This is a genomic window from Methylobacterium sp. SyP6R (assembly GCF_019216885.1).
Lineage (GTDB): Bacteria > Pseudomonadota > Alphaproteobacteria > Rhizobiales > Beijerinckiaceae > Methylobacterium.
The window spans coordinates 6,250,172-6,365,514 of record NZ_JAAQRC020000001.1; the positions used below are offsets into that span (position 1 = coordinate 6,250,172).

Consider the following 115,343-nt stretch of genomic DNA (forward strand, 5'->3'; position numbering starts at 1 on the left):
CCAGGCCTATGGACGGCGCCCGCTCCTCATCCTGGGCTTCGCCGCCCTGCCGATCCGCGGCCTGCTCTTCGCCTATACGGACGCCCCCGAATTGCTGGTGGCGGTGCAGGTCTTCGACGGCATCTCGGCCGCGGTGCTCGGCGTGATGGTGCCGCTCGTCGTGGCCGACTGCACCCGCGGCACCGGCCGGTTCAACATGGCGCTCGGGGCGGTGGGCACCGCGATGGGCCTGGGCGCTGCGGCCAGCACCACCCTGTCGGGCTACATGGCCGACCATTTCGGCTCCCACGCCGCCTTCGTGGGCCTCTCGGCGGTGGCCTTCCTGGCGCTGATCCTGGTGGTGGCGATCATGCCGGAGACGAGGCGGGCCCAGGCGCGCTGAGAAGGCATGTCGAGACCGGGCGGAACGGCTGTGTGCAGCGCAACGCCGCTCAACTCCCGTTCAGAAACGACGGATTAGACAGCGGGCAGCACCTTTCGCCTGCAACACATGGCGACGCTTGCGCGTTGCGAGAAGCGGGTGGGGCTTGCGGGTTCGTGCGGAGAGGCTGCGGCGGGATTCTTGCATCCCGTCCCTCTCCCGACCGCGGGTCGCACGCGTGCGAAGAACCGGGATCGATCGCCACGATGGATGACCTCAGCGCGTACGCCAACCGGCCCTGGCACTTCCTGGCCCGTTACCTGCGCCGCCGGATCGTGCCCCACGCGGCCATCCTGGTCGCGGTGCTCGGTGCCGTGGCCTGCTCGGTCAGCACCCAATACGGACTGAAGGGCGTGGTCGACGCCCTCGGCAAGGGCCCCGAGAACAACCACCTGATCTGGCCGGCCCTGACCGTGCTGATCTGCTTCATCGCCGCCGACAACATGCTGTGGCGGGTGGCGAGCCTGATCGCCAGCTTCACCTTCGTGAAGGTCACCGGCGACATCCGCCGCGACCTGTTCCAGCACCTCACCGGCCACTCGCCGTCCTATTTCGCGGACCGGCAGCCCGGCACGCTGGCCAGCCGCATCACCGCGACCTCGAACGCGATCTTCACCGCCGAGAACATGTTCGTCTGGAACGTGATGCCGCCCTGCGCGGCGGCCTTCGGCGCGATCCTCTTCGTCAGCAGCGTCAGCGTGACGATGGCACTCGGCCTGCTCGTCATCTGCGGCGGCGTGGTCGTGCTGATGTTCCGCATCGCCGCCGCCGGCAAGCCGCTGCATCACGACTTCGCCGAGAAGGCCGCCGCCGTCGACGGCGAGATGGTCGATCTCGTGAGCAACATGCCGCTCGTGCGGGCCTTCTCGGCCTACAAGCGCGAATTCGCCCGCTTCGACCAGACCATCGGCACCGAGATGACGGCGCGCCGCCGCTCGCTCCTCTACCTCGAGCGCCTGCGGATCATGCATGCCCTCATCACGGTCGCGGCGGTGCTCGGCCTGCTCTACTGGGCGATCCAGATGTGGCAGCAGGGCGCCGCCACCGCCGGCCAGGTGGTGCTGGTCTGCACGCTCGGCATCACCATCCTGGCGGCGACCCGCGACCTCGCCGTGGCCCTCGTCGACGTCACCCAGCACACCGCCCGCCTGTCGGAGGCCCTGCGCACGCTGCTCCAGCCGCACGACCTGCGCGACCACCCGGAAGCCAAGCCCCTCGTCGGCGAGGGCGCCCGCATCACCTTCGAGAGCGTGGCGTTCAACTATCCGGACGGCCGCGAGGTGTTCGGCGAGTTCAACCTCGACATCCAGCCCGGCCAGCGCGTCGGCCTCGTCGGCCGCTCAGGCGGCGGCAAGTCGACCCTGTTCACCCTGCTCCAGCGCTTCTACGATCCGCAGAAGGGCCGCATCCTGATCGACGGCCAGGATATTGGCCGGGTCACGCAGGAATCGCTTCGCGAGGCGATCACCGTGGTGCCGCAGGACATCTCGCTGTTCCACCGCTCCTTGCGCGAGAACATCCGCTACGGGCGGCCGGATGCCAGCGACGAGGACGTGTGGGCCGCGGCTGCGGCCGCCCGCTGCACCGACTTCATCAACGACCTGCCGGGCGGCTTCGACACGATCGTGGGCGACCGCGGCGTGAAGCTCTCGGGCGGCCAGCGCCAGCGCATCGCGGTGGCCCGCGCGATCCTGAAGGACTCGCCGATCCTGCTCCTCGACGAAGCCACCTCGGCGCTCGACACCGAGTCGGAAGAGGCGATCCGCGAGGCGCTCGGCAACCTGATGAAGGGCCGCACGGTGATAGCCATCGCGCACCGGCTCTCGACCCTGAAGGACTTCGACCGGATCGTCGTGCTCGACGGCGGCCAGGTGATCCAGGACGGCGCGCCCGACCGCCTGGTCCATCTCGACGGGTTCTACCGCGACCTGATCCAGCGCGAGACGATCAAGCTGTCGCGCGAGGCGGCGTAAGCCGAGTCCCGCGTCACGCACCGGTCTTCTCTGAAGGCCGCGCCCGTTAAACCCTCCCCCCCTCTGCGGGGGAGGGTGGGCTGCGGAGCAGGCCGGGAGAGGGGCAGCGCGACGCTGATCCAGGTGGCGCCCTGCATGAAGGGCGCGACCTTTCCGGAAGCGTGGTTCCCCTCTCCCGGCCCCTGCTGACGCTGGGTCCACCCTCCCCCGCAGAGCTAGCGTGTTCACACATCTCGGTTTGAACGCTTCTCCCTTTGAAAGTAGAGCGCCTCTCCTCTCCCTTGTGGGGAGGAGTTGGAGGTGGGGGTGGTGCCGGAGGAGACTCGGCGGTGCCTCCTGCACCACCCCCACCCCTAGCCCCTCCCCACAAGGGGGAGAGGAAAGCGCGCTTACCTTCAATGGGTTAGCATTCAGGGGAGAAGTGTGAATCCGCTAGTGTCCTGGCACTGAAGTTCGGCAATGAACGAGGTTATGTGTCCGCGAGCTGCGCGGTTCGGAGGCAGAAGCGCTCGACCGAGGCGATGATCTGTTCGGCGGACTTGGTCCAACGAAACGGCTTGGGATCGGCGTTGTGCGCTTTCAGGAAGGCGTTGATCGCCTGCTCCAGGTCCTCGACGCTGCGATAGACGCCGCGCCGGATTTCACGCTCGGTCAGCAGGGCGAAGAAGCGTTCGATCTGATTGAGCCAGGAGGCGCTGGTGGGCGTGTGATGCACCTGCCAGCGCGGCCGGCGTGCCAGCCACTCCCGCACCTCGGGCGTGGTGTGGGTGGCGTAGTTGTCCATCACCAGATGCACGTCGAGATCGGTGGGCACGTTGACCTCGATCGTGTCGAGGAAGGTGAGGAACTCGCTGGCGCGATGGCGCGGCTGGCACTGCCCGATCACCCGCCCGGTGGCGATGTCGAGCGCGGCGAACAGGGACGTCGTGCCATGGCGCTTGTAGTCGTGGGTGCGCCGCTCGATGTCGCCCGGCTGGAGCGGTACCACGGGCTGCGACCGATCGAGCGCCTGGATCTGGCTCTTCTCGTCGACACACAGCACGACGGCACGGGTCGGCGGATCGAGGTAGAGCCCGACGATATCACGGACCTTGCCGACGAAGTCGGGGTCGGTGGAGAGCTTGAAGGTCTTGGTGCGGTGCGGCTTGAGCCCGAAGGCGTGCCAGATGCGCTGGACGCTGGTGTGGGAGAGGCCGTGGCGTTTGGCGATCAGGCGCGAACTCCAGTGCGTGGCGCCCTCGGGCCTGCGTTCCAGGGTGTCGAGCACGAGGGCCTCGACCGCGTCATCGTCGATGCGACGGGGAGCGCCGCTGCGGGGTTGATCGTAGAGCCCCTCGACGCGGTCGCGCAGGAAGCGGTTGCGCCACTTGCTGACAGTCGCCGGATCGAGGGCGAGATCGGCCGCGATGGCTTTGTTGGAGGCGCCCTCGTCGGCCAGCAGCAGGATGCGGGCACGCGTGGCCAGGCCTTGCGCGGTCTTGCGACGCTCCGCCCATTTCTCCAGGGCGCCGCGCTCGGCCGGGCTCAGGTTGACCGCAGGCAGGGGACGAGGCATCGGTGCCCTCCGTGGCAGGATCCTCCCCTACAACGTTCGTCGCCGAACTTTAGTGCCAGGACACTAGCAGCCTGTCGGATTGGGACGCAAAACGTAATAAAAATTCACAAAACCGGATAGAATGGCAATAATAATTCTATGTCATGTTCGCTTGCATTCATTTATTGCGCTAACAGGTGATTTTTAGCGCCAATCCGACAGGCTGCTAGCCCCGCAGAGGGGGGAGGGTCTGTGCGCGCGGGCGTCGAGACTCCACCCACGACGTGCGTCACCGCACAAATCCGACGCCCCCGTCTCAATCGGGCATGCGGGATTTGTGCGATGCGGTGAACCTTCCGCTGGGTTCGTGGTTCTATCCCGGAGCCGCCCGCCGCCGAGGACGCGCTGGCGCGTCCTTTGCAATGCAGCGGGCTCCACTCATCCCGGGACTACGAGGACCTTCGATGCTGAAGACCATCACCTACGCGATGATCGGTGTCCTGGCCTGCGGGCTGGTGGTGGCCGTGGTCGGCGCCTCCGGCGCCATCGGGGGCTGACGAGACATCAAGCGAGGCCCGTCCCGGGGGGACGGGCCTCGCCCTCATTTTTCCCGGAAGGCGCGCGCGACCTGGTCGGCGAGCGGCTTGGTGAAGAAGCTCAGCACCGTGCGGCTTTCTGTCTGGATGAAGGCCTCGACCGGCATGCCGGGGGTGAGGCGCACCGCGCCGAGGCGCTTCATCTCGGCGTCGGACACCGCGACGCGGGTGGTGTAGGCGCTCTGGCCGGTGCGCGGATCGGTGGTCAGGTCCGGAGAGATCCGCGAGACCGTCCCCATGACGACCGGCGTGGTGCGCTGGTTGAAGGCCGAGAATCGCAGCGACGCCGCCTGCCCGACATGGACCTGGTCGATGTCCTGCGGTGCGAGCTTCGCCTCGACGGTCAGGTGATCGGCCGTCGGCACGATCTGCATGATCTCGGCGCCGGGCGCCACCACGCCGCCGACCGTATGGACCGCGAGCTGGTGGACGAGGCCGTCCTGCGGCGCGCGGATCTCGACCCGCCGCAGCTGGTCCTCGGCGGTGATGCGCCGCTCGGCATATTCCGACACCTTGCTGCGGATCTCGGCGAGCTCCTTGCCGACCTCGGTGCGCAGATCCTGGTCGATCTGCAGGATCTGCAGCCGCGTCTCGGTGATCCGGCCGCGCACCTGGGCGATGGTGGAGACCAGCGTCCCCTTCTCGCCCTCGAGCCGGGCGAGGTCGCGTTCGAGCGCGCTCACCCGCTGGATCGGCACCAGCTTCTTCTCCCACAGGTCGCGCACCCCGCCGAGCTCCCGCTCGATCAGGGTGATCTCCCGGACCTTGGCGGCGATCTGCTCGTCGAGGCCGCGGATCTGCTCGTCGAGCTGGCCGACGCGCTCGGCAAGCTGCGACTTCTGGCCCTCGCGGGCGCTCGCCCGGGTCTGGAACAGGCGGCGCTCGCCGTGCATCAGGCTGGCCACCACCGGATCGGCGGACCGGCCCATCAGCTCGGCCGGGAAGGCGACGTCGGCGGCGCCGTCGCGCTCGGCGTCGAGGCGGGCCCGGCGGGCGGTCGCTTCGTCGATCGAGCGGGTGACGATGGCGAGGTTGGCTTGCAGCACCGTCTCGTCGAGGCGCAGCAGCACGTCCCCGGCGGAGACCCGGTCGCCGTTCTTCACCTTCAGCTCGCCGACGACGCCGCCGGTCGGGTGCTGCACCTTCTTGACGTCGGATTCGACCACCAGCGAGCCGGCGGTGACGACGGCGCCGGAGAACTCGGCCGTTGCGGCCCAGCCGCCGGCACCGACGAACAGGAGGGCACCGCCGATCGCGCTGGCCAGCAGGTGGCGGCGGATCGAGGCTTGGGTCTCGGGGGTGATCGGGCTCATCACGCGCGCCCTCCCTGGGCGACCTTGAGGGTGAAGCCGGGCGCGAAGCTCGCCGAGCCGGCGTGCATCGGCTGCATCGGGCGCGGCCGGTTGAGGGCGGGCAGGACTTCGTCGCGGGGGCCGAGCGCCTGGACGCGGCCATGGGCCATCACCATCACCTGGTCGAGCGCGGCCAGCGCGCTCGGCCGGTGGGCGACCACCACCACGATGCCGCCACGGGCCCGCACCCCGGCGATCGCCTCGGTGAGCGCCGCCTCGCCCTCCTGGTCGAGATTCGAGTTCGGCTCGTCGAGCACCACCAGGAAGGGATCGCCGTAGAGGGCGCGGGCGAGAGCCAGGCGCTGGCGCTGGCCGGCCGACAGCAGCGCGCCGCGCTCGCCGATCTGGGTCTGGTAGCCCTCGGGCAGGGCGAGGATCAGGTCGTGGACCCGGGCGGCCTTGGCCGCCGCGATGATCCCGTCGGCCTCGGCCCCCGGCCGGAAGCGCGCGATGTTGGCCGCCACGGTGCCGGGAAACAGCTCGACCTCCTGCGGCAGGTAGCCGACATGGCGGCCGAGATCCTGCGGCCGCCACTGGTCGAGGCGGGCGCCGTCGAGGCGCACCGCGCCGCGAGCCGCCGGCCAGATCCCGACGATAAGCCGGGCAAGCGACGACTTGCCCGAGGCGCTGTGGCCGACGATGCCGAGCCCCTGCCCGGCGGTGAGCGACAGGCTGACGTCGAGGGCGGTGAGGCGCTGCCCGCCGGGCGGGCCGACGCTCGCCTGCTCGACGGTGAGCGCCTCGCGCGGCGCCGGCAGGGTCAGGCCCTCCGGCTCCGCGCCGGCCGCGTTCAAGGCCGCGCCGAGGTGGCGCCAGCATTCGCGGGCGGCGGAGAAGGTCTTCCAGTAGCCGATCGCCTGGTCGATCGGCGCCAGCGCCCGGGCGCTCAGGATCGAGCCGGCGATGATGACGCCGGCGGTGGCCTCCTGGCGGATCACCAGGAAGGCGCCGACGCCGAGCACCGCCGATTGCAGGATCACCCGCAGCACCTTCGAGGTGTTGTGGATCGCCCCCGTGATCTCGGCGGTGCGCTCCTGGGTGGCGTGCGAGGCGGCGTTGACCCGGGTCCAGAGGCCGGCGAGGTCGGGCTCCATGCCCATCGCCCGCACGGTCTCGGCGTTGCGCCGGCTCGCCTCGGCGACGAAGCCGCGGGCGGCCGCGGCCTCGCGGGCGTCGCGGGCGTGGTGGCGGGTCAGGATCTCGGCGAGCGCCGTCAGACCGACGAGCGCGAGCGCCCCGAGGAGCGCGGTGAAGCCGATCCAGACGTGGAAGGCGAAGAGCAGGCCGAGATAGACCGGGACCCAGGGCAGGTCGAACAAAGCCCCCGGGCCGCCGCCGGCCAGCGCGGAGCGGATCTGGTCGAGGTCGCGCATCGGCCTGAGGCCGTCGGCCTCCGCCCGGCCGCGCAACGGCAGGGTGACGACGGCGCGGAAGACGTTCCGGCTCAAGGATTCGTCGAACGCCTTGCCGGCGCGGAGCAGCAGGCGCGACCGGATCAGGTCGAAGTAGCCCTGGCCCAGATAGAGCACCAGCACGATCAGGCTCAGGCCCACCAGCGTCGGCACGCTGCGGCTCGGGATCACCCGGTCGTAGACTTCGAGCATGTAGAACGAGCCGGCGAGCGCCAGCAGGTTCACGGCGCCGCTGAGCGCCGCGACGCCGATGATGACGTGGCGCAGCCGCGCCAGGGCCGCGACCATCGGCGGGGCCGAGGCGGCCCGGGACCGCCCGAGGCCGAAGGCCGTCAGGGCGTCCTGGCGGAAGCCGTCCTCGCCGGGCACCGCTGGTCCGGGCTCGGCTTGCCCGGCGGGGGCGAAGCGGCCGCGCAGCCGGTCCAGGGCCGGCGCGGTCAGGTTGCGGGCGCGCCGGACGGCGAGGGAGAAAGGCGAGTCGAGGGATGTCACGGGGTGGCTGGGCTCCGTTCGGCGGCGCGCGGCAACGGGCCCGGATCGGGGCAGGCGGCGCAGCGGATGCGAGAGGGACGCACGAAGGCCCCGCCCGCCGGTTGAGCGGGCGGGGCCGTCACGCCCCTCAGACGAGGTAGTCGTGGAAGGTGAAGTGCTTGGCGCCGTTGCTCGCCAGCGTCAGGTGCGCGCTCGACACGTCGTGGCCGTCATAGGTGGCGCTGTCGACGTAGAGGTTACGGTCCTTCGCGTCCGTCCCGCCCCAGGCGTCGTTCAGGAACTTGACCGCCACGTCGTGGTCGCCCTGGCCCCAGTCGCCGCGCACCGAGATCAGGTCGGACTTGCCGGCGCTGTGCAGGGACTGCGCGGTCTGGACCCCGCCGATCTGCTTGCCGTCCACCGAGACGGTGTACTGCGCGTTGCCGTTATAGGCGTCCTGGCTGATCTTGAGCAGCAGCTGGTCGGAGCCGCTGCCGAGGCTGACGCTCGGCTGCGCGGTGGTGCCGGTCGTGCTGCCGGTCGTCGTGGTGGGGTGCGACGTGTCCGTCGTCGTGGTGGGGGCCGGCGCCGTGGTGGTGGTCGTGGGCGCGGGGGTCGTCGTGGTGGGGGCCGGGGCGGTCGTGGTCGTCGAACCGGTCACCGTGTGGTCGCCGCCGCCCGCCGGGGTCGCGGCGGTGTTGTTCGTCACCAGCTCGATATGCGAGCGGATGGCATCCATGTCCTTGAACAGGTTGTCGGCCTGTTGCTGGCTCACGCCGGTCTGGAGGTAGGCGAGCTGCATCGTGTTCGGGCCGGCGGTGTCGGTGACGTAGCCGCCGTAATCCTGGTAGGCCTTGGCCAGGGCCATGCCCTCGGCCGTGGTGATGCCGATCTTGGTCAGGTCGACGTCCTTGGGGATCGCGAACAGCGAGCCGAGCGGGATCGAGCCCGAGTAGCTGCTGCTGAAGCCGTCGGCGGAGGTCGCCGGCCAGACATAGGGGGTCTTGGCGGAGCCGGCCTGGGTCGTCGAGATCGCCATCGCCACGGCGTGGTCGATGTGGCCCGCATCGAGGTCCGACTTCTGGACGATGCCGCCCATCAGCGACATGCCGGCGGCGCGGATGCCCTCGTGCGCGCCCGGCACGTTGGCGATGCCGTCACCCGTCAGGGTGTTCTCGACGACGTAATTGGCGTGATAGCTGTTGGTGCCGGTCTTCGAGCCGAGCCAGGTCTCGATGTAGTGCTGGCCGTCCTCCGAGACGACGATCGCCCAGCCGTCGCCGGTCGCGAATTGCAGGGCGGCCGGCGTCTTCATCTGGAAGCTGCCGTTCATCGACGAGGTGTTGCCGTAGGTCCAGTCGGCGTTGGTGCCGCGGCTGTCGTAGTTCCAGGTCGCGATCGGATCGCTCGCGGTCGCCTGGTAGATCGGAATCGCGTCCTGGCCGATCCAGGTGTTCACGCCGGCCTGGTGCTGGATGGAGGCGGTCTGCGCTCCGGATGCAGCCTGGAACTGGGCGTTCGACCCAATCGGGGTGTTCCAAATGCTGCTCGGCGCAAAAGGCTGCGCGACCGTTTCATAAGCCATGTATCACTTCCAGATCTGTGGAACGGGTGCCGGACCGCAGGACGCGGCGGCATCGGTGCGTCATCGTGAGAAGATCAGCGCCCGACCGGGAGCCGATCCGATGTGCGAGGCGGACAATAAGTAGCAATGTTCGGGTGTCAAGCCTAGGTTAATGAATGTAGTCTTGGCGATACTTTATCAAATGATTCGGCGGAGAGCCGGGCAGGCCCGGTGATTCGCCGATGCTGGCCGATAAAATCTGCGCAGTGAATGGCGGCCGGTGCGGCTGTCGGCTGTCACCGCGCCAAGAGATACGGCGCGACAACTCTCAAGCTCGTGATGCAGTGCAGCAACTCGGCCGTATTGAGAGCGGGCGAATTGGTCGGCCCAGCTGTCTGGCCGTCTCCATCTGACGCCGTACATAAGATGAATGATCGTCCCGATAGGGGACATGGCTTGGCGGCCGGCGATCAGAGCCGGTGTTGAAGACAGCGAAGCTGCACGTCGATTGGACGGCGCATCGAATCCCGGCAGTCCAGTCCGACGGCGCCGGCAATCGGCTCGGACCCGATGACTGCGGGCACGAAGATAAACCAGAAATCCATACCTGCGACGACTTGCGAAAATCGCCCTATCCTTCGCGCCGCGCAGACCTGTCGCGGCGCGGACGGCCGACGACACAAACACCCCACGGACCAATCGTGAAGCACCGCCAAAAGGCGTAGGCGACAGTTGTCGTCGGCACCGAAAGGCTGTGTGCGCAGCGGGCTTAAGGCTCCTTCCACAATCCAGGCACAGGTGTGACATTGCCGTTCACCGCGAATCTTTCTTGTCGAAAGCAGACGCCATGCTCTATTCCGACGAGACGACCGTCGATCCGGCGCTCAACGCCGTTCAGACCGGCGGCAATGCATCGCCCTCGACACCCGGAGCGGTCGAGCCGGCCGCCAAGACGAGTGCGACCGGGACGGGCGCAGCGGAGGATCCGGCCTCCGCCGGCAAGGTCGCGGCGCTCCTCGGCGCGGCGCCGGTCGGTTCGAGCGGCACGCCGGACGCAGGCGCCCCCGCCCCGGCCCTCAAGGACCTTACAGTAAAGCCGGGTCCGGCCGCGGCCTCGAACGCGATCTTCTGCTGCGGCACCTGCGGCTACGTGAATTGCCCGAGCCGGATCCTCGACCTGCCGTCGAGCACCATCCTGTCGGCGAGCGGGCAGTTGCCCGGCTACGGCAGCAGCGCCCCGATGGGCGCCGTCACCACCCTGCCCGGCGGGGCGGAGACCGCCGCGACCGGCCCGACCAAGTCCCAGATCGCGACGTTGAGCGGCCCGATCACCAGCGCGGTGGCCCCGACGAAGACCGCCACCACCAATACCCTGGCCCCCAACTCGCTGAGCGCCACCACGACGGCGACGGCCTCGACCACCAACAAGATCGTCCTGGAGAACCAGAAGGTCGGCAACCCGGTCAGCGAGTGGGGCATCAACGGCTCGGGCGACGACAACATCGAGGGATTCGCCACCGACATCAGCACCAACGTCGGCAAGACGGTCAACTTCAAGATCAACACCAACTCGAACAACTACCGGATCGACATCTATCGCCTCGGCTATTACGGGGGCTTGGGCGCGCGCAAGATCGACACGATCCAGCATACCGGGGTGCAGACCCAGCCGAACCCCTTGCGCGACGCGGCGACCGGGATGGTCGATGCCGGCAACTGGTCGGTCTCGGCGTCGTGGACTGTCCCGACCGATGCGGTCTCGGGCGTGTACATCGCCAAGCTGACGCGCCAGGACGGCACGGCGGGACAGAACGAGATCCCGTTCATCGTCCGGGACGATTCGAGCCACAGCGACATCATCTTCCAGACCTCGGACGAGACCTGGCAGGCCTACAATCCCTGGGGCGGAGCCAACTTCTACGGCGGCAACGGCCCGGCCACCGGCCAGGGCGCCGGCCGCGCCTATGCGGTGAGCTACAACCGGCCGATCACCACCCGCGGCGGCGGCCTCGCGGCCGGTCCTCAGGACTACATCTACGGCGCCGAGTTCCCGGCGATCATGTGGCTGGAGCAGAACGGCTACGACGTCTCGTACATGTCGGGCGTCGATGCCGATCGATACGGCAGCCTGCTCCTGAACCACAAGATGTACCTCGATGTCGGCCACGACGAGTATTGGTCGGGCCCGCAGCGCGCCAACGTCGAGGCGGCACGGGATGCCGGCGTCAACCTGTCGTTCTGGAGCGGCAACGAGGTCTATTGGCGTACGCGGTTCTCCAACAGCATCAGCAGCGACGCCACGCCGTACCGCAGCCTCGTCTCCTACAAGGAGACCTGGAGCGACAACCAGAACCTCGACCCGACCAACCAGTGGACCGGCACTTGGCGCGATCCCCGCGGGCCGGCCGGCACGATCGGCAACAACAAACCCGAGAATGCCCTGACGGGCACGATGTTCCAGGTCGACGCCTACGTGCTCGACACCATTCAGGTCCCGTACGACGACGCCAACCTGCGCTTCTGGCGCAATACCAGCGTCGCCAACCTGCAGCCGGGCCAGACCGCCTCGCTCAACAAGAACTATCTCGGCTACGAATGGGACGAGGCGCCCGACAACGCCACGGCGCCGGCCGGGCTGGTGCGCCTGTCCTCGACGACGATCGACGAGACGACCTATCTCCAGGATTTCGGCAACACCACCGGCAAGGGCACGGCGACCCACAGCCTGACGCTCTACCGCGCGCCGAGCGGCGCCCTCGTCTTCGGGGCCGGCACCGTCTACTGGTCCTGGGGCCTGTCGGCCAACCACGACAACGAGGCGACGCCGACCGATCCGCGGATCCAGCAGGCGATGGTCAACCTGCTCGCCGATATGGGCATCCAGCCCGCCACCCTCGACCCGAACCTCAAGCCCGCCACCGCCTCGACCGACCACACCGCGCCGACCTCGGCCATCACCACGCCGACGACGGGATCGAGCGTGACGGCCTTCACCCCGGTCACCATCACCGGCACCGCCAGTGATGCCGGCGGCGGGGTCGTCGCGGGCGTAGAGGTCTCGACCGACAACGGCGTCACCTGGCGCGCCGCCACCGGCGACGAGAACTGGAGCTACACCTTCGCGCCGCAGGTCGCCGGCACCTACCAGATCCGCACCCGGGCGACCGACGACAGCGTCAACCTGGAGACCCCGTCCGCCGGGCGCAGCCTCACGGTGACGGCGTCCCCCTCCCTCACCCTGTTCCCGGGCTCCGCCAAGCCCACGGTCACCAACACCGTCGACAGCTCGGCGGTCGAACTGGGCGTGAAGTTCCAGAGCTCCACCGCCGGCACGATCAGCGGCATCCGCTTCTACAAGAGCACCCTCGACCGCGGGGTCCATGTCGGGACGCTGTGGTCGAGCACCGGGCAGAAGCTCGCCACGACGACCTTCACCAACGAGACCGCTGACGGCTGGCAGACCGCCACCTTCTCGAACCCGGTCACCATCACCCCGGGCACGACCTACACCGCCTCCTACTACTCGACGCTCGGACATTACTCGAGCGACGTGAACTACTTCGACAACACGGTCACCAACGGCCCGCTCTCGGCAGCCGGCGGCAGCAACGGCGTCTACGCCTATGGCAGCACGAGCCAGTTCCCGACCAAGACCTTCAGCAACACCAATTTCTGGGTCGACGTGCTGTTCAACCCGTCCTCCGGCACGGCCAACCAGCCGCCGACCGCCGTCAACGATACCGGCCCGGCGGTGCCGCAGAACACTGCCGTCACCTTCGCGACCTCGACGCTGCTTTCCAACGACACCGACCCGAACGGCGACACCCTGACGGTGACGGGCGTCAGCGGGGCGACCAACGGCACCGTCTCGCTCAACACCACCAACGCCACCATCACCTTCACGCCGACGACCGGCTACACGGGTGCGGCCGGGTTCACCTACGCGATCTCGGACGGGCGCGGCGGCACATCCTCGGCGAACGTGGCGCTCACGGTCTCGGCTCCCGGCACCAGCCCCCCGGTCAGCCTGTTCTCGTCCTCGGCGACGCCGACGGCGACCAATACCAACGACACCAACCCGGTCGAGCTCGGCGTGAAGTTCCAGGCCTCCAGTGCCGGCACGGTCAGCGCGATCAAGTTCTACAAGGGCACCCAGGATACCGGCACCCATACCGGCACGCTGTGGTCGAGCACCGGCCAGGTGCTCGCCACCGCGACCTTCACGGGCGAGAGCGCGAGCGGCTGGCAGACGGCCACCTTCTCGAGCCCGGTGACGCTGACGCCCGGCGCGACCTACACGGCCTCCTACCACACCAATGCCGGCCGCTACTCGACCACCGCCAACGGCTTCTCGAGCGCGGTGACGAACGGCCCGCTCACCGCGCCGGCCGCCGGCAACGGGGTCTATGCCTATGGCGGCTCCAGCCTTTTTCCGACCAACACCTACCAAAGCACCAATTACTGGGTCGACGTCGTCTTCAACCCGAACGGCAACGCCGCCAACCAGGCGCCGACCGCGGTCAACGACACCGGCCCGGCGGTGACGAAGAACACCCCCGTCACCTTCTCGACTTCGACCTTGCTCGCCAACGACACCGACCCCAACGGCGATCCCCTGACGGTGACCGGCGTGAGCGGGGCGACCAACGGCACCGTCTCGCTCAACACCACGAACTCCACCATCACCTTCACGCCGGCCACCAACTACACGGGCTCGGCCGGCTTCAGCTACGCGATCTCGGACGGGCGCGGCGGCACCTCGTCGGCGAGCGTCGCGCTCACGGTGCTGGCGCCCAGCACCGGTGCAGTCAGCCTGTTTTCCTCGTCCGCGACGCCGGCAGCGACCAATACCAACGACCTCAACCCGGTCGAGCTCGGGGTGCAGTTCCAGTCGTCCAGCGCCGGCACGGTCAGCGCGATCAAGTTCTACAAGGGCACCCAGGATACCGGCACCCATACCGGCACGCTGTGGTCGAGCACCGGCCAGAAGCTCGCCACCGCCACCTTCACCAACGAGACCGCGAGTGGCTGGCAGACCGCCACCTTCTCGAACCCGGTCGCGCTCACCGCGGGCGCCACCTACACGGCGTCCTACCACACCAATGTCGGCCGCTACTCCCAGACCGCGAACGGCTTCGCCAACGCGGTGACGAGCGGCCCGCTCACCGCGCCGGCCACGACCAACGGCGTCTACGCCTATGGCAGTTCCAGCCTGTTCCCGACCAACACCTACAACAAGACGAATTACTGGGTGGATGTGGTCTTCAACCCGTCGGCGGCGGCGTAACGATCCAGAGAACCCAGTCTCAACCTCATCCTGAGGTGCGAACGAAGTGAGCCTCGAAGGAGGGCCCCAGATGGCCTGCGATCACTGGAGCCCTCCTTCGAGGTTAGTCGATCTTCGATCGACTAACACCTCAGGATGAGGTCACGGGTGGGACGACCTGAAAAAACATCACCGCGATCTGACGATCGCACGGGGAGCACAACAATGATCAACGAAACCTACACCGACGGCATCAGCGAGATCACCGTGACCGGGTCAATCGTCCGGGTCGACCTGATGAGCCTGTCGCCGTCCGAGCGCGACATCCACGGCAACCCGGTGCCGGTCCTGCGCCAGCGCCTGATCCTGCCGGCCGACGCCTTCGCCAATGCCGCCGACCTGATGCAGCAGGTCAAGAACAGCCTGATCGAATCCGGCGTGATCCAGCCGGGCAAGCCGCCGCAAGAGGCCGTGCCCTTCGCAGGCGCCCGCCCGGGCCGCAACACCTCGCCGAACTTCTCCTGATCCCTCCCAAAAACACTCGGGCGCCGCCGTGGATACCGGACTGCACTGCCTCGTCGCCGTCGCGCGCCACCACGGCGTCGACCTCGATGTCGAACGCCTCGCCCACGCCTATGCGGTGGGGGACGAGGCGGTCTCGAGCCCGCGTCTGACGCGGATGGCGCGGGAGGTGGGCTTGCGGGCCGGCCGGACCCGCCTGTCGTTTACGAGCCTCACCGATCTCGGCGGCGCCTTCCCGGCGCTGGCGCATCTCAGGAACGGCAACTGGGTCGTCGTCACCGGCACCGACCGGAACGCCGAGGCGCCGCGCCTCGTCGTGTTCGACCCGAAGGCCGCCCGGCACGAACCGTTCCTCCTCGACGAGGCGGCCTTCTGCGCCGCCTGGGACGGCGAGGTGCTGCTGATGCGCCCGAAGGCGCGGCGGCGCACGCCGGACGGGCGCCGGCCGTTCGGTCTCCTGTGGTTCGTCCCCGAGATCCTGCGCCAGCGCCGGCTCTTCTCCGACGTGATCGTGGCGGCTTTGGCGCTCTACGCCGTCGGGCTGGCGGTACCGCTGTTCTCGCAGCTCGTCATCGACCGGGTGCTGACCCACGAATCCTACGCCACCCTCACAGTGCTCGCCGGCGGCGTGGTGCTGGCGCTGGTCTTCGAGGCCTGCTTCACTTTTTTGAGGCGCTACCTGCTGCTCTACGCCTCGAACCGCATCGACATCCGGGTCGCGGTGAAGACCTTCGCGCATCTCCTCGGCCTGCCGCTCGCACATTTCGAGCAGGTGCCGGCGGGCATCCTGGTCAAGCACATGCAGCAGGCGTCCCGGGTGCGGGAATTCCTGACCGGGCGGCTGCTGACGACAGCGCTCGACGCCTGCTCGCTCCTGGTCTTCGTGCCGGTGCTGCTGCTCTACAGCCCGAAGCTGACGCTCGTGGTGCTCACCTTCACGGGTCTCGTCGCGCTCACCATCGCGGCCCTGATCGGGCCGTTCCGGCGCCGGCTCCAGGCCCTCTACGACGCGGAGGGCGAGCGCCAGGCGCTGCTGGTCGAATCGGTCCAGGGCATGCGCACCATCAAGTCCCTGGCGATGGAGCCGCTGCAGGGCCGGCAATGGGAGGATGCCTCCGCCCAGGCCGTGCAGATGCGCTACGGCGTCGAGCGGATCTCGGCCATCGCGCAGGCCGTGACCGGGCTCCTCGAAAAGCTCACGAGCGTCGCGATCATCGGGCTCGGCGCGCTCGACGTGTTCGACCGCTCGATGACGGTGGGCGCGCTCGTCGCCTTCAACATGCTGGCCGGCCGCGTCTCGGGCCCGCTCGTGCAGATGCTCACCATGGCGCACGAGTACCAGGAAGTGGCGCTGTCGGTCCGGATGCTCGGCGAGGTGATGAACCGGGCGCCGGAAGCCGAGGGGCCGAGCCGCGGCCTGTGCCCGCCGGTCCGGGGCGAGATCACCTTCGAGGATGTCCGCTTCGCCTACGGGCCGGACCGGCCGCCGGCCCTCGATGCGGTGTCGTTCACGCTGGAGGCCGGCAGCATCGTCGGGGTGGTGGGGCGCAGCGGCTCGGGCAAGACCACGATCACCCGGCTGATCCAGCGGCTCTATCCCGTGCAGCAGGGGCTGGTGCGCCTCGACGGGCACGACATCCGGGAGATCGACCTCGCACACTTACGCCGCCAGGTCGGCGTGGTGCTTCAGGACAGCTTCCTGTTCCGCGGGACGGTGCGGGAGAACATCGCGGCCGCCAAGCCCTCGGCGAGCTTCGAGGAGATCGCCGAGGCCGCCCGCGCCGCCGGGGCCGACGAGTTCATCGAGCGCCTGCCGCGCGGCTTCGAGACGATGCTGGAGGAGAACGCCTCCAACCTCTCGGGCGGGCAGCGCCAGCGGCTCGCCATCGCCCGGGCCCTCGTGACCGATCCGCGGCTCCTGATCCTCGACGAGGCGACGAGCGCCCTCGATCCCGACAGCGAGGCGATCATCCGGCGCAACCTGCGCCGCATCGCCCGGGGCCGCACGGTGCTGATCGTCTCGCATCGGCTGGCCACCCTGGTCGACGCGAATGCGATCCTGGTGATCGATGGTGGCCGCCTCGTCGCGACCGGGCGCCACGACCAGCTGCTCACCTCCTGCACGACCTACCGCCACCTGTGGAACCAGCAGACGAGGCAGGCCGCATGAGCGCTCCCAAGTCCCAGGACACCGCTGACGATACGGCCCGGCCGCCGCTCGCCTCCGTCCCGGATTCAGGGCCGGCCCCCGAGAAGGTGCCTCCCCGCGGCGAGGTGGTGATGCTGCCGGCCCGGCGCCGGCCGGCGGTCGTCTCGGATTTCCAACCCGACGCGCTGGCGGTCGAGGAGCGGGCGCCGCCGCGCGTCGCGCGCGCCACGCTCTATGCGGTCGCCGCTTTGCTGGCGACCGGCGTCGCCTGGTCGTGCCTGTCGGAGATCGACGAGATCGCCAGTGCGCGGGGCCGGCTCGTCACCACGGTGCCGAACATCGTCGTCCAGCCGCTCGAGACGGCGGCGATCCGCTCGATCGCCGTCGCGGTCGGCCAGTCGGTCAGGGCCGGCGAGACGCTGGCGGTGCTCGATCCGACCTTCAGCGAGGCCGACGTGCAGCAGCTCACCGCCCGGCTCGCCGCGGCGGAGGCCCTGGTGCGGCGGCTCGAAGCCGAGGACGCGGACAAGGATGCCGCCTTCGACCTGACGCGCCCCGAGCAGGCGCTGGAGGCCCGCCTCGCCAGGCAGCGCCGGGCCCTGCGCGACAGCCGCCTGCGCGGCCTCGACGAGGAGCTGGCCCGGGCCGAATCGAGCCTCGCCCGCAACCGCCGCGAGGAGACGGTCCTGCTCGCCCGCCTCGACGGTTTGCGCGAGATCGAGGGGATGCGCACCACGCTCCTGGAGCAGCAGATCGGCTCGAAGCTCAACCTGCTCCAGACCCGCGACGCCCGCCTCGACGTCGAGGCCTCCCTGGTGCGCACCCGCGGCGCACAGACGGAGGCACGCCACGACCTCGCCAAGGCCACCGCCCAGCGCCAGGCCTTTCTCGACGAGACCGGCCGCACCATCCTCGAAGCTCTGGCGGAGGCCCGCGAGAAGCGCACGGTCGCGGCCGAGGAATTGCGCAAGGCGACCCTGCGCCGCGAACTCGTGACGCTGACGGCGCCGGCCGACGGCATCGTCCTCGACATCGCGCAACGCGGCGCCGGCTCGGTGGCCAAGCAGGCCGAGCCGTTGTTCACCCTAGTGCCGGCGGGAAGCCCGCTGGAGGCCGAGGTGATGATCCATCCCCGCGACATCGGCCACGTCGCGGCGGGTCAGACCGCCCGGGTGAAGCTCGACGCCTTCCCGTTCCAGAAGCACGGCACGGTCTCAGGGCACGTCCGCACCGTGAGCCGGGACGCCTTCCCGTCGGATGCGGAAGGCCGCGGCAATCCCGGCCCGGGCCAGCCGCCGGCCCTGTTCTACCGCGCCCGCATCAGTCTCGACGATACGGCTTTGCGCGCCCTGCCCCCGGGCGCCGGCCTGATCCCCGGCATGGCTTTGCAGGGCGAGGTCCGGGTCGGCCAGAAACGGGTGATCGCGTATTTCCTGTACCCGCTGATGCAGGTGGCGGATGAGGGCATCCGGGAGCCGTGAATGGCCCGGGCCGGGCTGGCGCGTGGATAATACAGGCAGCCGATCCCGCACTCGACCTCATCCTGAGGTGTCAGTCCATCAAAGATGGACTGACCTCGAAGGAGGGCTCCGGGGATCTCGGCGAATTCTGGATCCCTCCTTCGAGGCCAGCCGATCTGCGATCGCGTGCGATCTTCGATCGCCAACACCTCAGGATGAGGTGGGAGGGTAGGATATCTCGTCCTCAGTTTCAGCTTTCGACAGCTCCATCTGCTCAACTCGGCTTCAAGACGAACCGCTCAGAAAAACCATCCCGGCACCTGCTTTACCGATGCGAGACCCCGGACAGAGAGTCGAGGGGCTTGGCTTGCTGATCGCCCCCTCACCGCACCACCCGCGCCCGCAACCCCACCACCACCGGCCGGATCGTCTCCCGCACATGCCCGGCGACGGGATGGTCGAGCACCAGCATCGCGACGAGCCAGGCCCCCGCACCGCCGAAGCCCGCGACCACCCCCTCCGGGATGGTCAGCGCGAAGCCCCGGCCGGAGATGGCGATGACGGCGAGCGGCGGCAGGGCGGTGGCGACCGTGACGAGGGCGCTGATCCTCAAGGCACCGGCGAGATCGGCGAGGCTGAACGGCACCCGGCGGCGGATGAAGTGGAGCGCGATCCCGACCTGGAGCGGGACGGTGACGAATTGCGTCGCCGCCACCGCGAGCGGCCCGTGGGAGGCCGACGCGGCGATGATCGCAGCGCTCGGGGGCAGGCCAATCAGGCTCGCCGTGAGGGTGTCGCGAAGGCCTCCGCTCGCCAGGAGTACCGGATAGGTCAGCATCGCCGGGAAGGTCAGCATCGAGGCGAGCGCCAGCACCTGGACGATCGGCACGCTGGCGAGCCACTGCGCGCCGAGCAGCACCAGCACCACCGGCTGCGCGATGAGCGCGAGCAGCAGGGCCACCGGCCACAGCACCACCGAGATGTTGCCGATCGAGGCGAGGTAGGTCGGCGCGAGCGCCCGCCCGTCGCGCCGGTCTGCGGCGAACATCGGCAGGATCACCGCGCCGAGGCTGCCGAGGATCATCTTGTCGGGCAACTGGCTCACCACCTGGGCCCGGCCGAAGAGGCCGACGAGGTCGGGCCCGCCGAAGCGGCCCAGCAGGAAGATCGGCAGGAGGTCGTAGGCGCGGTTGAGGAGCGTCGTCACGCTGGAGAACCCGCCGATCGCCAGCGCCGTGCGCCAGCCCTGGAGGCAGGGGCGGTAGACCCCCGGCTCGGGCCGGCCGGCGAGGCTCAAGGCCACCGTGGCGGCGGCGCTCGCGACGGTCGCCCAGGCAAAGCTCATCGCCCCGAAGCCGAGGAGCGCCAAGCCGGTCAGCACGACCGCATAGGTCAGGCAGGTGCCGACATTGACCCACATCAGGGCGGCGAACTGGAAGTCGCGGCGCATCAAGGCCATCAGCGGCCCGGAGAACGGCACCAGCAGGAAGCTCGCGGCGAGCACCCGCAGGTAGGATTCGAGCAGGGGCTGGCCGTAGAGCCTCGCCCACAGCCCGGCCGAGGCGAACAGGGCCACGGCGAAGACCAGCGACAGGGCGAGGAGCACCGTGAAGGCGGTGCGGGCGCTCCGCCGCGAGGTCGCCGGCTCGTGGATGATGTAGTTGGTGGTGCCGAAATCGCGCAGGCCGTCGATGACCTGCACCAGCGCCACCCCGAGCATCGACAGGCCGACCTCCTGCGGGGTGAGCAGGCGCGAGACCAGGGCGGTCTGGCACAGGGTGATCGAGAGGACGAGGTAGCGCTCGCCCGAGACGAGCAGGACGGCGCGCTTGACGAGGCTCATCGACACAACCTTGGCATAGGAGAGGTGGGGCGGGCGGATCAGGGCGAGCCGGCGAGTGCCCGGGGCGCCGGCCATCCCCATCCGGCGCGCCAGGCGCGGGCGAGCACCGCGAGGTAGCGGGCCGGATCGAGGCCCGGGATGCAGTCCCGCGCCAGGATCGATCGCGCCTCGGCCGCGCGGCCGAGAGCGGCGAGCGTTCGGGCATGGTCGAGCACTAGCCGGTTGCGGCAGCGCCGGACGGACGGAGCCAGCTCGGCTGGCACCGCGCCCTCGTCGAGGAGCGTCTTCAGGGTGGCGGCCAGCAGCGGCGGCGGCGGCACGCGCCGCGACGGCACGGCGCGCGCGACCACCAATGTCGGCCGGGCGACGAAGCGAAACGGTCCCTGCAGCGCGAGGCGGCCCCACAGGTCGAGGTCCGATCCGCCGCCGCAGCGGGCCGGAAACAGCCCGGCATCGATCGCCGCGGCCCGTTCGACCAGCGCGGCGCTCGCCCGGAACGGTGCGGCCCCGATCCGGAGGGCGAAATCGAACGGGTCCGAGATCCGGCCCGGGGGCACGCTCATCGGCAGGAGCGGCCGGCCGCCCTCCCCCAGGACCGGGTTGCCGAACACCGCCACGGCATCGCCGAAGCGGGTCGCGGCGACGAGCTCGGCCAGGTGGTCCTCGCGCCACGTATCGCCGGCATCGAGGAAGGCCACCCACTCGGCCCGCGCGGCGGTCACGCCGCGGTTGCGGGCGGCAAGGCTGCCGGATTCAGGCTCGCGCAGCAGGGCCCGCACCCGCGGATCGGCGGCGAGAGCCGCGACCTCGCCCGCTCCCTCTCCGACCACCAGAACCTCGTAGTCGCCGAAGGTCTGGGCTTCGAGGGAAGCCAGCGTCGGCCCGGCGGGGAAACCCGCCCGGAGCCGGAGCACGACCGAGACACGGGGGCCGCGCAGAACGCTCGTCATGGCATTCACGCCCCCCGCCGCAAGATACGGGCGGGATTGCCCACGACGGTGGCGCCCGCCGGCACGTCGCGCAGGACGACCGCGCCGAGGCCGACCAGCGCCCGGTCGCCGATCGCGACGCGCTGGCGCAGTGCGCTGCCCGCCCCGACGTAACAGGACCGCCCGAGGCGGACGAAGCCGCTGACGATGCAGCCCGGCGCGAGCACCGCCCCGTCCTCGATCACCGTGTCGTGCCCGACGATCGCGCCCGGCCCGATCGTCACATGGGCCCCGACCACGACCTGGCCGGCGACGCTGGCGCCGTGATGGATGCAGGTGCCGGGACCCAGGACGGCCCGCGGCGAGACCGCCGCCCCGGCATGGACCAGGGTGGCGAAGCGCGCCTGGTCGAGGCCGGTCCCGGCGACGATCGCCAGCCGCTCGCGGTGGCTCGCCTCGCTGCCGATGGCGTTGACGAAGGCCGCATCCGGATTCTCGGCGAGGCGCCGCGCCGCGCCGAGGCGCCCGAGCACCGGCAGCCCGGCGACGCGCTCGCCCTCCGGCCTCGCATCGTCGAGGAAGCCGATCACCCGCCAGGGCCTGGGCAGGGACTCGACGAGGTCCAGGATGTCGAGGGCGTTGCCGCCGGTGCCGAGGATGATCAGGGGACGCTGCATGGCGGTGCCGACGCTTCGCCGGGGCTTGGTGGGGCAGGACTGGCCGCGGCTCGCAGCAGGCTAGCCGGCCCTGTCCGCCGGGTAAGCGTCGCAATCGTCGGCGCCGGGACCTCCGAAAGGCGTAAGTCGGCCCGCCCTTCTGGGCAGGAGCGCCGCCGAATTCCGCCGCTCCCGCGGGAGGATGCACCCCCTAGGCTGCTCGCCAACGATCGCGCGGCGCGAGGATGCCCGCCTCGCGCGCGACGAGACCTCGGGAGCGTCGTCGCCCATGAAGATCGCCTATCTGGTCAACACCGCCCCGGTGACGAGTTCGACATTCATCCGGCGCGAGATGGCGGCTCTCGAGGCGCAGGGCGTCACGGTGCGGCGCTTCGCGCTGCGGCGCTGGCACCAGCCCCTCGTCGATCCCGCCGACATCGCCGACCAGGCGCGCACCCACTACATCCTGAGCGGCAACCTGCGCGGGCTCGCGCTCGCCGCCCTGCGCCAGGCGGTCACCGGCCCGGCGGCGTTCCTGCGGGGCGCCTGGCTCGCAGCCCGGCTCGGTCAAAGGGCCGGCGGGGCGGTGCGGCATGCGGCCTATTTCCTCGAGTCGGTGTATTTCCTGCGCTGCTTGCGCCGCGAGGGCATCGCCCACACCCACGTGCATTTCTCGTCGAACGCCGCCGCGGTGGCGCTCATCGCCCGCACCATGGGCGGCCCCTCCTACAGCTTCACCGCCCACGGGCCGGACGAGTTCCTGACCGCCGCCGAGGACGGGTTGGCGCTGAAGCTCTCCGGTGCCGCCTTCGCGGTGGCGATCTCGGATTTCTGCCGCGGGCAGCTTCTGCGCTTCGGTGGCTCCCAGTATCGCGACCGGATCGCGGTGGCGCGCTGCGGCCTCGACTTGGATGACTTCGTGCCCTCGGAGCGGCCGGCGGGGGAGAGCCGGATTCTGGTCTGCGTCGGCCGGCTCTGCCCGCAGAAGGGGCAGGTCTACCTGCCGGCGGCCGTGGCGGCGTTGCGCGGGACCGAGGCGCCGTTCCGCCTGGTGCTGATCGGCGACGGCGAGAGCCGCCCGGCGATCGAGGCGGAGATCGCCCGCCACGGCGTCGGCGACCTGATCGACTTGCGCGGCTGGCAGAGCAGCGCCGAGGTCCTCAGGACAATCGCCGAATCCCGCGCCCTGGTGCTGCCGAGCTTCGCCGAGGGCCTGCCGATCGTGCTCCTCGAAGCCCTGGCGCTGGAGCGGCCGGTGGTGACCACCACCGTGGCGGGCATCCCGGAACTGGTCGACGATGAGTGCGGGCGCATCGTGCCCCCGGGCGACGCCGCCGCCCTGACGGGTGCCTTGCGCGACATCCTGCGGGCCGACGACGCGACGCTCGCCCGGATGGGCCGGGTCGGCCGTGCCCGCGTCGCCCGCCACCACGACCTCACGAGGCTCGCCACCACCCTGCGGGGGCTGTTCGCGGCGGCCATCGCCCGGGAGAGCGGCGCGACGGTGCGGGTGGAGCGGGTGGGTGTCGGGCGGGCGGCGGCGAAGGTGGAGCCGTGAGGGGCGCTTGCCCTGACGAGCGATCGTTTCTCCCGACTTCCCTGACACCCTCCGCGTCATTCCGGGACCGCGCAGCGGAGCCCGGAATCCAGAACCGCTGGCGATTCAAAAGAAAAACGGATCGCTGTCCGCTTTACTCTCTTCGACCTGAGTATCTGGATTCCGGGCTCCGCTTTCGCGGCCCCGGAATGACGCGGAGGGTATCAGGGACGTCGCAGAAGTAACCGCCCTCACCGCACCCCCGGCACCTCCCCCGACAGCACCGGCACCGGCCGGACCGCGAAGGTCCAGACCCGGTGGCCCAGAAAATTCCAGAACACCACCACCCCGGTCGCCAGCCCTTGCGCGGCGAGGTAGGGCAGGCCGAAGCCGCGGGTCAGCCCCGCCATGATGAGCCAGGTCAGCCCGAAGCCGATCGCCGCCACGACGCCGAAGCGCCAGGTCGCCTCCGCATGGGGCCGCGCGCTGGCATAGGTCAGGCGGCGGTTGAGCCCGTAGGAGACCACGGCGCCGGCGAGGTAGCCGGCGAGCGCCGCCGGCACCGGGTCGGCCCGGCCGGTCTCGACCAGGGTCGCCAGCAGGGCGTAATGCACCGCGAGCGCCGCGAGGCTCACCCCGACGTAAGACAGGAATTGCCGTGCCAGGGCCGCCGGGGCGACGCCAGTCCGGGGATTCGCTCTCGGTTCGCTCGCCACGACGCCACTCGACAAGACCGACGGCCGGGGCCGCCCCGCTTCCTCTCCTAGCGCCCGGCACTGAACCGAAGATGACCCGAAAGCGGCGGAATTCGTTCATCCTTACCGGTCACCCTTGCAGGCGCGCCGCCACCTTCCGGCTGAGCCAGCGCGGCATCAGCCGGGCGCCGATCACCGCCGCGCGGTTGGCCGCGCCCGGGATCACCACCGCGCGGCCCGCGAGGTAGCCGGCGACCGCCGCCGTCGCCACCGCCTCGGCGCTCATCACGTTGCCGGTGAAGCGCTTCGCCCCGCCGACATCGGCTCTTGCCGAAAACTCCGTCGCGGTGGCGCCGGGGCAGATGGCGGTGACGGTGACGCCGTGGGGCCGCGCTTCCTCGTAGAGCGCTTCCGAGAGCGAGAGCAGGAAGGCCTTGCTGGCGTAATAGGCAGCCATGTTGGGCCCGGGCAGGTAGCCCACCACCGAGGCGACGTTGAGGATGCCGCCGGACCTTCTCGCAATCAGGCCCGGCAGCACCCGACGGCTGAGGATCGTCGGCGCGGCGACGTTCAGCGCCACCATCTCGGCCTGATCCCGGGCCGGCAGGTCGGCGAAGCGACCGCGCAGGCCGAAGCCCGCATTGTTGACGAGGGTGTGGAGAACGATCCCCCGCGCCGCGACCGCCGCGAGCAGTCCCTCGGGGCCATCCGGCGCCGCGAGGTCCGCCGGCACCACCAGCGTCGGCACGGGCAGTTCCGCGGCCAAGGCCTCCAGCCTGTCCGCCCGACGGGCGCTCAGGACCAGCGGGCAGCCCCGGCCTGCGAATTCCTTTGCGATCTCCACGCCGATTCCGCTCGACGCGCCGGTGACCAGCGTCCAGCGCGCATCTCCCTCCTGATCCATGAACTCGGCCACACCCTTCCCCTGATCTGTTCGCCTATGCTAAGGGCGCCCAACGCAATCCCCGCCGCTTCCGCCCGTTCCGCTTCCGCCACGACACGCCCCGCCGGGCCCGAGGCCGGAAACGAGGAACGCGGCAGCGCGCCGCACGAGTCTGAAGCGTCCGATGCCCAAGCGCACCGATCTCTCCTCCATCCTCATCATCGGCGCGGGTCCGATCGTCATCGGGCAGGCATGCGAGTTCGACTATTCCGGGACGCAGGCCTGCAAGGCCCTGCGCGAGGAAGGGTACCGGATCATCCTGGTCAACTCGAATCCGGCGACGATCATGACCGATCCGGATCTCGCCGACGCGACCTATGTCGAGCCGATCACCCCGGAGATCGTCGCCCGCATCATCGAGAAGGAGCGGCCCGACGCGCTCCTGCCGACCATGGGCGGCCAGACCGCGCTGAACTGCGCCCTCTCGCTCAAGCGCATGGGCGTGCTGGAGAAGTTCGGCGTGCAGATGATCGGCGCCACCGCCGAGGCGATCGACAAGGCGGAGGATCGTAGCCTCTTTCGCGATGCGATGACCAAGATCGGGCTCGAGACGCCGAAATCGGCGCTCGCCAACGCCTCCGCCGCCAAGAAGGCCGATCGTGAGAAGTACCTCGCCGAGGTCGCTCGCATCGAGGCCGCCGAGAGCGACGAGGCCTCCCGCAAGACGGCGCTGGCCGCCTTCGAGAAGAAGTGGGCGAGCGGAGAGAACGACCGGCGCAAGCGCTACGGCGAGCACGCGCTCGGCCAGGCGCTGGTGGCGCTCGCCGAGGTCGGCCTGCCGGCGATCATCCGGCCGTCCTTCACGATGGGCGGCACCGGCGGCGGCATCGCCTATAACCGGGAAGAATTTCTCGACATCGTCGAGCGCGGCATCGACGCCTCGCCGACCAACGAGGTCCTGATCGAGGAATCGGTCCTCGGCTGGAAGGAGTACGAGATGGAGGTCGTCCGCGATCGCGCGGATAACTGCATCATCGTCTGCTCGATCGAGAACGTCGACCCGATGGGCGTCCATACCGGCGACTCGATCACCGTGGCGCCGGCGCTGACGCTGACCGACAAGGAATACCAGCGCATGCGCGACGCCTCGCTCGCGGTGCTCCGCGAGATCGGCGTCGAGACCGGCGGCTCGAACGTGCAGTTCGCCGTCGATCCGGCCACCGGCCGGATGATCGTGATCGAGATGAACCCGCGCGTCTCGCGCTCCTCGGCGCTCGCCTCGAAGGCGACCGGCTTCCCGATCGCCAAGGTCGCGGCGAAGCTCGCGGTCGGCTACACCCTCGACGAGATCGCCAACGACATCACGGGTGGGGCGACCCCGGCCTCGTTCGAGCCGACGATCGACTACGTCGTCACCAAGATCCCGCGCTTCGCGTTCGAAAAGTTCCCGGGCGCCGAGCCGACGCTCACCACCGCCATGAAGTCGGTCGGCGAGGCGATGGCGATCGGCCGGACCTTCGCGGAATCGCTCCAGAAGGCCCTGCGCTCGCTCGAGACGGGGCTGACCGGACTCGACGACATCGAGATCGAGGGCCTCGGCAAGGGCGACGACCGCAACGCCATCAAGGCGGCGATCGGCACGCCGACCCCGGATCGCCTCCTCAAGGTGGCGCAGGCGCTGCGGCTCGGCGTCAGCCACGAGGAGGTCCACGCCTCGTGCAAGATCGATCCATGGTTCCTGGAGCAGCTCCAGGGTATCATCGACCTCGAGACCAAGGTGAAGCGCTTCGGCCTGCCGAAGACCGAGGGCGCCTTCCGCCAGCTCAAGGCGGCGGGCTTCTCGGACTCGCGCCTCGCCGTGCTCGCCGGCATGGACGAGGGGGCGGTGCGCGCCGCCCGCCGGGCGCTGTCGGTGCGGCCGGTCTTCAAGCGGATCGACACCTGTGCGGCCGAGTTCAAGTCGCCGACCGCCTACATGTACTCGACCTACGTCGCCCCCTTCGCCGGGGCCGTGGCCGACGAGGCCCAGCCCACGGACGCCAAGAAGGTCATCATCCTCGGCGGCGGCCCGAACCGGATCGGCCAGGGCATCGAGTTCGACTATTGCTGCTGCCACGCCTGCTTCGCGCTGACGGATGCGGGCTACGAGACCATCATGGTCAACTGCAACCCGGAGACGGTGTCGACCGACTACGACACCTCGGACCGGCTCTATTTCGAGCCGCTGACCGCCGAGGACGTGCTGGAGATCATCGAGACCGAGCGCCAGGCCGGCACGCTGCACGGCGTGATCGTGCAGTTCGGCGGCCAGACCCCGCTGAAGCTCGCCCGCGCCCTCGAAGAGGCCGGCGTGCCGATCCTCGGCACCTCGCCGGACGCGATCGACCTCGCCGAGGACCGCGACCGCTTCAAGCGCCTGCTCGACAAGCTGCACATGAAGCAGCCCAAGAACGGCATCGCCTATTCGGTGGAGCAGAGCCGGCTGATCGCCGCCGATCTCGGCCTGCCCTTCGTGGTGCGGCCGTCCTACGTGCTCGGCGGGCGCGCGATGGCGATCATCCGCGACGAGACCCAGTTCGCCGACTACCTGCTCGACACCCTGCCGAGCCTGATCCCGTCGGACGTCAAGGCGCGCTACCCCAACGACAAGACCGGCCAGATCAACACGGTGCTGGGCAAGAACCCGCTCCTGTTCGACCGCTACCTGTCGGATGCGATCGAGGTCGACGTCGACGCGGTCTCCGACGGCAAGGACGTGTTCATCGCCGGCATCATGGAGCACATCGAGGAGGCGGGCATCCATTCGGGCGATTCCGCCTGCTCGCTGCCGCCGCGCTCGCTGTCGCCCGAGACCATCGCCGAATTGGAGCGCCAGACCCGCGGCCTGGCGCTGGCGCTGGAGGTCGGCGGCCTGATGAACGTGCAATACGCGATCAAGGACGGGGTGATCTACGTCCTGGAGGTCAACCCGCGGGCCTCGCGCACCGTGCCGTTCGTCGCCAAGGTGATCGGCGAGCCGATCGCCAAGATCGCCGCCCGGGTGATGGCCGGCGAGCCCCTGGCCTCCTTCGGCCTCAAGCCCAAGACGCTGCCGCACATTGCCGTGAAGGAAGCGGTGTTCCCCTTCGCCCGCTTCCCCGGGGTCGACGTGCTGCTCGGCCCGGAGATGCGCTCGACCGGCGAGGTGATCGGCCTCGATCGCGGCTTCGGCGTCGCCTTCGCCAAGAGCCAGCTCGGCTCAGGCACCCAGGTGCCGAAGGCCGGCACGGTCTTCGTCTCGGTGCGCGACGACGACAAGGCGCGCATCCTGCCGTCGATCAAGCTGCTCGCGGAACTCGGCTTCACGGTCCTCGCCACCGCCGGCACGCAGCGCTACCTCGTCGACAACGGCGTTCCTTGCACCCGCATCAACAAGGTGCTGGAAGGACGGCCGCACGTGGTCGACGCGATCAAGAACGGCGACATCCACCTGGTGTTCAACACCACGGAGGGGGCGGGCGCGCTGTCCGACTCCCGATCCTTACGCCGGGCCGCCCTCTTGCATAAAGTGCCGTACTACACCACTCTCGCAGGAGCGATGGCGGCTGCCGAGGGGATCAAGGCCTATCTCGAGGGTGATCTCGAGGTCCGGGCTCTGCAGGAATATTTCGCGGCTTAAGTCGAAAGACCGCGGACGAGCCCTATCTCATCCCCTCGCGCCCGCGCGAGACAATCGGAAACAGGCCCGGTCGGGAGGCTCACCCTCTCGCCGGGCCGATTATTTGTGACGCGAGACGACGACGATGGACAAGGTTCCGATCACGGTACGGGGATTCGCGGCGCTCGAGGCGGAGCTGAAGCGCCGTCAGCAGGAGGAGCGTCCGCGGATCATCCAGGCGATCGCGGAGGCCCGCGCGCTCGGCGACCTGTCGGAGAATGCCGAGTACCACGCCGCCAAGGAGGCGCAGTCCCACAACGAGGGCCGGGTGCTGGAGCTGGAGAGCCTGATCTCCCGCGCCGAGGTCATCGACGTGTCGAAGCTCTCGGGCTCGAAGATCAAGTTCGGCGCCACCGTCAAGCTGATCGACGAGGACACCGAGGAAGAGAAGACCTACCAGATCGTCGGCGAGCCCGAGGCGGACGTGCATGCAGGCCGGGTCTCGATCACCTCGCCGATCGCCCGCGCGCTGATCGGCAAGGGCGTCGGCGACACCGTCGAGGTCGTCACCCCGGGCGGCGGCAAGTCCTACGAGATCACCGGCATCCAGTACGGCGGGTAACGGCACAGGCCGTCCGGCACGCGCGGGACGCGTTGCCGGAACGCCCTCCCGGGGCTATCTCCGCCGTGACGAGGTGGCCCCGTCGGGCGCCGTGGAGACGATCCGGATGCTGCGCTGGTTCAAGACCCTGATCAGCCGATCCCTGATCGCGGCCGCCCTGCTGGCGGCCGCCGGGCCGGCGAGCGCGCAGGATGCGACCCTGCCGCCGGGGATGCGTTTCTCCGCCATCCGGGTCGATGTCGGCCCTCTCCTCGCCCGCGGCCTCGGCCCCTATGCGGAGAACGTGCGGGGCGAACTGCAGACCGCCCTCGCCAAGACCTTCGCCGACAGGGTCGGCGGTCCGGGCCCGACGCTCGTGGTGCGGGTCACCGGCGTCTCGCTCAACCCCTATGCCGGCAGCGAGACCCGCTTCAGCGGCGGCAACGCGACCAACACCGACTATCTCGAAGGCGAGGCCCTGGTGGTCGACCGCGCCGGCACCGTGCTGCTGCGCCATCCCCAGCTTTCGGCCACCAATGCCAGTTCCGGTGGGGCATGGTACGATCCGGCTTCCGAGGGGCGGCGGGTGACGTATATCAGCGAGCATTATGCGGCCTGGCTGAAGCGGGGGTTGGGGTTGAATTGAGGTCTGTGGCGAGCCCCTGAGGATGCCGACCGCCCACCTCCTGTTCGGCCTCGTCGGTTCCGGCAAGACGACCCTGGCACGGGATCTTGAGCAGCGACACCGGGCGGTGCGGTTCACGCCGGACGAGTGGATGGCGCGCCTGTTCGGTGAAAACCCGCCCGCCGATACCTTCCCGCAGCACGCAGCGGTAATCCTCGACCTGATGGAGCCGGTCTGGACCCGCTGTCTGACCCTCGGCATCGACGTTGTGCTGGATTACGGGTTCTGGCGCCGGACCGAGCGCGATCAGGCCCGTCGCGTGGTGGAATCCTGCGGCGCCCGCGCGCTCCTCTACAAGGTCGAATGCCCGGAGGACGAGGCGCGGCGCCGGGTGGCGGCGCGGAATGGGCATGCGGATCGCAGCCTGTTCATCGCACCGGAGACGTTCGATGTGCTGAGGGAGCGGCTTGAGCCGCTGCACGCCGATGAAGTGTTCATCGCGGCCGTACCGAAGCCGACTTGATCGAGCCGATATCAGGATCGGCCCTTCCCTCTCCACTACACGGGATCATCCCGGGGCCGCGCAGCGGAGCCCGGGATCCTGAACCGCGGATGGGACCGGACAGAGCGGAAGCCGTTCCACTCTCCTCGCCCCCCGGCCTGATAGCCTGTTGATTGATTGAGGTACCCGTTCCCACCCACGACCTCATCCTGAAGTGTTGGTCGATTGAAAATCGACCGACCTCGAAGGAAGGCTCCAGGGATCGCACAGACTTCTGGAGCCTTCCTTCGAGTTTATTCCATCTTCGATTGACTAACGCCTCAGGATGAGGTCGCGCAAGGGATAGAATAACTCGTTACGATGCTGCTCCGGCACATCAAACAAACTCTGATTTTTTAGATTCTAGGCTCTTTCTCGCACCACAAGAATGACACGGTGGAGGTCAGGGCGCGTGTGGCTGCCTTGCCCGGCCGCTTCCCATAGAGTGACGCGGCGCGAGGGTCACGCCAGCCCCGCCCACCCGGACGCCCGCGATGGAACTCAAGTGGATCGAGGACTTCCTGAGCCTCGCCGAGACCCGCAGCTTCTCGCGCTCGGCGGAGGCCCGCGCGGTCACCCAGTCGGCCTTCAGCCGGCGCATCCGCTCGCTCGAAGTCTGGCTCGGCACCGCGCTCCTCGACCGCAGCACCTACCCGATCACGCTGACCGCCGACGGGCGCCAGTTCCTGGAAACCGCCGAGGAGGTGGTGCGGCTGCTCACCTTGAGCCGGGCGGATTTCCGCGCCCGCAGCGACGGGGCCGGGCTGCCGGTGGTGACGATCACGGCGCTGCACTCGCTCTGCCTGTCGTTCCTGCCGCGCTGGCTCGGCCGCATCCGCGATGCGCTCGGGCCGGTGGCGAGCCGGGTGCTGCCGGACAACTTCAACATCTGCGTCCAGGCGCTGGTCGAGGGCGGCTACGATCTGCTCCTGACCTATCATCATCCGGGCATCCCGATCCCGCTCGATCCCGAGCGCTATCCCTGCCGGATCGTCGGCCGCGACAGCCTCGCGGCGGTCGCCTCCCCGCGCGGGCTGGTGCCGGACGCCAAGGGCCGCCTGCCGCTGCTGCAATATTCCCGCGGCTCGTTCCTCGGCCGGCTGGCGGGGATCGCGCAATCGAGTGACGACGCGCCGGCGACCTACCCGGTCCATACCAACGAGAACTCGATGGCCGAGGCCCTGCGCTCGATGGCGCTCGGCGGCCACGGCATCGCCTGGCTGCCGCGCAGCCTGGTCGAGCCCGAGATCCGCGCAGGCGCCCTCACGGTGCTCGGACGCGAGATGCCGATGGACATCCGGCTCTACCGCAGCGCCGAGCGCCACCGCTCATTCCTCGACGAGGTCTGGGCCGTCGCCGCGGAGGATCCGCCAAACTATTCGGAACCGGAATAGTTCTTGGCAAACATAGCATTGGCGCCGTGTCGCGGCCGGGATTATCCCGCCGCCATCCGGTGACGGCGCCGCGGGTTCTCGACGGACCGGCAGGCGCCGGTCCCGGCCCCCTCGTCCCTTCGACGTGGCCTCGAGCCCCCTGCCCGCCCCCCGGCGGGCCGGATCGCGGCCGCACGTCAGGAGAGTTTTGATGTCCGACGTTTCGACCCGCATCGAGCACGATCTTCTCGGCGACCGCGAAGTCCCTCGATCCGCCTATTACGGCATCCACACCCTGCGCGCCGTCGAGAACTTCGCGATCACCGGCACGACGCTCGCGACCTGTCCCGACCTGATCCGGGCGCTCGCCGCGATCAAGCAGGCGGCGGCGCTCGCCAACCGCGAGCTCGGCCTGCTCGATCCTGAGCGCTGCGACGCCATCGTAGCGGCCTGCATCGAGATCCGGGGCGGCGCCCTGCACGACCAGTTCGTCGTCGACCAGATCCAGGGCGGGGCCGGCACCTCGACCAACATGAATGCCAACGAGGTGATCGCCAATAGAGCGCTCGAACTGCTCGGCGCCGAGCGGGGCGATTACGGCCGGCTCCACCCCAACGAGCACGTCAACATGGGGCAGAGCACCAACGACGTGTATCCGACGGCGCTCAAGATCGCCGGGATCGGGGCGATCCGCCGCCTCGTCGACGCCATGGCGGCCCTGCGCACCAGCTTCGAGGCGAAATCCGAGGAATTCCACGACGTCCTCAAGATGGGCCGCACCCAGCTGCAGGATGCGGTGCCGATGACGCTCGGCCAGGAATTCGGCACCTATGCCCGGATGCTGGCCGAGGACGAGGCGCGCCTCGGCGAGGCCGAACTCCTGATCCGCGAGATCAATCTCGGCGCGACCGCGATCGGCACCGGCATCACCGCCCACCCGCTCTATGCCGGGCTGGTGCGCGAACGGCTCTCCACCATCACGGAGATCCCCCTGATCACCGCGGAAGATCTGGTGGAAGCCACCCAGGATTGCGGCGCCTTCGTGCAGGTGTCGGGGGTGCTCAAGCGCGTCGCCGTCAAGCTGTCGAAGACCTGCAACGACCTGCGCCTGCTCTCGAGCGGGCCCCGGGCCGGCTTCAACGAGATCAACCTGCCGGCGCGCCAGGCCGGCTCCTCGATCATGCCCGGCAAGGTCAACCCGGTGATCCCGGAGGTCGTCAACCAGGTCGCCTTCGAGGTGATCGGCAACGACGTGACGATCTCGTTCGCGGCGGAGGCCGGCCAGCTCCAGCTCAACGCCTTCGAGCCGGTAATCGCCTACAGCCTGTTTCGCAGCCTCGCCCATCTGGAGGCGGCCTGCCGCACCCTCGACGTGCATTGCGTGCGCGGCATCACGGCGAACCGCGAGCGGCTGCGGGCCAGCGTCGAGAACTCGATCGGGATCGTCACGGCGCTCAACCCCTATATCGGCTATCGCAATGCCACGGCGGTCGCTATGGAGGCCCACGCCACGGGCCGGGGCGTCTACGACCTCGTGCTCGAGAAGCAATTGATGGCCAAAGACCAGCTCGACCGGGTGCTGCAACCCGAGCGGCTGACGCGCCCGCAGGCCCTCACGGCGCTCTGACGGGCCGCCGGACAGTCACGGACGGAAACGCCAGACATCCGCGGGAAACCTCGGGCGCGTGAGATCGCGCCCGGGTTCTTGCCGCACATCCGTTCATCCTTGGGAGGAAAACACGAAATGGCACAGGTTGAATCGACCAAGAGCTCGGGCCGGCTGACGCTCTATACCGGCATCGGCCTCGCGCTTGGCGTCGCGGTCGGCGCGGTCCTGCACGGCATGGCGGGAAGCCCCGCGGAAGCGAAGGAGATCGCCGGCTACTTCACCATCGGCACCGACATCTTCCTGCGGCTGATCAAGATGATCATCGCGCCGCTCGTCTTCGCCACCATCGTGTCGGGTATCGCGAGCTTCGGCGACACCAAGGCGGTCGGCCGCGTCGCGGGCTTCGCCATGGGCTGGTTCATCACCGCCTCGATCGTCTCGCTGTCGCTCGGCTTCCTCGTCGCCAACATCTTCCAGCCCGGCGCCAGCCTCGGCCTGCCGCTGCCGGACGCCGCGGCGCAGACGGGCCTGAAGGCCGCCTCGATCAACCTGCGCGAGTTCATCACCCACGTCTTCCCGACCAGCATCGTCTCGGCGATGGCGACGAACGAGGTGCTGCAGATCCTGGTCTTCTCGGTGTTCTTCGGCTTCGGCCTCAGCGCGATCGACCGTCGTTACGCCGACCCGATGGTCCACATGCTGAACGGGCTCGCCGCCGTGATGTTCAAGGTCACCGACGCGGTGATGAAGGTGGCGCCGCTCGCGGTCTTCGCCGCCATGGCCTCGGTCGTCACCATCCAGGGCCTCGGCGTGCTGATCGATTACGGCAAGTTCATCGCCGTGTTCTACCTTGGCCTCGCCGTGTTGTGGGCGCTCTTGATCGGCGCCGGCTGGCTGGTGCTCGGCACCAGCGTCGTGCGGCTGCTGCGCCTCCTGCGCACCCCGATGATCGTCGCCTTCTCGACCGCCAGCAGCGAGGCCGCCTTCCCGCGCACCGTCGAGGTGCTGGAAAAGTTCGGCGTGCGCCCCCGCGTCACCGGTTTCGTCCTGCCGCTCGGCTACTCGTTCAACCTCGACGGCTCGATGATGTACCAGGCGCTCGCCTCGCTGTTCATCGCCCAGGCCTTCGGCATCCATCTCGGCATCACCGAGCAGCTCACCATGCTGCTCGTCATGATGGTGACCAGCAAGGGCATCGCCGGCGTGCCGCGCGCCTCGCTGGTGGTGGTCGCCGCCACCGTGCCGATGTTCGGCCTGCCCGCCGCCGGCATCCTGCTGATCATGGGCGTCGACCAGATCCTCGACATGGGCCGCACCGTCACCAACGTGCTGGGCAACGGGCTCGCCACGGCGGCGGTCGCCCGCTGGCAGGGCGAGATGCAGGAGGGGACGGAGGACCTCGTCGAGGAGCCGGCGGCGGTGGCCCTGCCGACCGGCAAGGCAGCGTAATCGCGAGATGGCTGGCAGGCGTCGGCCCTAGCCGATGCCCGCCAACAGCTCGACGACCTTTTCGGGATGCGGCACCTGCACGTCGTGCGGCACCGCCAGTTCCCGGTACTGCCAGCCGGCCTTGGCCTTCGCCCGCTGCCGGCTCGGCTCGATCGCGGCGAGCGCCGGATTGGTGTAGGCGACGTAGGTCACGGGCAAGCCGGCGCCGGCGGGCTTCCCGAGCCGCACCGGACTCTCGTAGGTGCCGATCGGGTGCGGCCGCAGGCGCTGGTGGAACCAGTCCTTGGCCGGCCCCGCCGGGATCGGGAAGGCCTCCGGGCCCGGCACCGGCAGGGCGACGCCCGCCCCCTGCTCCAGGACCGCCTTGCGCCGGGCATCGGCCATGCCGGCGGGCAGGATGGTGAAGGCGGTGTCGCCGTTCTCGGGGATCAGCGCATCGAGATAGACGATGTGGCGGATCCGGTCGGTCAGGCGGTCGGCGACCCCCGTCACCGCCATGCCGCCGTAGGAATGCCCGACCAGCACGATGTCGCGCAGGTCCTCGAACGCGATCAGGTTCGCCACGTCCTCGATATGGGTGTCGACGGTGATCTGGCGCGACAGCAGGTGGCTGCGCTCGCCGAGCCCGGTCTGGGTCGGCGTGAAGACCCGGTGCCCCTGGCCGCGCAAGGCCGCGGCGACGTCGTGCCAGATCCAGCCGCCGCCATAGGCGCCGTGCACCAGCACGTAGGTCTTCGGCGCCGCACCTTGCGCCTGCACGGCGCCCGACGCGAGGGCGGCGGCGCCGAGGGCGGAGACGCCCGCCAGGGCGGTTCTGCGATTGACCGTCACGCTGTGTTTCCTCCGGTTGTTCGTTCTTGAAAGTGTTGTAGCGGCGCGCCGGCCAAGGTCCAGCGACATGAATGCGCGGGGGGCGGCTCGCGCGCGGCCCGGCCGGTGCTATGGAAGACCGACACGCCTGCCACCACACGAGGGCACGAGCCACCGATGACCCACGCGGAGACCACCCCCCCGGACCTCGCCGCCGGCCTCTCGCCGCGGATGCGCGGCATCGGCACGAGCCAGATCGGTCTCGTCGCCGATCGCGGCCGGGACGACCCCGAGGTGGTCAAGCTGTGGATCGGCGAGGGCGACCTGCCGACGCCGCCCTTCATCGTCGAGGCGGCGCACCGGGCGATGCTGGCGGGGCACACCCGCTACGCCACCTCGCTCGGTATCCCGCGCCTGCGCGAGGCCCTGAGCGCCTATCACGCCCGGCACTGGGGCGTGGAAGTCCCGCCGGAGCGCTTCGCCGTCACCGCGGGCGGCATGAACGCCATCATGCAGGCGGCCCAGGCGCTGCTGGAGCCCGGCGACGAGATCATCATCCCCTCCCCGGCCTGGCCGAACCTGGCGGAAGCCGTGCGGATCACCGGCGGCGTCCCGGTGACGGTGCCCTACCGGGTGCAGGGCGACGGGCGCTTCGCCCTGCCGCTCGCCGACATCGAGGCCGCCATCACCTCGCGCACCCGCGTAATCGTGGTGAACTCGCCCTCGAACCCGACCGGCTGGACCATGCCGCTCGACGAGATGAAGGCGTTGCGCGATCTCGCCCGGGCGCGGGACCTGTGGATCCTCTCCGACGAGGTCTACGCCCACTTCACCTACGGCAACGCCATCGCGCCGTCCTTCCTGCAGATCTGTACCGAGGACGACCGGCTGATCGTCACCAACACCTTCTCGAAGAACTGGGCGATGACCGGCTGGCGCGCCGGCTGGCTGATCGCTCCAAGAGGGCTGGCGCCGACCTTCGCCAAGCTCGGCCAGTACAACACCACCTCGATCCCGACCTTCATCCAGCACGCCGCCGTGACGGCGCTCGAGGAAGGCGACGGCTTCATCCGCCAGATGGTCGCCCGCTGCGCCGAGAGCCGGGAGATCCTGGTCGCGGGGCTCTCCCGCCTGCCCGGCGTCACCGTGTCGGTGCCGGAGGGCGCCTTCTACCTGATGGCCCGGGTCGCCGGCCCCGGCACCCCGCGCCCCGACGAGACCAGCCTCGGCATCGCCTTCCGCCTCCTCGAGGAGGCGAAGGTCGGCGTCGCGCCCGGGACCGCCTTCGGGCCGGAGGGCGAGGGTTTCATCCGCCTGTGCTTCGCCATCAGCCCGGGCCTCGCCCGGGAGGCGGTGGCGCGCCTTACCCCCGTCCTGAGCCGCTGAAGGGAGGATTCGATGTCCGAGACCATCGCCTTCCTGGGCAACCTCGACGCGGAGGAGGAAGCCGACTTCCTGGCGGCACTCGCCGCTTCCCTCCCCGAGGAGACCATCCGGCCGTTCCGGCTCTTGAGCGCGCAGGAGCGCGAGGCCGCCCGGATCGCCATCGTGGCCAATCCCGATCCCGCCGAGGTGGCGCAGCTGCCGAACCTCGCCTGGATCCACAGCCTGTGGGCGGGGGTCGAGCGGCTGGTGCGCGATCTCGGGGCAAGCGGCGTGCCGATCGTCCGCCTGATCGATCCCGAACTCGCCCGCACGATGGCCGAGGCGGTGCTGGCCTGGACCTATTACCTCCAGCGCGACATGCCGGCCTATCGGCGCCAGCAGGAAGCCGGGACCTGGCGCCAGCTCGCCTATCGCCCGCCGGGCGAGACGACGATCGGGATCCTCGGCCTCGGGACGCTCGGGAGCGCGGCGGCGGAGCGGCTGGTCGGTGCGGGGTTCAGGGTCGCGGCCTGGAGCCGCTCGCCCAAGGCGGCGCCGCCGGGAGTGACGGGCTTCTCCGGGCCGGAGGGGCTGGCCGGCCTGCTGGCGTCGAGCGACGTCGCCGTCTGCCTGCTGCCGCTGACCGAGGAGACGCGCGGTCTCCTCGATGCCGGGCGGCTGTCCACGATGAAGCCGGGGGCGGCGCTGATCAATTTCGGCCGCGGGCCGATCGTCGCGACCGACGCCCTGCTGGCCGCCCTCGACGGGGGCCGGCTCTCGCACGCGGTGCTGGACGTGTTCGAGGTCGAGCCGCTGCCGGCGGAGTCTCCCCTGTGGCGCCACCCCGAGGTGACCGTGCTGCCGCACATCTCCGGGCCGACCACCCCGGCAAGCAGCGCCGCCATCGTCGCCGGCAACCTCCGCGCCTATCGCGCCACGGGTCGGATCCCGCAGGCGGTGGACGTGGCACGGGGCTACTGAGAGATCCGGCGCGCCCTTCAGGCAACGCGCCGGAGCCGGAGCTCGGGCGGCGGGGCCTGTCCCGCACCGGCTTCCGTCAGCCCCGCCTGACGGAGGCGCTGCAGCCAGTCCAGGGCGCTGCGGGCGGCCTCCTCGGCCCGGCGCGCCCGGCTCTCGGCGGCCTCGATCGTCGCGGCCGCCCGCGCCTCGGCGGCACGCGCCCGGTCCTCGGCCGCCCTCACCCGTGCTTCCGCCCGGGCCTCGCGCTCGGCCGCTTCGTCGAGCCGCTTGTGGGCGCTGCGCAGCAACGCCTGGGCCTGCGCCTCGCGGTGGCGGGCCTGCAATTCGGAACCGCCGGGCCCGCTCGGCACGGCCGGATCGCACGCGGCCTTGCGCACATGCGCGATCAGCGCGTCCCAGTCGCGCGGCGACGAAGCGCCATCGACCGGCGTCAATCCCTCGCGTGCGTTCATGGCCCCGACCGACTGGATCACGTCGCCGAGATTCGCGACGAAGCTCTGCTCCAGCCAATCGCACTCGCTGCTCGGCCGTGTCGCGCGGATGCTCTCGAAAACGTCGAGTCCCATGACGTAAGTCCCGTCGGCCTCGTCGGGCCATCGATGAGTGCCGAACCCGACATTCGCCAACCATGGTTAATTCGTCGTTAAGTCAGGGAAATAAAGCCGAGATGCCGGTGAGTCGCGCCGGCCGGGCACCTGCGTCAGCGACCGCCTCGTCATCGCGAATACACACCTGGGGCATGAGACCGAAACGGCCGGGCGATACTGTATTGGATCATCATTCGGCGTCACGGCCATCGCTGCGACGGCCGCCCATCCCGGAACGTTCGCTTCGCAGGCATTCGGCGCCTGTCGTTCCGCGGTCTGGACAGCATCACGGAAGCAGACCTGCGCAGTCTCGCGTGCGGTGCACAACCCGGCGCACCGGACATCCGACTGATCGGCGGCGCATAGGACCTTGATGAAGGCCGAGCCATCCTGTATTCTGACGAAAAACATAATATACATTATTTGAAATCGTAAACACAAATATTAAATATAGCACTACACATGTCCGTATGAAGATTTCTTTGAATTTACGGCGAATTGCAATCCAGTCACCCAACACATCCACCACTCGAATATCGCTTCTTATCAACAAAGGCCGCCGACAAGACGGCTCGCCCACCCCGACATCGATCGCTTCGTGCGTCGCGAGACCGGAGGAAGACAGCATGGCGGACGACACTTTCGCCCAGGACGAGGTCAGGCGGCGCATCGAGCGGGACATCGCCCGGCGCATCGCCGTCCACAAGGCGAACATCGCCCGGCTCGCGGCCGCCCAGGCCAGCGCGAGCCTGCTGGGAGCCCCGGTCCTCAACCGCCCCCTGGTCCTCCTCGCGCAGGGCGACAGCTGGTTCGACTATCCCCTGACGGGAAACGGGCTGCCGTTGGTCGATACCGACGTCGTCGCCCAGTTGCGCCGGATCGGCCCGATGCCGCCGACCATCCTCAACCTCGCCCATCACGGCGATGCCGCGGTCGGGATGATGTCCCTCGAGAAGCAGTCGCGGATGATCGCGGCCCTGCGCGATCCGTCGAACTGGATCGACGGCAAGCCGGACGCGATCCTGTTCTCGGCCGGCGGCAACGACATCGCCGGGGAGCAGTTCTGCATCTTCCTCGATTTCAACGACGGCAAGGCCAAGGGCCTCGACACGGAGCGCTTCGCCGGCGCGCTCGGCATGGTCGAGGCCTGCTACCTCGCCCTCTTCGCGATGCGGGACCGGGTGGCGCCCGGCGTGCCGATCCTCGCCCATTGCTACGACTTCCCGATTCCGAACGGCGCGCATCCGCCCTGCGCCGGCCCCTGGCTCAAGCCGTCGCTCGACTTCTGCAACTGGTCCACCGCGGCGGGAACGACCATCGTCCGGGAGGCGCTCGTCGCCTTCAAGGCCATGCTGGCGCGGCTCGCGGCGAACCCGGCCAACCGCTTCCACCTGATCGACACGCAGGGCACCCTCTCGGCCGCCGAGTGGGCGAACGAGCTCCATCCCGGCCCGGCGGGCTTCGCCAGGATCGCCCAGATCGTCGCGGCGGCCCTGGACGGGCTCGTCCGGCCGCCGGCGAGGATCCAGGCGCTCGCCGCCCTCGCGGCATCGTCGGCCGGTCAGGACACGCCGCCCGCAGAGCCGGGAGGCCGCGGAAAGCCGGTCCGCGGGACACATCGGCCGAAGTCTTGAGTGCGACGCCGGCACCACCCGCCGAAAATCCGCCCGCGGCCCGACCTTCGTCGTTGACGCCGTCGGGCCCGCCGGCCTAACCGGGGATCATGCGCGTGAACCTGCCGACACGGTCGATCGGTCGCGCGACCATCGCGGTGGTCGCGCTCTACGCGCTATGCCTGCAGATGCTGCTCGGTGCGCTGGCGCCCGTGCCGGCCGGGGCGGCCCCGGGGGCGGTGATCTGCCACTCCGACGGGGCGGATGGATCGCCGCAGGCCGTCCCGCATTGCGCCCTCGCCTGCTGCGTCGCGGCCCACCACGTCGCCCTCGCAGCGCCTTTGCTGTTCGCCTTCGGGCTCGCCTGGGACGATCCCGTCCCGGCCGGCCGCTTCCCGCCCGCCGCCGACGAGAGCCCGGCCCGGGCCCCGCCCGACACCCATGCCAGCCCGCGAGGACCGCCGCAGGCCTGATCGTGCCCTCGATGCCCGATCAGTCGCCTGTCCCGGATCCTCGACCCCATGCCCAGCCTCTCCTCCGCCCCCGCCCCGGGGCGTGCGCGCCTGCGTGATGCCCTCCATCGCGCGGTGTGGCGCTGGCATTTCTATGCCGGCCTCCTCTGCCTGCCGTTCCTGATCCTCCTGTCGGTCACCGGCTCGGTCTACCTGTTCAAGGACGAGATCAACCGCACGCTGTTCTCCCACCGTACCCTCGTTGCGGTGCGGGCGACGCCGCCCCTGTCGCCGGAGCGGCTGGTCTTCATCGCCGCCGAGGCGGTGCCGGACGCTCAGCCGACGACCTACGCGAGCCCGGAGGCGCCCGACCGTACGGCGATCGTCACCATGGCGGGGCCGAGGGGAAAGACCCTCGTCTATCTCGATCCCTATGACGGTGCCGTCCTCGACCGGATCGGGCGCACCGACGAGGCGATGATGGTGGTGCGCCGGCTGCACAGCCTGGCGTATTTCGGGCCGGTGGCGAACGGGCTGATCGAGATCGTCGCCGGCTTCACGCTGATCCTGGTGCTCAGCGGGATCTACCTGTGGTGGCCGCGCCGGCAGGGCGGCGGAGTCGTGTCCGTCCGCGGGACGCCGGGCAAGCGGGTGTGGTGGCGCGACCTGCACGCCGTCACCGGCTTCGTCGCCGGGGCCGGCCTGTTCTTCCTCGCCGCCACCGGCCTGCCCTGGTCGATCCTGTGGGGCGACCAGTTCCGGGCGGTGTCGAACCGGGCCGGGCTCGGCCAGCCGAACGAGCTCTGGGCCGGAATGCCGGTCTCGACGGTGCCGATGGGCGCGGTGCTCGACCAGACCGGCTGGGCGCTCGAGGACGCGCCGCTGCCGCGCTCGGAAACCCGGGACGGGGTGCCGATCGGCATCGACCGGGCGGTTGCGATCCTCACCGATCTCGGCATGCCGGCCGGCTACGAGCTGGCGTTGCCGGAGGGGCCGGCGGGCGTCTACGCGGCGGCCGCCTATCCGCGCGACGTCACCCGCCAGCGGATGATCTCCCTCGACCAGTATACGGGCAAGCCGCTGGTCAACGTGAGTTTCGGCGATATCGGGATCGTCGGGCGCGGGATCCAGTACGGGATCGGGCTGCACAAGGGCGAGGTCGCCGGGCGGCTCAACCAATTGCTGATGCTGGCCTTCTGCCTCGCCACGATCCTGCTCGCGGTGACCGCCGCGGTGATGTGGTGGAAGCGCCGTCCCAAGGGCCGCCTCGGCGTGCCGGCCTGGCCCGACGACCGCCGGGCGGTCGGCGCCGTCACCGGCCTCGTCGTCGCGTTCGGGATCGTCTTCCCCCTCACCGGGCTGGCGATCCTGGCGATGATCGCCCTCGACGCGGCGGCCTTGAGCCTGCGGCGCGGATTCCGTCGCCCGGCGACGGCCTGACGCCACGCGTTTCTTGCCGGCGCCCCGCGCCGCCCCTCTCCTTCCACGAGATCTTTGCGATGCCGCCCCTCCCCGGCCTGCGTCCCCGCGCGCTCGCCCTCCTCCTCGCCTTCGCCCCCTCTGCGGTCCTGGCGCAGGGCGCCCCCGACACCATCGCCCTTGACGAGATCTCCGTGGCGGGATCCGGCGCCGCCCCAAGACCGGCCTTCGGCGTCGCCGCGCCGCCGGGCGCGGCCCCGAGCGTGATCGAGCACCCGGTCGGCGAGATCGTGACGGGAATCGGCCGCCAGGACGTGATCGCCAACCGGCCGGCCACCAGCATCGGCCAGGTGCTCGTCAACAGTCCCGGGGTCACGGTGCGCCAGGGCAACGGGCCGCGCGACGTGGTGGTGTCGATCCGCGGCAACAACGCCCGCTCGACCGGCGTCATCAAGAACATGGTGGTGCTGGAGGACGGCTTCGTCATGACCCAGCCCGACGGCGCCTCGCGCTTCGACCTCACCGATCCGCGGGCCTATTCCCGCATCGACGTCTTCCGCGGGCCGCAATCGGCGCTCTTCGGCAACTACGCCACCGGCGGTGCGCTGGCCTTCCGCACCCGTACCGGTCGCGAGATCGACGGCTACGAGATCGGCATCGATGCCGGCAGCTTCGGGTATCTCAACCACTACTTCACCGTCGGCGGCGTGAGCGGCCCCTACGAGGTCAGCCTGTTCGCCAGCGATTACCGTCTCAACGGCTACCAGGACCATTCCAGCGCCAACACCCAGACCGTCAACCTCCTGGCGAGCTACACCCCGACACCGGACAACCGCTTCACCCTGAAGGTCGTCAACAACACCCTCGACGCCGACCTTCCCGCCCGCTCGTCGCTGGCGCAGTACCGGATCAATCCCTACCAGCGCGGCTGCGCGGCGGCCGCCACGGCCGCGCCCGGCTGCACCACCGTCAACCTCTTCCGCAACGGCGCCTTCGGCGCGACGGTGCCGGTGACGGCGGACGAGGGCGCCTTCGGCCGCAACGACCGGCGCACGATCATCGCCGGCCGCTGGGAGCACGACATCGACGCCAACACCACCTGGCGCACGCAAGTCGGCTTCGACGAGCGCAATTTCGACCAGCCGTTCTACACCACCTCCTCGCGCGGCAGCTATCCGTCCTACAACGTGCTGTCCGACATCACCCACCGCACCGAGGTATTCGGGCTGCCGACGGTCGGCTACGCGGCGCTCTCCTACAGCGCCATCGACAACCACATCGCCCTCTACAACCGCGCGCCCTATGGCGGCCCGCGCCTCGGCGCGCTCGCCAGCAACCAGGAGGCGGCGCAGTCGAATCTCGGCGGCCGGGCCCGGGCGGAAATCGCGCTGTCCGAGCAATGGACCGGCATCGCCGGCCTCTCGATCGAGAATACCTGGCTCAAGGGCCGCACCCTCACCTACGGCTACTCGGCCGCCGGCACGACCACGGCCGTGGCGAACATCGACCGCAGCTTCCTCAACGTGGCGCCGGAACTGGCGCTGGTCTATCAGCCGGCTCAGGATCTCGCCTTCCGCGGCCGCGTCGCCACCGGCTACGCGACGCCGGCCGCGAGCGCGCTGTTCATCACCCCGGCCGGCGTGCCGGGCAACAACACCGATCTGCGCACCCAGACCAATCTCGGCTTCGATCTCGGCGCCGACTGGTCGCCCCTGCCGGACCTGCGCCTGAGCCTCACCGGCTTCTACGAATTCTTCCGCAACGAGCTCGTCACCCAGTCGCCGGGGGCGGGGCTGCTCAGCTACACCTTCAACGCCCCGGCCTCCGAGCATCGCGGCATCGAGGCGGGAGCCGAATGGGCGTTTTCGCCTGGCTGGCGTGCCTTTGCGGCCTACGGCCTCAACGACCAGTACTACACCCGCTACGTCGAGCAGCTGAGCGCCGGCAACCTGACCGCGCGGTTCGACCGGGCCGGACGCCTGATCCCCGGCGTGCCGGCCCACCAGCTCCTCGCCCGCATCGGCTACGACCAACCGTCGGGACCGCTCAAAGGTCTCGGCGCCTTCGTCGAAGCGGTCTACCAGGACGGCTTCTTCCTCGACAACGCCAACCTGCTCAAGGCGCCGGGCTACACAATCATCAACGCCAACATCCACTACGATACCGATCTGATCGGCTCTTACGCCAAGCGCCTGAGCCTCTATGTCGAGGTGCGCAACATCCTCGACACGACTTATATTTCCTCGGCCCAGCCCCTGGCGAACTCGATCAGCGCCGTGACCGGCCTGCAGAACGGCGCGGGCGTGCTCGCCACCACCACCGGCTCGATCTTCGCCGGTGCACCACGGAGTGTCGTCGGGGGGATGAAGCTGACGTTCTGAAGACCGGGTCGATCGGCGCGACGACGCTGAAAGCCTACCGAGATCGCCCCACGGACCCGGCACCCTCCTCGTCATTCCGGGGCCGCGCAGCGGAGCCCGGAATGACGCGGCGGGTAGCGATCTCACGGCATCGAGCCAAGGTTCGCGGGCGGTCGCCTCGACTCCGACGTGGCACGGTTGCAGGCAACACCTTACCCCCCTCAAATCGCGCATATTGCGCAATTTCCCGATTGACCCGCACCGCATTTTGCGTTCCTCAGGCGCTAACAATCGGACGTCGCGCAGCATCATGCGCGGTCCGCGCAAAGGAGGAATGCATGGCGGGGCTACGCATGGGCGAGATACGCATCAAGCGCGCGATCGAGCGTGTGCCGGGCGGGATGATGGTGGTGCCGCTGCTCGTCGGCGCGGTGATCGCCACCCTGTTCCCAGGCACCCCGAAGGTGTTCGGCTCGTTCACAGGCGCGCTGTTCACCGGCGCGCTGCCGATCCTGGCGGTGTTCTACGTCTGCATGGGCGCGAGCATCGACTTTCGCGCCACGCCCTACATCGTGAAGAAGGGCGGCACGCTGCTCGCCGTGAAGGTCGGCATCGCGATGGTCCTCGGCGTGGTCTTCGGCCGCCTGATCGGCGAAGCGCCGATCGGCGCCGGGCTGTTCGCCGGCCTCTCGACGCTGGCGATCGTCGCGGCCATGAACGACACCAACGGGGGCCTCTACATGGCGCTGATGGGCCAGTACGGCCGGCCGCGGGATGTCGGTGCCTACACGATCATGTGCCTCGAATCCGGTCCCTTCCTCACCATGGTGACGCTCGGCGTCGCCGGCCTGTCGGCCTTCCCGTGGCAGACGATGGTCGGCAGCATCCTGCCGCTCCTCGTCGGCATGATCCTCGGCAACCTCGACCGGGAGATGCGCGACTTCCTCGGCCGCGCCGTGCCGGTGATGATCCCGTTCTTCGCCTTCGCGCTGGGAACCGGGCTCGACCTGACGAAGATCTGGCAGGCGGGGCTGCTCGGCCTCGGGCTCGGCGTCGCGGTGACGGTCGTCACCGGCATCCCGCTCTTCTTCGCCGATCGCCTCACCGGCGGCACGGGGGTGGCCGGCGTCGCCGCCTCCTCCACCGCCGGCAACGCCGCCGCGGTCCCGGCGATCATCGGCGCCGCGAACCCGGCCTATGCCGAGGCGGCCGCCCCGGCGACGGTGCTGGTCGCCGCGACCGTGGTGGTGACCGCGATCCTCACGCCCCTCGTCACCGCCTGGACCGCCCGGCATTTCGGCGAGCGCCCGGAGGAGGACGCCGCCCCGGCCGCCGACCCCGTGGCCTCGCCTCTTGCGAAGCGGGCGTGACCGTGGCGCGACGCTGGCTCATCCTCGCCGACGACCTCACCGGCGCGGCCGATTGCGCCATCGCCTTCGCCCGGCGCGGCCGCCGGACTTGCGTGCAATGCGGCGAGGCGGGATCGGGAGCGGAGGACGACGTCGTCTCGCACGATGCCGACAGCCGCCAGCTCGGCCCGGAGGCGGCGGCCTCGCGCCACGCCGCCCTCCTCGACCGGCTGCATCATCCGGGCCGCTCGATCCTCAAGAAGATCGACTCGACCCTGCGCGGGCAGCCGGCGGCGGAACTTGCCGCCACGCTCGAGGGCTTGCGGCGGCGCCACGGCGCAGCCTTCGCGATCCTGGCGCCGGCCTTCCCGGCGACCGGCCGCACCACGCGGGACGGGCGGATCATGGTCGAGGGCCGACCCCTGGAGGAGACCGAGCTCTGGCGCCGGGACCGTACCTACGCGACCGGATCGCTGCCCGCGATGCTGGAGGGAGCGGGCCTGCCGAGCGCGACGATCGCGCTCGCCACCGTGCGGGCTGGGCCTGAATCCTTGCGCGAGGCCCTGGCGCAGGCCGCACGGGCGGGAGCGGTCGCGGTGCTCGACGCGGAGTCCGACGACGACCTCGCGCGGATCGCCGAGGCCGGCCTCGCGCCCGGTGCGCGGGCGAGCCTGGTCTGGGTCGGCAGCGCCGGCCTCGCCCATGCGCTGGCGGCACGGGAGACGGCGCCGGCCGCTCCGTCCGAAAACATCTCTACCGGTTCGGGCGGCACCCTCGTGGTGGTGGGCAGCCTCGCCGCCGCCTCCCGCGCCGCCGCGCGCCGGCTCGCGGGCGAGGCGGGTGTGCGCCACGTCCCGGTCGCGCCGGACCTGCTGCTCGCGGCCGACGAAACCGAGCGGGCCCGCTGCCGGAACGCCGTGACCGCGGGAGTGAGCGCCGGAGACGACGTGCTGGTCGAGGTCGCGATGGGCGAGGCGCCGGACCTCGCCCTGGGGCCGCGCCTCGCCGACGCCCTCGGCGCCTGGCTCGCCCCGGCCGCTCCCCATCTCGGCGGGCTGGTGGCGACGGGGGGCGAGACCGCCGCGGCGCTCCTCGCCCATTTCCGGGTCGACGGCCTGCGGCTGATCGACGAGATCGAGGCGGGCGTCTCCCTCGGCCTCACACGGGGCGCGCTCCGGGTTCCGATCGTCACCAAGGCCGGCGCCTTCGGCACGCCTGAGACGCTGGTGCGCGCCGTCCATCACCTCCGGGCCATCCGAAACCAGGGTTCCTCGACATGAGCCGACCGACCGTCGCGATCACCATGGGCGATGCCTCCGGCATCGGGCCCGAGATCATCATGAAGGCACTCGCCCTGCCCGAGGTCCTGGCGCTGTGCCGGCCGCTGGTCGTCGGCGATGCCGGGCGCCTGCGCGAGGCCGGCCGCATCGTCGGCTCGGCGCTCGCGGTCCAGGCGATCACGTCGCCCGAGGAGGCGGTCGATGCCCCCGGCACCGTCGCCTGCATCGACCTCGCGCTGATCCCGCCGGGCCACCCGTTCGGCCGCGTCTCGCCGGTCTCCGGCGAGGCGGCGTTCCGCTACATCGCGCGGGCGGTCGAGATCGTCCAGGCGGGCGAGGCCGCGGCGATCTGCACAGCGCCCCTGAGCAAGGAGGCCCTGCACGCCGCCGGCCACAGGTATCCGGGCCACACGGAACTCCTGGCCGAGCTCACCGGTACGCCGGAAGTCTCGATGATGCTGGTCTCGCCCAAGCTCCGGGTGATCCACGTCACGACGCATATCGGGCTGATCGACGCCATCGCGCGGATCGAGCCGGGCCTCGTCGGGCGGGTGATCGGGCGCGCCCACGACACCCTGGTCAAGGCCGGCATCGCCGATCCGCGGATCGGCGTCTGCGCGATCAACCCTCATGCCGGCGAGAACGGGTTGTTCGGCCGCGGCGAGGAGGCGGAGAAGATCGCACCCGCCGTCGAGGCCTGCCGGGCCAAGGGCTGGCGGGTCGAGGGGCCGCTGCCGGCCGACACGCTGTTCTTCCTGGCAGGACGGGGCGATTACGACATCGTGGTGGCGATGTACCACGACCAGGGCCACGGCCCGATCAAGGTGCTGGGGCTCGAGGCGGGGGTGAACGTCACCGTCGGGCTGCCGGTGATCCGCACCTCGGTCGATCACGGCACCGCCTTCGACATCGCCGGCACGGGCGTCGCCGATGCGGGCTCGCTGGTCGAGGCCCTGCGCCAGGCCGTCGACTTGGCACCCCGGGCAGGGGCATTGGCCCCGCGCCGGGCGGTCTGACCCCCATGACCCGCGGCCGGCACCGTCACCCGCTGCTGCTGGAGGCGCTCCAGGCCGGCGAGGTCGTGGTCGAGGAACTGGCGGAGCGCTTCGGCGTCTCCGCCTCGACGATCCGGCGCGACCTGCAACGGCTGGCGAGCGAGAAGACGATCACCCGCACCTATGGCGGCGCGGTGATCGCCCATCCGCTCCCCGAGACGAGCCTGCCGGAGCGCGAGGCGCAGGCGAGGCCGGAGAAGGCCGCCATCGCGCGGGCCGCCCTCTCGTTGCTCGCCGACGACGACATCCTGATCCTCGACGGCGGCTCGACGGTGGCGGCCTTCGGGGCCGGCCTCGCCGGGCGGCACCACACGGTCATCACCAACAACCTGCCGCTGGTCGGCATACTCGCCGCCGCGCCCGGGCTCAGCCTGACGGTGCTCGGCGGCGCGGTGCGGCCCGGCAGCATGAGCACGATGGGCCCGCTCGCCGAGGCCTCCTTGCGCCGCCTCACCGCCGACAAGGCCGTGGTGAGCGGCGACGGCTTCGTCGCCGGCCGCGGCCTGTGCGAGGCGGCGATCGAGCAGGTCGCCCTCAAGTCGCTGATGATGGAGCAGGCGGCCGAGGTCGTCGTGCTGATGGATTCCTCGAAGCTCGGCCGCGCGGCACAGGGCGCCTGGGCACCCCTGCCGGCCTGCTGGACCCTGGTGACCGATGCGGGCGCCACGGACGCGCAATGCGCGGACGCGGAAGGCGCCGGGGCGCGGGTGGTGCGGGTGGTGCGGGTAGCGGAGTGAGCGGCGCTTACGCCGCCCGCACCGTCGCGAGGAACCGCGCCACCTCCGCCGAGAGGTGCTCCGACTGGCGCGACATCTCGGAGGCCGCGCCGAGCACCTGGGCCGCCGCCGCCCCGGTCTCGCCGGCGGTTTCGGCGAGCGTCGCGATGGTGCCGGTGACCGCACCGGTGCCGGCTGCCGCCTCGGCGACGTTGCGGACGATCTCCTGGGTCGCCGCGCCCTGCTCCTCTACCGCCGCGGCGATCGAACTGGCGACGCCGTCGATCTCGCGGATGCGCCGGCCGATGCCGTCGATGGCCGACGCGGCCTGGCCTGTCGAGGCCTGGATGCGGCCGATCTGGCCGGTGATCTCCTCGGTCGCTCGTGCCGTCTGGCCGGCGAGCTGCTTGACCTCCGCGGCGACCACCGCGAAGCCCCGTCCCGCCTCGCCGGCCCGGGCCGCCTCGATCGTGGCGTTGAGCGCCAGGAGGTTGGTCTGGCTGGCGATCGACGAGATGAGGGCCACCACGTCGCCGACCTTGGCGGCGGCCTGCGACAGGTCCTGAACCAGCGCCATCGTCTCGCTCGCCTCGCCGACGGCGACCCGCGCCAGCTCGGCCGAGCCCGAGACCTGCCGGCCGATCTCCTGGACCGACGAGCCCAGTTCCTCGGCCGCCGCCGCCACCACGGTGACGTTGGCCGCTGCGTCACCCGCCGCGCTCGCGACGGCGCCCGACTGGCCGGCGGCTTGCGCGGCGCTGCCGCTGAGCGAGCGGGCCGTGGCCTCGAGCTCGGTGGCCGCCGCCGAGACGCCGCCGACGATGCTGCCGACCGCCTGTTCGAAGCCGTCGGCCATCTGGCGCATGCCGAGCTTGCGCTGCTCCTCGGCCGAGGCGCGGGCGAGCGCGGTCTCCTCCTCCAGCGCGCGGGCGCGGATCAGGTTGTCGCGGAACACCACCACCGAGCCGGCCAGCGCGCCGATCTCGTCCCGGCGCCCCTGCCCCGGGATCGTCACCGCGGCGTCGCCGCCGGCGAGGCGCTGGGTCACGGCGGTGATCGCCCGCAGCGGTACGGCGACGCCGTACCGTACCAGCACCATCGCACCGCCCGCGACGAGGAGCCCCAGGCCGATCAACGCCAGCATCTTCCGGTTGGCGCTGACATAGGTCTCCTCGATCAGGTCGCCGCTCGCCTTGGAGCCGGTGCCGTTCAGCGCGACCAGCTTCTCCCAGGTGCCCATGATGGCGATGACGCCATTCGACATGTCGGTGTTGTAGATCCGCTGGGCGGCGGCCACGTCGCCCCCGGTCGCCTTCCCGATGGCCTGGCGCTGATACTCGGCATAGGCGGTAATATGCCGGCGGAACTCGGCGTAGAGATCGCGCTCGGCCTGCGACAGCGGCAGCGCCTCGAAGCGGGCGAACTGCGCGGCGAGGATCTCGTCGCGCTTGGCGATCTGCCCGGCGACCTGGGTCCGGAATTCGGGCGTGTCGGCGGTGAGCAGGCGCGAGATGTTGACCCGCTGGCGCATGAAGTTGATGCCGATCGATCCGAGCGTATCGGTGGCCGGCACCCGGACGTCGCGCAGGTCCGAGGCCGCCGTGTTCACGCGACGCAGCTCAAGCAGCGCGAGACCGCCTGTCGCTCCGATCAGCAGGGCCAGGGCGACGAGGCACAGCCCCAGCTTCGTCGCGATCGACAACCCGTTGCGCATGAGACTTAATTCCCGACATCATTCAGCCGCCGTGGGGAAATCGTATCAGCCAACAGTTAATCTTGTTTTAGCGAATACGAGACGGAATGCGCGCCGCTTCACTTCGATACGGAGCCAACGACAAAGCTCTCGATCCGAGCCGACGTCCTATACCACGTGGGCGATCCAGCTTACCTGCAAGAGCAAGACCACCGCTCCTCCGCGGGAATCGACGAGGGTGTGAGCGGGGCTCGTCGCCGCCTCGACGGCAGAGGAAGCGCAGGATCTCTCCTCTCAGGATCTCTCCTCTCATGGGGGCGGGGTGAGGATGGAGATTGTCCGGAATGGAACTCCGCCCCGTCTCATCGAACCAGGCCGCTCTCGCGCGGGATCTTACCTCCCCGAGCCGCTCGCCCAGGCTGGAGACGGGAGGAACCCGCGAACCTTCCTCTCTCCGGAGAGCCCCGCGCCGCGAGCGGGCATCATCACCCCAACTAAAAATACGTAAGCATGTTAAGGACTAACATATCAAGTCGTTGCACAATAAAACATTCTCATGTTTCTCGTTTTTTCTGATTGTAACAGTATTCATTGGTCAATGGACAGTTATCGCAACATCGCGCATCTTCACATTGCGAGCGGGACGTCCGAACCCGCCGATACCGGAGTGGCATCATGAAGAAGCTCGACGCCAAGTCCCTCGGCTCCGTCGCTGGCGGCTGCTGCCTGCCCGCTTGCCCGCCCCCGTGCCCCCCGCCGGCCCCCTGCCCGCCGCCGGCCCCGACCTGCTGCAGCGCCAAGTCCCGCGTCTGCTAAGTCCCGCGTCTGCTAAGTCCTGCGTCTGTCAAGTCGCAGATCCGTCGATCCCGCCGGATCGACCATCGCGGCAGGGTCGCGCGGCCTCGGCCAGCGACCCTGCGCGACGGGACGATGCCGGCCCGATTCAGGCCCGGCATCGATCGGATCCCGGATCCCCTGCCCCGGGTGGGACAGGGGGTCTTCGGGCCTTCGACCTCCCGCTTTCCGCGCCGCGTCAGGCCGCCAGTTCGTCCTTCACGAAGCGTCCGTCGATCATGATCGCCCGCAGGTGCCGGCCCTGGCCGGTGAGGAGCGAGAGATCGGCGAGCGGGTCGCCGTCGACCACGATCAGGTCGGCGAAGGCGCCGGGCGCCACCACTCCGGCCTTGCCCTCCAGGCGCACGACCTTGGCGGCGTTGATCGTGGCCGAGCGAATCACCTCGATCGCCGGCAGGCAGCGGCCGCGGATCACGAATTCCTCCGACTGGTGGCGGTGCATCTCGCCGAGGAGATCGGTGCCGTAGGCCATCATCACGCCGGCCTCCCGCAGGGTCTCGAGGGCCTTCAGCCCCGCCTCGCGCACATCCTCGATCTTGGCGACCGAGGCCGGCGGAAGCCCCAGGCTGGCGCCCTCCTTGGCAAGGGCATCGAAGGTGACGTTGGTGGGAACGACGTAAGCGCCCTTGTCGCGGATCAGCCGCGCCGTCTCCGGGGTCACCAGGTTGCCGTGCTCGACCGAGATCACTCCGCACTCGACCGCCCGGCGGATCGCCGCGTCGGTGTAGAGATGGGCGGCGACGTAGGTCTGAGCGTTGTTCGCCTCCTCGACGATCGCCCGCAACTCGTCCACCGAGTAGCCCAGGAAGGCGATCGGGTCGGTCGGCGAGGAAACCCCGCCATTCGCCATGATCTTGATGAAGTCGGCCCCGGCCTTGATCTCCTCGCGCGCCACCCGGCGCACCGCGTCGACCCCGTCGCAGACCCGGCCGAGCGCGCCGAGCTTGGTGCCGTAATGGCTCACGTCCCGGGCGTGGTAGCGGCCGCGATAGTCGGTGTGGCCGCCGGTCTGCGACAGGGCCTTGCCGCAGATCACCAGGCGCGGGCCGTCGATCAGCCCTTCCTTCACCGCCATGACCAGGCCGTGGTCGGCGCCGCCGAGGTCGCGCACGGTGGTGAAGCCGCGCATCAGCATGCCGCGCATGATCTTCGCGGTGCGCAACGCCACCAGCGAATCCGGCAGCTCGGCATTGGCACCGAGATCGGGGATCGTCGCGATGACGTGGACGTGGCAATCGATCAGGCCCGGCATCAGCGTGCGGCCGGCGAGATCGATCACGCGGGCCGAGGAGGCGGTGAGCGGCTTGTCCGAGACCTCCCGGATCGAGCCGCCCTCGACCAGCACGTCGTGGCCGTCGAGCGCATTGTCGTGGGTGCCGTCGAGGACCCGGGCGTTGCGGAACAGGACGAGGTCGGCGCTCATGCGGAGGTCCTTCTCTTCATGCGGGCGGCCCGGGGACGAGCGCGCGAGCCTGAGCGGCACACTGGACAGCGAGAAAAAAACAGGCAAGCTTGTTTTTTTATCAGGCACCCGCGCCCCGGAGGATCGGTGACGCAGACCGGACGGCAGCCCCAGGCCCGCAGCCTCGCGACCCGCGAGCGCGTGGTGCGCGCCACGATCGACGAGATCCACGCCGTCGGCTACCACGCCGCGACGACGCAGGCGATCGCCGAGCGGGCGCAGGTCTCGCGCGGGGCGCTGCTGCACCACTTCCCGACACGGGCCGATCTTGTGCGGGCGGCCCTCGAGACCCTGCTCGACGACGGCACCGCCGAGATCCGGTCGGTGTCGCGGGACGTACGCTCCGGGGCACTGCCGCTCGCGGATTTCGTCGAGTTCCTGTGGCCGCTCTTCTCCGGCCGGTTCTTCCAGCTGTCGCTGGAGCTGATCAACGAGGCGCGCACCGATCCGGACCTGCGCCACTGCCTGATCCCGGTGGTGCAGCGCTTCCACGCCGCCCTCGACGCGATCTGGGTCGAGTTCTGCGATGCCGATGCCCGGCCGCCGCGGGAGGCGCGGATCATCCTCAACCTCACCGTCAACCTGATGCGCGGCATGGGCGTGCAGACGGTGCTGCGGCCCGATCCCGACTATTTTCGCGACCTGATCGAGGCCTGGAAGGCGGTGCTGCCGCTTCTCATCGCCGGTCCGGCGGGCGATGCGGCCTTCGCGGGTCCGCGCTTCCGCGCGGCCTCGGCGTGAGCGAGCCTCGCGCTTGGCACCCCTCTTGCCAACACCCGTCTTGCCAAAGGGGCGGGCACCTGTCCTACAAATAGGTCAGCTGTCGTCACCTCCGAAACCGTGAACGCATGAGCGCCGCCATCCTCTCCCCCGCCGGGCCCGGCCTCTCGGCCCGGCTCGGCCGCCTCGCCGTCCTGGCGGCCGTCATCCTCGCCTACGCGATCGTGTTCGCGCCGATCGTGATGGTGGTCGTCACCTCGTTCTTCGATCAGGAGATCGTCACTTTCCCGCCGGACGGCCTGACCTGGCGCTGGTACCTCAATGCCTGGGCGCAACGCGACTTCGCCCGCGGCTTCGTCACCTCGCTCCAGATCGCGCTTGCGGCCACCGCCATCGGCGTGCCGCTGGGCACCGCCGCCGCCCTGGCGCTGGTGCGGGCGAACATCCCCGGGCGCGGGCTCATCAACACCTTCCTGCTGGCCCCGCTCGCGGTGCCGGCGATCGTCGCGGGCTCCGCCCTCTACATGTTCTATCTGCGGGCCGAGGACTGGCTCGACATGGACATCAAGGCGACGCTCGGCGGCCTCGTCGCCGCCAACGTCCTCATCACGATCCCCTGGACGGTGCGCCTCGTCACCGCGAGCCTCGCCGGGCTCGACCGCTCGGCGGAGGAAGCCGCAGCCAATCTCGGGGCCAAGCCCCTCACGGTGTTTGCCCGCATCACCCTGCCGATGCTGCGGCCCGGCATCGTGGCGGCGGCCCTGTTCTCCTTCGTGGCGAGCTTCGAGAACCTCGAACTCAACCTCCTCCTCGTCGGCCCGGGGCGTACCACGCTGCCCGTCGCCATGCTGAGCTACCTGGAATTCCGAATGGACCCGACCCTGGCCGCCGTCGCGACCGCGCAGATCCTGATGGTGACGATCCTGATGCTGGTCACCGACCGGTTCGTGAAGCTGTCGCGGATCGTCTGATGGGCACGCTTCTCCTCGACGGCGTCACCAAGCGCTACGGCGACGCCACCGCCGTCGCCGGCGTCGATCTCGACATCCGCCAGGGCGAGTTGGTGGCCCTCCTCGGCCCTTCCGGCTGCGGCAAGACCACGACGCTGCGGATGGTCGCGGGCTTCATCGAGCCCAGTGCCGGCCGCGTCGTCATCGGCGGGCGCGACGTGACGCGGCTGCCGCCGCATGCCCGCGACACCGGCATGGTGTTCCAGTCCTACGCGCTGTTCCCGCACATGAGCGTCGCCGACAATGTCGGCTTCGGCCTGGAGATGCGGAAGGTAGGAAGAGCGGAGCGCGACCGGCGCATCGCCGAGGCCCTGCGGCTGGTGCGGCTCGACGCTTTGGCGGATCGCCTGCCGCGCCAGCTCTCCGGCGGGCAGCAGCAGCGCGTGGCCTTGGCGAGGGCGCTGGTGGTGAGCCCGGCGGTGTTCCTCCTCGACGAGCCCCTGTCGAACCTCGACGCGAAGCTGCGCTCCGAGGTGGGCCTCGAGATCCGCGAGTTGCAGAAGCGGCTCGGGCTGACCACCCTGATGGTCACCCACGACCAGGACGAGGCGCTCGCCATGGCCGACCGGCTGGTGGTGATGGAGCACGGCCGCGTGCTCCAGGTCGGCAGCGCCGAAGACCTCTACGAGCGCCCGGCCAACACCTTCGTCGCCGGCTTCGTCGGACGCTGCAACCTGCTCGACGGGGCGCGGGAGGGGACCGACGTGTTTCGCCTGGCCAGCGGCGCCGCCGTGCCGTGCGCACCCGATGCGACCGCCAAGAACGGCCTGCTGGCGATCCGGCCCGAGCGGATCGAGGTCGCCCCCGACGCGAGCGGTCCCGGCCGGCTCAGGGCCGTGACCTATCTCGGCGCCCGCACCGAGTATCATCTCGATCTCGCCGGCGAGGCGATCGTCGCGGTGACGCCGACGCCGCTTCCCGACGATCCCCGCCGCCGCCTCGCCGCCGGCGACCCCGTCCGCATCTCATGGGCTGCGGATGCAGCCCGCGTCATCCCCAGTGCCGACGCGTCCCGCGTCATCCCCAGTGCCGACGCGTCCCGCGTCATCCCCAGTGCCGACGCGTCCCGCGTCATCCCCAGTGCCGACGCGTCCCGCGTCATGCCCGCAGCAGAGAGCCCCGCCCGATGATCACCCGTCGCTCCCTCCTCGCCAGCAGCGCCGCCCTCGGCCTTGCCGGCACGCTCCCCGCCCGGGCCGAGGCCGCCCCGATCGTCGTCGGCACCTGGGGCGGCGATTACGGCGCGCTGCTCCAGCAGAACATCGACGTCCCGCTGATGAAGCCGCTCGGCATCGAGGTGTCGCAGGACATCGCCAACCAGGACCCGCGCCGCACCAAGCTGATCGCCGAGCGCACCAGCCGCCGCGCCAGCATGGACGTCGCGTGCATCAACGACATCGACAGCTACATGCTGAGCCAGCTCGGCGTGCTGGAGACCGTACCGGCCGCCGAGGTGCCGCGGCTGTCGCAGGTGATCGACGTCTTCAAGAAGCCGCACTCGATCCCGCACATCTACTCGGCGCTGGTCGTGCTCTACAACCCAAGCAAGGTCACGACCCCGCCGACCCGCTACGCCGACATCTTCGACCCGAAATACAAGGGCCGGGTCGGCTTCTCGGACATCCTCTGGAACTTCAACATGGCCGGCGCCAATATCGGGGCCGGCGGCTCAGCCACCGACTTCACCAAGGGCAAGGCCGCCCTGATGGACCTGAAGAAGCTCGAGCCCAAGGTCTATCCCTCGAACGAGACGCTCGCCGCGGCGCTCAAGTCCGAGGAGGTGTGGATCTCGCTGATGTGGCTCGCCCGCGGCTTCATGTGGAAGCAGGCCGGCATCCCGGTGGCGATGGCGATCCCCGAGGAAGGGGCCCTGCCGATCCTGTTCGAGGCCGGCGTGCCGAAGAACTCGCGGGCCAAGGACAGCGCCTTCAAGTACCTGAACGCCATGCTCGACCCGACGGCGCAAACCGCCTTCGCGCAGAAGATGGGCTACGTGCCGACCGTCAAGGACGCCAAGCTCCCGGAGGATCTGGCCAGGCAGATCAGCCTCACGGAAGCCCAGCAGGCCAAGCTCCGACCGCTCGACTACGCGACGATGCAGGCGCAGCAGGCGGCGTTCTCGGATTTCTGGAACAAGGAATTCAAGGGGTAGGCCGTCGGGTCGGCCGCAGGGCCTCGCCGACACTCCGCTTCATCCTATCCAATCCCCTCATCCTGAGGTGTTATACGCAATCCGGAAGATCGCTTCCGGATTGCGTATCACCAGCCCGCGCGGCGCGTGAGCGAAGCCGATTTCCGCATCGCGAAGCGATCAATCGGAAATCGTATTAGTCGATCAAGGATCGACTGATCTCGAAGGAGGGCTCCAGAAGTCTCAGGGCTTTCTGGAGCCCTCCTTCGAGGCTCGTTTCACTCGCGATCTCTGATCGCCGGTACCTCAGGATGAGGTCGCGAGTGGGATGAGTGTCCCCCAGCCGACTGGTTCAGATCGAGACTTCCGCCCGTGTTCGCCCTCATCCTGCCGGCCTTCCTCGTCGTCGCCGCGCTGCTCGTCGGCCCGATGGTGCTGCTCGCACGCATCTCGCTCAACCAGTACAGCCCGACGCAGCTGATGATCGAGGCGACGACGGCGCAGAACTACCTCAATGCCGTCGCCGACCCGTATTACCGCGGCGTGATGGGCACGACGCTCGTCATGGCCTTCACCTGCACGGCGCTGACCCTGGCGCTCGGCTTTCCCGCCGCCTACCGGCTCGCCCGGATGGAGAGCCGCTGGAAGAGCCTCGTCACCGTGCTGACCCTGATCCCGCTTCTGGTCGGCAACGTCGTGCGGGCGGCGGGCTGGCTCGGGCTCTTGGGCAATGACGGGCTCATCAACGCGACCCTGCGCGGCCTGCACATCACCGCGAGCCCGCTTCAGCTGATCTACACGCCCGGCGCGGTCGCGGTCGGCACGATCGCCGTCGTGCTGCCCTACATGATCCTGACGCTGTCGTCGGTGATCGAGAGCATCCCGCGGGCGGTGGAGGAGGCGGCGGCCAATCTCGGGGCCAGCGCCTTCACGGTGTTCCGCCGGGTGGTGTGGCCGCTGGCGCTGCCCGGAACGGTGGCAGGCTGCGTCCTCGTCTTCATCCTGTGCATGAACACCTACGCGACCGCGGTGCTGCTCGGCGGCTCGCAGTTCAAGATGATGGCGCCCGCCGTCTACGACCAGTTCTCGAAGGGCATGAACTGGCCGTTCGGCGCGGCCCTCGCCTTCATCCTGCTCGCCGCGACCCTGGTGCTCACGGCGCTCGGCACCGCGCTGCTCGGCCGCCGCTACGCGCGCTAAGCGGAATTGCACGAGGCAATTCCGCTTGGCTCTTTGGTTTTGCATCATTTTCGCCGCCGAACCGGCGGCCGCTTCGGCGAATGATGCGTAGAGCTAACAAAAAGTCGGGAGGACACCTTGAGCGACACCCCCATCCTCGCCGGGAACGAACTCGCCGCCGAGCGGGCCAAGGCCGGCCAGCCGCCCCTGGTGCCCTCGACCTCCCGCGACCGTGGGATCGGGCCGCACAAGCGGCTGGTGCTGCGGGCCGCCACCGTCATCGACGGCACCGGCGCGCCGCCGATCGGCCCGATCGACATCGTGGTCGAGAACGGCCGCATCGTCCAGCTGAAGAAGGTCACCGGCAACCTCGCGAACACCGCCAACCGGCCGGCGCCGGGCGACCACGAGATCGATTGCCGCGGCAAGTGGGTGACCCCCGGCTTCGTCGATTGCCATGCGCATGCCGGCGTCGCGTATCATGCCGCCAACGGCTGGGTGCCGCCGGTCGAGTACGTCTACAAGCTCTGGCTCGCCCACGGCGTGACCACGGTGCGCGAGATGGGCTCGTTCAACGGGCTCGACTGGATGCTCGACCAGAAGAAGCGCGCGGAGGCCAACACCATCGCGGCGCCGCGGCTCTTGGCCTACAGCTACTTCCCGGCCGTCAACGACATGCTGAAGCTGATCCACACCCCCGAGGAGGGGCGGGTGTGGCTGAGGAAGCTGAAAGAGCGCGGCGCCGACGGGGTGAAGTTCTTCGGAGCCCCGCCCGCCATCATGGAGGCGGCGCTCGACGAATGCGCGAAGCTCGGGCTGAAATCCGGATGCCACCACGCCCAGATGGCGGTGACGCGGATGAACGCGCTCACCACCGCCGGCTGGGGCCTGACCAGCGCCGAGCATTATTACGGCCTGCCCGAGGCGCTGTTCGAGGACCGGGTGGTGCAGAACTTCCCGCTCGATTACGATTACAACGACGAGTATTTCCGTTTCTCGGTCTCGGGCCAGATGTTCCGGCAAGGAGCGGAGCCGGGCTCGAAGAAATGGAACGAGACCCTGGAGCGGTTCCTGGAGCTCGGCTTCACCTTCGTGCCGACCTTCACGATCTACGACGCCAACCGCGACCTGATGCGGGCGCGCCAGGCCGACTGGCACAAGGAGTACACCTGGAAGTCGATGTGGGATTACTTCACGCCGCAGCGCGGCGGCCACGGCTCGTACTGGTATCGCTGGTCGACCCAGAACGAGATCGAGTGGAAGGAGAACTACCGGCTCTGGATGGCCTTCATCAACGAGTACAAGAACCGCGGCGGCCGGGTCTGCGCCGGATCGGATTCGGGCTTCATCTACCAGATCTTCGGCTTCGGCTATATCCGCGAACTCGAGCTGTTGCAGGAGGCGGGCTTCCATCCGCTGGAAGTGGTGCGCGCCGCGACGTCGCAGGGTGCGGCGCTATGCGGGCTCGAGGACGAGATCGGCACCGTCGAGGTCGGCAAGCGCGCCGACCTGCTGGTCCACGACCACAACCCGCTCACCGACTTCAAGCTGCTCTACGGCACCGGGGCTTTGCGCCTCGACGAGGCGACGAACGGCGCCACTTGGCATCGGGGCTTGAAATACACGATCAAGGACGGGGTGATCTACGACACCGCCGAACTGCTCGCCGACGTGCGCGATCTCGTGAAGGCGACCTGGGACGAGGCGGTGCCGGCGAAGTATGCGCGCCAGGATCAGGCGGCACCGTGAGCGACATCCTCGACTTCGTGGTGCTCACCGGCTTCCTCGGCTCCGGCAAGACGACGCTGCTGCGCGACTATCTCGGCCGCCCCGAGGCCGCCGACACCGCCGTCATCGTCAACGAGGCCGGCGAGATCGGCCTCGACGGGCTGATCCTGCGCGAGAGCGGGGGTGATGTCCCGATGACCATGCTGGCGAATGGCTGCGTCTGCTGCCAGATGACCAGCGACCTCGCCCGGACCGTCGAGGCCTTGCTCGCCGCCGAGCGGCCGGAGGCCTCGGGGCCGCTGCGCCGCATCGTGCTGGAGACGAGCGGCCTGTCGAAGCCCGGCCCGGTCCTGCGCCAGCTGGCGAGCCTCGCCGGGTTCCCGATGCGGGTCTCGGTCGTCGCCACCTACGATGCGCTGCGCGGACCCGAAACCTCGGCCTTCGAGGAGGCGGCGGCGCAATGGGCCGCCGCCCATCGCATCGTGCTCACCAAGCTCGACGCCGCGCCGCCGGACCGCCTCGAACGGGCCCGGGCGGAGATCGCCGCGATCAACCCGCTCGCCGAGATCATCGCCGATCCGGACCGCGCGAGGGCGGTCGCGGCCGCCTTCGCGCCGCTCCCCGGTGCCGGCCTCGATCCGGCCCTGCTGGCGCCTGAATCCGGCAGCGCCCATCCCCGCGTCGCGGTCTGGCTCGCCCGGCCCCTGCGCCCCCTCCCCTACGACGACCTGGCGGCCTGGCTCGACAACCTCGCCGGCCATCTCGGCGAGCGGCTGCTGCGCCTCAAGGGCCTGGTGGGGATCGTCGAATCGGACCGTCCGCTGCTGGTCGAGAGCGTCGGCACGCTGTTCTCGCGCCCGCGCCCCTTCGGCCGGCCGGCCGAGGAGGCGGCGGCGTTCGTGGTGGTGATCGCCCGCGACCTGGCGGCGGGGGAGCTCGACAGCGTGGCGCCCGAGGGCCTGTTCCGCTTCGCGCCGCGGGTGGCGGAGAGCCCGTTCGCGCGGGTGGGGGCCGGTGTTCCGCGGGCGGAGGCGGTGCGGGGGTGAAGCGTCTCGGATGACCCTGTTCCGCACCCGCGGAACGGCCGTCATACGGTTTCCGGCTAATCGCTTCGCGATGCGGAAACCGGCTCCGCTCAGGCGCCGCGCGGGCTGGTGATACTGTTTCCGGAAGGGATCTTCCGGAAACAGTATCACACGGGCCGGTTATGGCAGGATGCCCCGACCTGAGCCGTAACGCCGCCCTCCCGCGAGAGCCCGATCGAGCATGACAGCACCGGCCGCCGCCTCTCCCGACAGCCCGCCCCGCGGCGCGGAGCCGTTCTGGTCGGCCCTGTTCACCGACCGGCGGATCGCGCCGGCCCTCGGGCTCGGCTTCACCTCCGGCCTCCCTTTCCTGCTCGTCTACGGGACGCAGGCCGCGTGGCTGTCGGATAGCGGCATCTCGATCGCCACGATCGGGCTGCTCAGCGAGATGACGCTGGCCTACAAGTTCAAGTTCCTGTGGGCCCCGTTCCTCGACCGCACCGACCCGCCGCTGCTCGGGGCCCTGCTCGGCCGGCGGCGCGGCTGGATCGTCGCGGCGCAGCTCGGCGTCATGCTGATGCTCGCCGGGATCGCCTTCGGGGATCCCGCGCACTGGCTCGCCTGGACGATCGCGTTCTCGGTGGCCTTGGGCTTTGCCGGCGCGACCCTCGACCTCGTCATCGACGGCTGGCGCATCACCAGCGTGCGGCCGCCCGAGAAGCAGGCCGTGCTATCGTCCTGGACCGAGATCGGCTGGCGGATCGGCAATCTCGCGGCAGGCGCCGGCGCGCTGCTGCTGGCCGACCGGATCGGCTGGCGCGGGGCCTATCTCGCCATGGGAGCCCTGATGCTGGTCGGCATGGCGGCGGCCGTCCTCGCGCCCGAGCCGCCCTCCGACCAGGTGCCCCACGCGCCCCGCGCCGGCCTCCTCGACACGATCTGGGAGCCGATCGCCGACCTCCTGCGCCGCCTCGGCCCGATGGCGCCGGCGATCCTGCTGCTCGTGGCGGGCTTTCGCATGCCGGGCTACATCGCGACCGCGATGGCGGTGCCGCTGTTCAAGCACCAGGGCTTCACCAACACCGACATCGCCACCGTCACCAAGCTGTTCGGCTTCTGGATCGGGCTCGGCGGCACCTTCCTGGCCGGGGCCCTGATCCCGCGGATCGGCATGCTGACGAGCCTCCTCGTCGGCACGGTCGCCGCCTCGGCCTCGCACCTGAGCCTCGCCTACCTGGCGGCGCATGGCGGCGATGGCGGCCGCGCCTTCTGGACCTTCGCGGTCACCGTCGGCATCGACGGCTTCGCCTATGCCTTCGCGTCGGTGGTGCTCATCACCTACATGTCGACGCTCGCCTCGACCCGGCACGCGGCGAGCCAGTTCGGGCTCCTGACCTCGCTCTGCGCCTTCCCGGGCAGCGTGCTGGCGGGATTTTCCGGCTTCATCGTCGAGCGGACGGGGTTTCCCTGGTTCTTCGTCCTGACCTCGCTCATCGGCGTGCCGGTGGCTTTGCTCGCCGTCTATGTCTGGGCCAAGGTCGGGATCTCCGACGAGGCGCCGGCGACGACCTGACCGGTCCGGGAACGCTTGGCGCCCTATCGCGCAGGCCGAGCCGGGATGCCCGTCTCGCCGAGACAACGCGACGCATTCAGGGCCTCGTTGCGGATGGAGCGCCCCCTTGGATCTAGAGGCTGCCGCTCGGTTCCTCGATGGCGCCTCGCTCCACTGTGCCCTCTGAGTCGCAGAATCGAACGTGCCGGAGCGACCATGGCCAAGTCGCTCGGCGCCTGCAGGCGGATCACCGAGGGGCTGGTGCGGATGTCAGGACGCAGGCATTGCTGCCCGCCCGATCACCGCGACAAAAGGATCGTGATATCGGACCGGAACTACAAAGGGGGCCCGCCAAGGCCCACTCATTCTCTGCGGGCCAACCTTCCACCCGGTCGTGCCCATACTTCCTAGGGACCAAGGGGATTTGAACCCCTGTCTTTCAAATCTGCGTCGTAGCATGGGCTTGGTGTCACCCGGCGCTACGACGGCCCCTCGCGGGGTCTTAGACGCGGATCGTTTCCGAGAGCCGCTAACGGTGAGGTATATGGGACATCACAGGTGCTTCGTCAACCCCGAAAGCCCCACCGCCCTCAAGACACAGCCGCGAATGGTCTTGATAGTTTCGCCGTCCAGGGGAGTATAGAGATACAGGCGCTTGCCGGCTGCCGACTTCCCGGTCCTGAGAAAATCCAGCCGATGGAAGGCGACGGTATTCACCATGTCGCCCTTGACCCAAACTCCGTCGCTATCCCACGGCTCAGGAAGATGCGGCCGCAGGTTGATCTGCTTATGATAGGGCATGATTGGATCGGGCGGATCGGTGCTCAACGCGACGACGGTGCATAGTCCAGGGCGCGCCGCAATTTTTGGACTGATGACCACGCAAGGCCGGCGCTTGATCATTTCCGGCACCTTGAAGCCTACGTTGAAATCACACAACAAGACGACACCAAGTGCCGGATGCTCTCGTATAGCCACCGCAAATCCCTTGTCATTTTCCGATATTTTTCGACGATCGCACTGTGAGATCGACGGATATGCGAAAATGGCACCTCATATTTCAGAATATGCATTGCAGGTGCGTAGCAAATCAGCCAGACTTGAGGGAACCGGCACAATGCCAACATGTCTTATCAGATTGTGCAAACACCGATCAAGCACATGATGACGCTTGGCTTCTGCATGTTTTTTGCAGGCGGTCCACAATCGGCACAGCATCGTCATGCGAGGCCAGATCGCGAAAACGAGAATGAAGATTTTGATGAAAATGTTAGATCACAATCGTCTTCGCGTGATCGGCACGGTCACTTATCGATGAAAGACAGAAATTTCGACTATCTCTCGGGGCTGAGGCACATTGGCATGCAGGGTCCGTCGTCATCGACCCAGTCGCCATCGAACCGCTCAGCCGGCGGCCGCCCGCGATCCGATCGTCTCCGGCAGACTGATCCACGGAGATGCGGGACCGCTCAAACTTGACACGTAGCCCCACTCCCCCCACTCTCCCCGGCTCCCAGGGGAGCCTCGCGAGGAGGCTGAGATTCCGCCGGTCCGGTTCGTCCGGGCGCCGCGGTGACCCTATGAACCTGATCCGGGTCATGCCGGCGTAGGGATGCGGGACCGGCGCGGCGCAAAGGCCGAACCTGCCGTCTTTTCGCGCATGATCTCCGCTCGGTCTGGCCCTCGCCCGGGATGGGCGCGAGGTGGCCGTGATGTCGCAAGCGGAGATCGTCGAGGCCCTGCTCGACTTCATCGGACGGCCGGGCGCGAGCGAGGCGGAGTTCGAGGCGCTGGCGTTGCGGCTCTTCGCCTACCAGTTCGCCCACAACGCGCCCTATCGCCGGTTCGCGCAACAGCGCGGGCGCACCCCGCTGACCGTGCGGCGCTGGCGCGACATCCCGGCGGTACCGATCAAGGCGTTCAAGGACCTGACCCTGAGCTGCTCCCCGCCGGACGCAGCCGAGCGGGTGTTCATGACGAGCGGCACGACCGGGAGCGGACGCGGCCGCAGCTACCACCCGACGCTCGCGGTCTACGACGCCTCGATGCTGGCGGGCTTCGCCGCCCGGATCATGCGCGGGCGAGACACGATCCGGATGGGCATCCTGTTCCCGGACGAGGCGGCGCTGCCGAATTCGTCGCTCGCCCATTACCTCGCCCTGGCGAAGGCGGAGTTCGGCACGGCGGACAGCGCGGTCTTCGTCGGCCCGACGGGGCTCGACCTCGATGGGCTGCTGGCGGCGCTGGCGCAGGCCGAAGCCTCGGGCGAGCCCTATGCCCTGCTCGGCGCCACCTACGCCTTCGTGCCGGTGATGGATGCGCTCGAGGAGCGTGGCCGCCGCTTCGCCCTGCCGCCGGGGAGTGTCCTGTTCGATACCGGCGGCTTCAAGGGCCAGTCGCGGGAGATCGAGCCGGATGCCTTCTATGACGGGCTTTCGGAGGCCTTCGGCGTGCCGCGCACATCCTGCCTCAACATGTACGGGATGACCGAGCTGAGTACCCAGTTCTACGACGACGGCAACGCGACCTGCCCGCCGGTGAAGTCCGGCCCGCACTGGATCCGCAGCCGCGTCGTCGATCCGCTCACCGGCATCGACGTCCCTGAGGGCGAGACCGGCGTGCTGGTCCACCACGACCTCGCCCATTTCAACTCGGTCTCGGCGATCCTGACCGAGGATGCCGGGGTGATCGTGCCCGGCGGCTTCCGGCTGCTCGGCCGGGTCGAGGGCTCGGCCTCGCGCGGCTGCTCGGTCGCGGTGGCCGAATTCCTGGCCGCGGCGCAGGGATGAGCACGGTCGAGGAGGCCGGATACCTGCCGGGGCTCAGTCCCGAGGCGATCGGCCGGCGCATCGTCCAGCACCGGGCCTGGGGCGAAACCGTCGCGGTGGCGCTGCCGGACCTGACCGGGGATCAGGCCGAGACCCTGTGCGCCCATGTCCGCGCCCGCGCCCGCGAGACCTTGCGGCGGATGGAGACCGCCCGGATCGTCGCGGCCATCGACCGGGCGAGCGCCTGCCTGCTCGACCGCACGCATCCTTTGCGCCGCAAGGCCGAGGCGCTGCTGCCGGTCGTCACCGGCTACGATCGCGAGACGGTGCGGCTCGGCCTGACGAGCTACCTGAAGACCTTCCGGCGGCCGCAATTGCTGCGTTTCCTCGCCGAGGATTTCTCCAATCCGGCCGTGCTCGACGGGTTCCAGCCGGCGGTGAAGGGCGGGCTGGTGCGGGCACGGGGGCCGGACCTGCTGCTCCATGTCTGGGCCGGCAACGTCCCGGCCCTGCCGCTGTGGAGTCTCGTCTCGGGGTTGCTGGTCAAGGCCGGCACGGTCGGCAAGCTCGCCTCCGCCGAGCCGCTGACCGCCGGCTGGTTCGCGCAAGCGATCGCCGAGGCCGACCCGGACCTCGGCGAGTGCCTGGCGATCACCTGGTGGAAGGGTGGCGAAGGCGGGCCCGAGGCGACGTTCCTCGCGCAGGCCGACTGCGTCATGGCCTATGGCGGCAACGAGACCCTGGCGGCGCTCCGCGCCAAGGTGCCGGTCACCGCCCGATTCCTGCCGCACGGCCACCGCATCGGCTTTGCCATGATCGCCCGGGAGGCCCTGGACAGCCGCCGCGCCGGCCCGCTCGCCCGCCTCGCCGCCCACGATATCGTCCGCTACGAGCAGCAGGGCTGCTACGCGCCGCAGATGCTGTTCGTCGAGCGCGGCGGCGCGACCGCGCCGGACGAGTTCGCCCGCCACCTCGCCCACGAACTCGCGGCTCTCGCGAGCCGCCATCCGCGCCGGCGGCTCGATCCGGGCGAGGCGGCCGCCCTCGCGGCCTGGCGCAACGCCCACGAGATGCGGGCCCTCGACGGGAGCGCGACGCTTCTCGGCGATCCGGCCGATCCGTGGAGCGTCGTCCTGCTCGACGACGCCGTGGGTCTGAGCCCGTCCGGCCTCAACCGCAGCGTGGCGGTCGTTGCGGTCGACGATCTGGCGGAGGTGCCGGCCCGGGTGGCGCCCCACCGCGCCTATCTCCAGACCGCCGGAATCGCCGCCGCTCCCGCGCGGCTCATGGCGCTCGCCGACGACCTCGCCGGGGCCGGCGTCACCCGGATCTCGGCCATCGGCCGCATGACGGCGCCGGAGGCCGGCTGGCACCATGACGGGCGCTTCAGCCTGCTCGACCTCGTGACGATGACGGAGATCGAGGCCGGCGCCGAGGCCGCTGCGGAAGGCTTCGCGCCCTATGCCGATTGACGCCCATCTCGCCCTCGACGGAATCCGCTACCGCTTTCCCGGCGATGATGCCGAGACCGTGGCGGGCGTCGATTGGGCGATCCCCCGCGGGGCGATCCACTGCCTGCTCGGCCGCAGCGGCTGCGGCAAGACCACCCTGCTCAAGCTCGCCGCCGGGCTGATCGCGCCGGATTCGGGCCTCGTCCGGGTCGGCGGGGAGCCGGTGCGCGGGCCGGCGCCGGGCGTCGGCTTCGTGTTCCAGGCCCCGACCCTGCTCGCCTGGCTGTCCGCCCTCGACAACGTGCTCCTGCCGGTCTCGCTCGAGCGCCGGCCGCAAGCCGCGGATCGCGAGGCGGCCCGCGACCTCCTTGGCACGATGGGCCTCGGGGATCTTGCCGGGCGCCGGCCCGGTTCCCTGTCGGGCGGGCAGCAGAGCCGGGTGGCGCTCGCCCGCGCGCTGGTGACTGAGCCGGGCCTGCTCCTCCTCGACGAGCCCTTCGCGGCGCTGGACGCGCTCACCCGCGAGGAGTTGCAGGACGACCTCCTGCGCCTCTGCGCGTCCCGCGGCACCGCAGCTCTGTTCGTCACCCACGACATCGGTGAAGCCGTCTACCTCGGCGACCGGGTCGGCGTGATGGCGGCCGGACGCCTCGTCCACGAGGATGCGGTCCCGCTGCCCCGCCCCCGGCCGCCCGGCATCCGCTACGATCCCGCATTCGGGACGGTCTGCCGGTCGCTCCGCGCGGTCATGGATGGCCCCACCCCGGTAATCGGGCGGGCGGCGTGAGGACGCGGCTCGCCTCCGCCCTGCTGCTGGCGGCCCTGCTGACCGCCTGGGAGGCGTGGTGCCGCTCCGGCCGCGTCTCGCCCCTCGTCCTGCCGGCGCCCTCCTCCGTCGCCGAGACCCTGTGGGGCGAGATCGCCTCCGGCCGGCTCTGGCCGCATCTGCGCGTGACCATGACGGAGATGGGCTTAGGCCTCCTCGCCGGCACGATTCTCGGCCTTGGCGCCGGCATCCTGCTGTCGGAATGGCCGAGCCTGCACCGGGTGCTGCGCCCCTACGTGCTGGCGAGCCAGCTGGTGCCGAAACTGGCGCTCGGCCCCCTGCTGATCCTGTGGTTCGGCTTCGGCCTGACGCCGACCGTGGTGATCACCGCGCTGATCTGCTTCTTCCCGCTCTTCGAAAACACCCTCACGGGCCTCGCCCAGGTCGAGCCGGGCCAGCGCGAGCTGTTCCGGATGCTCGGCGCGAGCCGCGCCCGGACCCTCCTGCGCCTGAAGCTACCCGCCGCTCTGCCGGTGATTTTGGCGGGGTTCCGCGTCGCCATCGTGCTGGCGCTCGTCGGCGCGGTGGTGGGCGAGTTCGTCGGCGGGCGCCAGGGCCTCGGCGCCTCGATCATCGCCGCCCAGAGCGTGATGGATTCGAGCCTGATCCTGGCCCTGTTCGTGGTCATCACCGCCCTCGGCATGATCGTCTATGAGGCCGCCCGGGGGGTTGAGTCCCTGATTCTGCGCCGTTACGCGAGAGACTGACCATTCATGCCCGCCTTACGCCTGCTCCTCGTCCTCGCCCTCGCCTGGCTCGGCTCCCCGGCCCTGGCACAGACCCTGGATAAAGTCACCGTCGCCGGCTGGAGCCAGCCGATCAGCGAGATCACCAACCTTTTGGCCGAGCCCGATCACGGCCTGTTCAAGGCCCGGGGCATCGCCCTCGATTACGTGCCGGGCAATGGCGGCGGCTCGGCGATCCAGGCTTTGCTCTCGGGACAGGCGGACGTCGCCTTCACCGACCCGGCCTCGTTCTACCTCGCCCTCGACAAGGGGGCGGATCTGGTGGCGATCTATAACATCTATCCGCAGAACGTCTTCAACGTCGTGGCGCCGAAAGCCCGCGGCATCCGTTCGATCGCCGATCTCAAGGGCAAGCGCGTCGGCGTCTACAGCCTGGCGAGCGGAACCCGCCAGCACCTGCTCCTGCTGCTCGCCGCCGCCGGGCTGAAGGAGAGCGACGTGACGGTGGAGGTCACGGGGCTGCTCAACTTCGCCCCCCTGATCCAGGGCCAGGTCGATGCGACGGCGGCCACCGATACCGGGCTCTTGGTCGGCCGCGCCAAGGGCCTCGGCGACGTGGACGTCATCGCGGTGCGCGACCACCTCAACCTGCCGAGCGACATCTTCGTGGTGACGCGGAAGGACTATGAGGCGAAGAAGCCGCTGCTGAAGCGCTTCCTCGCCGCCTACCGCGACTCCGCCGCCTGGATGATCGCCAAGCCCGACGAGGCGGCGCACCTCGCCGTCACCCGGGCGATCAACGGCCGCGACGAGGCGATCAACCGCGAGGTGATCGCCTTGCGCAACCTGTCGAGCGTGTCGCCGACCACCGAGCGCGAGGGCTTGGGCCATTTCGACTTGCCCGTCCTGCAGCAGGGCGCCGACCAGTTCCGCAAGCTCGGCCTCATCACCCGCTCCCTCGACATGGGCCAAGTGGTGAAGAGCGACCTGATCCCGGGCAAGGAGGGCGCGCGATGAGGTTTGGCGACCGCGCCATCCTGGTCACGGGAGGAAGCCGCGGCATCGGCGCGGCCATCGCCACCGCCTTCGCGAGGGAAGGCGGGCTCGTCATCGTCAATTACCGCGAGAACCACGCCGCCGCCGAGGCGGTGGCCGACCAATGCCGGGCGCTTGGCGGCCAAGCCCTGACCGTCGCCGCCGACGTGACCGACGCGGACGCCGTGGCGGGGCTGGCCTCGCGGATCACCGAGGAGGTCGGCCGCCTCGACGCGATCGTCAACAACGCCTTCGCGCCCTACCGCTTCGATCCCGACCGCCGCCCGCGCTTCCGCGACGTGCCGTGGGAATCCTACCAGCGCCAGTTCGACGGCGCGGTGCGGGCGGCCTACAATGTCGTCCAGGCGCTGCTGCCGCTGATGACCCGGCGCAGCGGCGGGGCCATCGTCAACCTGGCGAGCGACCTCGTGGCGCGCCCGAGCATCCCCTACCACGACTACACCACCGCCAAGGCGGCCTTGATCGGCTTCAGCCGCACCCTCGCGGCCGAGCTGGGGCCGGTCGGCGTGCGGGTCAATTGCGTGGCGCCGGGGCTGGTCACCGGCACCGATGCGAGCCGGGACACGCCCGAGGAGGTGCGCGAGGCTCTGATTGCCCAGACCCCCTTGCGCCGCCTCGCGACGCCGGAGGACGTGGCCGGGCCGGTGCTGTTTCTCGCCGGCGAGGAGAGCCGGTTCGTGACCGGGCAGGTGCTGACCGTGGATGGGGGGTTGGTGATGGGGTGAGGGATGGTGCGGCAGTCGGCATATTCTACGACAGAACGGCTCGTCCGCGGCTCCGGCCCATCCCATCCTGGACCTCATCCTGAGGTGTTAGTCGATCAAGGATCGACTGACCTCGAAGGAGGGCTCCAGATACCACGCGATCCCTGGAGCCCTCCTTCGAGGTTAGTCCATCTCCGATGGACTAACACCTCAGGATGAGGTTGTGGCTTGGATAGAACCATCATCCGAAATTCCTTGCCTCACACCCCGAACCGCAACCCCTCCCGTTCGTAATCCTCCTTCACGCATTGCAAGATCAGCCCGATCTCCGGCGACGGATCGTTCTTGCGGTAGCTCATGATGACCGGGATCAGCGCCCGGTCCTCGTCGAGCGGCCGGTAGGCGACGCCGTCGCGGCGCAGGCGCTCGATCGAGGCGGGCACCACGCAGACCCCGGCCTCCGCCGCGACGAGGCCGAGCGCGGTCTGGAGCTCGCGCACCTCGTGGATCACCGGCGGGCGCACCCCGTGCTCGCGAAACAGCGCCAGGATGCGGTCGGCGTTGTTGGGCCGCGCGCTCTTCGGGTAGAGGATCAGGGCCGTCTCGGCGAGGTCGTGGAGCTTCAGCGGCCCGGGTGATCGCTCGGCATCCCAGGCCATCGGCACGGCGACGATCAGCTTTTCGTTGCGCAACAGCACCCGCTCGATCGCCGGGTCCTCGATCTCGACCCGGCCGAAGCCGACATCGATCCGGCCCTCCTTCAGCGCCGCGATCTGCTCCAGCGTCAGCAATTCGAGGAGCGTCATGTCGACGTCTGGGCGCTTCGTCCGGTAGCCGCGCAGGATCTCCGGCAATCGCCCGTAGAGCGTCGAGGCGACGAAGCCGATGCGAAAGCTGTTGCGCTCGGCGACGCGCAGGCGCCGGCCGGTCTCGCGCAGGTCGTCGACCCGCTCCAGGATCTGGAGCGCCTGCTCGTAGATCACCCGGCCCGGCTCGGTCAGCCGCACCGGACGCGAGCCGCGCTCGATCAGTTCGAGGCCGAACTCCTCCTCGAACTGCTGCACCTGCTTGCTCAGCGCCGGCTGGGCGACGTGCATCGCCTCCGCCGCGCGGGTGAAGCTCTGCGCGCGGGCGACAGCCACGAAGTAGCGCAGGTGGCGCAGCTCCAACTCATTCCTCCCCAATCATTCCTGCCAGGAATGGTTTTGTTCCCAATCGGTCTTGGACCTCTCTATGCCGGTTCCTTAGAACTTAAAAAAGAGGAAACGCTCAGGGCGCGAGCGGGGCTCGGGACGACAAGTCCCCCCGAGACCACGCCACCCTGCGCAGGACGAGAGCCCGATCCGGCCCGCACGGCGCGTGGACCGGCAACGATCCGTCTCGTCCCGAGAACAGCCGGCGCGGCAGGGAGACGAACATGCTGGACGATCTGCATCAGGTGGTCGAGGGCGCGGTCGAGGAGAACCCGGAGACCGGCGTGTACCGGTGCCGGCGCGACATCTTCACCGATCCCGACATCTTCGAGCTGGAGATGCAGCACATCTTCGAGGGCAACTGGATCTACCTGGCCCACGAGAGCCAGATCCCGAACCCGAACGACTACTTCACCACCTTCATGGGCCGCCAGCCGGTGGTCATCACCCGCAGCCGCAAGGGCGAGTTGCAGGCCTTCGTCAATGCCTGCAGCCATCGCGGCGCGATGGTGTGCCGGCACAAGCGCGGCAACAAGGCGACCTTCACCTGCCCGTTCCACGGCTGGACCTTCAGCAACGGCGGCAAGCTCCTGAAGGTCAAAGACCCGGACGGCGCCGGCTACCCCGAGAGCTTCAACCGCGACGGCTCGCACGACCTGACCAAGGTGGCCCGGTTCGAGAACTACCGCGGCTTCCTGTTCGGCAGCCTCAACCCCGACGTGAAGCCGCTGACCGAGCATCTCGGGCAAGCCACCCGGATCATCGACATGATCGTCGACCAGTCGCCGGATGGGCTGGAGGTCCTGCGCGGCTCCTCGACCTACGTCTTCGACGGCAACTGGAAGCTCCAGACCGAGAACGGCGCCGACGGCTACCACGTCAGCGCGACGCACTGGAACTACGCCGCCACCACCAGCCGGCGCAAGGAATCGCACGTCGTCGACAAGACCCGCGCCATGGATGCGGGCGGCTGGGCCAAGCAAGGCGGCGGCTTCTACTCGTTCGAGCACGGCCACCTGCTGCTCTGGACCACCTGGGCGAACCCCGAGGACCGGCCGAACTGGGACCGCCGCGGCGAACTGGCCGAGCAGCACGGGCAGGCGATGGCCGACTGGATGATCAACCGCTCGCGCAACCTCTGCCTCTACCCGAACGTCTACTTGATGGATCAGTTCTCGTCGCAGATCCGCACCTACCGGCCGATCGCCGTCGATAAGACCGAGGTGACGATCTACTGCATCGCCCCCAAGGGCGAGGCGCCCGACGCGCGGGCCCGGCGCATTCGCCAGTACGAGGACTTCTTCAACGCCAGCGGCATGGCGACCCCGGACGACCTCGAAGAATTCCGCGCCTGCCAGATCGGCTATCGCGGCCGCGCGGCGCAGTGGAACGACCTCTGCCGCGGCGCCCGGCACTGGATCGAGGGCGCGGACGAAGGCGCGCGGGCGATCGGGCTGACGCCGCTGCTCAGTGGCGCCAAGACCGAGGACGAGGGCCTGTTCGCGATCCAGCACCGCTACTGGATGGACACGATGCGGCGGCATCTACCGTAAGCGCGCGGCCTCTCCCCTCCCCAGGCGATCCCGGGCTTGCCCGGTATCGCTGCAAGTTGCGGGGAGGGGGCGGGGGGTGGGGGTGGTGCCAGAAAAGCCTCGCGCTCTACGCGGCACCACCCCCACCCCTAGCCCCTCCCCACAAGGGGGAGGGGAAGGCGCCATAGCTGCAGACATCAGTTCAGAACATCCGCGGCGCCGCCCCCACCCAGGGCCTGAGCGCCCCCGCACGCCCATACGGAGCCCCCCGATGCCCCTCACCCTGGAGCAGGTGCAGCAATTCCTCTACCGCGAGGCCCGCTTCCTCGACGATCGCGACTTCGACGCCTGGCTGGCGCTCTACGCCCCCGACGTCGAGTTCTGGATGCCGTCCTGGGACGACGACGACCAGCTCGTCACCGATCCGCAGACCGATGTCTCGCTGATCTACTACGACAGCCGCAGCGGCCTGGAAGACCGCGTGTTCCGCATCCGCACCGAGCGGTCGAGCGCCACCAGCCTGCCGGAGCCGCGCACCTCGCACAACATCTCGAACGTCGAGATCCTGGAGCAGGACGAGACCAGCATCAAGCTCCGCTTCAACTGGCTCACCTTCAACTACCGCTACAAGACCGTCGATACCCATTTCGGCACGTCGTTCTACACCCTCGACACCAGCGGCGAGACCCCGCTGATCAAGACCAAGAAGGTGATCCTCAAGAACGACTACATCCACCACGTCATCGACGTCTATCACATCTAGGGAGGGCGCCGTGAACACTGTTGCGCTCAATTTCGAGGACGGCGTCACCCGCTTCATCGCCTGCCGCCCGGGCGAGACCGTGGCCGACGCTTCCTACCGCCTCGGCATCAACATCCCGCTCGACTGCCGGGACGGCGCCTGCGGCACCTGCCGGGTCCATTGCGAATCCGGCCGGTTCGATCCGGGCAGCTACATCGAGGATGCGCTCTCCGACGAGGAGGCGGCGCAGGGCTACGGCCTCGCCTGCCAGATGCGGCCGCGGACCGACCTGGTTCTGGCGGTGGCCGCCTCCTCGGAGGTCTGCAAGACCAAGGCCGCCGCCCTCAAGGGCCGGGTTTCGGCGGTTCGGCGCCTGTCCGACACCACATTCGGGCTCTCTGTCGAAACCGGGGAGCCCGTCGGCTTCCTGCCGGGGCAGTACGTCAATATCGCGGTGCCGGGCAGCGGCCAGGCCCGCTCCTACTCGTTCAGCTCGGTCCCGGGCAGCAGCACCGCCGAGTTCCTGATCCGCAACATCCCGGGCGGGCTGATGAGCACGTTCCTGGCCGAGCAGGCCCGGGAAGGCGCCGCTCTCGACCTGGCCGGCCCCTCGGGCAGCTTCTACCTCCGCGAGATCCGCCGCCCGGTGCTGATGCTCGCCGGCGGCACCGGCCTCGCCCCGTTCCTGTCGATGCTCGGCAAGGTGGCGGAGACCGGTACCGACCAGCCGATCCACCTCGTCTACGGCGTCACCCACGATGCCGACCTCGTCGAGACCGGGGCGCTGGAAGAGGCCGCGGCCAAGATCCCGGGCTTCAGCTTCGAGACCTGCGTCGCCTCCCCCGACAGCCGGCATGCGAAGCGGGGCTACGTCACCGAGCATCTGGCCGATGCGCATCTGCATGGCGGCGCGATCGACACCTATCTCTGCGGCCCGCCCGCGATGGTCGACGCGGTCCGCAAGACCTTCGCCGAGCGTGGCCTGACCCCGGCGAGCTTCCACTACGAGAAATTCGCCGCGAGCGGTGTCGGGGGTGGGGCATGAGCGCCCCCGACATGAGCGGCTTCGTCTCGCCGAACCGCTTCTCGGCCAAGGTCGCGGTGGTGACCGGCGCCGCGCAAGGCATCGGCCGCGAGGTCGCCTTGCGCCTCGCCCGCGAGGGCGCCGCCCTCCTCCTCACCGATCGCTCGGAGATCGTCGAGGAGACGGCGGCCGAGGCCCGCGACCTCGGCGCCAAGGCCGCGGTGCAGCTCGCCGATGCCGAGACCTTCGAGGGCTGCGAGAACGTGATGGCCGCCGCCGTCGCCCGGTTCGGCCGGCTCGACGTGCTGGTCAACAATGTCGGCGGCTCGATCTGGTTCAAGCCGTTCGCGCATTACGCCCCGCACGAGGTCGAGGCCGAGATCCGGCGCTCGCTGTTCCCGACCCTGTGGTGCTGCCGGGCGGCGCTGCCGCACATGCTGGCGGGCGGCGGGGGCAGCATCGTCAACGTGTCGTCGGTGGCGACGCGAGGCGTGAACCGCGTGCCCTACGCCGCCGCCAAGGGCGGGGTGAACGCCCTCACCGCCTGCCTCGCCTTCGAATATGCCGAGCACGGCATCCGGGTGAACGCGGTCGCCCCCGGCGGCACCGAGGCGCCGCCCCGGCGCATCGCCCGCAACCCGACCCCGCCGAGCGACCAGGAACGCGCCTGGATCGCCGAGGTGGTGGCCCAGACCAAGGCGTCGAGCCTGATGCACCGCTACGGCACCACCGCCGAGCAGGCCGCCGCCATCCTGTTCCTCGCCTCCGACGAGGCCTCCTACGTCACCGGCACCGTCCTGCCGGTGGCCGGCGGCGACCTCGGCTGACCCCATCACCCAAGCAAGAGAGGAAACGCCAATGACCACGAAGATCGCCGATTCCGCCGAGGCCCAAGCCCTGTTCGACAAGGTCGCGGGCCTCTCGACCGATTCCGGCAACCCGCGCATCAAGCAGATCGTGCGCCGCGTCGTCGAGGATGCCTGCCGGATCGTCGAGGATCTCGACGTGACCCCGAGCGAGTTCTGGACCGCGATGAGCTACCTGACCGAGACCGGCCAGGCCAACGAGTTCGGCCTGCTGATGCCGGGTCTCGGCGTCGAGCACTTCATCGATCTGTGCATCGACGCCAAGGAGCGGGCGGCCGGGATCGAGGGCGGCACGCCGCGCACCATCGAGGGCCCGCTCTACGTCGCCGGCGCTCCGCTGGCGAAGGGCGAGGCGCGCCTCGACGACGACCCGGAGGACGGCGAGGTGCTGATCGTCGAGGGTCAGGTGACGGGTCACGGCGGCGCACCGGTGGCGGGCGCCATCGTCGATGTCTGGCACGCCAACACGCTCGGCAACTACTCGGTGTTCGACAAGGGCCAGAGCACCTGGAACCTGCGCCGGCGCATCGAGACGGATGGGGAGGGCCGCTACCGCTTCCGCAGCATCCTGCCGAAGGGCTATGGCTGCCCGCCGCAAGGCCAGACCCAGAAGCTGCTCGACCAGCTCGGCCGCCACGGCCAGCGCCCGGCCCATATCCACTTCTTCGTCTCCGGCCCCGGCCACCGGCAGCTGACGACGCAGATCAACCTCTCGGACGATCCCTATCTGCACGACGACTTCGCCTTCGCCACCCGCGACGGGCTGATCGCCGAGGTGGTGCCGGTCACCGATCCGGCGGCGATCGCGGCAGCCGGGCTCGCGGCGCCGTTCTCGACCATCCGGTTCGACTTCGCGCTCAACCCGGAAGTGGCGCATGCGCCCGACCCGGTGGTGGTGCGGCCGCATGCCGAGGCGGCCTGAAGCGCAACGCCCGCATCCTCCCCCGCACAGGGCCGTCCGGGAAAAGGAAAAGGCGCTGATTTCCCCTCTCCCCGCGGGCGGGGAGAGGCCTGAGCTCCGAAGGGGCTCAGGGAGCCCGTAGGGCGAGGGTGAGGGGGTCTCTCAGGAAGAGGCCCCTTCGCACCACCCCCTCACCCTCGCTCCGGCTTCGCCTCCGCTTGCTGCGTCTCCTGAACGGAGACACAGCCCATTCCCGCCCGCGGGGAGAGGAGAAGACCCGCGCCCTTCTTTACCCGAACAGCCCTGCCGCAGAGGGGGGGAGGGCTCAGAGCCCGCGCTTCAAGCTCGAACCGACCCCACCCCACACATCCCGAGACCCCCATGCTCGCGAAGAACCAGCTCCACGACGCCGTGCATCAAGCGCCCGCCCGAGACCTCACGGTCGCCGACATCCGCACCACGATCGTCGACGTGCCGACGGTGCGGAAGCACAAGCTGTCCCAGACCTCGGTCACCGCCCAGAGCTACGTCATCGTCCAGTTGCGCCTCGCCAACGGCGTCGAGGGCATCGGCGAGGCGGCGACGCTCGGCGGGCCGCGCTGGAGCGAGGAGAGCGTCGAGGGCATCAAGGCCACCATCGACACCTACCTCGCCCCCGCCCTGATCGGTCAGCCGGCCGACCGCTTCGTCGCCGCCGGCGAGCGCCTGGATGCGGCGGCAAAGCGCAACAACGCCGCCAAGGCGGCCCTGGAGACCGCCCTGTTCGACGCGGTCGGCCAGACCCTCGGCCTGCCGGTATCGGCGCTGCTGGGGGGGGCCGTACGCACGAGCTTCCCGGTCCTGTGGACGCTCGCCTCCGGCGATCCCGACCAGGAGATCGCGGAAGCGGAAGGAAAGCTCGCGGCACGGCTGCACCGCACCTTCAAGATCAAGATCGGCGCGCAATCACCCGAGGCCGACCTCGCCCGGCTCACCCGCCTGTCGAAGGCGCTGTCCGAGCGCGCCACCCTGATCGTCGACGCCAACCAGGCCTGGGACGAGACCACCGCCCGGCGCTGCCTGCCGGTTCTCGCCGATCTCGGCATCGCCCTCGTCGAGCAGCCGCTGCCGGCCTGGAACGTCGCCGGGATGGGCCGCCTGCGCGCTCAAGGTCGCGTGCCGCCGCTGCTCGCCGACGAATGCGTGTTCACCCCCCACGACATGATGGGCGTCGCGCAAGCCGCCGCGGCGGACGCCGTGTCGCTCAAGCTCGTCAAGCACGGCGGGCTGGTGGAGCTGCGCAAGGTCGCGGCGGTGGCCGAGGCCGCCGGCATCGGCTTGTACGGCGGCTGCCTGCTCGAAAGCTCGGTCGGGGCCGCAGCGCATCTCCACGCCTTCGCGACCTTGCGCGATCTCGCCTGGGGCTGCGAGCATTTCGGGCCGCAGATCCTCACCGGCGACCTCGTCACCGAGCCGCTCGCCTTCCACGACTTCGCGGTGCACCTGCCCGAGGGCCCCGGCCTCGGCGTGACCCTCGATCCCGACAAGCTGCGCCACTACGCAAGGAACTGATCCCATGCTGTACTGCGTCGAGATGGACGTCGCGATCCCGCACGGCCTCGATCCCGAATACGTGGCGAATCTGAAGGCCGACGAAAAGGCGAGAGCCCAGGATCTCCAGCGCCAGGGCAAGTGGGTGCATCTGTGGCGGGTGGCCGGTCGCTACGCCAATATCAGCGTGTTCGACGTCGAGAGCCACGACGAACTGCATGACATCCTGTCCGGCCTGCCGCTTTTTCCGTTCATGACGATGCAGGTGACGCCGCTCGCGCGACACCCCTCGGCAATCGGGTGACGGACGGCACGATCCCCGGTTCGTGAAACCCTCCGCGCCATCCCGGGGCTCGTCGAAGACGAGAACCCGGGATCCAGAACCGCCGACAGTTCGGAACAAGTCGGAACGCGCATCGCCTCATCCTGCATCGTCAGCGGTTATGAATTTCGGGTTCCGCTGCGCGGCCCCGGGATGACCCGGTGGGTGAAAGATCTGTCGATGACCTCGACGATCCCCATGCCACGCGGCGAAAAATCAAAAAGTTACAGAACACTATCCAGGAGGAACCCAACGCCATGCCCACTCCACGCAGCATCGACGTCCAGGACGTCATCAACCGCCACGGCGTCTCACGCTTCCAGATGCGGATCGTGCTGCTGTGCTTCCTCGTCGTCGCCATCGACGGGTTCGACACCGCCGCCATCGGCTACATCGCCCCGGCGCTCCGCAGCCAATGGGGTGTGACCCAGGCGCAGCTGGCGCCGCTGTTCGGGGCCGGCCTGTTCGGCCTGATGATCGGCGCCTTCCTGTTCGGCCCGCTCGCCGACAGGGTCGGCCGCAAGGGCACGCTGATCGTCACCACCGCCTTCTTCGGACTCGCCAGCCTCGCCTCGGCCTGGTCGACCTCGATCGAGATGCTGACGATCCTGCGCTTCGTCACGGGCTTGGGGCTCGGCGGCGCGATGCCGAACGCCATCACGCTGACCTCCGAATACTGCCCCGAGCACCGCCGCTCGTTTCTCACCATGGCGATGTTCTGCGGCTTCACCGTCGGCTCGGCGCTCGGCGGCTTCGCGGCGGCGCACCTGATCGCCGATTTCGGCTGGCCCGCGGTGCTGGTGATCGGCGGCGTTCTGCCCCTCGTGCTGGTGCCGGTGCTGATCCTCGGCCTGCCGGAATCGGCGCGCTTCCTCGTGCTCAAGCAGGCCCCGGCCGAGCGTGTCGCCAAGCTCCTGCGCCGCATCGCTCCGACCGAGGATTTCTCCGGCGCCACTTTCACCGGCATCGCCAAGCCCAAGGGCTCGCCGATCGGCCAGCTGTTCCAGCCGGGCCTGATCGCCGGCACTTTGTGCCTGTGGCTCACCTTCTTCATGAGCCTCCTGATCTTCTATCTGCTGTCGAGCTGGCTCCCCACCATCATCAGCAGCGCCGGCCTCACCCTCAAGGAAGCCTCCCTCGTCACCGTGATGCTCGCCACCGGCGGCACCGTCGGCGGGCTGGTGCTGGGCGCGCTGATGGACCGGGTGAACCCGCACGCGGTGCTCGGCCTGTCCTACCTCGCGGCGGCGGGCTTCGTGGCGCTAATCGGCAGTTCCACCGGCTCGATCGCGCTCCTGGTGGTGGCGGTGTTCGGCGCCGGGTTCTGCGTCGCCGGCTCGCAGATCGGCATCAACGCCCTCTCGGCGAGCTACTACCCCACCGCCAACCGCGCCACCGGCGTCGCCTGGGCCAACGCGGTCGGCCGCGTCGGCTCGGTGGTCGGCTCGATGATCGGCGCCTCGCTGATCGGGCTCGGCTTCGGCCTGCCGGCGACCTTCGGCATCGTGGCGGTGCCGGCGCTGATCGCCGCCGCGAGCATCATGCTCAAGGGCCGGCTCGGCACGCCCGCCGCCCGCCTCGCCCCGGCGCTCCAGAGCACCTGACGCGTCCCCTCCCCGCGCGGGCCATGCCCCGCGCGGGTTTCCTCGAATCCGCGCGCCATCCCGGGAGATCGCCATGCCATCGACAGCCTCCGCTCCCCGAAAACCCCTGCGCGTCGCCGTGGTCGGCGGCGGCATCGGCGGGCTGACCCTGGGCCTCGCGCTCCGCGCCCACGGCCTGAGGGCCGCGATCTACGAGCAGGCGGCGGAACTGGCCGAGATCGGCGCCGCCGTGGCGCTCTCGGCCAACGCCACCCGCGAGTTGGAGCGGCTGGGCCTCGGACCGGCGCTCGCCGCCGTCTCGACCGAGCCAACCGAACTGATCTTTCGCGATGGCCGCAGCGGCGCCCGGGTCGCCGCTCATCCGGTCCGCGACGGCGGCGCCTATCGGGCGAAGGTCGGGGCGCCGTATTACGGCGTGCACCGGGCCGACCTTCAGAAGGTCCTGAGCGGGGGGCTCGCCGGCGAGGGCCTGCATCTCGGCCACCGCCTCACAGCCCTCGACCAGAACGGCGACGTGATGGCGCTCACCTTCGAGAACGGCGTCGAGGTCGAGGCGGATCTGGTCGTCGGCGGCGACGGCGTGCGCTCGGCCGTGCGGCGCTGGATCACCGGCGGCGAAAAAGTCCGTTATTCCGGCACCAGCGCCTTCCGGGGCGTGGTGCCGATGGGCCTGCTGCCCTCGCTCCCCGACCCGCAAGCCATCCAGTTCTGGATGGGGCCGGACGCGCATCTCCTGCACTACGCCATCGGCGGCGAGGCCGATTCCGTCAACTTCTTCGCCGTCGTCGAGGGGCCGCAGACCTGGACCTGCGAGCGCTGGCTTGCCGGCATCGCGGCGGGCGAGCACCTGGCGGGCTTTGCCGGCTGGCACCCTGCCGTGATCGAGATGATCGACGCCCTGCCCCAGACCCAGCGCTGGGGACTGTTCGTCACCGACCCCTTGCGGCGCTGGCATCGCGGCCGGGCGGTGCTGATGGGCGACAGCGCGCATGCCATGCTGCCCCATCACGGCCAGGGCGCCAACACCACGATCGAGGATGCCGTGACCCTGGCGGAGTTGCTCGCCGCGGGCGGGGCGCGGGACCTCGACGGGATGATGCGCTGCTACCGGAGCTTGCGACAGGCGCGCACCCGCACGATCCAGCGCAGCGCCTGGGCGACGAACCGGCTGCTGCACCTGCCCGATTCCATCGGCCCCGAGGCGCTGGCGCGGCGCGACGCCCGGATGGCGCGTTTCCCAGAAAATTTCGGCTGGATCCACGCCTTCGACGCGCGGGCCGTGGTCAGGGATGCCATCGCGGGGGAATCGAGAGCCGCCTGATTCCACCGCCCGCAGGCACTGCAGCCAGGTGCTTGCCGGCGGGGACGGAGAGGCTGCCGCTGCGCGGCGGCCTTGGCGCACGAACACCCCTTTTCTTGAAAAGCCATTTCATTTCATCGATTTCATATGACTAGGCCGAATGCCGGCGCACGAGTCTTTGTGCGTAGGCCTCCGGCGACGAGCTGTGCGATGGCCTGTCGATCTAAGATTGCGATCCGCCATCATCGCGTCGATCGTAGACGGATGGCAAGACCATTCCAGCGTCTCATAGTGAACGAAGCGACTATCGAGGATATGCAGACTGCATGAATTTCATGCTTATCGATTTATAACTCACGTCTTGTTGTGTTTATCCGGAAAAAACTCAGCGCCACCGGCCTTAGGCGAGCCACAACCGCTACGCGAGAGGCAACCGAGAGATCCGGCTCGCGGCCACCCCCATCCGGCCTAGGCTGTAAGCCCGAATTTTTATAACATAGAGCAAGTACTACTTGCGCGAGCATGATCCTGGCATATGACGCGACGACGGCCGCCAAGGGCCGTCCCCCCACCCCTCCCCGTGCCGCGGAGCTGCTCGCGCATGTCCTGCGCGACCTCGCCTTGTCCTACGAGGCCGAGTGCCCGGGGGGGTTCGCGCGCTTCCGGCAAGCCCTGTCGGTCGAATCGCTCGCGGTCATCGCCCGCTTCAGCGGTTCGGCGGCGAGCGACGAAGCGGCGCTTGCCCTGGCGCGCCAGGTGCACGAGACGCTGCTCGACGTCGAGGAAGACGTCTGGGCGCTCCACACCGCCGCGCACTGATCGCCCTTCAAGGCCAGCCTACTCCGCCGCGGCGACTCCGCCCTGCGCCGCGTGCAGGCGCCGGTAGGCGCCGTTCACCGCGACCAAGGCGTCGTGCGAGCCCTGCTCCAGGATGCGCCCGTTCGACACCACGGCGATGCGGTCGGCGTGCCGGATGGTGGCGAGGCGGTGGGCGATGACGAGCGTCGTGCGGCCTTGCGCCAGTTCGGCCAGCGCCTGCTGGATCTCGCGCTCGGTCTCGGTGTCGAGCGCCGAGGTCGCCTCGTCGAGGATCAGGATCGGCGGGTTCTTGAGGAAGACCCGGGCGATGGCCAGGCGCTGCTTTTGCCCGCCGGAGAGCTTGACGCCGCGCTCGCCCACCACCGTGTCGAGGCCGTCGGGCAGCATCGCGATCAGGGCGTCGAGCCGGGCGCGATGCGCCGCTTCCCGGATCTCCGCCTCGCTGGCGTCGAGCCGGCCATAGGCGATGTTCTCGCGGATCGTGCCGGCGAACAGGAACACGTCCTGCTGCACGATGCCGATCTGGCCCCGCAAGGATGCCAGGGTCAGGTCGCGGATGTCGTGCCCATCGATGGTGATGCGCCCGGCCTCGACCTCGTAGAAGCGCGGCACCAGGGAGCACAGGGTGGTCTTGCCGGCCCCCGACGGGCCGACGAAGGCGACCGTCTCGCCCGCCCGCACCGCCAGATCGACCCCATCGAGCACCGGGCGGCCATCGCCGTAGCCGAAGCGCACGCCCTCGAACCGGATCTCGCCGCGCAAGGCCGGAGCCGGGATCGCATCAGGCCGGTCGACGATGTCGGGGGCGGTGGCGAGCAGTTCCCTATACCGCCGGAACCCCGCGATGCCCTTCGGGTAGGTCTCGACCACCGCGCTGATCTTCTCCAGCGGCCGGTAGAACACGCCGACGAGGAGCAGGAAGCCGACGAAGCCGCCGGGGCTGAGGTCGCCCCGCACCACGAAGGCGGCGCCACCCAGCAGCACCACGATCTGGACGAGGCGCATGCCGAGATAGTTGAGCGACAGGCTCGCCGCCATGATCCTGTAGGCGTCGAGCTTGGTGGCGCGGTAGCGCTCGTTGTCGGCGGCGAACAGGCGCCGCTCGTGGGCCTCGTTGGCGAAGGCCTTCACCACCCGGATGCCGCCGACATTCTCCTCGATGCGGGCGTTGAAGGCGCCGACCCTGCCGTACTGCGCCTGCCAGTTCCGCGTCATCCGCCCGCCGTAGCGCACGGTGACGAAGGCGATGACCGGCAGGATCGCGGCGGTCATCAGCGCCAGCGGCGGGTGGACGGTGAGCATCAGCCCGAAGGCGCCGAACAGCGTCATCACGGCGATGAACAGGTCCTCGGGCCCGTGATGGGCGACCTCGCCGATCTCTTCGAGGTCCTTCGTCACCCGGGCGACGAGGTGGCCGGTCTTCTGGTTGTCGAAGAACCGGAACGACAGCGTTTGCAGGTGGTCGAAGGCGCGGGCGCGCATCGTGGTCTCGATGTTGATGCCGAGCACGTGACCCCAATAGGTCACCACCACCATCAGCCCCGCATTGGCGACGTAGAGCAGCGCCAGTCCCGCGGCGGCGAGCAGGATCAGGCTCCAGTCCTGCCGCGGCAGCAACACGTCGACGAAGGCCTTCACCGCCATCGGGAAGCCGAGTTCGAGCAGGCCCGACAGGATGGCGCAGCCGAAATCGAGGAGGAACAGGACCCGGTACGGCCGGTAATAGGCGAGGAAGGCCTTCAGCATGTCGATCCGGCGGGGTGGGGCGCAGCCGGAGCGGCGCGCGGAGCCCTGATACGCGGGAAACCGCGGGCGCGACAAGGTCACGGCGCGTGCCAAAGGGCCGCTCCGGGCGAGTGCGCCGGGGTACGGGAAGGACAGGGTGGTTCGGGAGCGACTGTACGGCTGTTCCGGGACCTATCTCGATATTATTCCAAATCGAGAGTGCCACGGCCTTCCGCACCCTGATGAAGGCCGCAGGTGATGCTCTACTTGCCGATGATCTTGGACAAGCGACGGTCGTGTGCTGGATCGTCTCCCGGGCAGAGCCGGGCGATCCGAGAAACGAGATGGCGCGGGTTTCCCCTCACGCCGCCGCGTCGCGGGCCCCGTCGGCGGCGAGCACGCCGCGGCGGATCTGGTCTTCCTCGATCGACTCGAACAGGGCCTTGAAATTGCCCTCGCCGAAGCCGTCGTCGCCCTTGCGCTGGATGAACTCGAAGAAGATCGGCCCGATCGCGTTGGCCGAGAACAGCTGCAGCAGGATCTTGGTCATCCCACCCTCGACCACGCCCTCGCCGTCGATCAGGATGCCGTTCCGCTCCATCCGCTCCAGCGGCTCGCCGTGGCCGGGCAGGCGCCTGTCGACGCGGCGGTAATAGACCGAGGGCGGCGCTGGCATGAAGGCGACGCCGCGCTCGCGCAACGCCTCGATCGTCGCGTAGATGTTGCGGCAGCCGCAGGCGATGTGCTGGATCCCCTCGCCGTTATAGGCGTGCAGGTATTCCTCGATCTGGCTCTTCTCGTCGGCCGATTCGTTGATCGGGATGCGGATCTTGCCGTCGGGCGAGGTCAGCGCCTTCGAGAACAGGCCGGTCTGCTTGCCGGCGATGTCGAAGTAGCGGATCTGCCGGAAGTTGAAGATCGTTTCGTAGAACCCGGCCCAGACGCCCATCCGGCCGCGATGCACGTTGTGGGTCAGGTGGTCGAGGTAGAACAGGCCGAGGCCCTCGGGCTTCGGATCGCGCGCATCCAGCCAGTCGAACTCGGCCTCGTAGGGCGAGCCCTTCTCCCCGTAGGTCTCGACGAAGTAGAGCCGCGAGCCGCCGATGCCCTTGATCGCCGGCACGTCGAGGGTCTTGCTCCCCTCCGCCGGGTCGGCCGGCTCGGCGCCGAGCGCGATCGCCCGCTCGTAGGCGGCCTCGGCGTCGACCACCCGGAACGCCATCGCGGGGGCGCAGGGGCCGTGGGCGGCGACGAACCGGTGGCCGTGGCTGCCGGGCTCCTCGTTGACCAGATAGTTCACGTCGCCCTGGCGATAGACCGTGATCGCCTTGGTGCGGTGGCGCGCGACCGCCGTGAAGCCCATGGCGCGGAAGAGGTCGTGCAGGGCCTGGGGCTCGGGATGGGCGTATTCCACGAACTCGAACCCGTCCGTCCCCATCGGGTTGGCGGCGGTGACCTGGGCGGCCGGGGCGTCGTGCGGATAGGGGCCCATCGTTCACGTCCTCCTGAAAGCGTGACCCGCATCACAGCATGGACGGCCCGCGAAGGCTGTGCGAAATCCGGGCGCCGACCGGGCCCGCATGCACGGATCGTGCATGGATGATGCCCTCGATGACCGATCCTCTCGCCCTCGACGGGTTCGACCTGAAAATCCTCGCGGCGCTCCAGGAGGATGGCCGGCTCGGCAACCAGGAGCTCGCCGACAGGGTGCATCTCTCCGCCAGCCAGTGCTCGCGCCGGCGCCTGCGGCTGGAGGAGCGCGGGGTGGTGCGGTGCTACCGGGCGGAGCTGGCGCCGGGCCCGCTCGGGCTCGCCGTCACGGTGTTCACCAAGGTCGCGCTCGCCACCCACAACCGCGACAATGCCCGCCGCTTCGCCGAGCTGGTCCGCGGCCTCGACTGCGTGCTGGAGGCCCACGTGATGACCGGCGACAGCGATTACCTGCTGAAAGTGATCGTGCCCGACCTGAAGGCGCTGTCGGCGGTCATCAACGACGTGCTCCTGCCGCACGAGAGCGTGGCGCATGTCCATTCCTCGGTGGTGCTCGACACGCTGAAGGAGGCGGCGCCGCTGCCGCTGCCGCGCGGCCCGGCTTCCGGGTGAAGGCGCCTGCCGCAGAGGCCGCTCGCGCGGTGTTTCCGACGAATCGGTGATGCAACCTCCGCCGTTGACGAACGCTTGATGGATCCAGGCCACACTGCGACCCGGGACAAGCCCGGCGGAGGTCAGGCGCCATGATGTGGGACGGCATCGCACTCTTTTCCGGCGCGCCGGTTCGGCGCTCAGCGGACGGCGTGCTGGGTGCCGCGGGTGTCCCTCCCCTGCGCGAGCCCGAGCGGCCGCGGCGGGCCAAGGTCGGGCTGGCGCTCGGTGGCGGCGCCGCCCGGGGCTGGTCGCATATCGGGGCGATCGAGGTGCTGCAGGAGGCCGGCATCGCCATCGACGTCGTGGCCGGCTGCTCGATCGGCGCCGCGGTCGGCGCCTGCCACGCCGCCGGCAAGCTCGGCGAGTTGCGCGACTTCGCCCTCACCCTGACCAAGCGCCGGGTGATGGGCCTGCTCGACTTCCACATCAGCGGCTCGGGGCTGATCGCCGGCGAGCGTCTGCGGCGGCTGCTCGAGCGCGACCTCGGCAGCGCCCGCATCGAGGACCTGCCGCTGACCTTCGCGGCGGTGGCGACCGAACTCGGCACCGGCCACGAGATCTGGCTCACCCGCGGCGGCCTCGTCGAGGCGGTGCGGGCGTCCTACGCGCTTCCCGGCATCTTCGATCCGGTGAAGATCGCCGGGCGCTGGCTGATGGACGGGGCCCTGGTCAACCCGGTCCCGGTGACGGCGGCTCGCGCGCTTGGCGCCGACGTGGTGCTCTGCGTCAACCTCAACGGCGACATGCGGGTGCGCGGCACGGTGATCCAGTCGCACGGGGCGGAGGGCGCCGACGCGGTGATGGAGGCCGCCGCCGAGGCCGCCGGCGCACCCGCGGAAGAGGCGCGGCGCTGGCCGCTGATCGGCGGCCGGCGCCAGAAGCCGAAACCCCGGCCCGAGGCCGGCGCGCCGAGCGGCATCGCCAGCGTGATGGTCGACGCCTTCAACATCACGCAGGACCGGATCTCGCGCTCGCGGCTCGCCGGCGACCCGCCCGACGTGATGATCAACCCGAAGCTCGCCCAGATGGGCCTGTTCGAGTTCCACCGCGCCGAGGAATGCATCGAGCTCGGCCGCCAGGCGACGCGGCGGATGCTGCCGGAGATCCACGAGATGATCGCGGCCGCCGTCACGCCGGTGTAATACCAACGGTCGTTGAAAACGACCTTTGGTTCCGCTCTCGAATTTACGCCAAGCCCGAGGTCCCGGACTTCTGGGCTTGGTGTCGAAAATTCGAGATGATCCAACGGCCCCGTCGATCTCGGGCTTGCCCGAGATCGAATCGATGCGTCAGCATCTTGGGCCGTTGGTATAAGGCGGGTTCGGCGGCTCGACCGCCGAACCCGTCAGGCCGTGGCGATGTACTCGCGCAGGGCTTGGTGCTCGGCCTCGACCGAGGCGATGCGGTGCTTGACCACGTCGCCGATCGAGACGAGGCCGACCAGGCGACCGTCCTCGACCACCGGGACGTGGCGGAAGCGGCCGTCGGTCATCAGTTCCATCACCTCGTCGACGGCGGTGCCGCGGGTGCAGCACACCACCTTGGCGGTCATGTGCCGGGAGACCGGCGCCTCGAGCGCGGCACCGCCGCCGCGGACCACGGCCCGGATGATGTCGCGCTCCGACAGGATGCCGAGGACGCTCTGGCCGGCATCGCTCACCACCAGGGCGCCGATGCCCTTCTCGGTCAGGAGGGACGCCGCCTCGGCCAGCGTGCGGTGGGGCTGCACGGTCACCACGGTGCGGCCCTTCTGCGACAGGATGCGCGCAACGGTCATCAACACCTCCCTGCTCGGGCCCCGCCGGCCGGACGACGATCCGGGCGGGACGCTCATTGGACGCCGAGTGTGTGACCGTACGTCGATCGAGGCAAGCACCCTGGAAGTCGAAAGGAAACAATCGCCCGCAGCGTCAGCGTCGTCCGAGCCGTTCGACCAGGGGAAGCATCAGGAACCCGACGACGAAGCCGCCGAGATGCGCGTCCCAGGCGACCGCGGAATCGGTGAGGCCGAGCGGCAGGGCGGCGAGGCCGAACAGCAGGTTGGTGACGAACCAGATGACGAGGAAGACCGCCGCCGAGCGGTTGCGCATGAGTTCGGGGATGGTCTGCAGCCGCGTCGGGACCGGGCGCTGCCACGGCAGGGCGGCGGAACCAGGCGTTTCGACCGGCTGGAACGCGAAGCGCACCGCCGCCGCCATCAGCCCCGACACGCCCGCCGAAGCGCCGATCAGCGGCACGGTGCTCAGGGGATCGATGAGCACGTGGAGGAAGCCGCCCGCGGCGGTCGAGACGAGGGCGATCAGGCCGTAGCGCCAGGCGCCGCAGCGCCGCGCCACCGGGGTGCCGAAAGCCGCGAGCCAGACGCTGTTGAGGAGCACGTGGGCCCAGGAGCCGTGCAGCAGCGCGTAACTGACGAAGGTCCAGGGCATGGCGCCCGGATCGGCCACCAGGTAGGCCGCGAAGGCCTTCCGCGCCTCGACCTCGAGGGCGCTACCGCTCGAGGCCGCGGCGGTCCTCAGCACGTCCGCGGCCCGGTCGGGGTCGAGGGCGAGGGTCCAGCGCGCCGGCACCAGGGCGAGGTCGAGGAGCAGGGTGATGTCCCAGACGTCGGGCAGCACCTGCCGCACGGCGTGGATCAGCACCAGGATCCCGACCGAGGCGGTGACCACGGCGGGCATGTTGAACACCGGCACGCGCGGCGGTCGCGGGAGGTCGGGGGTGGCATCCATGCGGGCACCATTGCGGGCGCCCGAGGCCGACCGCAAGGGCGAGGGGTGACGCGGGCTCACGCGTGACTGCGAAAAACGGGGCCGCGCACGAAAAAAGGCCAGAAAAAAAGGGAGAGCGTTGCCGCTCTCCCCGAAGAGAGTGAATCGCACCACGCCACGCGGATGGCCGCGCGGATTGCATGCGGGACGCCGCCAGGACCATGACGACGCGGGCCTTCCGGCCCTCACTCCTGTTTCACGCGAGCGGGCATAGGGCGCGCCTGCCGCCCCAGCCAGCCCGAAATCGCTGTCGCCCACGACGATCGCGCAGGTGTGGGCCAAACGCAACATTTATGACTTGGTAACCCTAATAAAACCTTACGCTCTCGCCGCCCCGCTGTTCGGCATACGGTCTGCTGCACCGAATCAGCTGAGCCGGCCGCCGTCCCGCTTCGGAACGACGGAAGGCCGCCCCTGGACCGCCCGACCCCAAGACCGTGCTAGACCGAGACGCCATGAAGCACCCGACCAGCCGCATGCTCCACGCCTACTGGAACGGCCTGCGCGGCGCCCGCGCCGCCCCGGAGCGGGGCGAGATCGAGCCCGGGGAGATCCGCCACGTGCTGGCCGACAGCCTGATCCTGGAGATCGACGCGGCCCGCCAGGCCGCCACGGTGAGGCTCGCCGGCACCCGGCTCTGCGCCCTGTTCGGGGCCGAGCTGCGGGGCTTCTCCTTCGCGGGCCTGTGGGGCGAGGCGCCGGCCGCCGACCCGTGGCGGCTCGTCGAGGTGGTGATCCAGGAGACCACCGGCGTCGTGGTCGGCCTCGTCGGGGTGACGGAAGCCGGCGAGACGATCGACCTCGAATTGCTGCTCCTACCCCTGCGCCACCGGGGCAAGACCCAGACCCGGGTGATCGGCTCGCTCTCGCCGGCGGTGATCCCGACCTGGCTGGGCCTGCGCCCGATCGTGGCCCTGCGCACCGTGTCGCTGCGGATCCTCACCCCCGAGGCGAACGCCGCCCCCGCCCCGCTGGCAGCGCCCCCGCCCGCCGCCAACGACGAGCCCGGGCCGGAGCGTCGCAAGCGCTTCGTGGTGCATCGCGGCGGCCGGCTCTGAGAAGCGTTTCCTTAACCATTCCGCCGCACCCTCGCCGGACCGGCCCGTTCCGCATCGGGACGGTCGCGCGTGACGAGGCGGGGTATCATGACCAACGAGGGGGCGAAGGTGACGGATCGGGCCGCCTCGCTTCGGGTGCGTCCCCTCCCCTTGCAGGTCGTGGCGGAGCAGCGCCGGTACAGCCGCGTGGCCGTGGCCCTGCTCGGGCGCTACATGCTCGCCGACCGGCAGGAATATCCGTGCCAGACCGTCGACATGTCCCCGGGCGGCCTGCGCCTCATCTGCGCGGCCGGCGGCGAGATCGGCGAGCGCATCGTGATCTACCTCGACCATGTCGGGCGGATCGAGGGCACCATCGCCCGCGTCCTGCCGGACGGACTGGCGGTGACGATCACCGCCACGCCGCGCAAGCGCGACAAGATCGCCTCGCAGCTGACCTGGCTCGCCAACCGGGCGGCGCTCGGCCTGCCGGAGGACCGCCGGCACGAGCGCGTGGTGCCGCGCCACACCCTCACCACCCTGCGGCTCGAGGACGGGCGCGAGATCGCCGCCCGCATCGTCGATGTCTCGCTTTCGGGCGCGGCCATCGCCTGCGAGGCGGCGCTTCCCCTCGATTCCGGCGTGATCGTCGGCCGCACGCCGGCGCGGGTGGTGCGCCCGTTCAAGGGCGGCGTCGCGGTGGAGTTCCGGCTGCCGCTGTCGCCGGATCGGTTCGATGAGAACCTGGTTCTATAATACCCAAACAGAACCAATTTTCCTGCCACGGTCACTATTTTTTTATTCGATGTCGGAATTTGCAGGCAAAATTGGCATTTCGCGTCGCATGTAGGCATCAAATAAAGGCACGGTGAATGCCGTATCACCGTGAGCAGGGGCAAAAATCATACCTTTTTTTATCAGAGCAGATCGTGTTGGCGCAGCGGATGTTACTTTGAGCCCTAGCTTCTCCGCAACATCGCCGGAGCGATGCTTCCCTCGCCCCATTTCCGCCAAGGCGCGCATATAACGCTTCTCCGATGGAGTGCACCGATCGAACCGCACGCGGAAGAAGCTTTGATCAAGTTCGCGCACGGCCGCTTCACTTGCTCGCTCAATTACGTCAACACCAATATGATCATCGTCAGCAGTATTCCAGGCCTCATATCCCCATTGCTGCAGGAAGTATGGATATTTCTCAGTATCTGAGATGATTCGCTCGATCGCCGCATCACTGAAAGTAACGCCTTCGTCAGCAGCAGGTCGGACTATCGCCGCCACCGCATCGTCGTGTGACAGAGCTCCGATCTCTGGATAACGAAATAACCGTTCGGCATATGATTTCGAATTTCCTGCTAGGCCGCGTATTTGGGGGAGACCTGCGCCAACAAGAATGAGAGGCAGACTGCGCTGATTAACGCGATGCACCGCCATAATTAAAGCGCTAAACTCGCGCTCCTCTAAATATTGAAGCTCGTCGATAAAAATAGCTACGGGTTTACGTGCCGCCTTCGCAGCCTCAGCGATTGCCAAGATCAATTCAGGCAAATCAGCTTCGATGCTACCGCTGTCTGCAAGACCAGCCTCCGCATCAATGCCGAGGCTCAACCCATCGTCCCCTCCCCTTGAAACGCTCAGCCCTGAAAGAAATCCTTTGAGGCCGCGCAAGCCCCGCCGAGCCAATTCCTTCCCACTCTCGATCATGCTCAAGCTGAAGAGGATGGTGCGGAGGGAAGGCGCTATGAGTTCGGGAAGGCGCTTGCCTTCGTGAGCTTCGATGAAGGCGCTCTTGAAGCGCTCATCGTCTGCAGTCTCGTTCAACCGGTTGAGCAGCACAGTCTTGCCGACACCACGAAGGCCCACCAAGATCAGGCTTTGTGTTGTACGACCCAGCGCCACTCGCTGCAGAGCTGTAGTCCCAGTCGCGAGCACCTCGGCACGTCCAGCAAGCTCGGGCGGCGGTGACCCCGCACCGGGAGCGTAGGGGTTGCGAACCGGGTCCATTTCAAACGACCTTATGCGTTTATAACCAAAAATCGCTATAAACGCATAAGATCGAAATAGGAAGGCGCATGGATGCGCCAGCAGACCTACTCCTTACAACGCCCCCTCCCGGATCGACCCCGGATCCGCCAGCGCATGGAGCAATCCCGCCGCCGCATGGGCGAAGCGGAGCGTCACGGCCTTGCGGCGGGCGGCGGCCAGGGGATGGGCGGGCGGCTCGCGCAGGATCGCGGCGCCGAAGGCGTCGGCGACGATGAGGCCGGTATCCTCGGGCAGGATCTCCACCGGCAGGGTCTCCGGCACCGCGAAGTAGAAGCGGTCGCAGAAGTCGCGGTAATCCGGCCATTTCCGGTCGGCCCGGAAATCCGCGACGCTCGACTTGATCTCGATGATCGTCAGCTTGCCGCAGCCGCCGAGCGCGATCAGGTCGGCGCGCCGGCCATTCGCCAGGGTGAATTCCGGGATCGTGACGTGGCCGAGTTCGGCGAAGAGGCGCCGCACGCCCCTCTGCACGCCGAGGGCGGTCGGCGATTGGCGGCGGTCGACGGGGAGCGAGAGGGCGAGGGCTGCGGACAAGGCTGTGGAGGGAAGCGTCTGAAGGGTTGCCAAGGGAGCGAGCAACGGGACCGAATCGGGAACGCCATCGGACCAGCTTCGCACGATGTTGTCACCTGCAGCGCGTGTCGCACCCGCGCCGGGCCGGATTCGCGATCCCCCGAAACCGGCTTTCCCGACGGAGGAAGCGGTTGATCTCACGGGCCCGCTCGCCGATGGTCGGCCCCGCCGGCAAGCCGCACGAGACGGCGAGCGGGCCGGGAGGGAGACGGGACGCATGGTGGGGCAGCGCGCCGCCGAGGGACGAAAAGGGGGGCGGGCCGGCATGCGCCTGGTCGGCGGCACGGCGCTCGCCCATGGTGACGCGGTCCATGGCGATGCCGTGCGCCTCGAAGGGGTCAGCATCGCCTTCACCCTGAAGGGAGGCCAGCGCTACGTCGCCGTCGAGGGGATCGATCTTGCGGTGATGCCGGGCGAGTTCGTGGCGGTGGTCGGCCCGACCGGTTCGGGCAAGTCGACGCTGCTCAACGCCGCCGCCGGCCTGCTCAAGCCCGCCTCGGGCAGCGTCACGGTGTTCTCCTCGGCGCTGTCGGGGCTCAATGCCCGCGCCGGCTACCTCTTCCAGGCCGATGCGCTGATGCCGTGGAAGACGGCGCTCGACAACGTCGCGGTGGCGCTGGAGCCGCAGCGGGTGCCCCGGGCGGAGGCCGTGGCGCGGGCCCGCGACTGGCTGGCCAGGGTCGGGCTCAAGGCCTTCGTCGACCGCTATCCCCACATGCTCTCGGGCGGCCAGCGCAAGCGCGTGGCACTCGCCCAGATGCTGATCCGCGACCCCGAGATCCTGCTGATGGACGAGCCCTTCGGGCCGCTCGACGCGCAGACCCGGCAGATCATGGGCAACCTGCTGCTGGACCTGTGGGCGGCCAACCGCAAGGCGGTGATGTTCGTCACCCACGACCTCGAGGAGGCGATCGCGCTCGCCGACCGGGTGGTGGTGCTCTCGGCCGGCCCGGCTGCCAGAATCGTCGGCGAGTTCAAGGTCGATCTCGCCCGCCCGCGCGACATCAGCGAGATCCGCCTCGAGCCGCAATTCCACGCCCTCTACAAGGAGATCTGGTCGTGCCTGCGGGTCGAGGTGTCGCGCGCCTATGCGGGCGGCCCGGCGTGACGATGAACCGGAGAGTCCCGTCGTGAACCGTCCCGTGAACCGCCTGGGCCTCCTCGCCCTGCAGATCCTCGTCGGCCTCGTCGGCCTGGCGATCTGGCACGTGCTCACCGTCTATCCGATCCTGGGCGCGCCAAAGCAGATCCAGTTCTTCTTCTCGACCCCGGTCGAGGTCCTGAAGCGCACCTGGACCGAGATGATCAACCCGGAGATCTGGGGCCATCTCTGGATCACACTGCAGGAGACGGTGCTGGCCTTCGTCACCGGCGCGCTCGGCGGCATCGCCTTCGGCTTCCTGTTCGCCCGCAACGCGCTCTTGGCGGCGGTGTTCGACCCCTACATCAAAGCGGCGAACGCCCTGCCCCGGGTGGTGCTGGCGCCGATCTTCGCCCTGTGGTTCGGGCTCGGAATCTGGTCGAAGGTGGCGCTCGGCTTCACCCTGGTGTTCTTCATCGTGTTCTTCAACGTCTACCAGGGCGTGCGCGAGGTGAGCCCGGTCGTGCTCAACAACGCCCGGATGCTGGGCATGAGCGAGCGCGGGCTTCTGCGCCACGTCTACTGGCCCTCGGCGCTGACCTGGATGTTCTCCTCGCTCCACACGGCGGTCGGATTTGCTCTCGTCGGGGCGGTGGTGGGCGAGTATCTCGGCTCCTCGGCCGGGCTCGGCTACAAGATCCACGAGGCCGAGAGCGTGTTCGACGTCACCGGGGTCTTTGCCGGGATGCTGATCCTGACCGTGTTCGTCATCGTGATCGACACGGTCGTCACCCTGATCGAGAACCGCCTCCTGGTCTGGCGTCCGCAGGCCGGCGGCCAGAGCTGACAGAATAGAAGCCTGAGAAAGCAAGGGAGATATTTCCGATGCAACGCCGCAGCTTCCTCGCCGGCGCCGCCGCCCTGGCGCTCAGCCCCGCCGTGCCGGCTCGGGCCGACACCGTGAAGGTCCGCATCGGCGTCGGCGGCAAGCCCCTGCTCTACTACCTGCCGCTGACGATCGCCGAGCGGAAGGGCTTCTTCAAGGAGGAGGGCGTCGAGGCCGAGATCAACGATTTCGGCGGCGGCGCGCGCTCGCTCCAGGCGCTGATCGGCGGCTCGGTCGACGTGGTGACGGGGGCCTACGAGCACACGATCCGCATGCAGGCCAAGGGCCAGGACGTGCGCGCCGTGTGCGAGCTCGGCCGCTTCCCCGCCATCGTCATCGGGGTGCGCAAGGACCTCGCCGACACGGTGAAATCGGCCGCCGACTTCAAGGGCCGCAAGATCGGCGTGACGGCGCCGGGCTCCTCGACTGCGCTCACCGCCCAGTACGCGATGATCAAGGCCGGGCTGAAGGCCTCGGACGCCCCTCTCATCGGCGTCGGCGGCGGCGCGGGCGCCATCGCGGCGATGAAGAAGGGCGAGATCGACGCGATCTCCCACCTCGACCCGGTGATCGCCAAGCTGGAGGCCGACGGCGACATCAAGGTCATCATCGACACCCGCACCGAGGCCGGCACCCGGGCGTTGTTCGGCGGGCCCAACCCGGCGGCGGTGGTCTACACCAAGCAGGACTGGATCGAGCACCACGCCGCCGCGACCCAGAAGGTCGTCAACGCCTTCGTCAAGTCGCTGAAATGGATCGTCGCGGCGTCGCCGGAAGAGATCGCCGACACGGTGCCGCCGGCCTACCATTTCGGCGACAAGCCTCTCTACGTGCAGGCGGTGAAGAACTCGCTCGAGAGCTATTCCCGCACCGGCATCCCGACGCAGGAGGGCATGGCGAGCGTGCTGGAACTGGTCCGCACCCTCGATCCCGAATTGCAGGGCGCCAAGATCGACCTCGCGACGACCTTCGAGGACCGGTTCGTCAAGCGGGCGATGGGCTGAAGACCGATGGGCTGAAGCCGTCTCACGCCCACCCGACCCGCGACGCGCGCGAGCGCGGCTCGGGCGGTGCCGCCAGGCGGCCCTTGCCGGCGGCCTTGGCGCGGTAGAGCGCCGCGTCGGCCTCGGCGAGGAGCGCCTCCCGGGTCATCCCCGGGACCGCCCAGCCGATGCCGACGCTCAAGCCGACGCCGATCCCGATGTCGTAGGGGGCCTTCACGGCCTCGATCAGGCGCGCCGCCACGGCGGCGGCCTCGTGGGCGCGGGCGCCGCCGGCGAGGACCACGAATTCGTCGCCGCCGAGCCGGGCCGCGCACCACTCCTCCGGGATCACCGCGCCGATCCGGCCGGCGACCTGCACCAGCAGGGCGTCGCCGGCGGCGTGGCCGAGGCAGTCGTTGACCGCCTTGAAGCCGTCGAGATCGAGGTAGAGCAGGGCGAGGTCGTCGGTGCCGCGCGCCATATGGGCGGCGAGATCCTCCATCATTCCGGTGCGGTTGCGCAGGCCGGTCAGGGAATCGTGGGTGGCCCGGCGCTGGTTCTCGCGCTTGGCGAGCAGCACCTCGACATAGGTGCGGTTGAGCTGAACCGTCGTCAGGCTCATCGCCACCACGAAGACCAAGCCCAGAGCCACCCCGACCAGGAACCAGAGGTCGCCGTAATGGACGAGGAGCATCGTCTTCATCGGCACGTCGCACAGGAAGATCATCGCGACGGCAAGGCGCGGCGCGGCGTAGTTGCGGGTGACGATGCCGCTCAGGATCCCCATCATGGTCAGGGGCCCGAGAATCTGCAGCACCGGATCGCCGCTGGACACGCACAGGACCGTCGCGAGGCCGACCAATCCGGCCCAGGCGAGACTCGAGGCGAGCATCAGGTCGGTCGATGCCGGCCGGCCGGTCGCGGCAGCGCGGTGGATGCGCCGGATCAGGACCACGCGGACACCGAGCAGGGCCAGATCCGCCGCCAGCAGGCCGAGAAAGAGCGGGCCCGGATGCCGGATCGCCGCCATCACCTCGATGATCAGCATCCCCATCGCGCCGAGCACCAGCGTAGGCGCCGAGGAAAACAGCGTCGCGAGCAGGCGGATCCGCAGATCCCCCGGCAGGTCGAGGCTGGGATCCACGAGCCAGCGCAGGGCGGGGACGCGCGGCAGCAGGTAGGGCGGCGTCTCAAGGACCATCGAACACGTACCGGGTACGACCAATCGAGCCGCACACGATCATTCCGTTCCATAACTTAAGATTCGATGAGTGTTCCGGGGCGGAAGCTGCGGGTCCGGATCGGCCACTCCAGACAGGATCATCTTCCCGATGGGATGATCCGTCGCATTCATGGTGACATTTGCGTCAAGCCCGCCGCAGCCAGTCGATCAGGCCCGCCCCCGGCGCGAGCCAGACGAAGGCCCAGACGAAGGCCGAGGAGAAATTGGCGAGCCAGAAGGCCAGGCGCGGCAGCAGCGCCACCCCGGCCACCAGCGGCACCACCGCCCGGGCCGGGCCGATGAAGCGGCCGACGAAGATCGCCCAGGCGCCCCAGCGCTGGCAGAAGGTCTCGCCCTTGGCGACCATCTCGGGGTAGCGGCTGAGCGGCCAGATCCGCTTGGCGCCGTCCTTGTAGTAGCGGCCGATCTCGTAGGAGACCCAGTCGCCCAGGATCGCCCCGATCGCCGCCCCGAGCATCACCGGCAGGAAGGGAATCGCGCCCGAGCCGATCAGCGCGCCGATCCCGATCAGGATCACGGTGGCCGGCACCAGCAGCGAGAGCACCGCGAGCGATTCGCAGAAGGCGATGATCCCGGTGATGACCGGTGCCCAGGCCTGGTGGTCGCGCACGACATCGAGGACCGTGTTGCGTAAGCTCTCGAAATCCATGGAGCCCTGACCGTGGGTGAGCGGGATGGCGGGACAAGTCGGGGAACCGGGCCGGCGTTCCGCCTCACCGATCGGTCTATCGGTGCTGTGTGAGCGCCGCGTGAACCCGCCTCCGGTCCGGGCGTCTCATGCTTTTTGCGGGGCCTGGACGGTTGCCAGGAGCGCCCGGTTCCGGGAATCGTGCGGGCCTTGAGCGCCCCCGCCGGGGGGCCTTCGCATCCTCTCGCGGGGTCTCGTGTCGCGATGAACGTCCTGTCGATCCAGTCCCACGTCGCCTACGGCCATGTCGGCAACGCCTCGGCGGTCTTCCCGATGCAGCGGCTCGGGGTCGAGGTCTGGGCGGTGCACACCGTGCAGTTCTCGAACCATACCGGCTACGGCGCCTGGCGCGGCCGGGTGTTCGACGGGCCGGCGATCGAGGAGCTGGTCGAGGGCATCGCCGATCGCGGCGTGCTCCCGACCTGCGACGGCGTGCTGTCCGGCTATATGGGCTCGGCCGATATCGGCACCGCGATCCTGCGGGCGGTGGCGCGGGTGCGGGCGGCGAATCCCGCGGCGCTCTATTGCTGCGATCCGGTGATCGGCGATATCGGCCGCGGGGTGTTCGTGCGGCCCGGCATCCCGGAATTCATGCGCGACCACGCAGTGCCGGCGGCCGACATCATCACCCCGAACCAGTTCGAGCTCGATTACCTGAGCGGGATCGAGACCCGCACGCTCGCCGACGCCAAGGCCGCGGTCGCCGCCGTGCAGGCGAGCGGCCCGAAGGTGGTGCTGGTCACCTCGCTCCACACCGAGGAGACGCCCGACGACAGCATCGACATGCTGGCCGGCGCCGATGGGCTGTTCTGGCGCCTGCGTACCCCGCGCCTGTCGCTTTCCATCAACGGCGCGGGCGACGCCACCGCGGCCCTGTTCCTGGTGCATTACGCCCGCAGCCGCTCGGCCGGCGAGGCGCTGGGGGCCGCCGCCGCCTCGATCTTCGGCCTCCTGCGCCGCACCGCGGAAGCCGGGTCGCGGGAGATCCTGACCGTGGCGGCGCAGGAGGAATTCGTGGCGCCGAGCCGCACCTTCCCGGTCGAGGCGGTGTAGGTCTCACGCTTCCAGCGCGAGAAGCGCGAAGCTCGCCAGCCAGTGCTCGCCCATGTAGTCGTCGGCGAGATGCGGGAGCGCTGCGTCGAGATGGGCTTGCGCCGCCTCCCGCAACACCGGCACCCGGGCATCGTCCGCCGGCAGCGCGCCGGAGAGCGCCCGCAGGCACCAGGCGCGGCTGAGGTTGAGCCCGTCGAGATGGGCGATCTTGCCGTCGCTGCGGTCGGTCACGGTCGCCGGGCGGAACAGGGTTTCGGGCCGGCGCTCGGCGAGGTGCGGCAGGAAGCGGTCGAACCAGGGCCGGAAGTCATCCGCCGGCATCAGGCGACGCAAGGCTTCGGCCTCGATCAGCGCGGAGGACAGGAAGTCGTCCCCGCTCGGCTCGCCCCAGGCCGGGCAATCGGCATCCGCGCCGTACCAGCGCAGGGCGGTCTCGCGCAGCAGCGCGGTCAGGCCGGCATCCCCGGTGCCCTCGGCGTAATCCGCCGCCATGCGCAGGCCGAAGGCGGTGTTGAAATGCGTGCCGACCCGCACCGGATAGGGCGAGAGCGGCAGGAACTCGCGGAAGCGCTGCGCGAAGATTTCCATCATCGGCGTCAGCGCCCGCGCCCAGCGCGGGTCGGGCAGCTGTCCGAGCTCGTCGGCGAGCTTGAGCGCCCAGGCCCAGCCATAGGGCCGCTTGAAGCCCCGCGCCGTCGGCGCCGCGAGATAGGCGCACTCGCCCGCGACCTTCTCCGGGGTCAGTTGCCGGTCGAACAAGGCCCGGATCGCCTCGGCCTGCGGTCCATCGGGGAAGCGGCGCAGCACCCGGGCGAGCAGCCAGTAGCCGTGGACGCAGGAATGCCAGTCGAAGCTGCCGTAGAACACCGGGTGGAGGGCCGCCGGCGTGCGGGCATCCTCCGGGCCGGCGAGGGTGTGGTCCGGCTTGTTCGGGTATTCCCGGGTGACGTGGCCGAGGGTGAGGGCGGCAAAGCGCGCGGCGGTCTCGGGGGTCAGGGTGTGGGGCATCGGTCGGGCGCTCCGTCGAGTCATGGCGCCCGCCTACACCATCTGCCGATGCCGTTGCAGCTTGCCGCCGGTATTTCCTGGAGTTACAAAAATACATGAGGATGGTCTGGGACGAGCCCAAGCGCGAGAAGAATCGCCAGCCTCCTCCTTCTGGCCATGGGCTCGATTTCGCCGATGCCCGCGATCGCTTCGAGTGGGACACCGCGGCAATCAGTGAGAGCTACAGTAGCAAGTCCGGCAGCGCGCGATACATCGCGACGGGTTACCTCGACGGCAAGCTTGTCACTCTCACCTTCTCGCTCCTTGGCACGGAGGCCATTTCAGCCATCAGCCTGCGGACTGCCAGCAACCGCGAGAGGAGAGCCTATGTCGCACAATCCGAGTAAGCGAACGGTGCCGATGCTGAGCGATGCGGAAGAGGCCGAACTACAGGCACGCATGGCCGCGGATCCGGATGCCCGAGAGATGACCGAAGAGGAACTCGGCCGGTTGCGGCCCGCCCGCGATGTTCTGCCGCCGGATGTGTTTGCCGCTCTGACGAAGCGTGGGCGGCCGAAGTCCCCGAGCCGACTCGTGCAGGTCACGCTACGGCTCGATCCGGAGGCGCTAGCAGCCTTCAGGGCGACGGGCCCGGGCTGGCAAACCCGGATCAACGAAACGGTCAAGCGTGCAGCGAAACGACTCGGACAAGGCGGCTGAGCAGCCGCGGGTGATCGCCGTTATGGCCGTTTCGCGAAACGGCCATAACGGCCTCGCGAGACGGCCCTCTCCGCTGCCGGGACTTGCGCACACCACCCGATCCATGCTGCCTCGCCCCCGAGCCCCGGCCAGGACAAGTGCCCAAGGACAAGTTCCCAAGGACAAGCTCCCAAGGACGAGACAGAGATGCCCGCACGCCGCTACGCCACCCTGGACGTCTTCACCGAGACCCCGCTCGCCGGCAATCCGCTGGCGGTGGTGCTCGATGCCGAGGGGCTGGACGATGCCGCGATGCAGGCCATCGCCGCCGAGTTCAACCTGTCGGAGACGGTGTTCGTGCTGCCCCCCGCCGAGGACAGGCACCGGGCACGGCTGCGGATCTTCACGCCGACCCAGGAACTCGCCTTCGCCGGGCACCCGACGGTCGGCACCGCGGTGCTGCTCGCCCTCGGCGACGCGCGGGCGGAAATCGCCGACGCGGTGGCGTTCGGGCTGGAGGAGAAAGTCGGGGTGGTGCCCTGCGTGGTCGAGACCGGCGAGGGAAGCGGCCGCGCGCGCTTCCGCCTGCCGCGGCTGCCGGAGAGCTGGGGCGAGGAGCCGGACGCCACGATTCTCGCCGCCGCCCTGAACCTGTCGCCGTCCGAGATCGGCTTTGCCCGCCACCGGCCGAGTCGCTACAGCGCCGGCACGCCGTTCCACCTCGTGCCGGTCCAAGGGCTCGAGGCCCTGGCCCGGGCGCGCACCAGCGCCGAGGCGATGGTGCAGGCCCTCGGGCCCAACTCCAAGGTCTTCCTCTATACCGGAGAGACCGGCGACCCCGCGCACAGCTTCCGGGCGCGGATGTTCGCCCCCGCCGCCGGCATCGCCGAGGATCCGGCGACCGGGGGCGCGGTCGCGGCCTTCGCCGGCGCGCTCATGCAGTTCGAGCCCTTGGGGAGCGGCACCCACGACCTCGTCGTCGCGCAAGGAATCGAGATGGGCCGGCCGAGCGAGATCGCGCTCCAGCTCACCATCGAGGACGGGGCCTTGCGCGCCGCCGAGATCGGCGGCGGCGCCGTGCTGGTCTCCGAGGGCGTGCTGCATCTTTGATGGGGATCACCCTCACCCCGGCCCGCCGGATCGACGCCCGGATGGTCGCCCATGACTGGTCCTGGGCCCGCGACAACCGTGCGGCGATCCAGGCCCATTGGGAGGCGCGGCGGGCGGAGCGGCCGGCGATGTTCAACGGCACGGTGCTGATGCTGCGCCGCTGGAGCCTCACCGAGGGCGTGCTCGAGGCCGAGCTGTTCGAGGCCGAGTACGCCGCCCTCACCGCCCTGAAGGATTGGGGCTTCCCGGACGGGAGCGTTCTCAACGTCTTCGCGGCGGCGGTGCCGCGCACCCGCGACGGCACCTTCCTGCTCGGCGAGATGGGCCCGCATACGGCCGCCGCCGGGCGGGTCTACTTTCCCTGCGGCACGCCGGACCCGACCGATATCGGCGCGGAGGGCCGCGTCGACCTCGCGGCGAGCGCGCTGCGCGAGTTGCGGGAGGAGACCGGCCTCGTCGCCCCGCAGGGGTCGAATCAGGAGCCGGATCCCGGCTGGATCGTCGTGCGCGACGGCGGCCTGATGGCCCTGCTGCGCCCGGTCCAGCTCGCCGAGGACGAAGCGGTGGTGCGGGAGCGGATCGCCGCCCATCTCGCCGCCGAGGACGAGCCGGAACTCTCGGCCATCGTCGGGGTGCGCACGTCCTCGGATCTCGATCCCGCCCGGATGCCCGGCTTCGTCCGGCACTACCTCGCGAGCGTGCTGGCCGGTCGCTCAGCAGAGTCCGCGGAAGCGGCTGCCGGTTTTGCGGCAAGAATCTGCGGCGAAACAAGAACCTGAGCGGACGAAGCGTTGGCCTGCCGACGCAAGTCTGCCGAGAGCCGCGCAGGGCAGCCCGGCGATGGAGTCGGTTCACAAGCCGGTCGCCGCACCGTTACGGTTTCCACGAGGGCGCCCGCCAGCGGCGCCGCCAGGGGGGACCAGCGATGACCAGGATGCCGAGGGCCGTGGCCCTGGCGATGCTCGGGTGCGGCCTCGCCGCCGGGCCGGCCGGGGCGGAGGTGACGCGGTTCGAGACCGTCACGACCGAGAGGCCCGCCCTGCAAGGCCGCAGCTTCGGCGAGCGCGGGCCGGCGGAGAAGATCACCGGCCGGGCGACCATCGCCCTCGATCCCACGGATCCCCACGACGCGATCATCGCCGACCTGGTGCTGGCACCCCGCAACGCCGAGGGCCGGGTCGAGGCCACGGCCGACGTGGTGCTCCTGCGCCCGGAGCGCCCCAACGGCCTCCTGCTGGTCGAGATCCCCAACCGCGGCCGCAAGCTGATCGGCCCGCTGGTCGAGGGTTCGACGACGGCGAATTCCAGCCGCCTCGAGCAGGCGGGGGATGCGGGGCGCGGTTTCCTGCTGTCGCGCGGCTACACGCTCGCCTGGATCGGCTGGCAGGGCGACATCGCCCCCGGCGCAGGGATGGGCATTCGCCTGCCGGTGCTCGCCGGAATCACCGGGCCGTCGCGCGAGGAATGGAGCTTCGAGAACACCAAGTCCCCGATCGAGGCGCCGCTGACCTGGCCCGCCGCCGATCTCGACCCGGAGAAGGCCCGCCTCACCGTGCGGGCGAGACCCGAGGACCCGCGCACGACGCCGCCCGGCCTGTCCTTCCGCTTCCTCGACGCCAAGCGCATCGCGATCACCCGGCCCGAGGGCTTCGACGGCAGCGCCCTCTACGAGCTGAGCTACACCGCCCGCGACCCGGCGGTGATGGGAATGGGCCTCGCGGCGATCCGCGACGTGACGACCTTCCTGCGTCACGACACCAGCGACCGGAACCCGCTTGCAGCGAACGGCCGCAGCACCATCGACCGGGCGGTCGGCTTCGGCATCTCGCAATCGGGCCGGGTGCTGCGCGACCTCCTCTATCTCGGCCTCAACGAGGACGAGCGCGGCCGGATGGTGTTCGACGGGATGATGCCGCACATCGCCGGCAGCCGGCGCAGCTTCACCAATGCCCGCTTCGCCCAGCCCGGCCGCAATCCCGGCCCCCATCTCGACCGCTATTATCCGGCCGACCAGTTCCCCTTCGCCTACGAGACGACGACCGACGCGCTGACGGGCCGGCGCGACGGCCTGCTCCTGCGCTGCCGGCTGTCCAACACATGCCCGCGCCTGATGCATGTCGACAGCGAGTACGAGCTGTGGGGCTCGCGCGGGGCGCTCGTGACCACCGACACGCGGGGCGCCGATCTCGCCCAGCCGCCGGAGGTACGGGCCTACATGGTCACCGGCGCGCCGCACTTCGCCGATCCCGACGCAAGGACGGCAAGCGTGCCGGGTTGCGCCCTGCCGGCGAGCCCGGTCCATGCCGGAGCGGCGTCGCGGGCGCTCCTCGTCGCCCTCGAATCCTGGATCGCCGATGGCGTGGTGCCACCGGCGAGCCGCTATCCCTCCCGGGCCGACGGCACGCTGGGAGAGCCTGCCCATCTCTACCCGCCGATCCCCGGCCTGCCCTATACCGGCCTCTACAACCCCGCGCAGTGGGTGGAGCCGGGCGACCCGCCGGCGGTGCGCGGCACCTATCCCCTGCTGCTGCCGAAGGTCGATCCGGACGGCAACACCCTGGCGGGGATCCGCCTGCCGCTGATCGAGGCGCCGCGAGCGACCTACACCGCCTGGAACCCGACGCGCGGCGTCGCCGCCGACACGCTGTGCAACCAGAAGGGCGGCGTGCTCCCCTTCGCCGAGACGAAGGCAGCCGCGCAGGCCGCCGGCGACCCGCGGCTCTCACTGGAGGAGCGCTACCCGGACGAGGGCGCCTACGCGGCGGCGGTGAAGGCGGCGGCCGAACGCATGGTGGCCGAGCGCACCCTGCTGCCGGCGGATGCCGAGGAGATGACGGCGGCGGCGGAGGAAGGGCGGCTGGCGCGGTAAGCCTCCCGCCCCCGGGACCCGCCGGCCGATTCGCGGGTTCCCGTTCACAAGGAGCCGAGACGGATACGCCATGGTCGCCAAGCTCGTCGAACTCGTCCGGGAGGCCGCATCGCAGGCCCGGCTCGTCGCCCGGGGCTACCCGTCGGGCTGCAGCGCCGATGCGCTGCCCTGGACGGTCATCCGTCGCTTCGACGACGACGTGCGCGGCCATGTCGAGCGCGATCCGCGGATCGAGGATGCGCGCGACGGGGTGCTGATCGCCGCCGTGAACCTCGCAGAGGCAAGACCCGACGAGGACACCGAGGTGCCAGAGCGGGAGCGCCTGGTGAAGGCGATCAACGACCTCGAATGGATCGTCGTGAGCCGCGGCATCGCCAACCGCGCCGCGGCTGCGCTCGGCTACGGCGAGGCCGGGCAGCGGCTCCGCGACGCGGGCTGACGCCCGGCGCGGAAGACCGCCTTCAGCCCAGGAAGTCGCCGCATTTCGGCGGCGGCTCGGTGCCCCAGGGCATCAGCGGCACCGTCGAGGTCGAGTTCTTCGGCGAGCCCTGCACCACCTTGTCGGAGTAGACCATGTAGATCAGGGTGTTGCGCTTGGCGTCGCAGCCGCGCACGATCTGCATGCTCTTGAAGATCAGCGAGCGGCGTTCGCTGAACACGACTTCGCCCTGCTTGATCTTGCCCTTGAACTTGACCGGTCCGACCTGTCGGCAGGAGAGCGAGATGTCGGAGACCTCCTCGGCGAGGCCCAGCGTGCCCTTGATGCCGCCCTTCTCCGGCTGGGTGTAATGGCAGGCGACGCCGGCCACGTCCGGATCGTCGATGCCGTAGACCACGAGCTTGTCGTTGGGCGTCAGCGGCCGCCAGACCGTGGACTTGTCGAAGATCCGGTCCGGCTCCTGCGCGAGCGCCGCACCCGACGCCAACCCGAGGCACACCACCCCGCAGAGAGCCCTGAGACCCCGCCGCCACACCATCGCGTCAACCTTTCCGCAAAGAAGCTTAACGTATGTAGGGAGGCTGTCGCGCGGCGGCGAGGGCGGGTAGAACGAGGCCGTCCCGTCCCGCCACGCTTGGGTCCCGGCCCGCAAGGCTTGGGTCCCCGCCCATGGGGACGGCTTGTTCTCGTCCGCCGCCCCTTTCGGGCGGATCGTCCCCGCATAACGGCCGGTCCCCGAACACCATGCCGCTGCTTCGCTTCACGGTCCGGCTCCTCGCCGGCGTCCTTGCGACTCTTTCCTTGTGCCAGGCTGCCCTGGCCGAGCCCAATGCGGCCGCCTGCCAGCGCTTCCGCGCCGAGCTCGCCGGCCTGCAGCGCGAATCGAACCGCGGCCAGATCGAGGAGATCCAGCAGCTCGTCGCCTATCGGCAGTCGATCGGCTGCGAGGGCGGGCGCTTCCTGTTCTTCGACATGCGGCCCCCGCAATGCGCCCAGGTCGAGCAGCGCATCCGCGCCCTCAATGCCGGCTACGGCGCAGGCGCCCGCGAGGTCTCGAATGCGCGGCGCGAGCAGCTGATCGCCGCCGTGAAGGAATCCTGCACCGGCCTGCCGAGTGCCGCCTCGCTCCAGCCGAAGCCGGCCGAGGGATTCGGGCGCGGCGGCTCGCAGGTGATCTGCGTGCGGATGTGCGACGGCGCCTATTTCCCGATGCCGAACCTGCCCGACGGGCGGGAGGGCGCCAACGAGATGTGCCAGGCCCTCTGCCCCGGCGCCGAGGCCGCCGCCTACTCGATGCCGCCGACCGACAGCGGCCTCGCGCAGGCCGCCGCGATCCAGACCAAGCGCGCCTACTCGGCCCTGCCGAACGCCTTCAAGTTCCAGAAGACCTTCGTGCCGAACTGCTCGTGCAAGGGCACGCAGACCTGGGCGCAGGCCCTGGTCAAGGCCGAGAGCATGCTGGTGCGCCACAAGGGCGACATCTTCGTCACCCCGGCCCAGGCGGAGGCGATGTCGCGGCCGAAGGTGCGCCTGACCCTGGTCGGCCGCGCCGACCGGTCCGCCGCGACGCTCGCCGCCACCGCCGCCACCCGGGTCGAGGAGGTCACCGACGCCGCCGAGACGCCGCGGCCGGCCGGTCCCGAGGAGCGTCCCGCGATCCGGATCATCGCCCCCAACCTGATCCCGGTGCCGCTCGTCGCGAAGGCGGACGGCCCGCAGGCGGCGGCCGTGACCGTCCCGGCCCCCGGCGCCACGCCGGTCGCCACGCCCTGAACGAGCGGGGCCTCTGACCGAAGGGAACCAATCGGCCGTCACGGTGTTCGAAGGGACCGACGAAGGACGAGAGGTTTTCCCTTGATGCGCCCTGCCCGCGCGCTGCTGCTGACCGGCACGATCCTGCCGGCTTTGCTGCTCCAGCCCGTTCTCGTGAGCCAGGCTCTTGCTAGCCAAGCGGCGGCGCGAGGCGACGACGTGATCCGGCTGGCCCAGGGCGGGCCGGGAGAGCGGGGCGGGCCCGGCGGACCGGGAGGTCCCGGTGGGCCGGGAGGTCCCGGCGAGCGCGGGCATGGCGGTCCCGGAGGGCCTGGTGGCGGTCCAGGCGGACCGGGTGGCGGACCGCGTCCTGAACGTGGCCCGGCCGAGCGGCCCGAACCGCGTCAGGAACGCCCGGAACCCAGGCAGGAACGGCCCGAACCCCGTCAGGAGCGCCCGGCACCTCGGCCGGAGCCCCGCGAACGGCCGGAGCCGCGGCAGGAGCGCCCGGAGCCGCAGCGCGAACGCCCCGAGCGGCCGGAGCCGCGCGAGCGCACAGGCCCGCCCCGCGAGCGTCCCGAGCCCCAGCAGCGCGAGCGTCCCGATCAGCAGGAGCGCGGTCCCCAGGGCCGTCCCGAGCGTCAGGAACGGCCGGACCGTCCCGATCGCCAGGATCGCCAGGCCCCCCAGGATCGTCCCGACCGGCAGGAGCCGCGCGCCCCGCGCGGCGAGGAGCCCGGGCGTCCGCCGGCCCCGCCGCAGGATCGCGGCCCGGCCGGGCGGCCCGACCCGCGCGACCGTCCCGCACCCGACGCGCGGCCGGACCGCCGCGACGACCGCCCGGACACCCGTGAGGATCGCCGCGGCCCCGATGCGCCGGTCCAGCGCGGCCCGGGCCAGCCCCCCGCACCCGGCCAAGGTCCCGGCCAAGGTCCCGCGCCGCAGCCGCCGGTTCCCGGTCAGCCGCCTGCCCCGGGCCGCGCGGCGCCGCCCCCGGCCGGTGCGCCGCAGCCCGGCGTTCCCGGCCGTGGGCCGGGCCGGCCGGACGCGCCCGGCGCCGGCCCGAACGGCGCGCCGCTTCCCCCGAATCAGCAGCCCGGCGTGCCCGGACGGCCGTTCGTGCCCGGCGGCGCCGGAGGACCGCCCGACAACCGCGACGATCGCGGCTTCGATCGTCGCGACCCGCGCGACCAGGACCGGCGCGACCAGGACCGGCGCGACTTGGACCGCCGCGACTTGGACCGCCGCGACGGGGACAGGCGCGATTTCGATCGGCGCGGTCCGGACGGGCGCGGCCCCGACGACCGGGGCGATCTGCCCGGCGGCTATCGCCGCGACGCGCCGGACTACGTCCCGGGCGGCTTCCGCCGCGGCGACATCGACGTGCGCAGCTACGAGGACGTCCGCCGGGCCCGGCGCGAGTTCAACGAGGGCGGCCGTCTGATCATCCGCGAGCCCGGCCGCGTGATCGTGCGCGACGACGACCGCTACTTCCTGCGCCACGACGAGACCGAGCGCTTCCGCCTGCTCGACCGCGACGCCCGCATCGAGCGCCGCGGGCGCGACACCGTGACGATCATCGACCGCCCCGGCGGCTACCAGGTCTTCACGGTGGTGGACGACGACGGCCGCCTGCTGCGGCGCTACCGCCGCGGGCCGGACGGGCGCGAGGTGATGCTGATCGACAATTCCTACGCGGGCCCGCCGCGGTCGATCGAGCAGGACGTGGTGGTGCTGCCGCCGCCCGATATCCGCATCCCCCGCGACCGCTACGTGGTCGAGGCGGACCGGGCCGACGAGGGCGCGATCTACGAGGCGTTGACCGCCCCGCCGATCGCCCCGGTCGAGCGGCGCTACACCCTCGACCAGGTGCGCTACAGCCCGAGCCTGCGCGCCCGGATGCGCAGCGTCGACATCGACACGATCACCTTCGACACCGGCTCGTGGCAGGTGACGCCTGACCAGGCCCGCCGCCTCGCCACCATCGCGGCGGCGATCAACCAGGCGGTGAAGAGCAACCCGCAGGAGGTTTTTCTGATCGAGGGCTACACTGACGCGGTCGGCAGCGACGTCGACAACCTGTCGCTCTCCGACCGGCGCGCCCAGTCGGTGGCCGAGGTGCTGACCCGCGACTTCGGCGTGCCGCCGGAGAACCTGACCACCCAGGGCTACGGCGAGCAGTACCTGAAGGTGAACACGCAAGGTCCCTCGCGGGAGAACCGCCGGGTCACGGTGCGCCGCATCACCCCGTTGATCCAGCAGCAGCAATCGCAGGCGCAGCCGCCGCAGCAGCGGCAGTAGCGTCGCGAGAGACCGGGCCGCCCCGCGCCGGGGCGGCCCGCATACCGGGAAGTTCCCAGAGGTCCGGTCTTGCGGGCGGCACCGGCAGAATGCACGGCTTCCCGCCGACGATCCTGACGACGGGCACCCGGGACCTGCTGCTGTCGAACACCGTGCGGGTTCCACCGCAAGCTGCGGGATGCCGGGGTCGAGGCCTATCTCCAGGTCTGCGAGGGCCAGTCGCACTCCCAGTACATCCGCGACGAGACCGCACCGGAAACCCGGGCGGTGTTCGAGGGGATCGCCCGGTTCTTCGACCGGCACCTCGCCCGCTGAGCCGGGTCTCGCAGAGAATCGTCGGCGTCGCCTCCGGACGAGAGCGGCGCCGCTTCGGTCAGGGGCTCGTCCGGCGTCCCTTGCCGAGGCCGCCGAGGCCGCAGCCGAAGAGATAGGCGGCCAGCATCAGGGCGGCGCTCTCGACCCAGAAACCCTCCCGCCCCGGCACGAGGCCGGCGACAGCCGTGGCAGCGGTCGCCAGGGCGAGGAGCGCCACGAGACCGGCGGCGAGGCCCGGACCCCGGCCGGCGGGCAGGCCGGCCCAGAGGCCGGTGCCGGCGCCGATCAGGAGGGCGGCGAGGAGACCCGGCCAGGCGACGGAGACGATGAGGAGCACGAGGGAACTCACGAACGCAGGGCGAAGGCGACCGTCCGGCGGTCGGTGGCGGCCTCGGCCGGCGCGGCGGCGATGCGGCCGGCCGGGATGCCGGCCTTGAGCAGGTAATCGACGATCGCCGCGGCGCGCCGCTGCGGCAGGCCGGGATCGGGCATCGCGGGGGTGTCCGCGGATGTCTCGGTGGGCTTCTCGGTGTTCTTGCTGGCCTGCTTGCCCGGTTTCGCCGCGGGCTTGCCCTTGGGCGGTGCGGGGGTGGCCGCCTCCTTGGGGGCGGGCGGCGGCGCGGTGCCGGGCGGGTCGTCGTGACCGGCCACCTCGATCCGGGCCTGCGGGCAGGCGCGGGCGAGGTCCGCGACCCCATCGAGGACGGTGTAGAAGGCGGCTTTCAGGTCGGCGCTGCCGGGATCGAAGCGTAAGGTCGGCTCGGTGGCGAGCGCCGCGAAGGTCTTGGCGCAAGCCGCCGGATCCCGGAGCGGCGCGGCGCCGCGGGCATCGACGGCCACGTCGATCCGCCAGCCGGCCGGCGCGATCCTGGCGGCCTCGGTGGCGATGCGGCGCGCGCTCTCGGGGTAGAGCCCCTCCCCGGCGATGCGCAAGGACTGGTCGCGCACGCTCACCTCGCCCTCGGCGAGCTGGCCGAGCACCCCGATTCCCGCATTCAGCCCGTCGAGGAGGGCGGGCGGCGCGCCCTCGGCCAGCCGCGTGCGGTCGACGATGCGCTCGCCGTAGAGGTAGGGCCGGAGCGCCGTACGGAGCGCCTGGCGCGCCTCGGCATCCGGCAGGTGGCCGGTGAGGGTGAAGGCGTCGGGCCCGCGCCGGATCGTCACGAGATAGGGCGAGACCGGGCTCGCCGTGAGCGCGACCGGGCCGCGGGAGACGCCCGCCGGCAGGTTGTCCGCCAGGGCCTCGGCCTCGCGCACGGCCTGGATGTCGATGGCCGAGCCCTGGATCGACAGCGCCGCACCGTCGAGGGAGACGCGGCCCTCCCGCACCAGCGCCAGGGCCGCGAAGGCGCGGTCGGTCAGCGCCCGCGCGTCGATCCCGGCCGGCAGACCGCGGGCGGTGCGCATGGCGTCGGTCACCGGGGCGCCGTCGGCGAGGAGGCGCGCCGCCGCCAGGATCGCCGCCCGGTCGGCCTCCGATACGGTGTAGCCGTCGAGGCGGAGGCCCTCGGGGCCGCGGCTCGCCGACCAGGTGAAGGGCGTGACCAGGGCCGGCTCGACCGCGACCTCGCCGATCGTGAAGCCGGCGGGTGCTTGCGCGAGGTCGGCCTTGAGGCCGGCATAGGCCTCGACGCTCGCCGCCTCGCCCCGCAGCGACAGAACGCGATCACGCATCGCCGCGGTGGCGCCGGGCTTCAGGTGCTGCACCTGCGCGAGGAGGAAGCGGGCGGCGTCGGAAAAATGCTCCGGCGCGCCGCGGGCGGCCCGCGCGGCGTCGCGCAAGGAGAGCCCGGCGGGCAGGCCGGCGCTCAAGGCCTCGGTCAGGGCCGTGCGGCCGATCTCCGCCGGGCGATGGCCGATGAGGTCGAGGCGGTCCGGCGCGCGGTGGATCGCCGCCCAGGTGAAGGGCGCGACCTCGGCGACGAGTCCGAGGCGGTCGAGGATGCGGCGATGGCCCGGCAGATCGGCGAGTGCCGCGCGGGCCTCGTCGAGGGCGGATTGCATCGGCGCCTCGCCGCTCGCCAGAAGGTCGCGGCCCCGCGCCTCGACCCGCAGCCACGGCTCGGCGCCGTCGCGGCCGGTGCCCGCCGCGATCGTGGCGGCCGGCGCCTCCAGGGCGGCTTCGAGCCGCGTCTCGGCGAAGGGCGTGGCGGCAACCCAGGCGCCGGCGAGGAGGGGAAGGCCGGCGAGCCAGCCGATCGAGCGAATCGCCATACTGGACCTCGACGCGGAACGCGCGCGGCGGGGGATCTTCCGACGCGCAGGCGCCACCCTGGCGGCGGTTTCCGGCATCAGCAAGGCGCGGCAGGCGAGCAGGTCGCGAGAATCGGAAAAGGGCCCCGGCACGAAGCCGGGACCCTGAAAACTCGTCCGTGGCGCGGCCCCCGAGGGGGCCGCTTCTCGCGACTTAGAAGTCGCGCTGGACGCGCATGCGGACCTGGAACGTGTCCGCGAAGTTGGTGGTCGGCAGGACCGCACCGGCGGCGTTGGTCGGCAGGCCGGCGGCGTTCAGGCCGACGGGAACCTGGCCCGGAGCCTTGTTCTGGTCGACCACGCGGCCGCCCTTGAGGTCGACGCGGTTGTAGAGACCCTCGACGCCGATATCGAGGTCCTTGACCGGCGACCAGATCAGGCTCGCGCCGGCGACGATCTGGCTGGTGTCGCGCAGGGCGGCGCTGTAGGCGAAGGCGCCGGGGCTGTTGACCGGGTTGCCGAGGCCGTTGAAGTTCAGCGCGCCGAGCAGGTTGCGGCTGGTCTTGCCGAAGCTCATCTCGCCGTAGCTGCCGATGATCGCCGAGCGCAGCTCGGGGGTCCAGTAGTGCAGGTACGAACCGACCACCGTCCAGCTGGTCGACAGCTCCATCTTGCCCGTCACCGGGTTGACGGCGGCGTCGGTGAAGTAGGCGGCGAAGGGCGAGCCCTGGGTGTTGCCGGCGCTGGCGGTGTAGGTGCCGATGTACTGGGAGTAGCCGGTGTAGATCTGGGCGCCCTCGCCGTACGAACCCTGCAGGTACAGGGAGTCGCCCGGAGCGATGAACGGCAGGTTGAACTTCAGGCCGCCCTGCACCGCCCAGCCGTACTCGCTGTTGACGCGGGGGGTGACGATCGTGCCGGCCGCCAGGGTGGCGCCGTTGAAGCCGAGCACCGTGGTGGCGTTCTGGGCGTTCAGCTCGTGCACGGCGGCCGAGAGCTGGGCCGAACCCCAGGCGGCGTCGTAGCGCAGGGCACCGACGAAGTCGGGCATGCGGTTGGTCTGGCGCAGGTCGTAGAACGCCTCGCCGATCGGCACGCCGGCCGCGTTGGTGGCGATGATCGGGCTCAGGTTGGTGGCCGCGGCGGTGAAGACCGCGAACTGGCTCGCCGCGTTGCCGGCGGTGGCGGTGCCGAACAGCGGGTTCTTGCGGAAGGTCGGGTCTTCGACCGACAGCGTCGCCGAGAAGCCGTTCCCGAAGGTCGCGGTGTAGGCGAGCAGGTTGGTGGAGGACGTGTCCGAGCCCAGCGAGGTGCCGATGATCTCGAAGTCGTGGGCGTAGAAGTCGTAGAACGAGGCCGCGCGACCGGCGGTGAGGCCGGCGAACTGGATGAAGGCCTTGTCGACGTTCACGTATTGCTGGGCGCGGCCGAACGTGTCGACGCCGAGCGCCGGGAAGGCGTTGGCGATGCGCTGCTGCGTGCCCGAGTTCAGGTAGGCGCCGGTCCGCGAGGCGAGCTCGAAGCGCACGAAGGCGCGGAGCGTGCCGTAGGCGGTCTGGGTGCGGGCGTCGAGGTTGAGACGGCCGAGGCCGCGGTAACCCATCAGGTCGCCGTTGTTGCCCGAGCGCGAGTAGCCCTGCGAGTAGCCGGCTTCAAAGCGGGCGCGGCCGGAGACGCGCAGGCAGGTATCGGTACCGGGAACGAAGAAGAAGCCGGCCCCGTAGGCCGAGCAGACACGAACGTACTCAACGGGCGCAGCCTTCTTGATCGGCAGATCGGCAGCGTGCGCACCGGCAACGACGGTCAGGCCAGCAGCCGAACCGAGCAGAAGGCTCTTCACGAGCTTCATCGAGACCTCCAAAGTTTCGAGACCCTGGGGGTGAACGACTGTGTCTCGACGAATGCCGAACCACGCCACTCTTATCCCCTGTGCCCGGCGCTCCCCTCAGGGGATGTCATCCGGGCCGCGCCGGGTTGTCCCCGGTGCAGAGGCACCATGTGCGAGGCGCTAACTGCGATCAACCGGCATCTGCGTCCGGGACGGCCAAGCCACCGGCTTTCGGCCTTAATGTTGCACGGACGCCACGAAACCTTACGCAGGTCAGCTAAATCCGGGCTCTGACGCGCGACAACTGAGTTTGCCGCGCATCGTCCTGTCGTCCTCTGGAGCGGAACCCGGTCCCGGGGCCACGACCCGGATCGCGCTGGGGTCGTGACTGGTCCTCAACCTTCCATTTCCTCGCGCATCACCTCGAGCTCGAGCCAGCGTTCCTCGGCGCTCGCGAGATCGGTCTCGGTCGTCGCCAGGGTACGGGAGATCGCCTCGAAGCGGGCGGGATCGCGGGCATAGAGGGTCGGGTCGTCGAGGGCGGCCCGGAGCTTGGCCCGGTTGCCTTCCAGTGCTGCGATCCGGGCCGGCAAGGTCTTGAGCTCGTGCTGCTCGTTGAAGCCGAGGCGCTTCCTGGCGGCCGGGCGGGCGGCAGCCGGCTTCGGCACCGCCTTGACGCCGTCCCTTGCACCATCCTTTGCGCTTGGCGAGACGACCCCGCGGGCCTGCACGCCGACGCCTCGCTGGGCGACCATGTCGCTGTAGCCGCCCGCATAGGCGACCCAGCGCCCCTCCCCTTCCGAGACCAGCACGGTGTCCACGACCCGGTCGAGGAAGTCGCGGTCGTGGCTGACCAGGATCAGGGTGCCGGCGTACTCGCCGAGCATCTCCTGGAGCAGGTCGAGGGTCTCGAGGTCGAGGTCGTTGGTCGGTTCGTCGAGCACCAGCAGGTTGCCGGCTTCGGCGAGCGCGCGGGCCAGCAGCAGCCGGTTGCGCTCGCCGCCCGAGAGCACGCTCACCGGCGTGCGCGCCTGCTCGGGCGAGAACAGGAAGTCCTTCATGTAGCCGATGACGTGCCGGCTCTGGTTGCCGACCTGGACGCTGTCGCTGCCCCCGCCGGTCAGCACGTCGGCGACGGTGCGCTCGGGATCGAGGGCGCTGCGGCGCTGGTCGAGGAGGTTGAGGGTGACGTTGGCCCCCACCTTCACGATGCCCTCGTCCGGCGGGAGGCGGCCGGTGAGGAGGTTGACCAGCGTCGTCTTGCCGGTACCGTTGGCGCCGACGATGCCGAGCCGGTCGCCCTTCGCGATGCGCAAGCTCAGGTCGCGGACGATCGGGCGGTCGCCGTAAGCTTTCGCGACGTCGCGCGCCTCGACCACCAGGGTGCCGGAGGCCTCGGTCTCGCTCACCGTCATCGTCGCGGCGCCGACCGGCCCGCGATGCTCGCGGGCCTGGCGGCGCAGGTCGTGCAGGCCGGCGAGCCGCTTGACGTTGCGCTTGCGCCGCGCGGTCACGCCGTAGCGCAGCCAGTCCTCTTCCGCCGCGATCTTGCGGTCGAGCTTGTGGCGCTCGCGCTCCTCCTCCTCGAACACCTGGTCGCGCCAGCCCTCGAAGGCGGCAAACCCCTGGTCGAGGCGCCGCGTCGTGCCGCGGTCGAGCCAGACGATCGAGCGCGACAGGGCTTCGAGGAAGCGCCGGTCGTGGCTGATGAGGACGAGCGCCGAGCGGCTGCCCTTCAGCTCGGCCTCCAGCCACTCGATCGCCGGCAGGTCGAGATGGTTGGTCGGCTCGTCGAGGAGCAGGATGTCGGGCTCGGGCGCGAGCGCCTGGGCGAGCGCCGCGCGGCGCGATTCGCCCCCCGACAGCCGGCTCGGATCCTCCTCGCCGGTGAGCCCCAAGCTCTCCAGCAGGTAGCGCGCCCGGTAGATCTCGTCGCCCGGCCCCATCCCGGCCTCGACGAAGGACAGGGTGGTGTCGTGGCCGGAAAAGTCCGGCTCCTGGGCGAGGTAGCGGACCGTCGTGCCGGGCTGGAGGAAGCGCACGCCCTTGTCGGGCTCGACCAGCCCGGCGGCGACCTTGAGCAGGGTCGACTTGCCCGAGCCGTTGCGGCCGACGAGGCAGGTGCGGTCGCCGGGAGCCAGCGAGAGGTCGGCGCCATTGAGCAGCGGCGTGCCGCCGAAGGTGAGCGCGATGCCCTGGAGGGTGAGGAGCGGAGGAGCGGCCATGGCCGGGGGATACGGCAGCCGTACGGGAAAGGCGAGCCCGGGCGGCGGCGTCTTGTGCGCCGTGCGGCCTTGACCTAGCAGGAGGGGACTGCACGGCTCCGATGTCGCGGGGATGCATGGCGGATCGCAAGGTCAGGACCCGCGAGCACGTCATCGCGGCCATGAGCCTGCACCATGTCGGCTACATCGTTGCGAAGGCCGGCTATGTTCTCGATGTTCCGGCGGCTGATTACGGCATCGATGGCCTGATCACGACCTTCGACGTCGATGGCAGCATCGAGAGCGGTTATATCTCGCTGCAACTCAAGGCGACGGACCACCTCACGGTCCGAAGGGATGGATGCATCGCTGTCCGGATCGATCTGCGCGACATCGATTTCTGGCTGGCAGATTTCTTTCCGGTGATCGTTGTGATTTTTGATGCTTGCGTGGAGATAGGATACTATCTGATCGTGCAAGATTACTTCAAGGCGCATCCGCTCACGGCGGCCCAACGACGGCGTGCCACGGTGACCGTCCACATCGACCCGGAGGCGATCGTGAGCGATAGTGTGGTCGGGTCGTGGCGGGACCTGAAGACCGGGCACAGGAAGGCGCGGGCATGACGGACGTCCGGACCCAGACGGTCATTGACGC

Annotated in this window: 95 protein-coding genes, 1 pseudogene and 1 riboswitch (2 of these 97 running past the window's edge); of the genes and pseudogenes, 67 read left to right on the forward strand and 29 right to left on the reverse strand. The window is 69.9% G+C overall.

The features are described from left to right. On the forward strand, positions 1–382 hold the end of the coding sequence (locus HBB12_RS28620; RefSeq protein WP_442919332.1) for an MFS transporter. It extends 971 nt beyond the left edge of the window; 382 of the gene's 1,353 nt are visible here — the last part of the coding sequence; the start codon falls outside the window, past its left edge; its stop codon occupies positions 380–382. 245 nt (positions 383–627) lie between these two features. Then, the gene (locus tag HBB12_RS28625) at positions 628–2,394 is read left to right on the forward strand and encodes an ABC transporter ATP-binding protein (RefSeq protein WP_236992469.1); all 1,767 of its coding nucleotides are present in this window, start codon (positions 628–630) and stop codon (positions 2,392–2,394) included. A gap of 469 nt (positions 2,395–2,863) precedes the next feature. On the opposite strand, the gene HBB12_RS28630 is transcribed toward HBB12_RS28625, so the two are convergent. From HBB12_RS28630 to HBB12_RS28645, 4 genes are all read right to left on the reverse strand, one after another. Beyond that, positions 2,864–3,949 carry an IS630 family transposase gene (locus HBB12_RS28630; RefSeq protein ID WP_236991000.1) on the reverse strand — a complete coding sequence of 362 codons (1,086 nt, stop codon included), beginning with the start codon at positions 3,947–3,949 and terminating at the stop codon, positions 2,864–2,866. A gap of 580 nt (positions 3,950–4,529) precedes the next feature. After that, positions 4,530–5,837, reverse strand: coding sequence for an HlyD family type I secretion periplasmic adaptor subunit (locus HBB12_RS28635; RefSeq protein WP_236992470.1), 1,308 nt, complete (start codon positions 5,835–5,837; stop codon positions 4,530–4,532). Beyond that, a complete protein-coding gene (locus HBB12_RS28640; RefSeq protein WP_442919382.1) occupies positions 5,837–7,576 on the reverse strand; it encodes a type I secretion system permease/ATPase in 1,740 nt (579 codons plus the stop codon). Before HBB12_RS28640 ends, HBB12_RS28635 begins: the two co-directional genes overlap by 1 nt. Positions 7,577–7,907: 331 nt before the next feature. Further along, on the reverse strand, positions 7,908–9,344 hold the full coding sequence (locus HBB12_RS28645) for a carbohydrate-binding domain-containing protein (RefSeq protein WP_236992472.1): 1,437 nt from the start codon (positions 9,342–9,344) through the stop codon (positions 7,908–7,910). A gap of 808 nt (positions 9,345–10,152) precedes the next feature. Between HBB12_RS28645 and HBB12_RS28650 the strand changes: the two genes are divergently transcribed. The 4 genes from HBB12_RS28650 (at position 10,153) to HBB12_RS28665 (ending at position 18,741) form a co-directional block, all read left to right on the forward strand. Beyond that, a complete protein-coding gene (locus HBB12_RS28650; protein WP_236992473.1) occupies positions 10,153–14,610 on the forward strand; it encodes a DUF4082 domain-containing protein in 4,458 nt (1,485 codons plus the stop codon). Positions 14,611–14,814: 204 nt separating this feature from the next. Continuing rightward, positions 14,815–15,114, forward strand: coding sequence for a hypothetical protein (locus tag HBB12_RS28655; protein WP_236992474.1), 300 nt, complete (start codon positions 14,815–14,817; stop codon positions 15,112–15,114). Positions 15,115–15,142: 28 nt separating this feature from the next. After that, positions 15,143–17,281, forward strand: a complete 2,139-nt coding sequence (locus tag HBB12_RS28660; protein WP_236992475.1) for a peptidase domain-containing ABC transporter — start codon at positions 15,143–15,145, stop codon at positions 17,279–17,281. Further along, the gene (locus tag HBB12_RS28665; protein ID WP_236992476.1) at positions 17,278–18,741 is read left to right on the forward strand and encodes an HlyD family type I secretion periplasmic adaptor subunit; all 1,464 of its coding nucleotides are present in this window, start codon (positions 17,278–17,280) and stop codon (positions 18,739–18,741) included. Before HBB12_RS28660 ends, HBB12_RS28665 begins: the two co-directional genes overlap by 4 nt. A gap of 361 nt (positions 18,742–19,102) precedes the next feature. On the opposite strand, the gene HBB12_RS28670 is transcribed toward HBB12_RS28665, so the two are convergent. The 3 genes from HBB12_RS28670 to HBB12_RS28680 are packed head-to-tail and all read right to left on the reverse strand — an operon-like array spanning position 19,103 to position 22,169. After that, positions 19,103–20,638 carry an oligosaccharide flippase family protein gene (locus tag HBB12_RS28670; protein ID WP_236992477.1) on the reverse strand — a complete coding sequence of 512 codons (1,536 nt, stop codon included), beginning with the start codon at positions 20,636–20,638 and terminating at the stop codon, positions 19,103–19,105. After that, the gene (locus HBB12_RS28675; protein ID WP_236992478.1) at positions 20,602–21,513 is read right to left on the reverse strand and encodes a glycosyltransferase family 2 protein; all 912 of its coding nucleotides are present in this window, start codon (positions 21,511–21,513) and stop codon (positions 20,602–20,604) included. Before HBB12_RS28675 ends, HBB12_RS28670 begins: the two co-directional genes overlap by 37 nt. A 5-nt stretch (positions 21,514–21,518) precedes the next feature. Further along, positions 21,519–22,169, reverse strand: coding sequence for a NeuD/PglB/VioB family sugar acetyltransferase (locus HBB12_RS28680; RefSeq protein ID WP_236992479.1), 651 nt, complete (start codon positions 22,167–22,169; stop codon positions 21,519–21,521). A 268-nt stretch (positions 22,170–22,437) separates the two neighbouring features. On the opposite strand from HBB12_RS28680, the gene HBB12_RS28685 reads away from it, so the two are divergent. Then, positions 22,438–23,706 (forward strand): glycosyltransferase family 4 protein, encoded by a 1,269-nt coding sequence (locus HBB12_RS28685; RefSeq protein ID WP_236992480.1) that lies wholly within the window; start codon positions 22,438–22,440, stop codon positions 23,704–23,706. Between the two features lie 230 nt (positions 23,707–23,936). On the opposite strand, the gene HBB12_RS28690 is transcribed toward HBB12_RS28685, so the two are convergent. Both HBB12_RS28690 and HBB12_RS28695 read right to left on the reverse strand, forming a co-directional pair. Further along, positions 23,937–24,401 carry a GtrA family protein gene (locus HBB12_RS28690; RefSeq protein WP_236992481.1) on the reverse strand — a complete coding sequence of 155 codons (465 nt, stop codon included), beginning with the start codon at positions 24,399–24,401 and terminating at the stop codon, positions 23,937–23,939. A 109-nt stretch (positions 24,402–24,510) separates the two neighbouring features. Continuing rightward, complete coding sequence (locus HBB12_RS28695) at positions 24,511–25,284, reverse strand: SDR family NAD(P)-dependent oxidoreductase (protein ID WP_236992482.1); 774 nt, start codon at positions 25,282–25,284, stop codon at positions 24,511–24,513. 163 nt (positions 25,285–25,447) lie between these two features. On the opposite strand from HBB12_RS28695, the gene carB reads away from it, so the two are divergent. The 7 genes from carB (at position 25,448) to HBB12_RS28730 (ending at position 35,098) form a co-directional block, all read left to right on the forward strand. After that, positions 25,448–28,921 carry a carbamoyl-phosphate synthase large subunit gene (carB, locus tag HBB12_RS28700; RefSeq protein ID WP_236992483.1) on the forward strand — a complete coding sequence of 1,158 codons (3,474 nt, stop codon included), beginning with the start codon at positions 25,448–25,450 and terminating at the stop codon, positions 28,919–28,921. Positions 28,922–29,045: 124 nt separating this feature from the next. Then, positions 29,046–29,522 (forward strand): transcription elongation factor GreA, encoded by a 477-nt coding sequence (gene greA, locus HBB12_RS28705; RefSeq protein WP_203155701.1) that lies wholly within the window; start codon positions 29,046–29,048, stop codon positions 29,520–29,522. Positions 29,523–29,628: 106 nt separating this feature from the next. Beyond that, positions 29,629–30,147 carry a hypothetical protein gene (locus HBB12_RS28710; RefSeq protein ID WP_236992484.1) on the forward strand — a complete coding sequence of 173 codons (519 nt, stop codon included), beginning with the start codon at positions 29,629–29,631 and terminating at the stop codon, positions 30,145–30,147. A 22-nt stretch (positions 30,148–30,169) separates the two neighbouring features. Next, the gene (locus HBB12_RS28715; protein ID WP_236992485.1) at positions 30,170–30,649 is read left to right on the forward strand and encodes a P-loop nucleotide/nucleoside kinase family protein; all 480 of its coding nucleotides are present in this window, start codon (positions 30,170–30,172) and stop codon (positions 30,647–30,649) included. A 512-nt stretch (positions 30,650–31,161) separates the two neighbouring features. Continuing rightward, a complete protein-coding gene (locus HBB12_RS28720) occupies positions 31,162–32,061 on the forward strand; it encodes a LysR family transcriptional regulator (RefSeq protein WP_236992486.1) in 900 nt (299 codons plus the stop codon). A 190-nt stretch (positions 32,062–32,251) separates the two neighbouring features. Continuing rightward, positions 32,252–33,667: an aspartate ammonia-lyase gene (aspA, locus tag HBB12_RS28725; protein WP_236992487.1), complete on the forward strand. Its 1,416-nt coding sequence runs from the start codon at positions 32,252–32,254 to the stop codon at positions 33,665–33,667. A 117-nt stretch (positions 33,668–33,784) separates the two neighbouring features. Beyond that, on the forward strand, positions 33,785–35,098 hold the full coding sequence (locus tag HBB12_RS28730) for a dicarboxylate/amino acid:cation symporter (RefSeq protein ID WP_236992488.1): 1,314 nt from the start codon (positions 33,785–33,787) through the stop codon (positions 35,096–35,098). A 27-nt stretch (positions 35,099–35,125) separates the two neighbouring features. Here HBB12_RS28730 and HBB12_RS28735 read toward each other — a convergent pair whose 3' ends face one another. Beyond that, complete coding sequence (locus HBB12_RS28735; protein ID WP_236992489.1) at positions 35,126–35,929, reverse strand: alpha/beta hydrolase; 804 nt, start codon at positions 35,927–35,929, stop codon at positions 35,126–35,128. Between the two features lie 156 nt (positions 35,930–36,085). Between HBB12_RS28735 and HBB12_RS28740 the strand changes: the two genes are divergently transcribed. Both HBB12_RS28740 and HBB12_RS28745 read left to right on the forward strand, forming a co-directional pair. Continuing rightward, complete coding sequence (locus HBB12_RS28740; protein WP_236992490.1) at positions 36,086–37,294, forward strand: pyridoxal phosphate-dependent aminotransferase; 1,209 nt, start codon at positions 36,086–36,088, stop codon at positions 37,292–37,294. 12 nt (positions 37,295–37,306) lie between these two features. Next, the gene (locus tag HBB12_RS28745; protein WP_236992491.1) at positions 37,307–38,254 is read left to right on the forward strand and encodes a 2-hydroxyacid dehydrogenase; all 948 of its coding nucleotides are present in this window, start codon (positions 37,307–37,309) and stop codon (positions 38,252–38,254) included. 17 nt (positions 38,255–38,271) lie between these two features. Here HBB12_RS28745 and HBB12_RS28750 read toward each other — a convergent pair whose 3' ends face one another. Beyond that, entirely contained in the window at positions 38,272–38,820 is a 549-nt protein-coding gene (locus tag HBB12_RS28750) for a hypothetical protein (protein ID WP_236992492.1), read from the reverse strand. 647 nt (positions 38,821–39,467) lie between these two features. Here HBB12_RS28750 and HBB12_RS28755 point away from each other — a divergent pair. From HBB12_RS28755 to HBB12_RS28790, 8 genes are all read left to right on the forward strand, one after another. Then, positions 39,468–40,475: an SGNH/GDSL hydrolase family protein gene (locus HBB12_RS28755; RefSeq protein ID WP_236992493.1), complete on the forward strand. Its 1,008-nt coding sequence runs from the start codon at positions 39,468–39,470 to the stop codon at positions 40,473–40,475. A 95-nt stretch (positions 40,476–40,570) separates the two neighbouring features. After that, on the forward strand, positions 40,571–40,927 hold the full coding sequence (locus HBB12_RS28760) for a hypothetical protein (protein ID WP_236992494.1): 357 nt from the start codon (positions 40,571–40,573) through the stop codon (positions 40,925–40,927). Between the two features lie 48 nt (positions 40,928–40,975). Beyond that, the gene (locus HBB12_RS28765; protein ID WP_236992495.1) at positions 40,976–42,346 is read left to right on the forward strand and encodes a PepSY-associated TM helix domain-containing protein; all 1,371 of its coding nucleotides are present in this window, start codon (positions 40,976–40,978) and stop codon (positions 42,344–42,346) included. A gap of 59 nt (positions 42,347–42,405) precedes the next feature. Further along, a complete protein-coding gene (locus HBB12_RS28770; RefSeq protein ID WP_236992496.1) occupies positions 42,406–44,706 on the forward strand; it encodes a TonB-dependent receptor family protein in 2,301 nt (766 codons plus the stop codon). A gap of 317 nt (positions 44,707–45,023) precedes the next feature. Further along, positions 45,024–46,055: a 2-keto-3-deoxygluconate permease gene (locus HBB12_RS28775; RefSeq protein WP_272913305.1), complete on the forward strand. Its 1,032-nt coding sequence runs from the start codon at positions 45,024–45,026 to the stop codon at positions 46,053–46,055. Continuing rightward, positions 46,052–47,314, forward strand: coding sequence for a four-carbon acid sugar kinase family protein (locus HBB12_RS28780; protein WP_236992497.1), 1,263 nt, complete (start codon positions 46,052–46,054; stop codon positions 47,312–47,314). The genes HBB12_RS28775 and HBB12_RS28780 overlap by 4 nt, the downstream gene beginning before the upstream one ends. Beyond that, positions 47,311–48,330: a 4-hydroxythreonine-4-phosphate dehydrogenase PdxA gene (gene pdxA / locus HBB12_RS28785; protein WP_236992498.1), complete on the forward strand. Its 1,020-nt coding sequence runs from the start codon at positions 47,311–47,313 to the stop codon at positions 48,328–48,330. Before HBB12_RS28780 ends, pdxA begins: the two co-directional genes overlap by 4 nt. 5 nt (positions 48,331–48,335) lie before the next feature. After that, positions 48,336–49,106 (forward strand): DeoR/GlpR family DNA-binding transcription regulator, encoded by a 771-nt coding sequence (locus HBB12_RS28790; protein WP_236992499.1) that lies wholly within the window; start codon positions 48,336–48,338, stop codon positions 49,104–49,106. A gap of 7 nt (positions 49,107–49,113) precedes the next feature. On the opposite strand, the gene HBB12_RS28795 is transcribed toward HBB12_RS28790, so the two are convergent. Beyond that, positions 49,114–50,799, reverse strand: a complete 1,686-nt coding sequence (locus HBB12_RS28795) for a methyl-accepting chemotaxis protein (RefSeq protein WP_236992500.1) — start codon at positions 50,797–50,799, stop codon at positions 49,114–49,116. 1,012 nt (positions 50,800–51,811) lie between these two features. Beyond that, positions 51,812–53,056, reverse strand: coding sequence for a metal-dependent hydrolase family protein (locus HBB12_RS28800; RefSeq protein WP_236992501.1), 1,245 nt, complete (start codon positions 53,054–53,056; stop codon positions 51,812–51,814). A 126-nt stretch (positions 53,057–53,182) separates the two neighbouring features. Between HBB12_RS28800 and HBB12_RS28805 the strand changes: the two genes are divergently transcribed. From HBB12_RS28805 to HBB12_RS28840, 8 genes are all read left to right on the forward strand, one after another. After that, positions 53,183–53,836, forward strand: a complete 654-nt coding sequence (locus HBB12_RS28805; protein WP_236992502.1) for a TetR/AcrR family transcriptional regulator — start codon at positions 53,183–53,185, stop codon at positions 53,834–53,836. Positions 53,837–53,943: 107 nt separating this feature from the next. After that, a complete protein-coding gene (locus HBB12_RS28810) occupies positions 53,944–54,786 on the forward strand; it encodes an ABC transporter permease (protein WP_236992503.1) in 843 nt (280 codons plus the stop codon). Next, complete coding sequence (locus tag HBB12_RS28815) at positions 54,786–55,955, forward strand: ABC transporter ATP-binding protein (protein WP_236992504.1); 1,170 nt, start codon at positions 54,786–54,788, stop codon at positions 55,953–55,955. The genes HBB12_RS28810 and HBB12_RS28815 overlap by 1 nt, the downstream gene beginning before the upstream one ends. Beyond that, positions 55,952–56,977, forward strand: coding sequence for an extracellular solute-binding protein (locus HBB12_RS28820; protein ID WP_236992505.1), 1,026 nt, complete (start codon positions 55,952–55,954; stop codon positions 56,975–56,977). Before HBB12_RS28815 ends, HBB12_RS28820 begins: the two co-directional genes overlap by 4 nt. 351 nt (positions 56,978–57,328) lie before the next feature. Beyond that, positions 57,329–58,156, forward strand: a complete 828-nt coding sequence (locus tag HBB12_RS28825) for an ABC transporter permease (RefSeq protein ID WP_236992506.1) — start codon at positions 57,329–57,331, stop codon at positions 58,154–58,156. Between the two features lie 117 nt (positions 58,157–58,273). After that, positions 58,274–59,884 (forward strand): amidohydrolase family protein, encoded by a 1,611-nt coding sequence (locus HBB12_RS28830; RefSeq protein WP_236992507.1) that lies wholly within the window; start codon positions 58,274–58,276, stop codon positions 59,882–59,884. Beyond that, positions 59,881–60,909, forward strand: coding sequence for a CobW family GTP-binding protein (locus tag HBB12_RS28835; RefSeq protein WP_236992508.1), 1,029 nt, complete (start codon positions 59,881–59,883; stop codon positions 60,907–60,909). The genes HBB12_RS28830 and HBB12_RS28835 overlap by 4 nt, the downstream gene beginning before the upstream one ends. Positions 60,910–61,129: 220 nt before the next feature. Continuing rightward, on the forward strand, positions 61,130–62,461 hold the full coding sequence (locus HBB12_RS28840) for an AmpG family muropeptide MFS transporter (RefSeq protein ID WP_236992509.1): 1,332 nt from the start codon (positions 61,130–61,132) through the stop codon (positions 62,459–62,461). A 531-nt stretch (positions 62,462–62,992) separates the two neighbouring features. Here the strand turns inward: HBB12_RS28840 and HBB12_RS28845 are convergent. Beyond that, on the reverse strand, positions 62,993–63,418 hold the full coding sequence (locus HBB12_RS28845) for a type II toxin-antitoxin system PemK/MazF family toxin (protein ID WP_236992510.1): 426 nt from the start codon (positions 63,416–63,418) through the stop codon (positions 62,993–62,995). A gap of 537 nt (positions 63,419–63,955) precedes the next feature. Beyond that, positions 63,956–64,053, forward strand: a riboswitch (TPP riboswitch). Between the two features lie 99 nt (positions 64,054–64,152). Between HBB12_RS28845 and HBB12_RS28850 the strand changes: the two genes are divergently transcribed. The 6 genes from HBB12_RS28850 to HBB12_RS28875 are packed head-to-tail and all read left to right on the forward strand — an operon-like array spanning position 64,153 to position 69,952. Continuing rightward, complete coding sequence (locus HBB12_RS28850; protein ID WP_236992934.1) at positions 64,153–65,229, forward strand: LuxE/PaaK family acyltransferase; 1,077 nt, start codon at positions 64,153–64,155, stop codon at positions 65,227–65,229. Next, positions 65,226–66,680, forward strand: coding sequence for an acyl-CoA reductase (locus HBB12_RS28855; RefSeq protein ID WP_236992511.1), 1,455 nt, complete (start codon positions 65,226–65,228; stop codon positions 66,678–66,680). The genes HBB12_RS28850 and HBB12_RS28855 overlap by 4 nt, the downstream gene beginning before the upstream one ends. Next, on the forward strand, positions 66,670–67,446 hold the full coding sequence (locus HBB12_RS28860) for an ABC transporter ATP-binding protein (RefSeq protein ID WP_236992512.1): 777 nt from the start codon (positions 66,670–66,672) through the stop codon (positions 67,444–67,446). Before HBB12_RS28855 ends, HBB12_RS28860 begins: the two co-directional genes overlap by 11 nt. Next, positions 67,443–68,192: an ABC transporter permease gene (locus tag HBB12_RS28865; protein ID WP_236992513.1), complete on the forward strand. Its 750-nt coding sequence runs from the start codon at positions 67,443–67,445 to the stop codon at positions 68,190–68,192. The genes HBB12_RS28860 and HBB12_RS28865 overlap by 4 nt, the downstream gene beginning before the upstream one ends. A gap of 6 nt (positions 68,193–68,198) precedes the next feature. Further along, positions 68,199–69,188 carry an ABC transporter substrate-binding protein gene (locus HBB12_RS28870; protein WP_236992514.1) on the forward strand — a complete coding sequence of 330 codons (990 nt, stop codon included), beginning with the start codon at positions 68,199–68,201 and terminating at the stop codon, positions 69,186–69,188. Further along, complete coding sequence (locus HBB12_RS28875) at positions 69,185–69,952, forward strand: 3-oxoacyl-ACP reductase (protein ID WP_236992515.1); 768 nt, start codon at positions 69,185–69,187, stop codon at positions 69,950–69,952. Before HBB12_RS28870 ends, HBB12_RS28875 begins: the two co-directional genes overlap by 4 nt. 239 nt (positions 69,953–70,191) lie before the next feature. Here HBB12_RS28875 and HBB12_RS28880 read toward each other — a convergent pair whose 3' ends face one another. Beyond that, positions 70,192–71,100: a LysR family transcriptional regulator gene (locus HBB12_RS28880; protein WP_236992516.1), complete on the reverse strand. Its 909-nt coding sequence runs from the start codon at positions 71,098–71,100 to the stop codon at positions 70,192–70,194. Between the two features lie 248 nt (positions 71,101–71,348). Between HBB12_RS28880 and benA the strand changes: the two genes are divergently transcribed. The 10 genes from benA to HBB12_RS28930 all read left to right on the forward strand — a co-directional run bounded on the left by benA (position 71,349) and on the right by HBB12_RS28930 (position 81,764). Beyond that, on the forward strand, positions 71,349–72,677 hold the full coding sequence (gene benA / locus HBB12_RS28885; protein ID WP_236992517.1) for a benzoate 1,2-dioxygenase large subunit: 1,329 nt from the start codon (positions 71,349–71,351) through the stop codon (positions 72,675–72,677). 250 nt (positions 72,678–72,927) lie between these two features. Next, the gene (benB, locus tag HBB12_RS28890; RefSeq protein ID WP_236992518.1) at positions 72,928–73,419 is read left to right on the forward strand and encodes a benzoate 1,2-dioxygenase small subunit; all 492 of its coding nucleotides are present in this window, start codon (positions 72,928–72,930) and stop codon (positions 73,417–73,419) included. A 10-nt stretch (positions 73,420–73,429) separates the two neighbouring features. Next, entirely contained in the window at positions 73,430–74,443 is a 1,014-nt protein-coding gene (gene benC, locus HBB12_RS28895; protein ID WP_236992519.1) for a benzoate 1,2-dioxygenase electron transfer component BenC, read from the forward strand. Next, positions 74,440–75,249, forward strand: coding sequence for a 1,6-dihydroxycyclohexa-2,4-diene-1-carboxylate dehydrogenase (locus HBB12_RS28900; RefSeq protein ID WP_272913306.1), 810 nt, complete (start codon positions 74,440–74,442; stop codon positions 75,247–75,249). Before benC ends, HBB12_RS28900 begins: the two co-directional genes overlap by 4 nt. A gap of 31 nt (positions 75,250–75,280) precedes the next feature. Next, positions 75,281–76,210 carry a catechol 1,2-dioxygenase gene (catA, locus tag HBB12_RS28905; protein ID WP_236992520.1) on the forward strand — a complete coding sequence of 310 codons (930 nt, stop codon included), beginning with the start codon at positions 75,281–75,283 and terminating at the stop codon, positions 76,208–76,210. Positions 76,211–76,570: 360 nt separating this feature from the next. Then, a complete protein-coding gene (locus tag HBB12_RS28910) occupies positions 76,571–77,740 on the forward strand; it encodes a muconate/chloromuconate family cycloisomerase (RefSeq protein ID WP_236992521.1) in 1,170 nt (389 codons plus the stop codon). 4 nt (positions 77,741–77,744) lie between these two features. Then, complete coding sequence (gene catC, locus HBB12_RS28915; protein ID WP_236992522.1) at positions 77,745–78,023, forward strand: muconolactone Delta-isomerase; 279 nt, start codon at positions 77,745–77,747, stop codon at positions 78,021–78,023. A gap of 275 nt (positions 78,024–78,298) precedes the next feature. Next, positions 78,299–79,645: an MFS transporter gene (locus HBB12_RS28920; RefSeq protein WP_236992523.1), complete on the forward strand. Its 1,347-nt coding sequence runs from the start codon at positions 78,299–78,301 to the stop codon at positions 79,643–79,645. Positions 79,646–79,718: 73 nt separating this feature from the next. Continuing rightward, positions 79,719–80,966: an FAD-dependent monooxygenase gene (locus tag HBB12_RS28925; protein WP_236992524.1), complete on the forward strand. Its 1,248-nt coding sequence runs from the start codon at positions 79,719–79,721 to the stop codon at positions 80,964–80,966. A gap of 501 nt (positions 80,967–81,467) precedes the next feature. Then, positions 81,468–81,764: a hypothetical protein gene (locus HBB12_RS28930; RefSeq protein ID WP_236992525.1), complete on the forward strand. Its 297-nt coding sequence runs from the start codon at positions 81,468–81,470 to the stop codon at positions 81,762–81,764. An 18-nt stretch (positions 81,765–81,782) separates the two neighbouring features. Here the strand turns inward: HBB12_RS28930 and HBB12_RS28935 are convergent, their stop codons facing one another. Together HBB12_RS28935 and hppD are read right to left on the reverse strand one after the other, a co-directional pair. Then, positions 81,783–83,510, reverse strand: coding sequence for an ABC transporter ATP-binding protein (locus HBB12_RS28935; RefSeq protein WP_236992936.1), 1,728 nt, complete (start codon positions 83,508–83,510; stop codon positions 81,783–81,785). Positions 83,511–83,850: 340 nt separating this feature from the next. Then, positions 83,851–84,981 (reverse strand): 4-hydroxyphenylpyruvate dioxygenase, encoded by a 1,131-nt coding sequence (hppD, locus tag HBB12_RS28940; RefSeq protein ID WP_236992526.1) that lies wholly within the window; start codon positions 84,979–84,981, stop codon positions 83,851–83,853. 119 nt (positions 84,982–85,100) lie between these two features. On the opposite strand from hppD, the gene HBB12_RS28945 reads away from it, so the two are divergent. After that, positions 85,101–85,592, forward strand: a complete 492-nt coding sequence (locus HBB12_RS28945; protein WP_236992527.1) for an Lrp/AsnC family transcriptional regulator — start codon at positions 85,101–85,103, stop codon at positions 85,590–85,592. Between the two features lie 131 nt (positions 85,593–85,723). Beyond that, complete coding sequence (locus HBB12_RS28950; protein ID WP_236992528.1) at positions 85,724–86,776, forward strand: patatin-like phospholipase family protein; 1,053 nt, start codon at positions 85,724–85,726, stop codon at positions 86,774–86,776. A 203-nt stretch (positions 86,777–86,979) separates the two neighbouring features. Here HBB12_RS28950 and HBB12_RS28955 read toward each other — a convergent pair whose 3' ends face one another. Together HBB12_RS28955 and HBB12_RS28960 are read right to left on the reverse strand one after the other, a co-directional pair. Beyond that, the gene (locus HBB12_RS28955; protein ID WP_236992529.1) at positions 86,980–87,411 is read right to left on the reverse strand and encodes a CBS domain-containing protein; all 432 of its coding nucleotides are present in this window, start codon (positions 87,409–87,411) and stop codon (positions 86,980–86,982) included. 133 nt (positions 87,412–87,544) lie between these two features. Beyond that, positions 87,545–88,363 (reverse strand): rhomboid family intramembrane serine protease, encoded by an 819-nt coding sequence (locus HBB12_RS28960; protein WP_236992530.1) that lies wholly within the window; start codon positions 88,361–88,363, stop codon positions 87,545–87,547. A gap of 494 nt (positions 88,364–88,857) precedes the next feature. On the opposite strand from HBB12_RS28960, the gene HBB12_RS28965 reads away from it, so the two are divergent. Together HBB12_RS28965 and HBB12_RS28970 are read left to right on the forward strand one after the other, a co-directional pair. Beyond that, positions 88,858–89,460, forward strand: coding sequence for a PAS domain-containing protein (locus HBB12_RS28965; RefSeq protein WP_236992531.1), 603 nt, complete (start codon positions 88,858–88,860; stop codon positions 89,458–89,460). A gap of 87 nt (positions 89,461–89,547) precedes the next feature. After that, on the forward strand, positions 89,548–90,195 hold the full coding sequence (locus HBB12_RS28970; RefSeq protein ID WP_236992532.1) for a PilZ domain-containing protein: 648 nt from the start codon (positions 89,548–89,550) through the stop codon (positions 90,193–90,195). Between the two features lie 42 nt (positions 90,196–90,237). Here the strand turns inward: HBB12_RS28970 and HBB12_RS28975 are convergent, their stop codons facing one another. Further along, positions 90,238–91,440, reverse strand: coding sequence for an ATP-binding protein (locus HBB12_RS28975; RefSeq protein ID WP_236992533.1), 1,203 nt, complete (start codon positions 91,438–91,440; stop codon positions 90,238–90,240). A gap of 93 nt (positions 91,441–91,533) precedes the next feature. Then, on the reverse strand, positions 91,534–92,016 hold the full coding sequence (locus HBB12_RS28980; protein ID WP_236992534.1) for an MmcB family DNA repair protein: 483 nt from the start codon (positions 92,014–92,016) through the stop codon (positions 91,534–91,536). A 304-nt stretch (positions 92,017–92,320) separates the two neighbouring features. Here HBB12_RS28980 and HBB12_RS28985 point away from each other — a divergent pair, with 304 nt between their 5' ends. Genes HBB12_RS28985 through HBB12_RS28995 form a run of 3 tightly spaced genes read left to right on the forward strand, consistent with a single transcriptional unit; the run spans position 92,321 to position 95,026 of the window. Next, a complete protein-coding gene (locus HBB12_RS28985; protein ID WP_236992937.1) occupies positions 92,321–93,163 on the forward strand; it encodes an ABC transporter ATP-binding protein in 843 nt (280 codons plus the stop codon). 34 nt (positions 93,164–93,197) lie between these two features. Beyond that, a complete protein-coding gene (locus tag HBB12_RS28990; RefSeq protein WP_236992938.1) occupies positions 93,198–93,983 on the forward strand; it encodes an ABC transporter permease in 786 nt (261 codons plus the stop codon). Positions 93,984–94,021: 38 nt separating this feature from the next. Next, positions 94,022–95,026 carry an ABC transporter substrate-binding protein gene (locus tag HBB12_RS28995; protein ID WP_236992535.1) on the forward strand — a complete coding sequence of 335 codons (1,005 nt, stop codon included), beginning with the start codon at positions 94,022–94,024 and terminating at the stop codon, positions 95,024–95,026. Between the two features lie 22 nt (positions 95,027–95,048). Here HBB12_RS28995 and HBB12_RS29000 read toward each other — a convergent pair whose 3' ends face one another. Continuing rightward, on the reverse strand, positions 95,049–96,206 hold the full coding sequence (locus HBB12_RS29000) for a GGDEF domain-containing protein (RefSeq protein ID WP_236992536.1): 1,158 nt from the start codon (positions 96,204–96,206) through the stop codon (positions 95,049–95,051). A 166-nt stretch (positions 96,207–96,372) separates the two neighbouring features. Further along, complete coding sequence (locus HBB12_RS29005) at positions 96,373–96,897, reverse strand: DedA family protein (protein ID WP_236992537.1); 525 nt, start codon at positions 96,895–96,897, stop codon at positions 96,373–96,375. A 243-nt stretch (positions 96,898–97,140) separates the two neighbouring features. Here HBB12_RS29005 and pdxY point away from each other — a divergent pair, with 243 nt between their 5' ends. Then, entirely contained in the window at positions 97,141–97,989 is an 849-nt protein-coding gene (gene pdxY / locus HBB12_RS29010; protein WP_236992538.1) for a pyridoxal kinase PdxY, read from the forward strand. Positions 97,990–97,992: 3 nt separating this feature from the next. On the opposite strand, the gene HBB12_RS29015 is transcribed toward pdxY, so the two are convergent. Next, positions 97,993–98,997 carry a DUF2891 domain-containing protein gene (locus tag HBB12_RS29015; protein ID WP_236992539.1) on the reverse strand — a complete coding sequence of 335 codons (1,005 nt, stop codon included), beginning with the start codon at positions 98,995–98,997 and terminating at the stop codon, positions 97,993–97,995. Between the two features lie 95 nt (positions 98,998–99,092). Here HBB12_RS29015 and HBB12_RS29020 point away from each other — a divergent pair, with 95 nt between their 5' ends. The 6 genes from HBB12_RS29020 to HBB12_RS29045 all read left to right on the forward strand — a co-directional run bounded on the left by HBB12_RS29020 (position 99,093) and on the right by HBB12_RS29045 (position 104,093). Then, on the forward strand, positions 99,093–99,383 hold the full coding sequence (locus HBB12_RS29020) for a BrnT family toxin (RefSeq protein ID WP_236992540.1): 291 nt from the start codon (positions 99,093–99,095) through the stop codon (positions 99,381–99,383). Continuing rightward, the gene (locus tag HBB12_RS29025; protein ID WP_236992541.1) at positions 99,364–99,696 is read left to right on the forward strand and encodes a BrnA antitoxin family protein; all 333 of its coding nucleotides are present in this window, start codon (positions 99,364–99,366) and stop codon (positions 99,694–99,696) included. The genes HBB12_RS29020 and HBB12_RS29025 overlap by 20 nt, the downstream gene beginning before the upstream one ends. A 186-nt stretch (positions 99,697–99,882) precedes the next feature. Beyond that, on the forward strand, positions 99,883–100,785 hold the full coding sequence (locus HBB12_RS29030; RefSeq protein ID WP_236992542.1) for a PhzF family protein: 903 nt from the start codon (positions 99,883–99,885) through the stop codon (positions 100,783–100,785). Continuing rightward, on the forward strand, positions 100,785–101,564 hold the full coding sequence (locus HBB12_RS29035) for an NUDIX hydrolase (protein ID WP_236992543.1): 780 nt from the start codon (positions 100,785–100,787) through the stop codon (positions 101,562–101,564). The genes HBB12_RS29030 and HBB12_RS29035 overlap by 1 nt, the downstream gene beginning before the upstream one ends. 155 nt (positions 101,565–101,719) lie before the next feature. After that, entirely contained in the window at positions 101,720–103,654 is a 1,935-nt protein-coding gene (locus HBB12_RS29040) for an alpha/beta hydrolase domain-containing protein (protein ID WP_272913307.1), read from the forward strand. Positions 103,655–103,724: 70 nt separating this feature from the next. Continuing rightward, entirely contained in the window at positions 103,725–104,093 is a 369-nt protein-coding gene (locus tag HBB12_RS29045) for a hypothetical protein (RefSeq protein WP_236992545.1), read from the forward strand. Between the two features lie 22 nt (positions 104,094–104,115). Here HBB12_RS29045 and HBB12_RS29050 read toward each other — a convergent pair whose 3' ends face one another. After that, a complete protein-coding gene (locus tag HBB12_RS29050) occupies positions 104,116–104,631 on the reverse strand; it encodes a CreA family protein (RefSeq protein WP_236992546.1) in 516 nt (171 codons plus the stop codon). A 206-nt stretch (positions 104,632–104,837) separates the two neighbouring features. On the opposite strand from HBB12_RS29050, the gene HBB12_RS29055 reads away from it, so the two are divergent. The 3 genes and pseudogenes from HBB12_RS29055 to HBB12_RS29065 form a co-directional block, all read left to right on the forward strand. Beyond that, on the forward strand, positions 104,838–105,866 hold the full coding sequence (locus HBB12_RS29055) for a DUF2865 domain-containing protein (RefSeq protein WP_236992547.1): 1,029 nt from the start codon (positions 104,838–104,840) through the stop codon (positions 105,864–105,866). Positions 105,867–105,950: 84 nt separating this feature from the next. Then, positions 105,951–108,146 carry an OmpA family protein gene (locus HBB12_RS29060; protein ID WP_236992548.1) on the forward strand — a complete coding sequence of 732 codons (2,196 nt, stop codon included), beginning with the start codon at positions 105,951–105,953 and terminating at the stop codon, positions 108,144–108,146. 83 nt (positions 108,147–108,229) lie between these two features. Continuing rightward, positions 108,230–108,461: pseudogene (locus tag HBB12_RS29065) on the forward strand (alpha/beta hydrolase); the annotation flags it as partial. A gap of 58 nt (positions 108,462–108,519) precedes the next feature. On the opposite strand, the gene HBB12_RS29070 reads toward HBB12_RS29065, so the two are convergent. The 4 genes from HBB12_RS29070 to HBB12_RS29085 all read right to left on the reverse strand — a co-directional run bounded on the left by HBB12_RS29070 (position 108,520) and on the right by HBB12_RS29085 (position 114,707). Continuing rightward, positions 108,520–108,798 carry a hypothetical protein gene (locus HBB12_RS29070; protein WP_236992549.1) on the reverse strand — a complete coding sequence of 93 codons (279 nt, stop codon included), beginning with the start codon at positions 108,796–108,798 and terminating at the stop codon, positions 108,520–108,522. Positions 108,799–108,806: 8 nt separating this feature from the next. Then, positions 108,807–110,675, reverse strand: coding sequence for an OmpA family protein (locus HBB12_RS29075; protein WP_236992550.1), 1,869 nt, complete (start codon positions 110,673–110,675; stop codon positions 108,807–108,809). A gap of 193 nt (positions 110,676–110,868) precedes the next feature. Further along, positions 110,869–112,503: a porin gene (locus HBB12_RS29080; protein ID WP_236992551.1), complete on the reverse strand. Its 1,635-nt coding sequence runs from the start codon at positions 112,501–112,503 to the stop codon at positions 110,869–110,871. 374 nt (positions 112,504–112,877) lie between these two features. Further along, positions 112,878–114,707, reverse strand: coding sequence for an ABC-F family ATP-binding cassette domain-containing protein (locus HBB12_RS29085; RefSeq protein WP_236992552.1), 1,830 nt, complete (start codon positions 114,705–114,707; stop codon positions 112,878–112,880). Between the two features lie 116 nt (positions 114,708–114,823). Here HBB12_RS29085 and HBB12_RS29090 point away from each other — a divergent pair, with 116 nt between their 5' ends. Next, positions 114,824–115,312 carry a DUF4365 domain-containing protein gene (locus tag HBB12_RS29090; RefSeq protein WP_236992553.1) on the forward strand — a complete coding sequence of 163 codons (489 nt, stop codon included), beginning with the start codon at positions 114,824–114,826 and terminating at the stop codon, positions 115,310–115,312. Further along, a protein-coding gene (locus HBB12_RS29095) for a hypothetical protein (RefSeq protein ID WP_236992554.1) crosses the window boundary here: on the forward strand, positions 115,309–115,343 show its 5' portion. Its footprint extends 355 nt past the window's final position; the window shows 35 of its 390 coding nt (coding positions 1–35); it begins with the start codon at positions 115,309–115,311; its stop codon lies off the right edge, out of view. The genes HBB12_RS29090 and HBB12_RS29095 overlap by 4 nt, the downstream gene beginning before the upstream one ends.

Bases quoted from the DNA above. Each gene is read 5' to 3' on its own strand.
- HBB12_RS28860 (WP_236992512.1), top strand. From the start codon at position 66,670: ATGCCGATTGACGCCCATCTCGCCCTCGACGGAATCCGCTACCGCTTT.
- HBB12_RS28765 (WP_236992495.1), top strand. From the start codon at position 40,976: ATGCCCAGCCTCTCCTCCGCCCCCGCCCCGGGGCGTGCGCGCCTGCGT.
- HBB12_RS28675 (WP_236992478.1), bottom strand. From the start codon at position 21,513: ATGACGAGCGTTCTGCGCGGCCCCCGTGTCTCGGTCGTGCTCCGGCTC.
- HBB12_RS28815 (WP_236992504.1), top strand. From the start codon at position 54,786: ATGGGCACGCTTCTCCTCGACGGCGTCACCAAGCGCTACGGCGACGCC.
- HBB12_RS29075 (WP_236992550.1), bottom strand. From the start codon at position 110,675: ATGGCGATTCGCTCGATCGGCTGGCTCGCCGGCCTTCCCCTCCTCGCC.
- HBB12_RS28800 (WP_236992501.1), bottom strand. From the start codon at position 53,056: ATGAGCGCCGACCTCGTCCTGTTCCGCAACGCCCGGGTCCTCGACGGC.
- HBB12_RS28910 (WP_236992521.1), top strand. From the start codon at position 76,571: ATGCTCGCGAAGAACCAGCTCCACGACGCCGTGCATCAAGCGCCCGCC.
- HBB12_RS28950 (WP_236992528.1), top strand. From the start codon at position 85,724: ATGATGTGGGACGGCATCGCACTCTTTTCCGGCGCGCCGGTTCGGCGC.
- HBB12_RS29055 (WP_236992547.1), top strand. From the start codon at position 104,838: ATGCCGCTGCTTCGCTTCACGGTCCGGCTCCTCGCCGGCGTCCTTGCG.
- HBB12_RS29015 (WP_236992539.1), bottom strand. From the start codon at position 98,997: ATGCCCCACACCCTGACCCCCGAGACCGCCGCGCGCTTTGCCGCCCTC.
- HBB12_RS28820 (WP_236992505.1), top strand. From the start codon at position 55,952: ATGATCACCCGTCGCTCCCTCCTCGCCAGCAGCGCCGCCCTCGGCCTT.
- HBB12_RS28920 (WP_236992523.1), top strand. From the start codon at position 78,299: ATGCCCACTCCACGCAGCATCGACGTCCAGGACGTCATCAACCGCCAC.
- HBB12_RS28790 (WP_236992499.1), top strand. From the start codon at position 48,336: ATGACCCGCGGCCGGCACCGTCACCCGCTGCTGCTGGAGGCGCTCCAG.
- HBB12_RS28710 (WP_236992484.1), top strand. From the start codon at position 29,629: ATGCTGCGCTGGTTCAAGACCCTGATCAGCCGATCCCTGATCGCGGCC.
- HBB12_RS29035 (WP_236992543.1), top strand. From the start codon at position 100,785: ATGGGGATCACCCTCACCCCGGCCCGCCGGATCGACGCCCGGATGGTC.
- HBB12_RS29090 (WP_236992553.1), top strand. From the start codon at position 114,824: ATGGCGGATCGCAAGGTCAGGACCCGCGAGCACGTCATCGCGGCCATG.
- HBB12_RS28900 (WP_272913306.1), top strand. From the start codon at position 74,440: ATGAGCGCCCCCGACATGAGCGGCTTCGTCTCGCCGAACCGCTTCTCG.
- HBB12_RS28810 (WP_236992503.1), top strand. From the start codon at position 53,944: ATGAGCGCCGCCATCCTCTCCCCCGCCGGGCCCGGCCTCTCGGCCCGG.
- HBB12_RS28875 (WP_236992515.1), top strand. From the start codon at position 69,185: ATGAGGTTTGGCGACCGCGCCATCCTGGTCACGGGAGGAAGCCGCGGC.
- HBB12_RS28985 (WP_236992937.1), top strand. From the start codon at position 92,321: ATGCGCCTGGTCGGCGGCACGGCGCTCGCCCATGGTGACGCGGTCCAT.
- HBB12_RS28840 (WP_236992509.1), top strand. From the start codon at position 61,130: ATGACAGCACCGGCCGCCGCCTCTCCCGACAGCCCGCCCCGCGGCGCG.
- HBB12_RS29080 (WP_236992551.1), bottom strand. From the start codon at position 112,503: ATGAAGCTCGTGAAGAGCCTTCTGCTCGGTTCGGCTGCTGGCCTGACC.
- HBB12_RS28625 (WP_236992469.1), top strand. From the start codon at position 628: ATGGATGACCTCAGCGCGTACGCCAACCGGCCCTGGCACTTCCTGGCC.
- HBB12_RS28960 (WP_236992530.1), bottom strand. From the start codon at position 88,363: ATGGATGCCACCCCCGACCTCCCGCGACCGCCGCGCGTGCCGGTGTTC.
- HBB12_RS29060 (WP_236992548.1), top strand. From the start codon at position 105,951: ATGCGCCCTGCCCGCGCGCTGCTGCTGACCGGCACGATCCTGCCGGCT.
- HBB12_RS29025 (WP_236992541.1), top strand. From the start codon at position 99,364: ATGTCGCACAATCCGAGTAAGCGAACGGTGCCGATGCTGAGCGATGCG.
- HBB12_RS28685 (WP_236992480.1), top strand. From the start codon at position 22,438: ATGAAGATCGCCTATCTGGTCAACACCGCCCCGGTGACGAGTTCGACA.
- HBB12_RS28730 (WP_236992488.1), top strand. From the start codon at position 33,785: ATGGCACAGGTTGAATCGACCAAGAGCTCGGGCCGGCTGACGCTCTAT.
- aspA (WP_236992487.1), top strand. From the start codon at position 32,252: ATGTCCGACGTTTCGACCCGCATCGAGCACGATCTTCTCGGCGACCGC.
- HBB12_RS29020 (WP_236992540.1), top strand. From the start codon at position 99,093: ATGAGGATGGTCTGGGACGAGCCCAAGCGCGAGAAGAATCGCCAGCCT.
- greA (WP_203155701.1), top strand. From the start codon at position 29,046: ATGGACAAGGTTCCGATCACGGTACGGGGATTCGCGGCGCTCGAGGCG.
- benA (WP_236992517.1), top strand. From the start codon at position 71,349: ATGCTGGACGATCTGCATCAGGTGGTCGAGGGCGCGGTCGAGGAGAAC.
- HBB12_RS28635 (WP_236992470.1), bottom strand. From the start codon at position 5,837: ATGAGCCCGATCACCCCCGAGACCCAAGCCTCGATCCGCCGCCACCTG.
- HBB12_RS28750 (WP_236992492.1), bottom strand. From the start codon at position 38,820: ATGGGACTCGACGTTTTCGAGAGCATCCGCGCGACACGGCCGAGCAGC.
- hppD (WP_236992526.1), bottom strand. From the start codon at position 84,981: ATGGGCCCCTATCCGCACGACGCCCCGGCCGCCCAGGTCACCGCCGCC.
- HBB12_RS28770 (WP_236992496.1), top strand. From the start codon at position 42,406: ATGCCGCCCCTCCCCGGCCTGCGTCCCCGCGCGCTCGCCCTCCTCCTC.
- HBB12_RS28850 (WP_236992934.1), top strand. From the start codon at position 64,153: ATGTCGCAAGCGGAGATCGTCGAGGCCCTGCTCGACTTCATCGGACGG.
- HBB12_RS28745 (WP_236992491.1), top strand. From the start codon at position 37,307: ATGTCCGAGACCATCGCCTTCCTGGGCAACCTCGACGCGGAGGAGGAA.
- HBB12_RS28665 (WP_236992476.1), top strand. From the start codon at position 17,278: ATGAGCGCTCCCAAGTCCCAGGACACCGCTGACGATACGGCCCGGCCG.
- HBB12_RS28720 (WP_236992486.1), top strand. From the start codon at position 31,162: ATGGAACTCAAGTGGATCGAGGACTTCCTGAGCCTCGCCGAGACCCGC.
- HBB12_RS28995 (WP_236992535.1), top strand. From the start codon at position 94,022: ATGCAACGCCGCAGCTTCCTCGCCGGCGCCGCCGCCCTGGCGCTCAGC.
- benB (WP_236992518.1), top strand. From the start codon at position 72,928: ATGCCCCTCACCCTGGAGCAGGTGCAGCAATTCCTCTACCGCGAGGCC.
- HBB12_RS29040 (WP_272913307.1), top strand. From the start codon at position 101,720: ATGCCGAGGGCCGTGGCCCTGGCGATGCTCGGGTGCGGCCTCGCCGCC.
- HBB12_RS28775 (WP_272913305.1), top strand. From the start codon at position 45,024: ATGGCGGGGCTACGCATGGGCGAGATACGCATCAAGCGCGCGATCGAG.
- catC (WP_236992522.1), top strand. From the start codon at position 77,745: ATGCTGTACTGCGTCGAGATGGACGTCGCGATCCCGCACGGCCTCGAT.
- HBB12_RS28870 (WP_236992514.1), top strand. From the start codon at position 68,199: ATGCCCGCCTTACGCCTGCTCCTCGTCCTCGCCCTCGCCTGGCTCGGC.
- HBB12_RS28855 (WP_236992511.1), top strand. From the start codon at position 65,226: ATGAGCACGGTCGAGGAGGCCGGATACCTGCCGGGGCTCAGTCCCGAG.
- HBB12_RS28935 (WP_236992936.1), bottom strand. From the start codon at position 83,510: ATGCTGAAGGCCTTCCTCGCCTATTACCGGCCGTACCGGGTCCTGTTC.
- HBB12_RS28740 (WP_236992490.1), top strand. From the start codon at position 36,086: ATGACCCACGCGGAGACCACCCCCCCGGACCTCGCCGCCGGCCTCTCG.
- HBB12_RS28970 (WP_236992532.1), top strand. From the start codon at position 89,548: ATGACCAACGAGGGGGCGAAGGTGACGGATCGGGCCGCCTCGCTTCGG.
- HBB12_RS28975 (WP_236992533.1), bottom strand. From the start codon at position 91,440: ATGGACCCGGTTCGCAACCCCTACGCTCCCGGTGCGGGGTCACCGCCG.
- pdxY (WP_236992538.1), top strand. From the start codon at position 97,141: ATGAACGTCCTGTCGATCCAGTCCCACGTCGCCTACGGCCATGTCGGC.
- HBB12_RS28755 (WP_236992493.1), top strand. From the start codon at position 39,468: ATGGCGGACGACACTTTCGCCCAGGACGAGGTCAGGCGGCGCATCGAG.
- HBB12_RS28925 (WP_236992524.1), top strand. From the start codon at position 79,719: ATGCCATCGACAGCCTCCGCTCCCCGAAAACCCCTGCGCGTCGCCGTG.
- HBB12_RS29000 (WP_236992536.1), bottom strand. From the start codon at position 96,206: ATGGTCCTTGAGACGCCGCCCTACCTGCTGCCGCGCGTCCCCGCCCTG.
- catA (WP_236992520.1), top strand. From the start codon at position 75,281: ATGACCACGAAGATCGCCGATTCCGCCGAGGCCCAAGCCCTGTTCGAC.
- HBB12_RS28955 (WP_236992529.1), bottom strand. From the start codon at position 87,411: ATGACCGTTGCGCGCATCCTGTCGCAGAAGGGCCGCACCGTGGTGACC.
- HBB12_RS28655 (WP_236992474.1), top strand. From the start codon at position 14,815: ATGATCAACGAAACCTACACCGACGGCATCAGCGAGATCACCGTGACC.
- HBB12_RS28645 (WP_236992472.1), bottom strand. From the start codon at position 9,344: ATGGCTTATGAAACGGTCGCGCAGCCTTTTGCGCCGAGCAGCATTTGG.
- HBB12_RS29005 (WP_236992537.1), bottom strand. From the start codon at position 96,897: ATGGATTTCGAGAGCTTACGCAACACGGTCCTCGATGTCGTGCGCGAC.
- HBB12_RS28640 (WP_442919382.1), bottom strand. From the start codon at position 7,576: ATGGTCGCGGCCCTGGCGCGGCTGCGCCACGTCATCATCGGCGTCGCG.
- HBB12_RS29045 (WP_236992545.1), top strand. From the start codon at position 103,725: ATGGTCGCCAAGCTCGTCGAACTCGTCCGGGAGGCCGCATCGCAGGCC.
- HBB12_RS28795 (WP_236992500.1), bottom strand. From the start codon at position 50,799: ATGCGCAACGGGTTGTCGATCGCGACGAAGCTGGGGCTGTGCCTCGTC.
- HBB12_RS29030 (WP_236992542.1), top strand. From the start codon at position 99,883: ATGCCCGCACGCCGCTACGCCACCCTGGACGTCTTCACCGAGACCCCG.
- HBB12_RS28630 (WP_236991000.1), bottom strand. From the start codon at position 3,949: ATGCCTCGTCCCCTGCCTGCGGTCAACCTGAGCCCGGCCGAGCGCGGC.
- HBB12_RS28715 (WP_236992485.1), top strand. From the start codon at position 30,170: ATGCCGACCGCCCACCTCCTGTTCGGCCTCGTCGGTTCCGGCAAGACG.
- carB (WP_236992483.1), top strand. From the start codon at position 25,448: ATGCCCAAGCGCACCGATCTCTCCTCCATCCTCATCATCGGCGCGGGT.
- pdxA (WP_236992498.1), top strand. From the start codon at position 47,311: ATGAGCCGACCGACCGTCGCGATCACCATGGGCGATGCCTCCGGCATC.
- HBB12_RS29050 (WP_236992546.1), bottom strand. From the start codon at position 104,631: ATGGTGTGGCGGCGGGGTCTCAGGGCTCTCTGCGGGGTGGTGTGCCTC.
- HBB12_RS28670 (WP_236992477.1), bottom strand. From the start codon at position 20,638: ATGGCCGGCGCCCCGGGCACTCGCCGGCTCGCCCTGATCCGCCCGCCC.
- HBB12_RS28680 (WP_236992479.1), bottom strand. From the start codon at position 22,169: ATGCAGCGTCCCCTGATCATCCTCGGCACCGGCGGCAACGCCCTCGAC.
- HBB12_RS28695 (WP_236992482.1), bottom strand. From the start codon at position 25,284: ATGGATCAGGAGGGAGATGCGCGCTGGACGCTGGTCACCGGCGCGTCG.
- HBB12_RS28930 (WP_236992525.1), top strand. From the start codon at position 81,468: ATGATCCTGGCATATGACGCGACGACGGCCGCCAAGGGCCGTCCCCCC.
- HBB12_RS28945 (WP_236992527.1), top strand. From the start codon at position 85,101: ATGACCGATCCTCTCGCCCTCGACGGGTTCGACCTGAAAATCCTCGCG.
- HBB12_RS29085 (WP_236992552.1), bottom strand. From the start codon at position 114,707: ATGGCCGCTCCTCCGCTCCTCACCCTCCAGGGCATCGCGCTCACCTTC.
- HBB12_RS28965 (WP_236992531.1), top strand. From the start codon at position 88,858: ATGAAGCACCCGACCAGCCGCATGCTCCACGCCTACTGGAACGGCCTG.